Origin of the sequence: Flagellimonas iocasae, from assembly GCF_042682725.1 — a bacterium.
GTDB classification, from domain to species: Bacteria; Bacteroidota; Bacteroidia; order Flavobacteriales; family Flavobacteriaceae; genus Flagellimonas; species Flagellimonas iocasae.
Window position 1 is genome coordinate 230,686 of the sequence record NZ_JBHUHU010000002.1, and the last position, 94,166, is coordinate 324,851.

A 94,166-nucleotide genomic window follows, 5' to 3' on the forward strand; every position below is an offset into this window, starting at 1 on the left:
CACTGTTGTTCCTGAAATTTCCAAAAAGGGAAGCTTGGTTTAAATTTTTGACCATTATTGGATTGGTCATTTTTATTACAGCCATAACCCATTGGACCAAAATATCAGTAGCCCGATTACGTCCCAACAATACCGAAGAAATCAATACCCTCATCCGAATTTTAAAAAGTCCAACCGATTACAGTTTTTTCTCAGGTCATGCCTCCAGTTCTTTTTCCATTACCACATTGGTGTTTCTTTTTCTTAGGAAAAGGATAAAGTGGGCAGTACTGTTTTTCATCTGGCCCATTTTGTTTGCCATGAGCCGAATCTATGTTGGGGTGCATTTCCCAATTGATATTTTAGTGGGTACCCTAGTTGGGATACTTTCTGGGATTCTTTTCTATAAACTGTACCAGCGATTTATTTTACCCGACTCAGCGTCAACCCGTCCCTGATGGGCAATAGTACGGTTTCAACCCTCGGGTCACTTTGTAATTTTTTGTTGTAGGCCTTCAACGCGATGGTAGCTTTGTCTGATGGCGGAACAGGTTCCACCACTTTCCCGGACCAAAGCACATTGTCCGATAAAATAACACTTCCAGGTCTAGTTTTTTTGATGACCACTTCAAAATAAGCGTCATAGTTCACTTTTTGGGCGTCGATGAAAATCAAATCAAAGGTGAGGTCCAAGTTTGGGATAATGTCCAAAGCATCCCCTGTATGTTGAACAATTTGGGAGCCATACCCGCTTCGGTCAAAATACTTGCGTTGAAAACTGTGCAGTTCCTCGTTGATTTCAATCGTATGCAATTCTCCCTTGTTGCGAAGTCCCTCTGCCAAGCAAATAGCTGAATAGCCGGTGTAGGTCCCAATTTCCAAAATGTATTTTGGTGCAATGATTTTCGATAACAAACTCAATACCCGACCTTGAAAATGACCTGTAATCATTCGAGGTTGCACTACTTTGAGATGGGTTTCTCGTGTGAGTTCGGTCAATAGTTCGGGTTCAGCTTGTGAATTTTCGGCAATGTAGTCTTCCAAAATGTTGGACAGGAAATGCATGGTTTATTTTTTTCAAAAATAGATAAAAGAACTACATTCGGAGACAACTTGAAAGGCCAAAGCAAAATGACCTCAGACCAAATAACAGTTCGAAATGCCACCTTGGAGGATTTGCCTATTCTGCTCAACTTTGAGCAAGGTATCATTACCGCAGAGCGCCCTTTTGATGTGACCATCAAAGAAGACCCTGTCAGTTATTACGACCTTGAGCGCATGATCAAGGATGAGGATAGCTGTGTTGTTGTGGCCGAGATGGAGGGCAAGGTGGTCTCCTCCGGATATGCCATTTCCAAACGGGCACGGCATTATCTTGATCATGAATTCTATGCCTATTTAGGATTTATGTACACGGACCCAGGTTTTAGGGGAAAAGGAATAAATGCGTTAATTGTGGATGAATTGAAAAAATGGTCCAAAGAAAAAGGCTTTAAGGAAATCAGGCTAACGGTGTACAATGATAATCTTCCCGCAATTAAAGCTTATGAAAAGGTGGGCTTTAAAAAGCACATTATAGAAATGCGTCTGGAATGATTTCCGCACCCTGAAAAATACTTTCACAAATCGTATTTTTGAAGCAAATCAAATAATGCATGACATTCCAAAATACCCTTGAGTTTGCACAGCAGTTGGATGCGAAGGACAAACTTTTCAAATACCGAAAGGAATTTCACTATCCAAAGGTAAATGGAAAGGAGGTCATTTATTTTACTGGAAACTCTCTGGGATTACAGCCCAAACGTACCCAAGCCTATGTGGATGAGGTCATGAAAGATTGGCGTGAATTGGCCGTTGAAGGTCATTTTTATGCGGACAAACCGTGGTGGGATTATCATGAACGTTTGGCTTCCGGTTTGGCAAAGGTGGTAGGGGCAAGTCCAAAAGAGGTTACGGTGATGAACACCCTTACTGTGAATCTTCACCTGTTGATGGTGTCCTTTTATCAACCTACGGCAAAACGATTTAAGATTCTTTGTGAGGAAAAAGCATTTCCCTCTGATCAATATATGTTGCAAAGTCAACTGAGATTTCATGGATTGGACCCCAAAGATGCCTTGGTAGAGGTGAAAAAACGGGATGGTGAACATTCATGGCGCACTGAGGATATTCTTGATAAAATCAATGAAGTAGGCGAGGAGTTGGCCTTGGTATTGATGGGTGGTGTAAACTATTACAACGGTCAGGTTTTGGACATGGAAGCAATTACCAAAGCGGGGAAATCGGTTGGGGCCTTTGTGGGATGGGATTTGGCCCATGCCGCCGGCAACGTTAAATTGAACCTGCATGATTGGGATGTTGATTTTGCCGCTTGGTGCAGCTACAAGTATATGAACAGTGGTCCGGGAAATGCTTCGGGTAGTTTTGTGCATGAAAGACATTTGGGTAAAACGGATATTCCCCGTTTTGAAGGCTGGTGGGGCAATAAAAAGGAAACCCGCTTCTTAATGGAACCCGAATTTGACCCCATTGCAACCGCGGACGCTTGGCAGTTGAGCAACCCTCCCATATTATCATTGGCACCTTATTTGGCTTCTTTGGAACTTTTTGATGAGGTGGGTATGGACGCCCTCTTAGAAAAACAAAAGACGATAACGGCCTATTTGGAGTTTGTTTTGCATGAAATTGATAAACAGGTCGAGAGTTCCTTCGAGATTATTACCCCAAAAGAACGGGGATGCCAACTTTCTGTCTTTTTGCATGGAGAAGGTCGTTCGTTGTTCGATTATCTTATGAAAAATGGAGTCATTACCGATTGGCGGGAACCCAATGTCATCCGGTTGGCTCCGGCTCCGTTCTATTGTTCCTATGCGGATATGTACAACTTCGGGCAAATTTTAAAGCAGGGTATTTTAAAGAAATAGTCCGAAGAAAAGTTATCGTCGAAATTTAAATCTTCGCTCCAATGAATAGATTATTTTGTCTCATACTGATTCTGATTGCGATATGGTCATGTCAGCAGACTATGAAATTTGATAGTTCTAGATGGAAAGCTGCGGGAGGAGAAAATATCACTTTAGATATAAGGGCAAAAATGGTAGATGATTTAATTGAGAGTGAAGTGCTTTTAAATAAAGATAAATCTCAATTAATTGATTTGATTGGTTCTTCTGAAAAACTGAATACTGTTGAATATGATAGTATATTATATTTTCCTGTTCAAGAGAAATACGGGTTGGACATTGACCCAAAGGAAATGACTTTTTTGAAGATAACTATGAATAATAAGGGAGAATCAGTATCAGTTGTACTACATTCTACCAAATAAGTAATCATTTTAATTTCAGTCAGCTTAAGTGTAATATGCGGTCATTGTTGCTCATCCTCTCCAATCCAAGGTATTTTGGTCCTTCTTGGATTTTCGCCAGTGTTAATATTTGGTTTGGAACCTGGGCCATTTACATCCCCTCCGTAAAAGAGAAGTTAGGAATTGACAAAGCAGATTTGGGTATCGCACTTTTCTGTTTGTCGCTAGGGGTTTTCACCATTTTTCCCATGGCGTCCAAACTCATCAACAAAATAGGCGTTGGTAAAGCATCATGGATTGGGGTCATGTGTGTTTCTGTGGCAGCCATGCTACCTCTTATGGCGCCAAACTATTATTTGCTGATGGGTGGACTCTATCTCTTTGGTGCAGGTACAGGGTTCACCGATATTGCTATCAATACGTTGGTCACCGAGATTGAAAAGGAGGATAAAGTCAACTTTATGTCAGCCGCACACGGGTTTTTTAGTCTAGGTGGTATTTTGGTAGGCTTGGGCAGTTTTCTCATTCCCGTGATTGGAAGTCCAGTCTTGCACATGGGCATTACGGTGGTTTTGGTATTTTTTATCAACCTTTATTTTAGCAAACATTACATCAATGTAGTGGCAGCCCCAGCAGAAAAGGAACCTTTTAGTTTACGACTTTTTAAGCCCCTATTGCTCTTAGGAATTATTGGTTTTATCTGTTATGCCTGCGAAGGTGCCATTGTGGATTGGAGTGCACTATATCTTCAAGAAGTGGTTTTGGCCCCTGAAATGCTTATTGGTGCCGGATTTTTGGCTTTTTCGGTCACAATGACCCTAGGTCGATTTTTGGGTGATGGCATCAGCTCTCGGATAGGTCCAATCAAGTTGGTAGGACTGGGCGCATTGATAGCCGCTTTTGGTTATGTTTTGATTTTGACCCAGCATACCACGTGGTCCATTATCGGATTTGCTTTTAACGGTCTTGGTTTTTCCGTGATTGTTCCTGAATTGTTTCGCATTGGCGGGAATGTAAAGGGTGTGGATTCCTCCCAAGGAGTCGCCTTTATTGCGGGGTCGGGCTACCTTGGCTTTTTATTGGGACCTGTTGTACTTGGATTTATTGCGGAATCAACCTCACTCACCTATAGTTTTTCCGTACTGCTAGGTTGTATCTTGACAGTATTGGCAATTACTTTCTTCCTTCGAAGAAAACGAAAATAAAAATGCTTACTCCGTAACGGACAGACCTGTAAAGTAGAGGTGGAAACTACCATCTCCTTTTTTGTGGTCCTGGGCAATCTCCAAACCGTCAATATCTTTGTAGTTTTCCCACGTGGTGGCTAACGATGGCTCTTCTTGGTTGGATTTTCTGTAGACCCATTCCTTTATGATATAATCATTTTTAAAATAAAAATCGTAGGCGTCACCAGGAGTGTATCCACCCTCATTTTTATACACAATGGTCAATTTTTGCATGTCTTCCCCGCTAATCGGAGCCTTTTCTGATGCCACATGCTCAAAAGTATAACTGTTGGAATCCCACATCAAGTTGAACGGGGCCATAAGCCAATAGCGGTCGTTGATAAAACCAGCATTCCTTTTATACGCAATGCTATCCATGGATTTTGGGTTATAGGTCAAGGTATCAGCACCTGAAATGGCGGTGACTTCATTCATCTTCGGTTTCCAGACCCAGCTACGCTCAAAATGGGTGCTGTCCCTATCCACATTAAAAGTGAAGGTAATTTCAGAAACGGATTTCCAGTTTTCATAGCCATGGGCATTGGCAATTTTTTCGGGAATGGTCAGTTCCGCTTCGGGTTCTGTTTCAGTGGTTGCTTTCTTTGGCTCGGTTTTACAACCGATGAAAAGTACAAATGAAAAGATGAATAGGGTGTATAGTGGCTTCATGTCTGATTTTTAATCAAATATACCATGTTTTTGGTATCTTGCGCGCCATTTTTTCGACAGATTGAATAAATCAACCCACACAAGTGACTTTTCTTAAAAAGCTGTTTCTAATAGTAATAAGTAACCCCGACAAAGCATCTTTGGAAACGGAAGACCTGTGTGCCCATCTATCTGATGAGGAATTAGTGGAACGGATAGTTGCAAACAATGACCCCTTACTTTTTGGGCGGTTGTATGACCGCTATGCCAAAATGGTGTACAACAAATGCTATGGCTTTGCAAAGTCTGATGGCGAAGCGGAAGATTTGACCCAGGATGTCTTTTTGCAGCTGTTCATCAAGTTGAAGACGTTCAAAGGAAAGTCCAAGTTCTCAACGTGGTTATATTCCTTCACCTATAATTTTTGTGTCAACTATGTCAACCGGAACAAACAGCGAAAAATGCGCGATCAATCCATTCCTGTTGATGAAACCGAATACAAATTAAAGGCCGAAGTTCCCGATGAGAGCCTTTATGAAATGAAAGCCGAAAAGTTAAAAAAAGCATTGGAGTTGATTTCAGTGGAGGATAAATCCCTATTACTATTAAAATATCAAGATGGGGCCAGTATCAAAGAATTGGTGAATCTAATGGAAATTGGGGAAAGCGCCGTAAAAATGCGATTGAAGCGTGCAAAAGAAAAACTAATGGAAATCTATAACACCCTACAATAGATGGCAAAGCAACACAGGAACCCCTTCAAACAATTGGAAGCTTCGCTAATGGAAGCCCCGCCAGAAATGAAGCAAAAAGTCATGAACGATATAGCTGCGGCCAAGTTGATCATGGACCTAGCTTCGCTATTTTCCCTGAATGTGGGGAGTGCATTGCGAAAACTATTCAGAACCCTGGGAGACAACTAACTACAACATAAATAAACAAAAATGGAAACACTGAACAACTGGAAAAATCTAACTATTGATTCACTTTCGTCGATGGGAAAGGAAATAGCTGCCGTTTTCCCCAAAATTATAGGCGCCATCACAATTCTTATCGTAGGGTGGTTGGTCATTAAAATAGTTTTGTTCCTTTTGGGGAAAATTTTAAAGCTTACAAAAGTCAATACGCTCAGTGAACGCATCAACGACATGAATGCATTCGGCAAAGGGGATTTTAAAGTGGATATCGTAAAGATTATACTTGGTTTTGTAAAATGGGGGCTCATGCTCGTCTTCTTGATTGTTGCCGCGGATATTCTTAACTGGGGGGTGATTTCCAACGAAATTGGAGTTCTATTGCGCTACTTGCCCCGATTTTTTAGTGCTTTGGTATTACTTATGATTGGCTTCTATATTGGGAACTTGGTAAAGAATACTGTTAAACGTTTGTTCGATTCTTTGGAGTTGGGTGGTTCCAATTTGGTGAGTAACCTATTGTTTTATATCATCGTTATTTTTATGTCAATCACCGCTTTGAACCAAGCTGGGGTGGACACTACCATTATCACCAATAATATCACCATGATTTTAGGCTCGTTCCTGTTGGCTTTTGGTCTAGGATTGGGATTAGGTTCCAAGGATATTATTGCGGACATTCTTCGGTCTTATTATACCAGAAAGACCTATGCGGTGGGCGACAAAATTACCATTGGGGATGATTCAGGGGTTATTGAGGCTATTGAAAACAACAGCCTCACCTTGCTGACCAAAACCGGAAAATTTGTCATTCCCATTAAAGATGTGGTCGCCCAAAAGATAGAAATTAGGTCGTAGAACCTGTATTTGGACAAAAGCGGATATTGCACCTATATTTCCTTGGAATTTGATTATTTTTGAAACTTTCAATACATAAAAAATGAGTTCAACGAAAGGAAAGGTTCAAGAATTGATCCAAGAAAAACTGCTAGACGAGCGAAAGATATTTTTATGGGGCCAGGTAGATGACGATTCTGCCAAGCACGTAATCGACCGTTTACTTTATTTGGATCTTCAAAACCATAAAGAAATACAATTGATCATAAACAGTCCGGGAGGTTATGTCACCTCTGGATTTGCCATTTATGACACTATTAAGCAAATTAAAAGTCCAGTTTCCACCATTTGCTCCGGATTTGCGGCCTCTATGGGGTCCATACTTCTATCCGTAGGAGAAAAGGGTAGACGATTCATACAGCCACATGCAAAAGTAATGATTCACCAACCCAGTGGTGGTGCAAGAGGTCAAGCTTCTAACATAGAGATTCAAGCTAGGGAAATTGTTAAGACCAAGGAATTGAGTGCCCAATTGTTGGCGGATAACTGCGGTCAAAGCTTTGAGAAAATCATGAAGGATTTTGATCGGGATTATTGGATGGATGCCGAAGAATCTTTGGAATATGGGATAGTGGACGAAATCTTGAAATAAAAAACAAATAGCCTTAAAAGGGAAAAAGTCCTTCGCAAGTTTTTGGGAAGGACTTTTTTCATATATATGGACGCCGAAGCGGAATATTTTATTTATAAGATATACGTCAAGATGTAGGCCATAAGATTTTAAAGAAGTGTTAAAACTGAAAGTGATGCTTATTTTGTTTTCGTGTTGCTTTTGTAACATGTTGACTTTTAGTTAAAAGCACAAACAACCAATGATATCCAATTTCCGTATTTTTACAGGATAATTGGAATTCGCCATTTGGCATTTATGACACAGACTCCTAAAAACATCGCCATCATCGGTTCCGGATTGGTGGGTTCGCTCTTAGCAATTTATCTACGAAAAAAAGGACACGAGGTTACGGTTTTTGACCGTAGGCCAGACATTCGGACCATCAAATTTTCTGGTCGTTCCATCAACTTGGCCATGAGCAATCGTGGGTGGCGTTCGCTGAAACAAGTTGGATTGGAAGAACGCATCAAGGAAATAGCCATTCCGTTGGACAAGCGGGCGATGCATGTAAACGATAAACCCGTCTATTTTCAAAAATATGGAAAGGAGGGTGAGGCTATTTGGTCTATCTCACGGGGAATCCTCAATAAAAAAATGATTGATTTGGCCGAGGAGGCAGGAACCGAATTCCGGTTCAATGAAAAAGTATGGGATGTTGATCTTCCCGAAGCCAAAATTTATACGGGGGAAACCGAGAAGAGCAAGTGGAAGGAATATCAATATGACGTTATTTTTGGATGCGACGGTGCTTTTTCAAGAGTACGCCATAAAATGCAGCGCCGCAGCCGATTTGATTACTCCCAAGATTTCATCGATGTGGGATATAAAGAGCTCACCATTCCCGCTAATGAAGACGGTACCCATAAATTGGACAAAAATTCGTTCCATATTTGGCCGCGGGGCAAATTCATGCTGATTGCAATGCCCAATATAGATGGAAGTTTCACCTGTACCCTCTTTTTACCATTTGAAGGAGAGGTTTCCTTTGAAAGCATCACTACCGAAGAAGCTGCCCGAAAGTTTTTTGGCACCTACTTTCCCAACGTAAAAAAGGATATTGAGAATCTTTCACAAGATTTTTTCAAGAACCCAACCAGTGCCATGGTAACCATGAAGTGTTATCCATGGACATACTGGGATAAAGTGGCTTTGGTGGGTGATTCTGCCCATGCCATTGTGCCATTTTATGGACAGGGTATGAATGCCGGGTTCGAAGATATTTATGTGTTGAATGAGCTTATGGATACCCATGGTGACAACTGGGCGACTATTTTCGAGAAATACCAAAAAGAACGAAAACCCAATGCCGATGCCATTGCGGAGCTCAGTTATCGCAATTTTGTGGAGATGAGCAGCAAAACGGCTGACCCAAAATTTTTGTTGCAGAAAAAGATTGAAAAATGGTTTTCCGCCAAGCATCCTGACAAGTGGATTCCTATTTACTCCAGAGTTACCTTTTCAGAACGACCTTATGCCGAAGCATTGGCCATAGGTGATGAGCAGGAGGCGATTATGCAGGAAGTGTTGAAAATGCCCAATATTGAGAAGGATTGGGAAAGCAAGGAGGTAGAAGGTAAGATTTTGGAACTGTTGGGAGATAGTTAGAAAACTTTCTGGTTTGGTTGTCATTTTGAGCAAAGCGAAAAATCTCTTTTTTCGGTTCGACACGAATTTCACGAATTTTCTCGAAAGCAATTTTATTTGGTTTTACTCCGTCACCCTGAATTCATTTCAGGGTTGCACCAGTTTTGATGTGCAGCGGAGACCTCATGCCTGATGGACAGGTAGGCAGTCAAGACATCTTGGTGCGGTTTGATACTAATTTCACGAATCACACGAATTTTTTCAAAAATGTATTCTGAAATGAGATGCCGAAACCAGTACGGCTTGATACTTTTAAAGGTTTTATTGTCATTTTGAGCGAAGCGAAAATCTCTTTTTTTGGTTCGACACGAATTTCACGAATTTTCTCGAAAGCAATTTTATTTGGTTTTACTCCGTCACCCTGAATTCATTTCAGGGTCGCACCAGATTTGGATGGGATGCCGAAACGAGTTCGGCATGACGTTGAATCATCCTTTGTCATTTCGACCGAATGGGAGAAATCTCAATAGGAATAGAAATGAGATTTCTCAGTCGTAAACTCCTTCGAAATGACTTGATAGTGCAATAAAAAAGCCACCAAAACGGTGGCTTTTATTTTTAGAAAATTGCGATTGATTTACAGCTTTGCAAATAAATCTTGCATTCTTTCTTGCTCTTCTTCTGCCAATAGTGGGTCTACCAAGATTCGTCCACTATGCTCATCCGTAATGATTTTTTTACGGGAAGCAATTTCCACCTGTACCTGAGGTGGAATAGTGAAGAACGAACCTCCAGAAGCACCACGCTCCACAGGAACCACGGCAAGACCATTTTTTACATTGGTGCGAATCCTTTTATACGCTTGAACCAAACGGTCTTCAATTTTTTCTTCAAACTCTTCTGATTTTTTCAAAAGGGCCTTTTCTTCTTTTTCTGTTTCAGCAAGGATGGCATCCAATTCTCCTTTTTTGTGCTTCAAGTGACCTTCACGCTCAGAAAGTTTGTCTTTGGTGTCAGCAATCACTTCTTTTTTCTGCTCAATCTGCGCTTTGAATTCCTTAATGTTCTTTTCAGCCAATTGAATTTCCAATTCTTGGAACTCAACTTCTTTGCTCAACGAGTTGAACTCACGGCTGTTACGTACATTCTTTTGCTGCTCAGCGTATTTTTTAATAAGTGTTTTGGACTCCTCAATGAGGTTTTTCTTGGCGGTGATCTCAAAATTGATGGTCTCAACGTCAGTTTTTAATTTATCCATACGGGTCTTAAGACCAAGTACCTCGTCCTCCAAATCTTGTACTTCCAATGGGAGTTCACCTCGCACATTGCGTATTTCATCAACCCTGGAATCAATAAGCTGTAGATCATACAATGCTCTCAATTTTTCTTCCACGGTGCTTTCTTTTTTGTTCGCCATATTATTTATAAATACTTGATGGGATTTGTTTTACTCTTCGATAAAGAGACTGCAAAATTAGGAATTTTTTTTGTAAGATAATCAACCAATAAATCTTTTGTAAACTGCTCAGTTTCAAAGTGCCCAATATCGGCAAGAACCAATTGTTTTTCTGCTTCAAAAAACTGATGGTATTTTAGGTCAGCCGTAATGAAAATATCAGCTTTGGCTTTTTTGGCCGCCGATATGGCAAAAGCCCCACTTCCTCCCAAAACTGCAACTTTTTTCACCTTTTTACCAAGCAATTCACTATGGCGCACTACCGAAGCATTCATTTTCTTTTTGACATGCTGTAAAAATTCAACCTCATCCATTTCAGTTTTCAACATGCCAATCATCCCCATGCCAATATCTTGGTTTACGTTTTGAAGCACCGAAATTTCATAAGCGACTTCCTCATATGAATGTGCATCAAAAAGGGCTGAGAGGATTGCTGCTTCCTTTTCAAATGAAAAAATCACGTTGATTTGGGTTTCTTTTTCAGTATGGACCGCACCAATTTTTCCGATACTTGGGTTGGCCTCATTTCCGGCTAAAAAAGTGCCTTGGCCTTCCAAACTGAAACTGCAATTGCTATAGTTTCCAATTTCTCCTGCTCCTGCTTTAAATAGGGCCGATTTTATAGTTTCTGCTTCCTTGATAGGTGCGTAAGTGGTCAATTTTTTGATGGTTCCCGCCTTTGGGATAAGAATGTGGGGGTTCTGTACGCCCAAAACTTCACAAATCTTTGCATTTACGCCATTTTTACTGTTGTCCAAGGCGGTATGCATACTGTAAATAGCAATGTTGTTGGCAATGGCCTTCATCACCACACGCTGCACATAATTACTCCCGGTAAGTTTTTTGAGTCCAGAAAAAATGATGGGATGAAAACTGACAATCAGATTGCATTTTTTTGAAATTGCCTCGTCCACAACGTTTTCCAATGTATCCAATGTGACTAGGATGCCGGAAACCGTCATTTTTTGGTCTCCCACCAGCAATCCAACGTTGTCAAAATCCTCTGCATGGGCCAAAGGGGCCAGCTCTTCCAGTATTTTTGAGATATCCTTTACGGTCATTTGTATTTCTTAAGTACGCTAAAGATAAAATATTATATTTTCGTCCCATGCTGCAACTGCTTCGCAAAATAGCGTTTCCCTTTTCATTGATCTATGCCTTGGTTGTGCGTATGCGCAACTTTTTCTACGATAGGGGAATTTTTAAATCGAAATCTTTTATAACCCCAACGCTCTGCGTGGGGAATTTAAGTGTGGGTGGTACAGGAAAGACCCCCATGATTGAATTTTTGGTGCGTTTGTTTGAAGGTCATAAGGTTGCAGTGCTCAGTAGGGGTTATAAAAGGCAATCCGAAGGATTTTTATTGGCTGATGCGGCTAGTTCCGTATTGGATTTGGGTGATGAACCTTATCAAATACATCAAAAGTTCCCGGAAATCAATGTGGCTGTGGATGCGAATCGCAGAAATGGGATTGCTCAGCTAGAAATCTTGGTGAAACCTGAAATCATTCTGCTGGATGATGCATTTCAGCATCGAAAGGTAAAACCAAGTTTTTCAATTCTTTTGACCGCTTATGGACAGCTTTATGTGGACGATTGGTATCTCCCAACAGGGAATTTGAGGGATAGTAAAAGTGAAGCTAAAAGGGCCAATAGCATTATTGTCACCAAATGCCCAGAGGATTTGTCTGATGCAGAACAAACCAAAATCATTGAGAAGTTGAAGCCATTACCACATCAGCAAGTGTTGTTTTCCAAATTGAAATATCACACGGTTCTTCAGGGAGGTGATTCCCAAAATCTATCCCTTTCCGAAGTAAAAGGAGGAAAAGTGGCATTGGTTACGGGTATAGCAGCTCCAAAACCTTTGGTAGAGCATTTAAAGTCTATTGGGTTGGTATTTGAACATTTCGAGTTTGGAGACCACCACCATTTCTCCGACGGTGATATCCAACAATTCCACGGATATGATTGGATTCTCACCACGGAAAAGGATTATGTTCGGTTAAAAGGCAGGGTTAAAAACTTGTTCTATTTGGAAGTGGCCCACAGTTTTAGTGCGCAGGACCGCTCATTTTTGGAGAAAACCTTAAAAAGTTTGGTTTAAATCAGCCCCTGCATCTTCCTTCTGAAGATGTTCTCGCCTATTTTTTGATAGAATACCTCAGGTTTAAATGGCTTGGTAACCACATCGTTGCAGCCCGCTTTGTAGAAGCTGTCCAAACTGTCATCCAAGGAAATTGCGGTCAATGCAATAATTGGGATATCAGGATCAAATTTTCGAATTTGGCGCGTCGCTTCCTCACCACTGATTCCCGGCATGTGAATGTCCATTAAAATACAATCGTAGGTGTTCGCCTTGGCTAAGTCGATCGCCTCGTTTCCGTTGTTGGCAATGTCGCACGTAATTTCTTTTTTGGTAAGCATCTTTTTGGTGATGACCTGATTGATTTTATTGTCTTCCACAATCAGTATATGGAGTCCTTTAAAATCAAATTCCTCAGCATTCAATTCAAAGGTTACATCATCGATAGCCTTATCATCGCATTTTAAATCCATCTCAAAGAAGAAGGAACTACCATGGCCAATTTCACTTTCCAGTTGAATGGTGCTTCCAAAGAGGCCAAGCAAACTCTTAACGATGGTAAGGCCAAGTCCGGTTCCGCCATACTCACGGTTGATTTGGATAGAGCCCTGCTCAAAGCTGTCAAAAATATTTTTCTGTTGATCTTCGGAAATTCCAATACCGTTATCCCTGACCTCAAAGTAGAGTTTCACCTCATCTTCATCACGTTTCAACATTTTGGCAATGACCTCTACCTTGCCATTTTTAGTGAATTTGAGGGCGTTACCCACGAGGTTCATAAAGACTTGTGACAATTTTATGGGGTCACCAAGAAGGTGTTGGGGGATGTTCGGGTCATAGTCCAAAATAAGCTTGGTCTTGTTCTCACTTGCGTTCTGCTGCAAGGACTCCACCACATCCGTAAGCACTTTTTCCAATTTGAATTCAATGCTCAACGGCTCCAGTTTGTCAGCATCAATCTTATTGATTTGAAGGATGTCATTGATAAAGTTCAACAGATATTCCCCAGAAAACTTCAAGGATTTTAAGTGCTCTTTTTGGTGTTCGGCTGGGTTTTCTTCTAACAATAAGTGGGTAAGCCCCGTTACGGCGTAAAGCGGTGTTCGAAGCTCATGCGTTACTGTTGAAAGGAAATTGGTTTTTGCTTCCATGGCCGAAACCGCTGAATCCCTGGCCAACTCCAATTCTTTGTTCTTGGTGTACAACAAATCGTTGGTCTTCAACTTGATCTGGTTGTTCCTAAAAAGCGATACGGCCAATAATGAGATAATAGTTAAAAAGGCCGAGGTTAAAATTGCTGTGATTTCTGAACGGTTTTTGGATTCGCTCAGTTCCTCGTTTTTCGCGGTGAGCTTGTTTATTTCGTTCATTTGGTGCTCAAACCGCAATTTCTCTGCTGTGTTGGCATCCAGTTTGGCCTTTTCAATAGTGAAAATGGAATCTTTTATATTTTCCAAGGCCCTATTATACTTAAGGGCCTCGTTGTATCTACCAACTACCTCATAGATTTGGGATAATTCTTCGTTGGCAGTTCGTATTTCTTTAGAAAAGCCGTGTTTTTCTGCGAGTTCCAGAGCGGCTTTGGAGTGTACAATGCCTTCGTCGGTATCGTTAAGTTTGATGCTGATTTTGGCCAGTTGCAAATTGGCTTTGGTGGCCAAATATGCCCTTTCCTTATCGTCTGAGTTCACAATAAGGGCATGCAGATTCTTTATGGCATCGTCATATTTTTCAATATTCGTAAAAATATAGGCTTCCAAGAGAAGTATGTTATTGCTGAGATTTCTATTGTTACTCAGCATTCGAGATTCTTCCAATGATTTTAAGGACTGAAAGTTGTTGCCTTCTTCAAAACGGAGCGCAGCATCTAAATATAAATGGAAAGCTTGTCCGTACGAATAGGAGATGTCCTTCAAAAGAATGCTGGCCCTGTCCCAGTAAAAAATGGCTGTGTCACGATCACCTTCTTCCAAATATAGTCGTGCAAATTGATGATAGGTATCCAGTAATAGCTTGACGTCTTCGTTGCTTTCTGCAATTTTGGCGGCTTCGTCCAAGGTCTCAAGAGCCTTGTCTATCTTGTTTTGATGTCTGTAATCCGTAAATTCATCAAAAATGGCCTGTACTTTGGCCGTGGAACTAATATCTTTTTGATTTTGACCAAAAGAAAACTGTGTGCATATTAACATGCACAACAGAAGCAACGCCCTTGCGCCAATCCATTTGTGTAGTAAGCTCGAGGTCAAACGTAATCTTTCTTTATAAGCAAAGCTATTAAATCAATAATTCTGGAACAATAACCAGTTTCATTGTCATACCATCCGATGATTTTCACCATTTTTCCAATTACGGATGTCATCAAAGAATCAAACGTACAAGAATGATAACTATTGTTTATGTCAACAGAAACAATTGGGTCTTCCGTATAGTGCAAAATGGTATGCAATTCATTTTCAGCGTAATCCTTAAAGGTACTATTTATTTCTTCAATGGAAGTTTCCCGTTTTACATTAAAAGTGATGTCGGTCAGGGACCCATTGGGTACCGGCACCCGAATACCGCATCCTCCGATGACATCGGATAGTTCTGGAAAAATCTTGGTCAGCGCTTTAGCAGCCCCAGTGGTTGTTGGAATGATGGATTGCGCAGCCGCCCGAGACCTTCTAAGGTCGCGATGGGGCCCATCATGAAGCCTTTGGTCTGAGGTATAGGAATGTATGGTGGTAATGTATGCCTGCTCAATACCACAAAGCTCATTGACCACTTTGATCATGGGTGCAGCATTGTTGGTGGTGCATGATGCATTGGAGATAATGTCATCTTCAGGACCAATAATCCCCTCATTTACCCCTAAAACCACCATTTTAATGGATTCATCCTCTGGAGGAACGGAAAGAATTACCTTTTTGGCCCCATTTTTCAAGTGGAGCTCTAAATCTTCCCTTTTTTTGAATTTTCCAGTGGATTCCACTACAAGGTCAACATCGTAATCACTCCAGTTGATGTCCTTAGGATGTTGGTGGTTGAGAACACTAATTTTTTTACCATTCAGCACAATATGATTGTCATCCGAAGTGATAGTATCGCCTAGCACCCCATGAATGCTGTCATATTTAAGGAGATGGGCTAGAGTTTTGGCATCTGCCAAATCGTTGATGGCCGCAACCGTTATGTTGGGGTGGTTTTGTAGAAGTCTAAAAAGCGTCCTTCCAATTCGGCCAAAGCCATTGATGCCGATTACAATATTTTTCATGACATGGAGGGTAAGTCAATCGACCTAGTGAATATGTTTGTGAGCTTTGTAGGACGATCGCACCAGTGCGCCACTTTCTACATGTCTGAAGCCCATTTCCAATCCTATTTCCTCATATTTTTTAAACTGCTCTGGCAGAATGAACTGTTTTACGGGGAGGTGCTTTTTGGAGGGTTGTAAATATTGCCCAATGGTCACCACATCAACATCTGCCTTTCTCAGGTCTTCCATGGTAGCGATGACTTCCTGTTCCTCTTCGCCCAAGCCCAACATAATACCTGATTTTGTTCGGTTGGCCCCATTTTTCTTCAAATAGTTCAACACTTCCAAACTTCTGTCATACTTCGCCTGAATCCGAACTTCGCGGGTGAGGCGTCTAACGGTTTCCATATTATGGGAAATCACCTCTGGGGCTACCCCCAAAATCCGATCTAAATGGCTTTCTATGCCTTGAAAATCGGGAATCAAGGTTTCCATGGTGGTTTCTGGGTTCATTCTTCGAACCGCTTTTACGGTCTCAGCCCAGATAATGGAGCCCATATCTTTTAAATCGTCACGATCCACGGAAGTGAGCACCGCATGCTTAATGTTCATGATTTTAATGGAACGCGCAACTTTTTCGGGTTCTGCCCAGTCCACACTTTCAGGACGACCGGTTTTAACACCGCAGAATCCACAGGAACGGGTGCAAATGTTTCCCAGAATCATGAAAGTAGCCGTGCCTTCTCCCCAGCATTCGCCCATATTTGGGCAGCTTCCAGAAGTACAAATGGTGTGCAGGTCATACTTGTCCACAAGACCCCGCAACTGGGTGTATTTCTTTCCTGTTGGAAGTTTTACCCGAAGCCATTTTGGTTTTCCTTTTGGTGGATGTACGTTTTCCGCTACGCTTGTGCTCATACAACAAAATTAGAGGTACAAAGATACGAAACTGGGAAGGAAACGTATGCGTTGGGGTAGTTCACTTTTTTTTGATGATTTCGGCCAATAATTTTTTGGCGCGAAGGAGTTTTACCTTGATGTTGTTCACGGGTTCATTGAGTTCTTTGGCGATATCGGCATAACTCAATTCATTGAAATACCGTAGGTTGATGACTTTTTGATAGTGCGGCTTCAGTTTTTTGATGTCTTGCAACAGATTGGCAAGATTTTGCTCAATGATCAATTGGTCTTCCACGGATGGGGTTTCATCCAGCACTTTTTTCACCTCGTCACCTTTGGATTCCATTTCATCCAAAAGACTTCGTTTTCTTTTACGGATGAGGTCTACATGAAGGTTTTTGGAGATGGTGATGAGCCAGGTTTTAAATTCATAGGTCTCATCATACGTGTCAATTTTATCAAAAGCCCTGGAAAAGGTACGGATGGTGATGTCCTCGGCATCGTTTTCATTTTTGGTGCGCATCAACTGAAAACCATAGACATCATTCCAAAAGGTATCCAAAAGGGTGCTAAAGGCAATTTGGTTGCCTTGCTTGGCCTTTTGAATATTTTCCTTAATGGATTGTTCGGTTTTCTCCAAAAATGTGATTTTGCAATAAGGGTTGCAAAAGGAGGATTACTGAAGTTCTGGCATGGTGTCCCTTTTGCACTCCTGCTCATCTGGGCGTTTTCCACAGAAACCACAAGCCTCCCCATCTTTGTTAAGGTAAGGGTTTTGGCTTGCACATGTTCCGGCAAACTTTCCGTCTTTCTTTCCCCAGATTTTAATGGCTATTCCTGCAAATGCCAAAGCCAATAGACCTATGGTCAACAATGCTAACTTCATAATCCAACTTTTATGCAAAGGTACAAAATACCCAACTAAAGCGGGGGTAGTTTAGGAATACTTTAGGGAGACCGTTCTAGTAAGTAATGTTGGCCACAATTTTGTCCACAGAGGGGGAGGAGTTACCACCTTCTGGCTCTATGGTAATGTAGCTGACAGCCTTATCCGCGTAGGGCAGGGCAAGAAGTTTGTCCTTGTCATTAAATTCCTTAATAACGCCCAAGTTTACCAACTCACCATTCACTTCGGCCCACATTTGGAAGCATTTGTTCTCTGGTAATTGGGGAACGTTGCTCACATTAATATAGGAAAGCTTTTTAACAGGATTGATATAAGCAATGGCCTTAAGTTCCTTTCCTTCACGCTGGCCTTTCAACTGGTACTTTTTGGTATCGGGATTGTTTAGGACGATGAACTGGTTTCGCATGTCTTCCAGTTGGTCCTTCATGTTGTCTTCCAAATACTTGATTTTGTTGGTGACCAGAGTATTTTCTTCCTGAAGGCTCTTGTTTTGGCTCCAGAAGAAATAGGATGATCCAGCAAAAACCATGATGGCAACACTTGCTGCGACAGCATATTTGTAGAATCTTTTAAAGACTGCCTTTTCCTGTTTTGCACTGGCGATGATAATTTCCTTTAAACCTTCTGGGGTTTTCTTGGCATACATCTTGGCAAAGGCCTCCAAATTATCCTGAAGTTCATTGTAGGTATCTCTTACCTCAGGGTACATGGCGATATAACGCTCTGCTTGGAGTGTTTCCTCTTTTGAGGCATCTCCGATAAGATATTTTTCCAGTATGTCGGAATCCAAAAATATTTTAACTTTTTCCTTCATGGCAATAAGTTTAGCAATATTAGTAGAGTCATGGGTGCGCCGTAAATCTTCCCGAGTTCCCTGAGACCAATCTTCAATCTAGATTTTATGGTTCCCAGTGGAATATCCAGTTCGTCACTTGCTTCCTGCTGCGTCATTCCTTCAAAAAATAGGGCTTCAAGAACAATTCTGTACTTTTCCTCTATTTTGTGCAAGTTTTCTTGGACATCGAGGTGTTCGGGACTCATCCCACTCACTCCTAGGTTATATACGTCTGAAACGTCTATTTGGACTTCCTTGTCCGATTTATTATTTACACTTCTTAATTTATCGATGGCGGTGTTACGGGTAATTCGAAACAGCCATGTAAAAAGTTTGGCTTTGGAGGCATCATAGGAATCTGCTTTTTTCCAAATTTTTATAAAACTTTCTTGAACCACATCCTGGGCCAATTCTTCATCTTTTACCACCTTATAGGCTACCCCAAAGAGCGTATCACCGTAGTTTTCATACAGTAAGGATATGGCTTTATCGTCCTTCTCCGCCAGCAGCGAAACAATATGTCTCTCAATCAGTGTGCTCATTCAGTTATTATATGATAAAATTTTTTTGAGGCCGAAATCTAAAATAGGGTTTATCTCGTATATACAACAACGCTAAGGTAGAAAAAGCATTATTTGCCAGCGTTGAAATTGAAAGAGAAAGAGCTTTTTTGAGCTCGTAAGACATATATAATTTTGGTTAGTTTGGTTTGGTATAACCCCCGTTATTGTTTCAATGCGGGGGTTATTTTATGATGTTCACCTCTGGCTGGATTTTAATCTTGAACCGTTCGGCTACTTCTTTCTGGATTTGTTGTGCCAACTTCCATAGTTCAGTTCCTGTGGCGTTGCCGTAATTTACAAGCACCAAGGCCTGTTTTTCATGGACACCGGCCTCACCAAAGCGTTTTCCTTTAAAACCACACTGCTCAATAAGCCATCCCGCCGGGATTTTGTAGTTTTCTTCATCGACCTCATAAGAAGGCGCCTCCGGATTTTTCTTCATGAATTTCTCATAGGCCTTTCGGGAAATCACCGGGTTTTTAAAAAAACTTCCGCTATTGCCCAACTCTTTTGGGTCGGGTAATTTACTTTGACGGATAGCAATCACGGCATCGGAAATATCTTGAATGGTTGGATGAACAATACCTTTTTCCCGAAGTTCTGTCTCTATAGATCCGTATCCGGTGTGAAGCGTGTGGTTCTTCTTGGTCAATTTTAGATTTACCGAAGTAATAATGTACTTGCCTTTTGCCTCATTTTTAAAAATGGAATCCCGATAGCCAAACTCGCAGGCCTCATGACCGAATGCCACCAGCTCTCCGGTCTCAATTTCCATGGCCGAACAACTTACAAACACATCTTTGAGCTCTACTCCATAGGCCCCGATGTTCTGAATGGGCGCTGTTCCCGTATTTCCAGGGATGAGAGAAAGATTTTCAAGGCCGCCAAAACCCTTGTCCAGTGTCCAAAGGACCAATTGATGCCAATTTTCACCGGCCATAACCTTAATTTCCACGTCATCATCATTCTCATCAACAATGCTGATACCTTTTAGGTTGATGTGCATTACCAGCGCATCAATATCCTTGGTCAGCAACATATTGCTTCCCCCACTTAGAATAAATTTTTTGGGGTACGCTTCTAGGTCAAGGATTTTCTGCAATTGTGCCAACCCGGTAATTTCAACGAAGTATCGGGCCTTGACATCTATACCAAAGGTATTATAGCGTTTTAAGGATATGTTTTCCTGTATGTTCACGTATTGGAATTATACTCGGTTAGGGCCTTGCCCAGAATCTGAACCGCCTTTACAAGTTGGCTTTTTTCCAGCACATAGGCAATCCTGATTTGGTTTTTTCCCAAACCGGAGGTTGCATAGAAGCCAGCAGCAGGTGCCACCATTACCGTATCGCCATCAACCTCGAAGCTTTCCAAAAGCCACTGCGCAAAATCATCAGCATCGTCAATGGGCAATTCCGCTACGCAATAAAAGGCTCCTTGAGGTACGGCCACTTTTACACCCTCCAGTTTTTTAAGCTCGGAGATGAGAATATCCCTTCGGGCCACATATTCCTCTTTAACGTCATCAAAATAAGACTGTGGGGTTTCCAACGCGGCCTCACTGGCTATTTGGGCAAATGTGGGAGGTGACAGACGTGCTTGGGCAAATTTTAAGGCCGTTTGAATCACATCCTTGTTTTTTGAAACCAAGCATCCAATCCGGGCACCGCACATGCTGTATCTTTTGGAAACGGAGTCGACAACAATCGCATTGGCTTCAAGCCCCTCTTCCTGCAAAATGGAATAGTGTTGCTTGTTGTCATAGGTGAATTCACGGTACACTTCATCAGCAATCAGAAAGAGATCATGCTTTTTGACCAATGCGGCCAATTGTTGAATTTCTTCCTTGCTGTAGAGGTATCCCGTTGGATTTCCTGGGTTACAGATGAGAATGGCCTTTGTTTTTGGACCGATGAGCTTCTCAAAATCTGAAATAGGCGGAAGGGCAAAATTAGTGTCTATGGAGGAAACAATGGGAACCACTTTTACCCCCGATGCCGTGGCAAATCCGTTGTAATTGGCATAAAATGGCTCAGGGATGATGATTTCATCCTCGGCATCCATAATAGTGCCCATGGCAAAAGAAAGTGCTTCGGACCCACCAGTGGTGACGATAATATCCTTAGCCGTCACATGAATGTCCTGCTTTGCATAATATTCGGCAATTTTCTCCCGATAGACTTCCGAACCCTCCGTCATGCTGTACGCCAAGACCTCAATAGTATGGTTTCTAACCGCATCCAACGCAACTTTTGGGGTCTTGATATCGGGTTGCCCAATATTGAGATGGATTACATGAATCCCACGCTTTTTGGCATCTTCAGCATAGGGGACCAGTTTACGGATTGGGGAGGCTGGCATTTGTCTCCCTTTGTTGGAAATACTTGGCATGTACTAATTTTTAAGCAAAAATGGGAAAACCAGCAGTTGAAAACAACACATTGCACCATTATTTATGTGCTTTTTAGAATGTTAAATTAAGAGGAAGGTCTTTGTTTAATTTGTATATTTAGTAAACATAACCACTTAGAAGTAAGTAAATTGAAAAAAAATAAGCTTTTTTTTATACTTCTTTTAATGTTGGCGCCCCTACTGGCGAAGGCGCAAGGTTTTAAATTGCCCGAAAACCAGAAATTCGAAAAAATCAAGTTTGAGCTTATCAACAACATTATTGTCATTCCAATTGATATCAATGGGACTGAGCTGAAGTTTGTGTTTGATTCTGGGGTTAGCAAACCCATTCTTTTCAATCTATCCGACCAAGATTCCATACCAATCAATAACGTGTCCGAAGTAACCATTCGGGGGCTGGGAGGCGGTGAGCCCATGAAAGCTTTGAGTTCGCAAGGCAATACCTTCAAGTTGGGAAAGGCCAGAAACTATTCCCAAGATCTCTATGTGGTGTTGGACAAGGGCATTAATTTTTCCACCTCACTGGGCATACCGGTGCATGGTATTTTGGGGTACGAGATTTTTAGGGATTTTGTGGTGGAAATAAACTACCAGTCCCAACATATTAAGTTGCACAACCCTAGGCTTTACGAGCGCAAACAGAACAAAAGGTCGCAGACCCTTCCATTATCCATCGAAAAAAGAAAAGCTTATGTAGAAGGAACTGTTTTGATGAGGGATTCTGAAAACATTCACGTAAAACTTTTGGTGGACACGGGTAGTAGTGATGCTTTATGGCTCTTGCATCAGCCCGAAAAGGGGTTGGAAATCCCTGAAAAGAACTATGAAGACTTTTTGGGCAGGGGTTTAAGTGGCGATATATTTGGAAAACGGACCAAAGTCAGTGGTGTAAAGATTGGGGATTTTGAATTGAAAGATGCCAAAGCCGCATTCCCTTATCGCGAATCCTTTGGATACATTCAGAATTTTGGAGATAGGAATGGTAGTGTGGGGGGCGAGATTTTAAAACGGTTCAATTTTATCTTCGATTACCAAAGTGGATTGATCACGTTAAGGAAAAACGGGAACTTTAAGTCTCCATTTCAATACAACCTGGCGGGAATCGACCTTCAACATAACGGATTGCGTTATATCGCTGAGAGTATAGCCGGTTTAAATGGAGTGGTGAGGGATGATGATAACTCGTCCTTTGGCAACGTACAGATTCTTTTGGAAAACAAAACCCGTTTAAGCTTGGTTCCCGAAATCATTGTATCAGGAATTCGGGCCGGAAGCCCTGCGGCTGAAGCAGGATTACGGGAGGGTGATGTTATCTTGGCAGTGAATGGCAAAAGTGTTCACCGGTACAAGCTCCAGGAAATCCTTTCAATGCTGAATGAAAAGGAAGGAAAACGTATCAAAGTACTAATAGAACGCTATAATAAAGACCTATTGTTCACTTTTGTGCTGAAAAAGGTTTTTGACGACGACGATTAACAAAGAAAAAGCCCTGAAATTTTCAGGGCTTTTTTTTAAAATAATTTCTTTTCCAATTATCTGGCTCCTTCAGCCTTTACGTTTCCTTTTATCTTAAGAACTTTTGTAGGCGTATCAGCATTGGATGTTACCGTAATGGCCTTTCTGATAGGGCCAACTCTATTGGTATCATATTTTACCTCAATCTGACCTGTTTTACCCGGTAAAATAGGGTCTTCAGGTTTTTTTGGGATAGTACATCCGCAGCTAGACCTTACATTGCTGATGACCAAAGGTGCTGTTCCAGTGTTGGTAAATTCAAATACACGAACTCCGTCGCTGCCTTTGTCAATATCACCATAATCAATAGTCTCACTCTTAAACTCAATCTTAGCAGTTGCGTCTTGGGCGTAGATTCCTAGGGAAAGCAACCCAACAAACAACATAAGTACAGTTTTTTTCATTTTTTTGGTTTTTGGGTGAACTTCAAATGTAGATGATTTATCACCTGCATCCAAAATTCTTTTGTTATGTAATAACGTTACTTATTTTTGTTTCGTATTTCTGGATTGGCCTACAACTAAAGAATAGCATTAATTTAACATTACGCTCTCCTTTCATAAACCAATCCATAGCCTTTAAACAAAAACTATACCGAAATAATGGAAATTCCATCAAAATATGAACCCAATAGGGTAGAAGGGCATTGGTATGCCTACTGGATGAAGCATGATTTTTTCAGTTCCAAACCCGATGATAGGGAGCCATATACCATCGTAATTCCCCCTCCAAACGTAACAGGAGTGCTTCATATGGGGCACATGCTCAATAATACAATCCAGGATGTTCTTATCCGAAGGGCAAGACTTTTGGGAAAGAATGCCTGCTGGGTTCCCGGTATGGACCATGCTTCCATAGCCACCGAGGCCAAAGTGGTAGCTAAATTAAAGGAAGAAGGCATTAACAAGGCCAATCTTTCCCGTGAAGACTTTCTAAAACATGCCTGGGACTGGACTAACGAATATGGAGGCGTCATTCTTCAGCAGTTGAAAAAATTAGGATGCTCTTGCGATTGGGACCGAACAAAATTCACCATGGATGACGATATGTCAGCCTCTGTGATCAAAGTTTTTGTTGATTTATATAATAAAGGTCTCATTTACAGAGGATACCGAATGGTGAATTGGGATCCCGAGGCCAAAACTACCCTTTCTGATGAAGAGGTAATTTATGAAGAACGACAAGGCAATCTGTACTATTTGGCCTATCCTATTGAAGGTTCCGATGAAAAAGTAATCATTGCCACTACGCGTCCCGAGACCATTTTGGGAGATACCGCCATCTGTATCAACCCCAATGATGAACGATACCATCATTTAAGGGGTAAAAAGGCCATTGTTCCGCTTTGCAATAGGGTAATCCCAATCATTGAAGACGAATATGTGGATATTGAATTCGGTACGGGATGTCTAAAAGTGACCCCTGCCCACGATGAGAATGATAAAAATTTGGGCGATAAGCACAATTTGGAAGTAGTGGATATCTTCAACGAGGATGCTACCCTGAATTCCTATGGTCTCCACTATGAAGGCAAGGACCGTTTTGTGGTACGCAAAGAAATCTCCAAAGAGTTGGAGGAAAAAGGCTTTTTGGTAAAGACCGAACAGCATTTGAATAAAGTAGGTACCTCGGAACGGACCAAAGCGGTGATAGAGCCTCGATTGTCCGACCAATGGTTCCTTAAAATGGAAGATTTGTCAAAACCAGCATTGGATGGCGTGCTAAAAACGGGCGATATTAAATTGTACCCTTCAAAGTTCGATAATACCTATCGCCACTGGATGGAAAATATTCGAGATTGGAATATTTCACGCCAATTATGGTGGGGTCAGCAAATACCCGCCTATTATTATGGCGACGGGCAGGATGATTATGTGGTAGCGGAAACGCCAGAAGAAGCCTTGAAGCTGGCACAATCCAAAAATCCAAAAGTTCAAGAATCCGATTTACGCCAAGATCCCGACGTTTTGGATACTTGGTTTTCATCATGGTTGTGGCCCATCAGTGTTTTTGGAGGCATTTTGGAACCCGATAACAAGGAGGTCAGCTATTATTATCCCACCAACGATTTGGTGACCGGACCGGACATCTTATTCTTCTGGGTTGCTCGAATGATCATTGCGGGATATGAGTACAGAGGTGAAAAACCGTTTCAGAATGTGTATCTCACCGGTTTGGTTCGGGACAAGCAACGCCGAAAAATGTCGAAATCATTGGGTAACTCCCCTGATGCACTAAAATTGATAGAAGATTTTGGGGCCGATGGTGTCCGTGTTGGACTTTTATTGAGTTCCGCTGCTGGAAATGATTTGTTGTTCGATGAGGCGCTTTGTCAACAAGGGTCCAACTTTGCCAATAAGATTTGGAACGCTTTCCGCTTGATAAAAGGTTGGGAAGTTGCAGATATTCCCCAGCCCGAAGCTGCAAAAACAGGCATAGAATGGTATACGGCCAAATTGAATCAGACGTTGGTTGAAATTGAGGATCATTTTTCAAAATATCGAATTTCAGATGCCTTGATGGCCATATATAAATTGGTATGGGACGATTTCTGCTCTTGGTTGTTGGAAATTGTTAAACCAGCCTATCAACAGCCCATTGACAAGACTACTTTTGACGTGGTCATCCACCTTTTTGAGGAAAACTTGAAATTATTGCACCCTTTCATGCCGTTTTTAACAGAGGAAGTTTGGCAGCATATCGCCGAACGGACTCCGGAAAACGCTTTAATGGTCTCCAACTGGCCAACTGCTGAAACCGCAAATACAGCATTGATTGCTGATTTTGACTTTGCTGCGGAGGTCATTGCGGGTATACGAACCATCCGAAAGGAGAAAAACATCCCACAGAAAGATGCGTTGGAGCTGTCCATACTGAACTCTGAAAAAGTGGGTGGAAAAATGGATGCCATCATTACAAAATTGGCCAATCTATCCAAATTGGAGACCATTGATTCAAGTTTGGAAGGAGCATTGACCTTTAGGGTGAAGAGTAACGAATACTTCATTCCGATAAGTGGAGCCATTGATGTTGAGGCAGAAATCCAAAAAATAACCGAAGAACTCAATTATACCAAAGGCTTTCTAAAATCCGTACAGAAAAAGCTGAGCAATGAACGTTTTGTGAACAATGCACCAGAGCAAGTGGTAGCCATTGAGCGTAAAAAAGCTGCAGATGCTGAAGCAAAAATAGAGACCTTGGAAAAAAGTTTGACCAGTTTAAAATAGTCCAATACATAGTTAACCAAAGCCAGTAAACCCATGAAAAACCTCAATAGGCGCAGTTTCATCAAAAAGACTTCTTTGTCTGCCGCTGCAGTATCCATCATTCCAAATTATATCACCACTGCATCGGAACGGCCCATCAGTTCAACCTATATGGGAGGATTTGCCGCTCCCAAATTGGGAAAGGTCCGGGCTGCATTTATTGGGGTTGGTGCTAGGGGAGGAACGCATGCCCAATTTTTTGCTGCACTTGAAAATACTGAGGTTGTTGCCATTTGTGATCTTTATGAAGATTTGGTCAAGGAAAAAACCCAGTGGGTAAAAGATGCTGGCGGAAGCAAGCATAAGAATATAGCGCAATATTGGGGTGAAGAAGATAAATGGCGAACCATGCTCAAAGAGGTTCGTCCAGACGTGGTGTTCATAGCCACCAACTGGGAAAACCATGCCCCAATGGCCATTGAAGCCATGGAGCAAGGAGCACATGCCTTTGTTGAGGTACCTATCGCCCTGACCATTCAAGAAATGTGGGCTATTGTGGATGCCAGTGAGCGTACCCAAAAACACTGCATGATGATGGAAAATGTGAATTACAGTCGTGATGAGCTGATGTTCCTGAATATGTGCAGACAGGGTGTTATTGGTGAGATATTGCATGGTGAGGCCGCCTACATTCACGAACTACGTTGGCAAATGGAGGAGCAGGAGCGTGGAACCGGCTCATGGCGGACCCATCATTATGCCAACCGAAATGGCAATCTTTACCCAACCCACGGTTTGGGGCCAGTGGCACAATATATGAACTTGGCCCGTGGCGAAGATACCTTCGGAAGTATTGTCTCTTTTTCAACACCTTCAAGAGGGCGAGCATTGTACGCAGAGAAAAACTATCCTGCAAACCATAAATGGAACCAACTTAATTTTAAGGGGGGAGATTTAAATACTTCCATCATTAAAACTACAATGGGCAAGACCATCATGGTACAATGGGATGAAACCAGTCCAAGACCCTATTCAAGATTAAACCTGATTCAAGGAACCAAGGGAACTTTAGCAGGATTCCCAACACGGGTGGCTTTGGAAGATGGTGTTGAGGGATTGACCAAAGACCACCATTCTTGGGTGCAAGGAGAGCAACTCGAAAAATTATATGAGAAATATGACCATCCGCTTTATAAAAGGCTCAATGAAACTGCAAAAGGCAGCGGACATGGCGGAATGGATGGGATTATGATGTACCGCATTGTGGAATGTTTGCTGCAGGGACTCCCCTTGGACCAAAATGTGTATGAAGGTTGTCTTTGGAGTGCCGTATCCCCATTGAGTGAGCGTTCCGTGGCCAGTGGAGGTGCCCCACAACCATTTCCAGATTTTACTCGGGGCAACTGGAAGGATACCGCTTCACTGAACATTATCAGCTGAAAATAGACAGGGTAATTCCATTTTCTAGAGAATCCAGAAGGACATTTCTGAGGCGATTGTATTAGGTGCTATTCATCTTCTCAAAAATTTACAGTACCTTATATCCAGAATGTTAAGTCATATCTTTTGTGACTTTTAATACTTTTTGGGCATGGAAACTTACGCCACGGCTTTGTTGTACGCCACTCCTTTTTTTCTGGGGTTGGTACTTTTTGAAATTGCCTACGGGCATTTCGTCAAGAACCAGAAACATAACGTCATGGATACGGTGAGTAGCCTCAGTAGCGGACTTACCAATGTAGTTAAAGACTCCTTGGGACTCGGAATCATTTTGGTGTCCTATCCGTTTTTGTTGGAGCATTTGGCCCTTATGGAAATCAAGGCCACTTGGTTGGTTTGGGTCGTTGCTTTTATTGTGTTGGACTTTGCGGGCTATTGGAACCATAGATTGAGTCACCACATCAACTTTTTTTGGAACCAACACGTCATTCATCACAGTAGCGAGGAATTTAATTTGGCCTGTGCGCTTCGACAACCTGTTTCAAATCTCTTGGGCTATTTCGCACTTTTGCTTATTCCGGCCGCACTAATGGGCGTTCCCCACGAAGTCATTGCCATTTTGGCCCCGATTCATTTATTTGCCCAGTTTTGGTACCATACCCAGCATATCGGTAAAATGGGTTGGTTGGAGTATGTCATTGTCACTCCATCGCAGCACAGGGTGCACCATGCCATCAATGCAGAATATATTGATAAGAATCTAGGTCAGATTTTATGCATTTGGGACCGAATGTTTGGAACGTTTCAGGAGGAGTTGGATGAAGTACCTCCTCAATATGGGGTTTTAAAACCGGCACAAACTTGGAATCCAATTATCATCAATTTTCAACATATTTGGCGATTGATGAAAGATGCTTGGCGTACCAACAATTACTGGGACAAGCTTAGAATATGGTTCATGCCCACCGGATGGCGTCCTTCCGATGTAAAGGAAAAGTACCCGGTACAGATTATTGAGGATGTTTACAATTTTGAGAAATATAAGCCCGAAGCTTCCAACGCACTGAAAGGATACTCCATTTTTCAATTGGTCATTACCACCGCGATGATGCTGTTTATGTTCTACAATTATTCAGAAATTGGGTTCGATGGACTACTTCTTTTTGGGCTATTTGTTTTTTTAGGGGTTTACGGGTTCACCACCTTGATGGATAGAGCCAAATACGCCGCTTGGATAGAGGTTATCCGAGGCGTGGCCGGTTTGATCTTGATTTTTTTTACGAATGACTGGTTTGGACTGAATGCTTATTGGCCCACTGGGATGTATGTTGTGGCATTCTACTTTGTAGTCACCATTTTTGGAGGCATCTATTTTACCTATTTTGAAAAAACATACATATCCCCCAAGTTGGTATCCTAAAGTTTTCTCACCTCCTTATTGACCAACTCAATGTATTTTTCCATGGCCTCGCTTACGCTTATATTCTTTGCCTGGAACAAGGCATTCGCCTTAAATGCATTAATGAGCGGGGTTCTGCTCCCGGGGTTGTCGAAATTTCGATTGGCAATTTTAAAGTAGGCGTACAGCTTTAGCAAAAGATCGGCAGGAAGTGGTTCGGTATACCCATTTACAAAGGCCACCGCATCATTGAACCGATTATTTAGATCTCCATCATTGGTCATCATCATCTTTCCTAAAGGATGCAATACAAGTTTTGGCCCCTGTGACCTTTTGACCCAGTTTAACCGTAATATTACAGTTTAGGGGAAGTAGCAAGTCCACTCTAGAGCCAAATTTGATAAAGCCTGCATCCTGCCCTTGTGTCACTTGTTCGCCCTCTTCCGCATAGTTCACGATTCGCCTTGCCATGGTTCCGGCAATCTGTCGATAACCAATTTCACCAAACTTGGGTGTATGCAGAACGACAGTGGTTCTTTCGTTCTCAGTACTTGATTTTGGATGCCACGCCACCAAATATTTTCCGGGATGGTATTTGGAGTAGGTCACCGTTCCGCTGGCTGGATAACGGGTCACATGCACATTTACGGGTGACATAAAGATGGAAACTTGCCTGCGCCTATCCTGAAAATATTCAGGTTCATCCACTTCTTCAATGACCACCACTTTTCCATCAACGGGGGCCAAAATATCATCAAAATTAGGAGTTACCAGTCTTTTAGGGTTTCTAAAGAACTGTAATATGGCAACGAGCAAGACAAAAGCTGCGATTTGTACCGCATAGCGAATCCATTCCACTTCAATATAAAACTGTGCAGCAAAAATGGCTGCCACTACGATGAAAAAAGTGAAGATGATTATTTTTTGTCCCTCTTTATGAAACATAGGAAAATATATTAAGTACTAAATATGCAAATGGGGCTGCAAAAACCAGACTGTCCAATCGGTCCCAAATACCACCATGTCCGGGTAAAATTGCCCCACTGTCCTTTACACCGGCCATTCGTTTAAATTTGGACTCCAATAAATCGCCCAAACTGCCCGATATTACGATTACTGCGGCCAAAACCATCCATTCTGTCAGCGACAATCGTGCTTCATACCATGACATAATGTACGCGGTAACCAGTGCAAAAATAAGACCTCCCAAAGAACCTTCAATGGTTTTTTTTGGAGAAACTGCAGGAAAAAGTTTAGTTCTGCCCAAAGTGCGTCCTACCAAATATGCAAAGGTGTCATTTACCCAGATCAAGATGAATATTCCCATGATAAGGAATTGGGCAAAATCATCATCTTTATATGGAATCATGGTCAAAAAAATGCATCCACCTCCAATATAGAAGACGGCAATGACAAACTTTTGAAAGTCGGACAGTTTTTTGGGCCTTTTCGAAAACAGGAACATGAGCAGGGCGATATCGACGGTAATGGTCAATAGCATTAAAAGAGTGACTGCTGTGCTGTCCTGCACCAAATAGATGAATGCCCACCACAGGGCCAAATAGGCCATGAAAATATAGTATCCTTTTAGCCGAACAATTCTTTTGTACTCGTAGAGGCAAGCTAAGCCAAATGCCATAAATAGAAAATCGAAGGCGTCCGAGCTTAAAAAAACAGACCCCAAAAGAAGCACCACGTAGATGACCCCTGTAATGGAGCGCCTAAGAATTTCTTTCATGTAATCAATAGTCTTCTAAAAGTAAAAGATAGACATTTTTTGATGCACTGCCGTAGGAAAGGAAATCATCTTTGTTTTCCGGGGTAGGTTGGAAGTGCTTTAAAGTGGTAATATTATTGGGAATGTTTTTTTGATAGCGCTCCTTGATGATTTTTAAGGCTTCGCTGATGGAATCCACCAGTTGACTTGTAGTGGCAAAGACAATTAGGTTAGAAGGGAGCTCATCGAGTTTCTTCTCCTTGATTTGGTTGGAGCATACCAAAATGGAACCGTTATGGGCCACCAAATGCTCGCAAGTGGTAAAGAAGATGTCGCTTTCCTGGCGATTGTCCGTGAATTCAATTTTTTCTGATGCAAAACGGGTCTCCAATTGTGGATTCATGGAGTAGAAAAGATGGTTCTGCCAATTATTTTCGGAAATGATACTTTGCAAGGCTTCGGATATTTCTGAAAAATCCTCACAGTAAATGAACTTACCTCCATTTTTCTTGAAGTAGATGGTAAACTTTTCGTCCACGGGAATTTTTAGATCAGGCATATGCTCTCCACGGGTTTCCAAAGTTTCCTTGGAAACCTTTTTTCCTCCTCCAAAAAGCTTATTAAAAACTCCCATTTATGGTATCAAGTGCTTTTTATCAATCTCAAATAAAAACTCGTTTAATTGAACTTGAATCTTATTTTGCTGTTTCCAATTCTTCTTTCTCGAATGGTCTTCTGCCAAAAATCTTTTCCAAATCGTCTTTAAAGATAACTTCTTTTTCCAAGAGTCTCTCAGCAAGCTCAGTGAGTTTATCCTTATTGTCAGCCAACAATTTGATGGCACGTTGGTACTGCGCTTCAATCATTTTGGATATTTCCAAATCGATTTTTTGAGCAGTTTCCTCACTATAAGGCTTGGTAAAACCATATTCGTTCTGTCCTGTGGAATCGTAATAGGTAATATTCCCCAACTCTTCATTTAGGCCATATATGGTGACCATGGCACGGGCCTGTTTGGTCACTTTTTCCAAGTCGCTCAGTGCTCCTGTGGAGATTTTATCGAACATGACCTTTTCAGCGGCACGTCCACCCATGGTAGCACACATTTCATCCAACATTTGCTCGGGACGTACAATCAATCGTTCTTCTGGAAGGTACCAAGCAGCTCCCAAGGACTGGCCTCGGGGGACAATGGTAACTTTCACCAAAGGTGCGGCATGTTCCAACATCCAGCTTACGGTAGCGTGACCAGCTTCGTGATAAGCGATAGTCTTTTTCTCTTCTGGTGTGATGATTTTGTTTTTCTTTTCCAAACCACCGACGATTCTATCCACAGCATCCAAGAAATCTTGTTTGGTAACCGCTTTTTTCTCCTTTCGGGCAGCGATTAAGGCAGCTTCATTACAAACGTTGGCAATATCGGCACCAGAGAATCCTGGGGTTTGTTTGGCCAAAAAGTCCAAATCAAGGGTTTCAGCGGTTTTGATAGGGCGTAAGTGAACTTCAAAAATTTCCTTTCTTTCGTTCAAGTCAGGAAGGTCCACATAGATTTGACGGTCAAATCGTCCAGCACGCATCAAGGCTTTGTCCAATACATCGGCACGGTTGGTGGCGGCCAATACAATGACATTGGTATTGGTGCCGAAACCATCCATTTCGGTCAATAATTGGTTCAACGTATTTTCACGTTCGTCATTGGAGCCGGTAAAGTTGTTCTTTCCTCTGGCACGACCAATGGCGTCGATTTCATCAATAAAAATAATAGCAGGAGATTTATCCTTGGCTTGTTTGAACAAATCCCGAACCCGTGAAGCTCCAACACCCACAAACATTTCCACAAAGTCAGAACCTGACAATGAGAAAAAAGGAACTTTGGCTTCTCCTGCAACAGCTTTGGCCAACAAGGTTTTACCTGTTCCGGGAGGGCCTACCAATAAGGCTCCTTTTGGAATTTTACCACCCAGAGAGGTGTATTTGTCGGGGTTTTTAAGGAACTCAACAATTTCCTGAACTTCTTCTTTGGCACCTTCCAATCCGGCAACATCCTTAAAGGAAGTTCTGGTATCTGTCTTTTCGTCAAAAAGCTTTGCTTTGGATTTTCCAATGTTGAAAATCTGTCCTCCAGCACCGCCACCGGCACCGCCTGACATTCTTCGCATCAAATAAATCCAAATACCTATAATCAAGGCGAAAGGCAGGAGGGAAAGCAACAGTTCACCCAACACATTGGATTCGGTATCGAACTCAATAGTGGTATCCAGGTTGTTTTCCTTTTTTATTTCAGTGATTTCATTTTGGAATATCTGAAGGTCACCATAATCCAAAACATATTGGGGTACCAAACTTGTGGAAGGGAATAATGGCTTTTCTGCCACACCCTTGTGCACATCTTTTTTCAGGGCTTCGTCCGTTAAAAAGACCTTGGCCTTACGTGTATTGGTAATGATAACAATTTTGGCAATGTCGCCATTGCGCAAAAACTCCTGAAGTTCAGAAGTAGTCGTTTTTTCAGTATTTGTAAACGTGCTGCCGCCAAAAAATTGGAAGCCAATGATCAAAGCAATGACCACACCGTAAATCCACCACGAACTAAAGCGAGGTTTCTTAGGAGCGTTATTTGGGTTGTTTTCTTTTGCCATTTTTTTTTAAGAATTGTAGCTGCTCTCCACTAGCGTTACTTTGGCATCTCCCCAAAGCCCCTCAATGTCGTAGAATTCCCTAATATGTTTTTGAAATACATGTACCACAACATTTACATAATCCATTAAGACCCATTCGGCGTTCTCAGAACCCTCTATGTGCCAAGGCTTATCATGTATGGCCTTGCTCACGGTCTTTTGAATGGAGCCCACAATTGCGTTTACATGCGTATTGGAAGTACCATTGCAGATTATAAAGTAGTCGCAAACTGTATTTTCAATTTCCCTAAGATCAAGTAGATTTATGTCAACTCCTTTAACTTCTTCAATCCCATGTAAAATTAAGGCAATCAGTTCATCTGCGCTTGCTTTCGTTTTCTGCATTCAAAAATTTTAGTTTTTACAAAGTTATATTTTTTTTGCTTTCTTAGCCCTAGAATTTAACATATCATAAAGGCGTACCACATTGGGAGAGCTACCACGAATAATCAAACTTGATGCCACGGACTCCACAAACGTGTATTTAAAGGATCTTTTGCGTTCTGGAAATGCGTCGGAAAACACTGTGGTTGTGGCCAAAAAACAGTTGAAGGGACGGGGGCAAATGGGCTCTTCTTGGCAGGCTGAAGAAGGTAAAAATCTAACATTCAGTATTTTAAAAAGTTTTGATGCGCTACAAGCTATCCATCAGTTTAACTTGAATATTTGTGTTTCTCTCTCGATTTGTGATGTGTTAACGGAACTTTCTATACCTAATGTCAGCGTAAAATGGCCCAACGACATAATGTCAGGTTCATTGAAAATATGTGGCATATTGATTGAAAATATCATGAAAGGGCAGTTGGTGCAAAATTCAATCATAGGAATAGGGCTCAACGTCAACCAAACGACCTTTGAAAATTTGGACAAGGCCGGTTCTTTGGGATTGGTAACCGGTCGATTTTTTGATTTGGACGAGTTGCTACAACAAATTTTGGTTCGATTGGACCACTATTTTGAGGGAATTGAAGAGAAAACAGTCACGCAACTAATGCCATCGTATGAACGCCTTTTGTTCAGAAAAGATAAGCCATCCACCTTTACAGATGCCAATGGGGAACTATTTATGGGATTCATCCGAAAGATATCCAGTTCCGGCAAACTTATTCTGGAACTTGAAGATCATATCTTCCAAGAATTCGATTTAAAAGAGGTTTCCCTTCTTTATTGACCTATTTTGCCCATGTTTGTGGACAAAGTTTCCATGAAATTGGTGATGGGCGATTTAATCATCATGGCCATCATGGCATTGAACTCGCCTTCAAAACTTAAGGAAACTTCACTTTCATCAGCACCCAAAGCAGTAATATTACCGGTCAAGGTAAATGGAAGTTTATCGCTTGCCGCTCCCAATACCACTTTTTCGTGGGGTATCTGTTCTTTGAGGCGCAACGTAATTTCCGGCATGCCCTTTAGGGCAAACTTGAAGGTTTTATCATCCAACACCTCAAATTTGTCAATATTGGCGGGCATGAGGGTCTCAAAATTTTTGATGTCGGTCAAAAATTCAAAAACCTCTTTATCGCTTTTGGATACTTTCTTTTTAGGGACTTCAATATGCATGTTTGAAGATTTATTTCCATTGCTGTGGATTGGATTTCCACTGCAAAAGGGTATTCAACTGTGATTCTTTGATGTAATGGGTTTCAGACGCCTGTTCAATCAGGTGTTCGTAATCGGAAAGGGTGTGCAATTCCACTTCCTCTTTCTCGAAATTATCGGTCGCCACGGGAAAACCATAGGTGAAAATGGCCAACATACCTTTTACATTGGCACCACCATCTTTTAGGGCACGAACTGCATTGAGACTACTTTTTCCGGTACTAATGAGGTCTTCAATGACCACAACGGTTTGGCCCGATTCCAAATTGCCTTCAATTTGGTTCTGCCGTCCATGGGATTTAGGCTCCGGTCTCACATAAATGAATGGCAGACCGAGTGCTTCGGCCACCAAAATACCAATACCAATGGCCCCTGTGGCCACCCCGGCAATGACATCGGGTTTCCCATACAGGTTTTCCGCCTGTTTGGCCATTTCCTCTCTAACAAAATTCCGGATTTCAGGATACGATAACATGATCCTATTGTCGCAATAAATTGGCGATTTCCACCCAGATGCCCATGTAAATGGATTTTCGGGTTCCAACTTAATTGCATTAATTTGTAAAAGCAGCTCCGCTGTTTTTTTAGCAATTCCCTTATCTAAAACCATTGCGCAAATGTATGAAGTTTTTGTTAATGAGTCCCCACTGATTTTAACAAACGAGCGCCCTAAAGATTCCAACGGAAATCTATTTTCCTTGGAAGATGATTCTCTTTTAAAGATTATTGAATTGTTGGCCAAAGGAAAGCTGGACAAGGCTTATCTCTATCATCCGGACATTCTTAAATTGATGAAAATGTTCAGGCATAAGATACCGGTTGTGGCTGCTGGAGGAGGTTTTGTGACCAATCCAAAAGGTAAGGTACTCTTCATCTATAGAAATGGGAAATGGGATTTGCCCAAGGGTAAAGTGGATAAAGGGGAAACCATTGAAAATGCTGCCATACGGGAAGTGGAAGAGGAGACAGGAGTGAAGGGTCTCACCATTGATAAATTTCTGCGCACCACCTACCACATTTTTAAAAGGGGAGGGGAGTACCAACTAAAGGAAGTACATTGGTTTTCAATGTCCACATCATATAAAGGAAAATTGTCCGGTGATAAATCGGAGGGGATTGTGAAGGTAAAATGGAAAGGCCCCAAAAAGGCGGCAAAGGCCTTGGAGAATTCGTACCACAATATTCGAATTTTGTTTGAAGAAAACCCCAAACCTATGGCTTAGGCAATATCCCAGCTGCTTCCGAATTCTTAAGGATGCGGTACACTGGATAATTTAGGTAGGCATCTTCCAAATATTTGGACTGACTAAAAATCCAATCCAATTGTGCATACCAATTTTCCGCAAACTCCTGTTCAAATTCTTTTTTGAACAAAAAGTTATGGCGCAATACAGAATCCTTTTCAAGCATTTCCAAGGCAATATCCTCAAAAACATAGGGTGAAAATCCTTCTTTCTGCTGAAGAACCGTATCGAAAAAATTCCAGTTGAAGAATGAATCAACCCCTTGAGGCTCCAAGGTCTCCAGAATATATCGAATTCCAGCTTGTTGTGTTGGAATCATAACATCTCCAGCTCTAAAATGAACTTTTTTGGAATGCTTCTTCACTTGGGTGTTGTAGTGCAGGTAATGTCCTTCATACGGAGCATTTCTGGTTTGGTAGTCAGCAATCTCATACGCCTCAATGCGGAGGGTAGTGTCCTTTTCCAGTTTAAAATAGTTGATTTTATTGGCTTCTAAACGGTCAACAACCTTTTCCCATCCTTGTTTTAAAATGTAGGCAGCGGGAACTGAAACGGTATCCGTAGGATAAAAATAATCGCGGTATACGGTCTCTTTGGTGAACGGTCTGGAGCGGTCATATTTTAAGCGGGGCAGTCCTGTGACTTCGCTCTGTAAACGGTCTGCTTCAAACCCTTTAAAATTTAGGGTGGAAGTTTGAGTGGTATCTACCTGCCAATTAAAATAATATTCGGTGCGTTTTGGGTTGGCCTCCATGGTTTCTTTTCGGAGCGATTTAATATCATCATAGTCCCTTTCAACAACATCAATTAAACTTTCCATGAGTTCGTAGGTTCCTTCAACCCGCTGCTTGTAAGGCTTTAGCATATGGGTTTCCACCATCAGTCCAAACGTATTCCATAAGGTGGTGTATCCAGTGGAATATCTGGGGTGGTCCATAAATTGGTTGAAACCTAGCTCTGGCGGTACATTGAATACATTGACATACGGAGTGATATCCCAATCCTTTTTTGAAAGCGAATGTTCTAGGTCTGGCATGAATTCGTCATGGAGAAAATCACCCATTTTACCCCCTAATTTGTTGTGCTGCGTGAACAGGTGGGTCAGCGTGTATTGGTAATCTGCGCCATTGCTCACGTGGTTGTCAATAAAAACATCGGGTTTTACCTGATGAAATATCTGCGCAAAGCTTTTGGCATTTTTGGTGTCCATTTTAATGAAATCCCTGTTGAGATCATAATTTTGGGCATTACCTCGAAACCCATATTCCAAGGGTCCGTTTTGGTTAGCTCTGGTAGTGGAATTTCTGTTAAGTGCCCCGCCGATATTATAAATGGGAATGGTCACCAAAATGGTCTTTTTTGGAGGTTTCAATTTTCCCGTTGCCAAGTCCCGATAAAGGAGCATGGTGGCATCAATACCATCACTTTCCCCGGGGTGGATACCATTATTAATCAATATAATGGCTTTTTCCTTTCTGACATTTTCAAAATTGAAATCGCCATCAGGATTGAACGTTACCATGTGCAATGGGTATCCGCTATCTGTTTTGCCAATGGTGTGGATATTGATCTGGGGAAAATCACGGGCCAGACGAATATAAAAGGCAATGGTTTCCTGATACGTTGGGGTTTCCAGTCCGTTGGATGCTTCGTAGAATGTTTGGTAAGAAGCTACTTGATCCTCTGTTTTTGTTTCACAGGACACAAGAAATATAAGAACGGCGAAAAAGATGAGGCGTTTCAAGATAAAAAGCTCTTTTTGAATTATAAAAACTCGGTTAAAAGCTTAAAAATACGGAATATTATGATCAGGACGCAAGATCAATGCAATCCAAATCAGTGGGCTCGATCTTAAAAATGGGTTTGTTCTTAAAATTGAGAATATGCAGGCATTTTGCCTTTGCATCGTTCCACTTTTGATAATCCAGCGGATCTATGGAGGAAGTAATCATGTTGATGATGATTTTTTCCGACAGCTCCAAAGTCATGATTTCGTCCAAAAAGTCCCAACCATCCATAATGGGCATGTTAATGTCCAAAAAAATTACTTCCGGGATATAACCGCCTTCATCCATTCTTTGGATAATGGCCTCCAAGGCTTCCTTTCCATTTTGAAAAATTTGCACATCCTCACAAATGGCTACAGGTTTCAACATCTTTCTTATGCCAAAAACTGTGATTGGATCATCGTCCACAATAAAAATGCTATTGACTTTCTTCATTAAAATACACATTGAATGTAGTACCCTTATCTACTTCACTATTAACGGTTATGTTTCCGCCCATGGCCTCTATCTGGTTCTTTATAATGTAAAGACCAAGCCCTCGAGCCTCCTTATTGTTATGAAACGTTTTGTACATTCCAAATATTTTACCCCCATATCGTTCTAGGTCTATTCCCAATCCATTATCGGAAAAACTAAAAATTACGGCTTTGTCCTGTTTACGTGCATTTATGGTAATTACAGGGTTTCTGTCCGGACTTTTATACTTAATCGCATTGGTTATTAGATTAAGAATTATACTGTCTAGATAGGCCGGAACACTGTGAACACATAAATCTTTGGGCACATTATTCTTGATTTCAGCTCGATGCTGCCCTAACAAGGCTGTGAGGTTTTTTTCTACCCTTGAAATATTCTCATGCAGATTCAAAGGCTTTTTGTCCAGATTTACATTGGTATTGATGTCGATGATCTGGTTTAAATTCTCCAAAGTTTCCATCAGGTCGTTTGATGCACTGGACAACATGCCCACAATACGTTCTTTTTCTGCTTCATCCTCTTCTTTTACCAAGAATTCCAAAAGCATGGAGAAATTGGCGGAGTGCGATCTTAGGTTATGTGATACAATGTGGGCAAAATTGATCAACTTTTTATTTTGGAGCGAAGTAACGTTGATAAGATTCCGAAGCTGATCCTCCTTCTTTTTTAAACCTGAAATGTCCATGCTAATGCCAATAAGGCCGTTGACTTTGCCCTCAATATCAAAAAGTGGGATTTTTGAGGTTAGGAAATTGGTGGTCTGCCCGTCTTTTTTTACACTGATGGTCTCTCTTCCTAAAATGGGTTTTAATGTACGCATTACCTCGAGGTCTTCATCTCTGGACATCTTGGCAATTTCAGTATCATAAAGGTCAAAATCGGTTCTGCCAATCAATTCTTCTGGACTTTTTTCCAAATAGTCGCATTCCGCCTTGTTGACTAGGATTTTACGGGAATCTGTATCCTTTACAAAAACATTTAACGGGAGATTGTCAATTAGCGTGGTCAATAACTGTTGGCTTTCCTGGGTTTGCAACTCGGCCAAAACTTGCTCGTGAATATCTTGGAACGTACCAAACAGCTTCACAATTTGTCCATTTTCTTTAATGGGTTTGCCTGAGGCCCTTACCCACCTTTCCTCTCCTTTGCTGGTAAGTATGATCAATTTTTCACTAAAGGGAGTACCATTTTCAAGGGCTTGGTGAAACAGCATTGATATTTTGTTTCTGCTAAATCCTTGTTTGTAAAATGAAATGGCCTCATTTACTTCGGGGGTGTATGATGCAGGAACTTCATGTATTTTTTTGGTTTCCTCGCACCAGAATAGCTGTTCTTCAATAAGATCATATTCCCAGCAGCCCACTTTTGCAACTTCTGATTTTGTTTTCAGTAAGTTGATCATCCGATTCAGCTCTTGCTCTTTGCAAATTTCTTCGGTGATATTTTGAGTTTGGATTATAGAGCCAATCAGATTTTCCTTTTCATCATACCAAGGTGTAAAGGTATTTTCATACCATAGTTCTGAAGAACCTTCTCCTTTTTTGAACCTACAAGTGTTAGTGGTACTTTTTCCGAGGCAGTCCCTTAAACTTTGCCCGCATTCCATATTATAGTCCTTAAATAAGTCATAAACATGAATGCCGACAGTATCTTTTGGGGTTAGGCCAAAAGTATGCAGCCAAGAATCGGAAGCGTCCACAAGAATGCCATCCATCCCTACAAGCGCAAGTGCTGTAGGAAGTTGTTTCAGTAAGTAATGTTGGGCAATACTCTCAACTGCTTTCAAAATACGGGGTTATTAGGGAAACTTTCTTACAATCAAGAAATTCAAGACCAATGTAAATGTATTGATTTTTCCTACTTATTATTTGTTGTGAAAGAACTCAAAAATGTTGTTTTATTGATAAATGTCAAGGTTTGACTTTTATAAAGATAACAGATTTACCCTACAAAGTTAAAAGAAGAGCTACAAAAAAACTGGAAATAATTAGGGTTTTACTATGACAGTTTCTGGTACCAATCCAGTGTAATCACCGCCATTTCTAATAACGTCCCTGACTATGGAAGAGCTTATATAAGATTTGCCCGAAGAAGTCAATAAAAAGACCGTTTCAATTTCTGAAAGTTTTCTGTTGGTGTGGGCTATAGCTTTTTCAAATTCAAAATCCGCTGGGTTGCGAAGCCCCCTTAAAATAAAATCGGCATTGATTTTTTTGCAGAAATCAACCGTCATTCCTTGATACGTGAGCACTTTGATTTTGGGCTCATCCTTAAATGCCCCTTTTATGAACTCGGTACGTTCCTCCAACGAAAACATGTATTTTTTGTCCGCATTGATTCCAATGGCGATGACCAATTCATCAAAAAGAGTGATGCCCCTTTTAATAATGTCGTAATGACCAAGGGTTAGGGGATCAAAGGAACCGGGAAAAATAGCACGTCTCATGGATGGCAAAGTTTGTCTAAAAATACTGATTTTCTACCGTAAAGCCTCCTCAATGGCACTAGCAAATAATTCCTCTAAGGATATTCCAGCTTCCTTGGCCTGTTTGGGAAGAATACTTTCTTCTGTAAGCCCTGGGGTGGTATTGACTTCCAATAAATGGGGTGTGTCTCCAATAAAAATAAATTCACTGCGGGTATAGCCCTTTAACCCCAGTGTTTTATAAATGAATTCTGCCCAGTGCCTCACATTCTCCTCCTGTTTTTTGGAAATTCGGGCGGGGGTAATTTCCTGTGATTTTCCCAGATATTTGGCTTCAAAATCAAAAAAATCGTTTTCCGAAACAATTTCCGTAATGGGTAGTACCATTACCTTTCCATTATATGTTATCACCCCCACAGAAACCTCGGTTCCATCCAAAAAAGATTCAATAATTACCTCGTTGTCTTCCGAAAAGGCATTGTCCAACGCCTTGGTCAGTCCTTCCTTTTCATAGACTTTGGAAACCCCATAACTACTTCCAGCTCTGTTGGCTTTCACAAAACAGGGAAGCCCCACTTTTTCTACAATATGGTCTTCATCAATAGAGTCGCCTTTATCCAAATAGTAGGAAGTGGCACAGTGCACCCCATAGGGTTTAAGTGTGCTCAACAAGTCCCTTTTGTTGAAAGTAAGTGCGGCTTCATAATGGTCGCAGGAGGTTTGCGGAATATCGAGCAATTCAAAATAAGCTTGGAGCAACCCATCTTCACCTGGAGTTCCATGTATAGCATTGAAAACACAGTCAAACCTGATTTTTTTATCTTCAAGGGTTATGCTGAAATCGGACTTATCAACAGGGATTTCTTCATCGGCATCATTCAGATACGCCCATTTTTCTTTGGTAATCACAATACGGTAAGGGGAGTATTTTTCGCTGTTCAAATAGCGATATACCACACTACCGCTCTTCATGGAAATTCCATACTCACTGGAATAGCCGCCCATTACAATGGCTATGTTTTTTTTCATTGGCTTGTCGAATCGCAGTGCCAAAATAAAGAAAAAAGGACTGGCTTTCCTATATTTGTCCACATAAGGCATTTCGCATGAAGCAATTTTTGAATTTTTTAAAGAGCAAGACATTTTTCATCCAACTGGGGTTGGCTGTGGTAGCTGTTGTGGTATTGGTCCTTATTGCGTTGCAATGGTTAAAGAGCACCACCAATCATGGCGAATTTGTTGAGGTTCCGGATTTCTCCAAAATGTCCGTATCTGATATGCGAAAAGCAGTGGAAGATGCCGGGTTACGATATCAGGTATTGGATTCATCGGAATACAATCCAGATTATCCCCGATTTTCCATTTTGGAGCAAAACCCACATGCAGGCAGTAAGGTAAAGGCCAACCGTAAAATTTATTTTACGGTGAATCCATCCGGATATAAAAAAGTAAGTGTCCCCGATATCATCCAAGTGACCCAACGGAATGCGGCCTCCATGCTACGCGCTGTTGGATTGGAAGTGGAACGGGTAACCTATATTGATGAGTTGGGTAAGGACATGGTCTACAACATGAAACACAAGGGGAAATATGTGAAACCTGGCGACAAATTGCCCAAAACCTCCAAGGTTGAATTGATTTGCGGCAACGGAACCATCCCTGGAAGTGCGCGCGTTCAGGCCGAATCTGAAGAGTAATGGACGATTCCGATATCCAAGAACTGTCACAAGACGAACTTTTTGAGCATTATAGGTTTGTGGCCTCAAAAGGGCAGGAACCGTTACGTGTGGACAAGTTTTTAATGAATTTCATTGAAAACGCTACCCGAAACAAGATTCAGCAGGCAGCAAAGGATGGCCATATCTGGGTGAACGGGTCCATCGTCAAACAAAATTACAAAGTTAAGGCAGGGGATGAGGTGAAGGTTTTGTTTGAGCATCCACCGTATGAATTTTTGCTGACCCCGGAGAACATCCCTCTAGATATTGTGTATGAGGATGATTCTTTACTGGTGGTCAACAAACCTGCAGGAATGGTGGTGCATCCCGGTCATGGAAATTATTCCGGTACTTTGATCAATGCGCTCGTCTATCATTTTGATAATTTACCCAACAACAGCTCCGAACGCCCCGGTTTGGTACACCGAATAGATAAAGATACCTCTGGACTTTTGGTAATTGCCAAAACCGAATTGGCTATGACCCATTTGGCCCAGCAGTTTTTTGAAAAAAGCAGCGAACGTGAATACATAGCTTTGGTCTGGGGCAATGTGGAGGAAGATGAAGGCACAGTGGAGGGCCATATTGGACGAAATCCCAAAAACCGACTGCAGATGGTGGTGTTTCCGGATGGCGAAGATGGCAAAGAGGCTGTTACTCACTATAAGGTTTTGGAACGATTTGGCTATGTGACCTTGGTTTCATGCCGATTGGAAACGGGACGTACCCACCAGATTCGGGTTCACATGAAATATATCGGCCACACCCTCTTCAACGATGAGCGCTATGGTGGGGATAAAATTTTGAAGGGAACCACCTTTACCAAATACAAGCAGTTTGTGGAAAATGCCTTTAAGGTTTTGCCCAGACAGGCCCTTCATGCTAAGACATTGGGGTTTGAGCATCCGGTGACGGGAGAGTTTCTTCGTTTCAATTCTGAATTGCCCGAAGATATGGTCAACGGCATTGAAAAGTGGCGCGGATATGCCAAGCATCACGAATCATAGTTATCTTCAATCTTAAGATTGAAAACACCTTTAGTCCATCACTCCATAAAACCAAAAAGCTCGCTATTTTTACGAAAATTTAGTTTCTGATGAAAATTGTAGTATCACCGGCAAAGTCGCTCGATTTTGAAACCACTTTGCCTACAACCCAATATAGTCAACCCCAATTTTTGGAACAATCCGAAAAGCTGAACGGCATTCTTAAAAAGAAAAAGCCCAAAGCCTTGTCCAAGTTGATGTCAATTTCAGACAATTTGGCCGAACTGAACTGGGAGCGAAATCAACAATTTTCATTGCCCTTTACCACGGACAATGCCAGACCTGCAGTGTATGCTTTTAATGGGGATGTGTATCAGGGGCTGGATGCCTATACCATTCCAGAGGAAAAGTTGGATGAGCTACAGGACACCCTCCGAATCTTATCAGGTCTTTATGGAATTTTAAAGCCATTGGATTTGATGCAACCCTACCGCTTGGAAATGGGAACCCAATTGAAGGTGGGAAGAAAAAAGAACCTTCATGAGTTTTGGAAAAAACAGCTTACCGACTATCTAAATGAAGAGCTGAAAGAGGATGAGTTGTTCGTTAATTTGGCCAGCAACGAGTATTTTGGGGCCATCGATGAAAAAAAGCTGAAAGTGCCCGTGATCACCCCAATTTTTAAAGATTGGAAGAACGACACGCTGAAAATCATCAGTTTTTTTGCCAAAAGGGCCCGAGGTTCCATGGTGCGGTATATTTTGGATACCAATGCCAAGACATTGGATGACATTAAAGGCTTTGATTATGATGGGTATCTGTTCAGTGCAGAGCATACCCTCAAGGAAAATCAACCCGTGTTCATCCGATAAATCAGCAAATTTTCTCCCCGAGATTTAGGGGTAACTTCTTTTAAAAAACAAGACAAGGTGTTAGGTTTGTGGAACACATGTCTTAAATTGTGATAGGAGCGAATTTAATCCTCAGGTTTGGCTTTTATGCCGATCTTTGGGTACTCAAACAATATAGAAAACACTAACACCGAAGTATGCAGCAGTCCAGACGATTAGAAGAGTTTAAAAAATCGGTCACCAATAAATTCAACATTTACAACAGCCTTTTTCTGAGTTTACCCTACAAAAACATTGAGAATGTGGGGATGCTTATCCCATTATTATTGGATCAGTGCGAAAAAGGACTTAAAGCGGGCAAGGATCCCCAAGAAATTTTGGAAGTCTTTTTTGCCAATTTTGCCGATATCCAAGATGAAAGAGAGCGGTTGGATTTTATGTTCCGTATCATTCAATATGTGGAACGCCAAGTAGTGCTTTATGACAGTGTTGAGGATTCTGCTTTTTCTAAATTGCAGAAATACAGTAATTCCTTGACGATTAAGGATTATTTTGAGTTGGTAAACCGCACCAAAAACTGGGATAAAGTATCCAAAAAACTTTCAACCTTTAGTGCACGGATTGTACTGACCGCCCACCCTACACAATTTTATACTCCAGCGGTTTTGGACATTATTGCGGAATTGCAATCGCTTATCGATGAAGACCGTATTTATGATATCGATGTGACCCTTCAACAATTGGGATTGACTTCTTTGGTGAATGCTAAAAAGCCAACGCCCTTGGACGAAGCCAAAAACATCATCTACATTTTAAGGAATACCTATTATGACGCCGTAGGCGAGTTGTATCAATATGTAAAGAGCAACATCCGGGATGCTGATTTTGAAAACTACAACATTATAAAACTTGGATTTTGGCCCGGTGGCGATAGGGACGGAAACCCTTTTGTAACGGCTGATATTACCAAAGAAGTCGCTGATGAACTTCGACTTACATTGATGAAATGCTATTACAATGAGTTGAAGGAACTGCGCAAAAAATTGACATTCAAAGGTGTTCAGGAGCACCTAAATGAATTGAGCGGCAAGCTCTATAAAGCCATGTTCGACCCGAATGCGCCTATATCTTATGAAGAGATTATTGAACATTTGGGGACCATTCGCGAAAAATTGATTGCGGACTACCACGAGTTGTATTTGGACCTTTTGGATAAGTTTACGGACAAGGTGCACATTTTCAAGACCCATTTTGCCACTTTGGACATTCGCCAAGATAACAGTAAGCATCTTCTTGTTGTGGAAACTATTTTAAAACAAAAAGGAGCCATCAAGGAAAGTATTTCCGAGCTAAAGGAAAAAGAACTTATTAAATGGTTGCTGAAGGAGAACATCACCTTGAACCCTGATGATTTTGAGGATGATATTGTAAAAGATACCATCACCAACATCAAGCAATTGGGTGAGATTCAGGCGAAGAATGGACAAGATGGCTGCAATCGTTATATTATCAGTAATTCAGAGGATATTTTTGCCGTTTTGTTCGTGTTTGGATTATTTAGATGGTGTGGTTGGGATGAAAAGGACATCACCTTCGATATCATTCCATTGTTCGAGACCATGAAGGGTATGGAAGCCGCTGAGGAAGTAATGCAGACCCTCTTTGATATTCCTGCATACCGAAAACACTTGGAGCGTCGAAATGAAACCCATACCATAATGTTGGGCTTTTCGGATGGAACCAAGGATGGCGGTTACTTAAAAGCAAACTGGTCTATCCTCAAAACCAAGGAAACCTTGAGCAAAGTTTGCAAAAAGAATGGTATCAAAGCCATTTTCTTTGATGGTAGGGGAGGACCACCAGCAAGGGGAGGTGGAAAGACACACCGGTTTTACGCAGCGCAGACCAAAGATGTGGCCAATCACGAAATTCAGCTTACCATTCAAGGACAGACCATTACCAGTACCTATGGTACTAAGGAGCAGTTTATCCATAACTCGGAGCAATTGCTTACGGCTGGTCTTAGCAACAATATCTTCGGAAAGGAACTGGTGATTTCTGGAGCACAGCGCAAATTAATGGAGGAACTTTCGGAGCTTAGTTTTGAAAAGTACGACGCGCTAAAACAGCATGACAAGTTCATTCCTTATTTGGAACACCGCAGTACCCTAAAATATTATACCAAAGCCAATATTGGAAGTAGGCCTGGAAAACGGGGCAACAAAGCTCAATTGACACTTTCTGATTTGAGGGCGATTTCATTTGTGGGTTCATGGAGCCAATTGAAGCAGAACGTTCCCGGTTATTTTGGATTGGGTACCGCGCTGCAAACCTTGAAGGATGAGGGCAGACTGAACGAAGTGAAAAAACTGTACAAAGAAGTTCCGTTCTTTAAGGCGTTGATGCTCAACAGTATGATGTCATTGGCAAAGACCAATTTTGATTTGACCAGCTATATGAAGGAAGACCCTGAGTTTGGAGATTTTTGGAATATTCTTCATAGGGAATTTGAACTCTCCAAAAAGATGCTCTTGCAGATTTCAGGCCTGAGCATATTGATGGAAGACGAAGAAGTTTCCCGTGAATCCGTAAAAATTAGGGAGAAAATTGTGTTGCCATTATTGGTCATTCAACAGAATGCACTGTATCACATCACCCAAAATTCAGAATACAAAGAGCTTTACGAGAAAATTGTGACCCGCTCCCTTTACGGAAATATCAATGCCAGTAGAAACTCGGCGTAAAATGTTTTTTTAGTTTATGTTCCGTCACCCTGAGTTGATCTCAGGGTCTCATCAAGTTAGTTGAATGAAAAGTTCATGTGATGCTGGAACCAGTTCAGCATGACGGATTCTATTATTTTTTTAAAATAATGAAAGCATTCAAAGATAAGATTGCTTAAAACTTACAACTTTTGAACTTGGAACTATTTAAGCATACCCATCCTTATGAGCCTTTTCTATTTCCCGAGGCCACAAAATTGATTGTGGGCACTCTCCCACCACCTCGGTTCACTACAGGTGAATTGAAGTTGGAAGATGTGGATTTTTGCTATGGAAGTTGCAATGGAATGCTTTGGCCAATTTTGGACCGGATTTTTGGGCTGAATCTTAAATTCGAAAATACAGCCGAAGCTATTCTACAACGAGAGCACTTCTTGTTAAAATATAAAATAGGGGTCTGCGATATCGTCCACAGTGCCGAACGTGAGAAGATTGATGCCTCGGATTTAGGAATGAAAAACGTGGTGCTTCGGGATTTGGTCGGATATTTAAAGGATTACCCCAATGTTGATACCCTTTTGTTCACTGGCGGAAACAGTAAAAATGGCCCTGAATACTTTTTCCGGAGGCAATTGAAGGAGTATGGTCTACAGCTAGACGTAGTTTCCGATGAAGTGCCTCGTATTCATGAGGTTGAGATTGAAAATAGAAGGGTAAAGACCGTTTCCCTTACAGCACCGTCGGGTGCGGCAAACCGGGCAATTGGTAGCCTTCAGTTGTACAAAGACCTCAAAAGCGAAAACCCATCCTTCACCACTTTTGATTTTAGGGTTATGCAATACCGGGATTTTTTTGAGGATTTGGGTTAAAAGCAATACAGTCAATCTATTCGTCAAATGGATTAGGGCATTGGTCAATTTTTACCCCAATTTTACGTTTTAAAGCATACATTCAAGGAAACCCAAAATTAATATCATGAAAAACTTACTTAGAATTACCGTCGCTTTATGCGCAATGGTTATGATAGCTTCCTGTAAAGTAAATCACGGAACTGTGAAAAGTAGTACAGCACCCGGTCAAGTTAAAAAAGCGACCGGAGCTAAAAGCGCTAAGGCGTATGCCCCTGGTCAACGCAAAAAGAATGATAATTAGGAACAATTTTAATCTCCTATTTTAACAAATAAAACCGCCTTCAATTTTGAAGGCGGTTTTTTATTTGGTTTCCGTTCGCTGGATTTAATCTATTGCTGAAGTCAGCATCCCATAAAAGGCCTTAATTCCGTAGGCCAATTGCCCAATTTTTAAATTTTCATTGGGACTATGCTGATTATTGTCTGGATTCACCATAGGGACAATAAAAGCGGGAATCTTCAACTCGTTGATAAAAGGAGCGATTGGGACTGTTCCTCCCGTGGTTCGGATTTGAATCACGTCCTTGCCAAACTGTTCTCCCAAGGTTTTTACCAAAAACTGTCCGTAGGGATTGTCCAAATCAGTGCGGAACGCATCGGTAACGCTGCCCTCGGTCACGGTGACCACTTTGTCATAGGCCATCCGTTCCTCTTTTGTGGGAACATGGTCAAATACAGTGTACCCCTGTTTTGCAATATGGTCTTTCACTAATTTTTTTAAGCGATTTCCATCGGTTTCCACCACCAAGCGAAGGTCTAACTCGGCTGTGGCACTTTCGGGTACTATGGTTCGGGCTTTGTCGCCAATCCATCCAGAACCCAGACCTCGAATATTCAGGGAAGGATATTGAAGGGCCTCCTGATAAAATCCGCCCACTTTTTCGGCTGATTTAAATTGAAGGTTATCCGAAATTTCCGCATCGCTATCCGGAACACTCTTTAAGACTTCCATGGCCGAATCACTTATAGTGATTCCATCATAATACCCAGGAATGGTCACTTTGCCATCCTTGTCTTTCATACTGGCGAGCAATTGTGCCAATTGAAACCCTGGGTTAGGGGCATAGTTGCCGTAATGTCCACTGTGCTGTGGCTTTATAGGTCCATAAGTGGTCAATGTCAGCGTAGTGATTCCTCTGCAACCATACACTACCGTTGGGTCGCCGGTGGAATGCGTTGGGCCATCAGCAATCACCAAAAAGTCGGCTTCCAGTAATTCGCGGTATTGTTTTACGGCCTTGGGAAGGGGTTCGCTGCTTTTTTCTTCCTCGCCATCCAAAATCACCTTCACATTGATTGGGATTTCTTTTCCATCTTTTTTCAGGAGGTCAATTGTATTCAAAAACATGATGATCGGCGATTTGTCATCCGAAGTGGAACGACCGAACAACCGCCAGTCGTAGTTAATATCATCATCAAGCTCATCAAAGGAAACGGTTTTGAAACCATCACCTTCGGGAGCTTTCAATACAACCTCATACGGATTGGGTTGGTCCCATTTGGATGGGTCAACGGACTGTCCATCAAAATGCATGTACAAAAGAAGCGTAGGTTTGGCATCATCCACGGGCAATGCAGCAAAGAAAAGCGGCATGTTCTCCGTTTCCAAAATTGCAGTGTTGAAGCCACGTTCCCCAAATTTTCGTTTCAGCCAAAATACGTTATCATCAATATCGCGGGCGTTCAAAGCATCGTTGGGAATGGCGATGAACTCCCGTAATTCTTTAATGGCTGAGGCCACTTGGGACTTAATGGCCATATCGTCTTGAGCCGAAACCGAAATGGCAATCAGCGACGTTAGTAAAAAGACAGTTCTTTTCATGATTTGAGTTCAGTTTTTGAAGGATGAAAATTAACGATTTTGATTCATAAAACCGTAAATTTTGGCCAAAGTCAAAAAAATAGCCCCATCAGGTTTGCGCTAATGGGGCTTAAGAGGATTCAACCTCTAATTGTATGTGTGAAAACTTATTTTTTGTTTTGCTGTTTTTTTATGGAATCATCATCAAAATCTACCTTGTTCGTCGTTTGATTTATATTTCCCGTAGGATTGGTAGGATTGTTCTGTTCCACTTTTCGATTAAACTTTTTCTTTTCTTTAATAACTCCCATATCTTTCTTTTTCTTGATTCACTTCAAGATAATAGATACAGCCGTGAAACTCCGTTAACCCCTTTATAAAACTTTGTTAGTAACTGTTAACCCAACACTACAATGGCTTTTGAGCCGCTATTTTCTGATGTTTTTCACAAAATCACCAATGCCATTGACACCATTTTGCGTCAAGTGCTTAATAAAAGCAGAACCAATGATGGCACCTTTTGTTTTCTCGGTGGCTTGTTGAAATGTTTGGGCATTACTGATGCCAAAGCCAACAATTTGTGGATTGTTCAGATGCATGCCAGAGATGCGTTCAAAATACGAGGACTGTTCTTCTCCAAACCCTTCTTTGGCGCCCGTAGTGCTGGCTGAACTCACCATGTAAATAAAACCATCTGAAGCTGCATCAATGGCCTTGATTCGTTGATCACTCGTCTGTGGGGTAATCAAGAAGATATTGATGAGGCCATATTGCTTAAAGGTGGATTCGTATTCTTCTTGATACACATCCAACGGTAAATCGGGAAGAATGAGACCATCGATACCAATTTCCTGACACTTTTTGCAAAACGCTTCAACCCCATATTGGAGCACCGGATTAAAATAGCCCATTAAAATCAAAGGGATGGAAACCGTTTTCCGAATGTCTTTTAATTGTTCAAAGAGCAGTTCGGTGTGCATGCCATTTTTTAAGGCTGCCGTGGAACTTTCTTGAATAGTGGGCCCATCAGCAAGCGGGTCACTGAAAGGCAGCCCCACTTCAATAAAATCCACACCGCTTTTTTCCAAATCTTGGATGATTTTTACCGTGTCGTTTAATTGGGGATAACCCGCAGTGAAATATATGGAGAGGAGTTTTTTATCCTCTTGTAGTTTTTGTTTGATTCTGTTCATCATGATATTCTGTGTCTATTCCCCCTTTGAAGGGGGTGAGGGGGATGTAAAAACACCCCTAAAGTCCCCTCAAGGGGACAGTTATAATTTAAAATAATCAATATAATTCTGTAAATCCTTGTCACCCCTGCCTGAGAGGTTCACCACCACCACATCATCTGGATTGAACTTTCTATCCTCAAAAATGGCCAGGGCATGTGACGATTCAATGGCGGGGATAATTCCTTCCAACTGGCACAGCCCAAGCCCGGCGGTCATGGCATCATCATCCGTAATGGAAATAAATTCTCCCCGCCCAGAGGTATACAAATGGGCATGTAACGGCCCAACCCCTGGATAATCCAACCCGGCCGATATGGAATATGGTTCGGTAATTTGACCATCTTGGGTCTGCATCAATAAGGTTTTGCTGCCATGGATAATACCCACTTTACCCAAAACCGAGGTTGCGGCACTTTCTCCAGAGTGAATCCCTTTTCCGGCCGCTTCCACGGCAATGATACCAACTTCAGGGGTATCCAAAAAGTGATAGTAGGCACCCGCAGCATTGCTTCCTCCCCCCACACAAGCTACTACGTAGTCTGGATTTTCTCGGCCTTCTTTTTCTTTTAACTGGGATTTGATTTCTTCCGAAATCACAGATTGGAATCGAGCCACCATGTCTGGATAGGGATGAGGTCCAACAACTGACCCAATAATATAGTGGGTGTCAACCGGATTATTGATCCAATCACGAATCGCCTCATTGGTGGCATCCTTTAAGGTTCTACTTCCAGATTTGGCAGGACGCACTTCGGCCCCCAACATTTTCATTCGGGCAACATTTGGGGCTTGTCGGGCAATATCGATTTCACCCATGTATACCACACATTCAATGCCCATCAGGGCGCAAACAGTGGCAGTGGCCACCCCGTGTTGACCTGCACCGGTTTCAGCAATGATTCGGTGTTTGCCCAATTTTTTGGCCATCAAAATCTGCCCGATGGTGTTATTGACTTTGTGGGCACCGGTATGACATAAATCTTCTCGTTTCAGATAGATTTTGGTGTTGTATTTTTCGGAAAGGCGTTTGGCAAAATAGAGTGGGGTAGGGCGGCCTACATAATCCTTCAATAATTGATGGAACTCTTCCTGAAAAGAGGGCTCCGCCATGATTTGGAGGTAGTTTTGCCGAAGTTCCTCACAGTTCGGATAGAGCATTTCGGGGATAAATGCCCCGCCAAACTCTCCGTAATAGCCTTTTTCGTCAGCGTGATAGCTCATATCAATTTACAATTATCAGTTATCAATTCTCAATTACCCATTTTTGGCAATTGGTTGTTTTTACTTGGTTAAAAATTCAGAAAGTGATTCTTGAAACACTTTCAATACTGTGACATCTTTTCGTCCGGGTTCTATTTCAAATTTGCTGTTCACATCAATGGCGAAGCAATATTTGGATGCTGGACTTTTCATAAATTCTTTCAATTTTTCAACGGATTCCAATCCAATTCCGCCACTTAAAAAGAAAGGTTTGGAGGAGGGATAGTTTTCCAAAATAGTCCAATCGAAGGTATAACCGTTACCTCCGGGCAATTTTCCTTTGGTGTCGAACAGGAAGTAATCACAGACATCCTCGTAGTCCTTCAAAATGGAAAAATCAAAGTCATCTTTGATGGAAAATACTTTGATGATTTCCAAAGTTGTCAGGTCGAGCGTCCCGAAAGCTTTCGGGAAGACCTCATCACGGGGAACAACTTTCTTTTTTCTCGACTGCCTGTCCGTCCGGTAGGCGGGCGCTCGAAATGACAGAAAGTTGTCCTTTAATGTTTTGCAGAATTCAGCACTTTCCTTTCCGTGAAGTTGAATCGCGTCCAATTGATACTGGACTACTTTTTCCAAAATCTCTTCCACAGCAGCATCAACAAATACGCCCACTTTTTTGATGGATTTGGGCAATTGGGGCATGTCTCCCTCAAAAAAACGGGAGGAAGGTTCCCAAAAGATAAAGCCCAAATAATCGGGTTGCAATTGGGCAACCTCGGTGGGGTTATGGTGCATGCCACAGACTTTCAGTTTCATATTTCGTTTTTGTTATTCCGAACTGTCAGATTGAGCGCAGTCGAAATCAAAGTGAGAAATCGGAATGGGAATTTCTCAATCGCTACGCTCATTTCGAAATGGCATTATTTTTTTAATTCATCAATAAATTTTTTGGCATTTGCGCCAGGGTCATCCGTTTTCATGAAATTCTCCCCGATCAAAAAACCTTGGTACCCATATGTTTGAAGTTCTTTGATAGCCTCGATGGAACTGATACCGCTCTCCGAAACCTTTACAAAATCATCCGGTATCTGCTCCGAAAGGGACTTGCTGGTTTCCAAACTTACCTCAAAGGTTTTTAGGTTTCGGTTGTTCACCCCCAGCATATCCAAACTTGGCATGATGGATTTTTGCAATTCCTCTTCATTGTGGACTTCCAAAAGGACATCCAATCCCAAACTTTTTGCAGTTTGGGACAACGATTTAATCTCTTCTCGGGATAAAATTGCGGCAATCAATAAAATCACATCGGCTCCATAAGCTTTGGCTTCCACAATCTGGTATTCGTCAATGATAAATTCTTTACGTAACAACGGAATATTCACCGATGCCCGAGCCAATACCAAATCATCCAATGAGCCTCCAAAATATTTGCCATCAGTCAAAACCGACATTCCACAAGCGCCTGCATCCGCATAGCCTTTGGCCACATCCTGCACATTCAAACTTTGGTTGATGACGGATTTGGACGGGGAACGGCGTTTGTGCTCCGCAATGATTCCGGTGTTACTTTTCTGCAATACGGATGCTAAAGAAACTGAGGTACGTTCCATCATCACTGAATGTTCCAATTGTTGGACAGTGATCAATGATTTTTTTAGGTCGACCTCTTTGCGTTTATCGGCTACTATTTTATCTAGGATGTTCATTGGGCACTTAATTTTTGCAATGTCTTCAATGCCTCCAAGCCCTTTCCACTCAACAAAGATTCTTTCGCTTTTTCAAAACCGGCTTTAGGGGTCAGGCCCTCCACCGTGGCGATGGCGATTCCTGCATTGGCACAGACCACATTGTTTTGGGCCTCGGTTCCCTTTCCATGCAATACATTTAAAAATATTTGAGCTGATTCGGCGATGTCCTCACCTCCGGTGATTTCTGATTGGGAAATTTTGGTCACACCAAAATCCGAAGGAGCCAACATGCTCTCTGAATTGTTGGAAATGGTCTTGGTGTCTCCCGTTAATGAAATCTCGTCATACCCATCCAAGGCATGCAGCACCGTGAATTTTTTATCGGTATTCTGGTAGAGGTAGCCATACATTCGGGCCAACTCCAGGTTGAACACACCCACCATCTGATTTTTAGGGAAGGCAGGGTTTACCATGGGCCCCAACATGTTGAAAAAGGTCTTAACGGCCAATTCCCTCCGGATAGGCCCCACATTTTTCATGGCAGGATGAAACAAGGGAGCATGCAGCACACAAATCCCCGCTTCATCAATGGATTTTTTCAGAAAATCAGCTTCATTACTGAATTTGATGCCCAGAAATTCCATTACATTACTACTTCCGCATTTGGAGGATACTCCATAATTTCCGTGCTTGGTCACCTTAACCCCAGCTCCGGCGGTCACAAAGGACGCCAAAGTGGAAATGTTAAAAGTGTCCTTGCCATCTCCTCCTGTTCCACATAGGTCAATTGGGTCATAATCGGATAAATCCACGGCCAGACAAAGTTCCAACAGCGCATCGCGGAACCCTTCCAATTCTTCAATGGTGATGCTACGCATCATATACACGGTAAGGAATGCCGCTATTTGCGAGGTGTTGTAATCGCCCTTGGCAATGTTCACCAAAATCTGTTTGGCTTCCTCTTTGGGTAGTATCTCGTGATTGATTAATTTATTTAGTGTCTCTTTCATTCTTATAGTATTTAGATATTAGAAGTGAGTATTGAGCTATTTCTCACTACTAAAATCTCATATCTCAAATCTTTTTGCTCTCCAACCAATTTTTTAGCATTTGTTTTCCTTCTGGGGTGAGTACAGATTCGGGGTGAAACTGAACCGCCGTTACATCATACGTTTTATGTCGAAGTGACATGATTTGCCCGTTTTCATCCACCGAGGTGACTTCCAATTCATCTGGCACATCGGTATCGACCACCCACGAATGGTATCGTCCCACTTGAAGCGTTTTGGGCAACCCTTTAAAAATAGGGTCGTCCTTGGTTACCGTAATTTCAGTATCCACTCCGTGATAAACTTTATCCAAATTGACCAAGGTTCCGCCAAAGACTTCACCAATGGCCTGCAGCCCCAAGCACACGCCAAAAATACGTTTGGTAGGGGCATATTTCTTGATGATTTCCTTGAGCAATCCTGCTTCATCCGGAATTCCAGGGCCAGGGGAAAGCACTATATAATCGAACGGTTCAATTTCATCCAGTGTGAGTTGGTCGTTCCGTTTTACAGTGACCTCACAATCCAAATCTTCCAGATAGTGCACCAAATTATAGGTGAAACTATCGTAATTGTCTATCATTAAAATCTTTCTTCCCATCGTTAGATTGTTTCGGCAATTTCCAAGGCTTTGTTCAATGCGCCCAGTTTGTTATAGGTTTCCTGTAATTCGTCTTCGGGGTTAGAGGCGGCCACCAATCCTGCACCGGCTTGGTAATAGAGTTCATGGTTTTTACTCAAAAAGGTGCGGATCATGATGGCATGGTTAAAGTTGCCTTCAAAATCCATAAAGCCAATGGCCCCACCGTAATAGGAACGACTGGTTTTTTCATATTTTTCAATAAGTTGCATGGCCATGTGCTTGGGTGCACCGCTCAAAGTTCCCGCAGGGAAGGTATCCGCTACCACTTTCATGGTGGTGATATCCTTTTTCTTTTGTCCGGTTACTTTGGAAACCAAGTGGATAACATGCGAAAAATATTGCACTTCGCGATAAGTTTCAACGTTTACGGTGTTTCCATTGCGGCTGAGGTCATTTCTAGCTAGATCTACCAACATTACATGCTCACTGTTCTCCTTATCGTCCTGCGCCAATTTTTTGGCCAATTCAGCATCTTTTTCATCATTTCCGGTACGTTTGTAGGTGCCAGCAATGGGATGGATTTCAGCCTTGCCTTCTTTTACAATGAGTTGGGCTTCGGGTGAACTACCAAATATTTTAAAGTTTCCGTAGTCAAAATAGAAAAGGTAAGGGGAGGGGTTAATGGAGCGCAACGCACGGTACACATTAAATTCATCCCCTTTAAATTTTTGGGTGAACCTTCGGGACAAAACGAGTTGAAAGACATCACCACGTTTGCAATGTTTTTTGGCCAATTCCACATGTTCCTTGTAATCCTCATCTTTTAGATTGGACTGAGGTTCACCTTCCCTTGAAAAATTGTAGGAGGCAAAATTCCGAACGTTGAACAGTTGTTCAATTTCATCCACATTGCTTTCGGAATCGTAACAATGGGCAAAGAGATACGCCTCGTTCTTAAAATGGTTGATCGCGATGATATTCTTGTACACCGCGTAATAGATATCCGGAATACGGACGGAATCTTCTTTTTTAGAGATTTCAACATCTTCAAAGTAGCGGACAGCGTCGTAGGCCATATACCCAAAAAGCCCATTATTGATGAATTTAAAGTCATTATGGGTAACCGAAAACTGCTGCCCGAAATTGTGGATGACCTCGGTAACATCTATTTCTGGGGTGATTTCGGTCACTTCTTTCTTACCATCAGGAAACCGTTGGGTAATGGTTTCATTCTCCACTTTAATGTAGGCAATGGGGTTACAGCAGATATATGAAAAGCTATTATCATTAGCGTGGTAGTCGCTACTTTCCAACAAAATGCTATTGGGAAATTGGTCCCTTATCTTTAGATAAACACTCACCGGGGTGATGGTGTCCGCCAGAATTTTTTTGTAATGTGTACTTAAAGTGTAACTCATTTTAAAAAAGCTATAAATTAAAAAAGGCTTGTCGTGATGACAAGCCTCTTGTATGATTATAATGGGGACTTAGCTCACGACTTTCGTTGTAAGTTAATCCACCACCAAGTATTTACTATTCTGTTGTTCATTGCGTCAAATATAGGGAGGAATTTTTAACGGACAAACATTGTTTTGTGTAAAATTAAAAATCCCGTCCAAGAATTTCTCGAACGGGATTTCCAAACACTTAACATGAGCTGATTACATCTGCAAGTCCACTACCAAATCAAATTCATCATAGATCAATTTGTCTTTGGCCGTACCGATGATACCAGAACTATACTTTATGTCGTATTTAGTTCGGTCAACTTTCAAGGTAGCGGTAGCTTTGTCTCCGTACACAGACACATCAAAAGTGACAGGCTTGGTAATTCCTTTAATAGTAAGGTCTCCGGTAACTTCATAGCTATTTTTACCGGTTGACTTTACTTTGGTAAATACCAAGGTTGATGTTGGGTTGGCCTCGGTTGAGAAGAAGTCCTCTGAACTAAGGTGACCATCCAATTTAGCTTTGTAGTCGCCTTCCAAATCAGTTGTATTGATGGAAGCCATGTTCACTACAAACTCACCACCTACCAATTTTTCGCCATCAAATTCCAAAGCACCGGACTTCAAGGTTACGGTACCAGTGTGCGATCCACCAAATTTATAGGCTTTCCAAGTAACTTGACTTTCGTTCGCCTTTACTTCCTTGGTTTCTTTTTCGGTGGCGCTTGCCAATGATGTACCAACTACGGTGGTCAATACCAAACTTAAAACTCTCTTTTTCATGATTGTAATTATTTCTGTTTTTAGGGTTAAAATTTATATATGTGTAAATAATTCTTGTTTTGACTTCCTTACTTTAGGAAGGTGTTGTGTGGCGTCAGACTCGGACCTGTATCCAATGGCAAGTACTACAGTTGCATTGAGGTTCTTGGCATCCAATCCCAATATTTTGTTGTATTTGTCGGCTTCAAAGCCTTCCATGGGGCAAGTATCTATTTTTAACTCAGCGGCTGCTTGCATGGTATTGCCAAATGCGATGTACACCTGTCTGGCAGCCCATTCATTTTTAGTTTCTACCGGAAGCTCCAATAATTTTGATTTCATGAATTCCCCGTAACCTTTCAATGCTTCCGCAGGAATATTTCGGGTGATACTTGTGTTATCGATATACTCATCCACCAATTCTTCACCAAAATCGGTAGTGTTGGCAAATACGATGATATGCGAAGCATCCGTAATCTGAGATTGGTTCCAAGAAGCGGGTTTCAATTGCTCCTTGACCTCTTGGTCAGATATCACAAATAGGTGATAGGGTTGCAATCCGTAAGAAGAAGCACTCAATCGAGTGGCTTCCAAAATGGTTTCCAAATCTGCATCCGAAACTTTTTTAGTGGCATCGAATTTTTTGGTGGCATAACGCCAGGTTCTATGTTCTAAAACGTTGTTCATTTTACTTTAAAATTTATCCAGTAGGTGATTCAATTCTTCCAGTTCCTTTGTGCTGAAATGTTTTACAATATTGCTTTCCGTCTCGGCAACCACTTTATCCATCTGGGCCAAAGCTTCCGAACCCTTTTCGGTGATTATGATCTCAACTTTACGTCTGTTGGATGGACAAACACTCCGGTCTACATATCCTTTTGCCAAAAGTTTGTCCACCAATCGTGTGGTATTGCTCATTTTGGTGACCATACGTTCGTTAAGGGTGGACAGGTTGGCTGGTTTGCCCTTTTGCCCCCTAAGAATGCGAAGCACGTTGAACTGTTGGAGTGAAACCTCAAAAGGTTTAAGTGCATTTCCCGCCAATTCATAAATCATGTTGTGCACTAATGTGATGTGAATCAGGGTTCTGCTTTCCAACGGCATCTTCTTCGAAGTCTTTATTATTTCCTCAACATTCATGTATAAACAATATTTGTATATACAAATGTAAGATGATCTACAGGTTTCCTCCTAATATTTAACAGATAAAATTTTGTTAAAAGGAAAATTGAGCCATCTCCATTGCTTATTTTTAAAGAGTAAAATACAGATAATGAAGAACTTACTAATTCTTGGGATGACAATGTTGCTTCTTTTGTCGAGCTGTGGGAACAAGAACAAGAAAGAAACCGATGAAGGTGCTGTTGAGGAATCGCAAGTTGCGGAGAATCAACCCACGGAAGAAGCGGTGAAGTTTCCAGTCTACAATTTTGAAAGTTTTGAGCCACTACTCCATAAAGATGACGATAAAATCTATGTGGTCAACTTCTGGGCAACTTGGTGCAAGCCTTGCATTGCCGAGCTTCCCTATTTTGAGAAAGTAACTGCGGAGCGGAAAGATGATGTTGAAGTTATTCTAGTGAGTTTGGATATGCCCAATATGTGGAAATCCCGATTGGAACCTTTTGTTGAAAATAGAAAATTGCAATCCGAAGTCGTTATTCTGGATGACCCCAAGCAAAACGACTGGATTCCCAAAGTGGCTGAAGAGTGGGGTGGGGGAATTCCGGCTACCTTAATATATACTAAGGACAAACGAAGCTTTTACGAACACGGATTTACATACGAAGAATTGAACACTGAGTTGAACAAATTTTTAAACTGACACCACATGAAAACATTTAAATTTTTTGGACTGCTTGCTTTAATACTTTCCTTGGGTGCTTTTACAATCAACCCGAACCCAATGGTCGATGGATACGAAGTTGGCGATATCGCCACGGATTTTTCGCTTAAGAATGTGGATGGAAAAATGGTCTCACTTTCAGACTACAAAGATGCCAAGGGATTCTTGGTGATCTTCACCTGCAATACCTGTCCGTATGCCAAGGCGTATGAAGACAGAATTATTTCATTGGACAAAACCTATAAGTCCAAGGGTGTGCCTGTGATAGCCATCAACCCCAATAACCCTGATGTGCAAGCTGGCGATAGTTTTGATAAAATGAAACAACGTGCGGCGGAGAAAGGCTTTACCTATCCCTATCTTTTGGATGAAGGACAAAAAGTATTTCCACAGTATGGCGCTACCAGAACCCCTCATGTGTATTTGTTGGAAAAAACGGTAAAGGGCAATGTGGTTCGATATATTGGAGCCATTGACGATAATTACCAAGATGCCGCAAAAGTGGAAGATACCTTTGTTGAAGATGCCGTTGATGCCATGTTGGCCGGGAAGGAAATAGAAGTGAAGACCACCAGAGCCATTGGATGTGGCATAAAAGTATAGTCTAAAATCACAAAATTAAATACATTAAAATCCGGGGTAATCCTCCGGATTTTTATTTTTGCAGAACATAAATGCTATAAAAATGTCAGATCTATCACAAGAAGAATGGGCCGAGCAATTGGAAAATGATGACAATGCAGTCATTTTGGATGTACGGACCGGAGAAGAAGTTGAAGAAGGATATATCCCGGGTGCCGTCAATATCGATATCTATTTAGGACAAGAATTCATTGATGAGCTTGAAAAACTGGATAAGTCCAAAAACTACTACGTGTACTGCAGGTCTGGTAACCGAAGCGGTCAGGCGTGTGCCATTATGAACAGCATCGGTATAGAGAATGCCTATAATCTAGAAGGTGGTTTTATGAACTGGGAGGGCGATATTGCCGAATAGATCATGAAACTTGAATCGGTCATAGCGGAATTGGAGCGGAACCGAAAGGTTTTCAAGGAGACTTTGGCCGATATGCCCCAACTTCTCATTAATTGGAAGGCCAATCCAAAGGATTGGTCACTTCTGGAAATCATTTGCCATTTGGTGGATGAGGAAAAAGAAGATTTTAGGACACGGGTTGACTATACCTTACAACATCCTGATGCTCCCCTTAAATCCATTGACCCAGTAGGATGGGTGCAAAAACGGGATTACAATACGCAGGATTTTGAGAAAAAAGTGGAGCAATTTGATAAAGAGCGACAGATTTCCATTGCTTGGTTGCAAACCACCGAAGACCTTAACTGGCAAAACACACTGTACCATCCGGAGTTGGGGACTATGTCTGCCCGTTCATTCCTATATAATTGGTTGGCACATGACTATCACCATATTCGGCAAATCAACCGAATCAAATACAACTTTCTAAAACAAGATTCAGGCGATTCTTTGGAGTATGCCGGAAATTGGTAGGGTTTTTTCTATATTGGCCCCATGAAGGAAGACTTGCTCCATTTTATTTGGGGGCAAAAAAAGCTTCATGGAAGACAACTTACCTCAACTGCCAACGAAGCCATTACCATTAAGGCCCCGGGAGTCCCAAATCAGTATTCAGGCCCGGATTTTTTCAATGCCCAAGTCGAGATTGATGCCCAAATGTGGGTGGGTAACGTGGAAATTCACCTGAAATCCTCGGATTGGTATGCCCATCACCATCAAACAGATTCCAATTACGATAATGTGATTCTTCATGTGGTCTGGGAGGATGATATTGCCGTGTTCCGAAAGGATGGTTCTTTGATTCCCACACTGGAACTAAAGAATTATGTCTCCGAAGAATTATTGCTCAACTATCAGAATTTAGTTGAAAAAGCGAAACCAAAGTTCATTAATTGTGAAAAGGACTTTGCTGGAATAGACCTTTTTTTGGTGGAACATTGGTTGCATCGGCTTTATGTGGAACGATTGGAACAGAAGAGCAACCAGATTGAAGCGTTGCTCAAAAAATGCAACAATGATTGGGAGGGAGTGTTATTCATGCTTTTGGCCAAAAATTTTGGTTCCAAGGTCAATGGAGATTTCTTTTTGGATAGGGCACAGGCACTGCAATTTTCCATTGTTAGGAAGGTGAGTGGTTCATTGGAAGTTTTGGAGAGCCTGTTGTTTGGTCATTTTGGGCTTTTGTCTGTGGAGGATTGTTCGGACCATTATTTTCTTCGACTTCAAAAAGAATATCAATACCTCCTTAGAAAATTTGATTTACTCCCCATTTTAACCAAACCTGAGTTCTTTGGACTTCGTCCACCCAACTTTCCCACCATCAGGGTATCACAATTGGCACAATTATATGGTAAAGAGCAGGGGCTTTTTGCACTAGTAATGGAAGTAAAAACGCTTGACGACATCTATTCAATTTTTGAAATTACGGCCACATCGTACTGGGATGATCACTTTACTTTTGGAAAAATATCCAAGAAGAGCAAAAAGAAACTTTCAAAGAGCTTCATGGATCTATTGGTTATCAATACCATAATTCCACTTAAGTTTTGCTATGCAAGACACCTCGGTTTGGATTGGACGGACGACCTAATCACCTTGGTGTCAGCCATTGAAAAGGAGCAAAATTCCATCATTAAGGGTTTTGAAAATATAGGGTCCAAGACCAAAAATGCCATGGAGAGTCAGGCCAAGATTCAACTCCATACCCACTACTGTACCAAAAATAAATGCCTGCGCTGCGCCTTGGGTACACATTTATTGAATAGAAATACATAATTTTAGGCATGGCATTGTTCTACGACACACTTTATTACTTTCAAAAGCGAGGCTTTGAGGTCTGTAGACGCATTGCCGAACGATTGGGCATTCGCGCCAGGGTGGTCCGTACCACTTTTATTTATTTAACTTTTGTTACCCTCGGTTTTGGCTTTGCCCTGTATCTTTTCATTGCATTTTGGTTACGTATCAAAGATTTAATCTATACCAAGAGAACCTCTGTATTTGACCTTTAATTATGATCAGACTTTTTCGCTCTAAAATAGTGCTGGCCCTTTCCTTAATGGTGTTGGTGCTATTGTTTGGGGTGACAGGCTACAAATTATTGGCAGGCTATACCTGGATAGAGGCTTTCTATATGACCATTATTACGGTGACCACGGTGGGTTTCTCCGAAGTGAGGCCATTGGACGCCAATGCAAAGATTTTTACCGTATTTTTAATCGTAACCAGTGTTTTCATCTTCGGTTTTGCCATCTCTGTGGTGACAGAATACATTTTGGCCAGAAATTCCGTCGAAGCACTAAAAAAGAAGAGAGTGAAGAAGCAGATAGAAAGTCTTTCAAACCATGTGGTGGTTTGCGGATTTGGACGGAATGGCAAGCAAGCCGCTGAAAAACTGATGGCCTATAACAAACCATTCGTGGTGATTGAAAAGGACAAGGAAATCATTGAACGGCATGAAGATGAGGTACTTTTTGTGGAGGGAGATGCCAATGAGGATGAGATCTTGCTTCAAGCCGGAATAGAACGAGCCCAATACTTGATCACTGCCGTTCCCGACGATGCGGCCAACCTGTTCATCGTGCTTTCTGCGCGTCAACTAAATCGGAATCTCTTTATCATCAGCAGGGCTTCGCAGGTTACTTCACAGAAAAAGTTGGAGTTTGCTGGGGCCAATAAGGTCATTATGCCCGATAAAATAGGAGGGGACCACATGGCATCTTTAGTGGTTATGCCCGATTTGATCACATTTATGGATAAACTTTCCATGGAAGGGGAGCACACCACCAATTTGGAAGAAGTAGAAATTGAAGAATTCACTGGTCAGACGGACTATAAATCACTCCGAGATTTAGATCTTCGTAGAAAAACAGGATGCACTATTATAGGGTATATCGATCCAAATGGAAAATACATCATCAACCCAGAAGCCGACCTTAAATTAGAGCCAAAAGGAAAGGTCATTGTCCTTGGCAGGCCAGAACAGATACGCAAACTCAATGAAATGTTCCAAATAGGATAGTTTAACAGGCATTAATTTTTTTGCGTAAATTTTTTTTAGGATATTCGAAACTTTACAAAAAACTAACATAACCAAAAATCATTATGAAGTATAGACTTCTTTCAATTTTCACCTTGTTTGTCCCCCTCTTTACCTTTGCTCAAGAAGCAACGGAAAAGGGCTTGGATGAACGTGTCAATGATGCTTTCATGCCTTTCGCAGTTTGGTGGGAGGGATTCGTATTGACATCAATACCGCTTGGCGGCATGAACATTCCCATTGTACTCTTATTATTGGTGGGTGGTGCCACTTTCTTTACAATTTATTTCAGATTCCCCAATATCCTAAAATTCCCCCTCGCCATCAACGTGGTTCGAGGAAAGTTTGAAGAGGTTGAAATGTACGGTTTGGAAAAAGTAGAACTGCACATGACCGAAGATGGAGATATCCCTGATACCATTCGGGATGAGAGCGAAGAAGGTGAAGTAAGTCACTTTCAAGCACTTGCTACAGCAGTTTCTGGAACAGTAGGTCTTGGAAATATTGCCGGTGTTGCAGTTGCCATTGCTTTGGGAGGACCTGGAGCAACCTTTTGGATGATTATTTGCGGATTGATCGGTATGTCCACCAAGTTTGTGGAATGTACGCTTGGGGTCAAATACCGCGACGTTGATAAAAATGGTGTGGTGCATGGTGGACCTATGTACTATCTAAAGAGAGGACTCGAGAAAAAAGGTCTTAAAGGTCTAGGTAAAGTTCTCGCAGTGATTTTTGCAGTACTCTGTGTGGGTGCATCTTTTGGAGGTGGAAATGCCTTTCAATCCAACCAAGCAGCCGTGCAACTTTCCTCTATGTTGAACCTTCAAGGTGGTGCCGTTGGTGTAATCATCGGTGTGGTCTTGGCTGCTTTAGTGGGTGTAGTTATTATTGGTGGAATTAAGAAGATTGCCAGTGTTACGGAAAAGATAGTTCCTATCATGGCCGTGATCTATGTTTTGGCCTCTTTGGTGATTATTTTCGCAAACATTAAATTCATAGACGTAGCTTTTACGCAGATTTTTGAAGGAGCGTTTACCCCTGAAGCAGGACTTGGAGGTATTTTAGGAGTTATAATTGTTGGTTTTCAAAGGGCTGCATTTTCCAATGAAGCAGGAGCCGGTTCGGCTTCCATTGCACACTCTGCCGTAAAGACAAAATATGCTGCTTCCGAAGGGTTGGTAGCACTTTTGGAACCTTTTATTGATACTGTGGTTATTTGCACCATGACCGCGCTTGTTATCATTTTCTTTAATATGGATGCAGGTGCATTTGATTATGGAAATGGTGTAGGTAGTACCGTTTTGATCAATGATACTGGAGAATATATTGGCGGGGTAGATTTAACCTCAATGGCCTATGATTCCGTAATTCCTGGGTTTAGATATGTGCTTACCATTGCCATTATCCTTTTTGCATTTTCTACCATGATATCTTGGTCTTACTACGGACTTCAATCTTGGAAATTCCTATTTGGACGTGGAAGAACGGCTGACATTGTATACAAAATCTTATTCTTGCTTTTTGTGGTCATTGGAGCAGGAGCAACCTTGGATGCGGTGATTAAATTCTCGGATGCCATGATCTTGGCACTGGTATTCCCCAACATGGTTGGATTATTGATCTTGTTCCCACGGGTGAACGACGAGTTAAAACGATATGTAAGAGCCATTAAAAAGGTCTACTAAATCCTAAAGATTTGGAAGAAATAAAATCCCACTTCAGGTTCAACAAACAAGAACGAAGTGGGATTTTCTTTTTGTTACTCATCATTTTTGCCTGCCAAGGCTTGTTTTATTACGTAAAAGCGAAACCATTTAACGGCAAACTGAAGGTGGTTGTCAACACCTTGGCCCAATCCCAATTGGATAGTCTTAAGAATACTGCCAAAAAAGACTCCCTGAAGTTATTTCCCTTCAACCCCAACTACATTACAGATTATAAAGGGTATACTTTAGGAATGACCTCCGAAAAAATTGATAGGCTTATGGCGTATCGAGCTTCCGGTAAGTTTGTGAATTCAGCCGAAGAGTTTCAGGAGTTGACACAGATTTCTGACACGTTACTGAACAAAATCGCCCCCTATTTTAAGTTTCCGGATTGGGTGAATCATCAAAAAGAAGAAGTTCATCCAACTTCCAAATCGTCCCGAAAAGAAATTAAGAAAACTACTAAGGATTTAAACAAGGCAACCGCTGAGGAACTTAAAACTATAAATGGTATAGGGGAAACCTTATCCAACCGAATTGTAAAGTTCAGGGACAGACTAGGCGGATTTTTGGTTAATGAACAACTATACGATGTGTATGGATTGGAACCTTCGGTAGTAGAAAAAGCTTTGAGGCAGTTTCAGGTGAACACTGTGCCGAATATTGAAAAAATCAATGTGAACACCTCTACGGCGCAACAGCTGGCCCAGTTGATATATATTGACAATAATCTGGCAAGGGAAATTGTCTCGTATCGGGAAACCCATGGGGCTTTCACTTCATTAAACGAATTAAAAAACCTCAAGTCGTTTCCAGCGGATAGGATTGAGAGAATTAAGCTATATTTGACCCTATAAAAATTGCATGAATGGTTACGGATACCTTGTCCACAATGAACTTTGATTATTCGGAGACCCAGAAGATGGTCGCTGAATCTGCCAAAGAGTTTGCGCAGCAGTACATTTTGCCCCATGTTATGGAATGGGATGAGTCCCAAACATTTCCGGTTGAGGTCTTTAAGAAGGCTGGAGAACTTGGGTTTATGGGGGTTTTGGTTCCCGAAGAACTCGGTGGCTCTGGATTGGGGTATCACGAGTACATTGCCATTTTGGAAGAAATCTCTAAAGTGGACCCTGCCATTGGACTATCGGTGGCAGCACACAATTCACTTTGCACCAATCATATTTTATCGTTCGGGAACGAGGAGCAAAAGCAACGCTGGATTCCAAAATTGGCCTCAGCGGAGTGGATAGGTGCATGGGGTTTGACCGAACACAACACCGGTTCTGATGCGGGTGGAATGAACACCACTGCAATAAAGGATGGGGATGATTGGGTTTTGAATGGCGCCAAGAACTTTATTACCCATGGAAAAAGTGGGGATATCGCTGTTGTGATTGCCCGTACCGGAGAAAAAGGCGACAGTCATGGAATGACCGCTTTCGTGATTGAAAAGGGTACTCCAGGTTTCAGTAGCGGAAAAAAGGAAGATAAACTCGGTATGCGCGCCAGCGAAACCGCAGAACTGATATTTTCAGATTGTAGGATTCCAGATGCCAACCGTTTGGGTGAAGTAGGTGATGGGTTCATTCAATCCATGAAAGTTTTGGATGGTGGCCGAATTTCCATCGGTGCGTTGTCGTTGGGTGTGTCAAAAGGAGCGTATGAAGCGGCCCTTAAATATTCCAAGGAACGGGTGCAGTTTGGGAAGCCCATCAGCGAGTTCCAAGGCATATCTTTCAAGTTGGCCGATATGGCCACGGAGATTGAGGCTTCGGAATTGTTGTTGCACAAGGCCGCCTTCTTAAAGAATGAGGGGAGGCCCATGACCAAGCTTAGTGCCATGTCTAAAATGTATGCTTCCGAAGTATGCGTAAAGATTGCCAATGATGCTGTTCAGATTCACGGGGGATATGGCTACACCAAGGATTTTCCGGTGGAGAAATTCTATCGTGATTCAAAGTTGTGCACTATAGGAGAAGGCACCACCGAAATCCAGAAATTGGTTATTTCAAGAAATATTCTAAAGTAATTTGTTTGCTATTTACTTTTAAATGTATATTTGCCGTCCGAAATCTAAAAGAAAGGAGGTTGTAGCCCATGTTGATAATACCAGTAAAAGAAGGAGAAAACATAGATAGAGCGCTAAAGCGTTTCAAGCGTAAGTTTGATAAAACAGGTACCATGCGTCAGTTGAGAACCAGACAGCAGTTTACCAAACCTTCTGTACAGCGTAGAGCTGAAATCCAAAAAGCACAGTACATCCAAAGCTTGAGAGATCAAGAAGAAGTGTAACTGACTTTTTATACCATATTACATATCCCGTTTCTACTTAGGAGCGGGATTTTTTGTTTTTAGGCATTTCCATTTTGTAAATGGCTACCTTTGATTTATGTCCGTAGACGCGTTCATATCCTATCTACAGTTGGAAAAGAATTATTCCCGGCACACCATTTTGGCCTATGAACGGGATGTTGCTGAATTTTCCAATTTTTGCGAAACACATCACGAAGTTGAATCCATAATTGATATTGGTTACCCCATGGTGCGGAATTGGATTGTGCATTTGTCTGGCAATGAAGTTTCCAACCGGACCATCAACAGGAAAATATCATCCCTAAGAGCGTATTACAGATTTTTGTTAAAGGTGGGCCAGATTTCCGTTTCTCCCCTTGCAAAACACAAGGCACTTAAAACGGACAAGAAAATTGAGGTACCCTTTTCTGAACATGAGATGGAGGAAATCCTTCAGGAAATCCCTTTTACGGATGACTTTGAAGGAACCCGGGACAAACTCATGATTGAACTGCTCTACGCTACAGGTATACGAAGGGCAGAATTGGTAAATCTGAAAGTGGGTGATATAGATTTTTCCCAAAATGTGATAAAGGTATTGGGCAAGCGCAACAAGGAACGGATACTGCCATTGCTTCCAGCCACTGCTCACCTCATAAAAAGCTATATGGAGAGCCGTTCGCAGTTGGAAAAGGTACAAGACCCCCATTATCTTTTATTAACAAAACAAGGTCTTAAAATTTATGAAACACTTGTTTATCGTACCATAAATAAGTATTTTAGTTTGGTGTCTCCCAAGGTAAAAAAGAGCCCACATGTATTAAGGCACACCTTTGCAACACACTTGCTGAATCGGGGGGCAGATTTAAATTCAGTAAAGGAATTATTGGGTCATTCGAGTTTGGCATCTACCCAAGTTTATACGCACAATAGCATTGCCGAACTAAAAAAGGTGCATCGGAAGGCCCATCCAAGAAACAAGAAATAACGTTCTTGTATTGTTTAACTTCACTGTCGCTAGGCAGTACTAAAACTACTTCTTATGAAAGTAAATGCACAATCGGTAAATTTTGTGGCTGATGGTAAGCTTTTGGATTTTGTCCAAAGACGAATGGATAAGCTTGAATTGTTCTATGACAAGGTCATTGACTCGGATGTTTATTTAAAAGTGGATAACACTAGTGCTAAAGAGAATAAGATTGTGGAAATTATGGTATCCGTACCAAGGGATAAGCTCATGGTAAAAAAGCAATGCAAGTCCTTTGAAGAAGCGGTGGATTCCGCCTGTAGTTCCTTGGAAAGACAGTTGGTAAAAAAGAAGGAAAAGTTAAGGGCCAATGTTTGATCAAAATTTTTGAAATTTTATTTTGATTAAAAAAATAAATCTATACATTTGCAGTCCGTTAGAAATAGCGGACTTTTTTTATGTAGAAAAGCCGGTAAATTGCCGATGTAGCTCAGCTGGCTAGAGCACGTGATTTGTAATCTCGGGGTCGTGGGTTCGAGTCCCTCCATCGGCTCGTAAGTTACTGAAAATAAGGCGGGGAGATACTCAAGCGGCCAACGAGGACAGACTGTAAATCTGTTGGTTTTCACCTTCGCAGGTTCGAATCCTGCTCTCCCCACAAAAGTTGTTGGCGTAACAACGTGGAAACGAAGGTTTTTTGAAATGTTGATAACTTTTTTGGGCAATGCCCAAAAAAAAATGCGGGAGTAGCTCAGTTGGTAGAGCGTCAGCCTTCCAAGCTGAATGTCGCCGGTTCGAACCCGGTCTCCCGCTCTAAGACAAGATTGTCATTCCTGCGAAGGCAGGAATCTCTTCCCTTGAAAAGTGAATTTTAAAGGGAGTTGATTCAACACTTTACGCCGGTGTAGCTCAGGGGTAGAGCGTTTCCTTGGTAAGGAAGAGGTCAGGGGTTCAAATCCCCTCATTGGCTCAAAACGATTTGTACACTAATATAAACTAAGATTAAAATTATTTTAAAATGGCAAAGGAAACTTTTGATCGTTCCAAACCCCACTTAAATATTGGTACCATTGGACACGTGGATCACGGTAAAACTACATTGACTGCTGCTATTACAACTGTATTGGCAAATGCTGGTCTTTCAGAGATGAGAAGCTTTGATTCTATCGACAATGCACCAGAGGAAAAGGAAAGAGGTATTACTATCAACACTTCACACGTTGAATATCAAACTGCAAACCGTCACTACGCTCACGTTGACTGTCCTGGTCACGCGGATTACGTAAAGAACATGGTTACCGGTGCTGCCCAGATGGACGGTGCTATTTTGGTTGTTGCTGCTACAGATGGTCCTATGCCACAGACTCGTGAGCACATCCTATTGGGTCGTCAGGTGGGTATTCCACGTATCGTTGTTTTCTTGAACAAAGTGGATATGGTTGATGATGAAGAGCTTTTAGAGCTTGTTGAAATGGAAGTAAGAGAATTGCTTTCTTTCTATGAGTATGATGGTGACAATGGGCCTGTAATCGCTGGTTCTGCACTTGGTGCTTTGAACGGTGAGCAAAAATGGGTTGACACTGTTATGGAGTTGATGGAAGCTGTTGATAACTGGATCGAACTTCCTGCAAGGGATGTTGATAAGCCTTTCTTGATGCCTATCGAAGATGTATTCACCATTACTGGTCGTGGTACTGTTGCTACAGGACGTATTGAAACTGGTGTTGCCAACACGGGTGATCCTGTTGAAATCATTGGTATGGGTGCTGAGAAATTGACTTCTACCATTACTGGAGTTGAGATGTTCCGTAAAATTTTGGATAGAGGTGAAGCTGGTGATAACGTTGGTCTTCTTTTGAGAGGTATCGAGAAATCTGATATAAAAAGAGGTATGGTTATCTGTAAGCCAGGTTCTGTTAAGCCACACGCTAAATTTAAAGCTGAGGTCTATATCCTTAAAAAAGAAGAAGGTGGACGTCACACTCCATTCCACAACAACTACCGTCCTCAGTTCTACGTTCGTACAACTGACGTAACAGGAAACATCAACCTTCCTGATGGAGTTGAAATGGTTATGCCAGGTGACAACTTGACAATCACTGTTGATTTGATTCAACCTATCGCATTGAGCGTGGGTCTACGTTTCGCTATCCGTGAAGGTGGTAGAACAGTAGGTGCTGGTCAGGTTACTGAAATTCTAGATTAATCATTTACAATAATAATGCGCCAAAGGGTGTTCCGATTTTCTCGGGATACCTTTCGGCGTAATTAAACGGGTGTAGCTCAGTTGGTAGAGCACTGGTCTCCAAAACCAGGTGTCGGGAGTTCGAGTCTCTCCTCCCGTGCAAGAAAATACAAAGTACTATGTTGACTTACGTTAAAGAATCATTTGAGGAATTAAAGAACAATGTTACCTGGTTGGACAGGGATAAAGCTTCTAACCTTATGGTTATAGTAGCGGTTTTCTCCATCGTGTTTGCTTTGGCAACATGGGGCGTGGATTCCCTTTTTAGTAAGTTGATCGCTTTGTATTTCGATAAACTAATAGGATAAGATAGGTATGTCTGAGGTTCTGGAGAAAAAATGGTATGTGGTAAGGGCCGTTAGTGGTCAAGAGAACAAAATCAAGGGCTACATTGAAAGTGAAGTGGAGCGCGCTGGTTTTGGTGACTATCTTGACGAGGTTCTTGTGCCTACCGAAAAAGTTGTACAGATCAGAAACGGAAAGAAAATCAACAAAGAAAGAGTTTACTTTCCCGGATATATCATGATTAAAGCCAACTTGGGTGGGGAAATGGTGCACATTATTCGCTCTATTACCAATGTTATTGGCTTCTTGGGTGAAACCAAAGGTGGTGATCCCGTGCCTTTGCGAAAATCAGAGGTGAACCGTATGCTAGGAAAAGTGGATGAGTTGGCCGTAAATACGGACAACGTTGCCATTCCATTTGTGTTGGGTGAGACGGTTAAGGTTATCGATGGTCCTTTCAACGGGTTCAATGGAACTGTTGAGAAAATCAATGAAGAAAAGCGTAAGCTGGAGGTTATGGTGAAGATTTTCGGAAGAAAAACACCATTGGAACTCAGTTATATGCAAGTAGAAAAAGTATAATTAGAGCTGTTACATATATAAAGCTGTGTTGCTTCCAATTGACACACTTTAAATTTAATTAGAAACAATGGCAAAAGAAGTAAGTAAGGTAGTTAAATTACAAGTTAGGGGAGGTGCTGCGAATCCGTCGCCACCGGTTGGACCCGCCTTAGGTGCTGCCGGTGTTAACATCATGGAGTTCTGCAAGCAGTTCAATGCACGTACGCAGGACAAACAAGGCAAGGTATTGCCCGTTGTTATCACCGTTTACATGGACAAATCTTTCGAGTTTGTCGTAAAAACACCACCTGCGGCAGTTCAATTGTTGGAAGCAGCGAAGATTAAAAAAGGATCAGGCGAACCTAACAGGGTAAAACCAGGGTCAGTATCATGGGATCAAGTAAAACAAATCGCTGAAGATAAAATGGCGGATTTGAATGCTTTTACCGTGGAATCTGCGATGAGTATGGTGGCCGGTACGGCAAGATCTATGGGTCTTAAAGTTTCTGGAACCAAACCTTTTTAAAATCTTAAAGCAATTTATAAATGGCAAGATTGACTAAAAAGCAGAAAGAAGCCCAAGCTAAAATAGAGAAGAATAAGCTCTATACGTTGGAAGAGGCTTCCGCTTTAGTAAAAGAAATAACCAATGTAAAATTTGACGCTTCCGTTGATATTGCAGTTCGTTTGGGTGTAGATCCACGAAAAGCTAATCAAATGGTTCGTGGCGTTGTTACCCTTCCTCACGGAACAGGTAAAGACGTTAAGGTTTTGGCATTGGTGACCCCAGATAAGGAAGCAGAGGCTAAGGAAGCAGGTGCTGATTATGTTGGGTTGGATGATTATTTGGAGAAAATCAAAGGCGGTTGGACCGATGTTGATGTCATCATCACCATGCCAAGCGTTATGGGTAAACTTGGTCCATTAGGTCGCGTTTTGGGGCCTCGAGGATTAATGCCCAATCCAAAAACTGGAACTGTAACTATGGATGTGGCCAAAGCTGTATCTGATGTGAAGGCCGGTAAGATCGACTTTAAAGTGGACAAGACAGGAATTGTACACGCTGCAATAGGTAAAGCTTCATTCTCTGCGGATAAAATCGCAGGAAATGCCAAGGAATTGATTGATACCTTGAATAAGCTTAAACCAGCTGCTGCAAAAGGAGTGTATATGAAAAGCATTTACTTGTCTAGCACTATGAGTCCCAGTGTTCAATTAGATCCTAAAGCAGTTTAAGTAACTGGTAGTTCAATATTTTAACTATGACAAGAGAAGAAAAAGCAACAGTAATAGAAGATTTGACTGCACAGTTAGCTGAAAATGCCAATATTTATTTGGCTGATATTTCAGGATTGGACGCCATTGCCACTTCTAACTTAAGAAGGGCATGTTTTAAGGCCAATATTAAACTTGCGGTTGTTAAGAACACCTTGCTTGCAAAAGCAATGGAAGCTTCTGATAAGGAATTCGGTGAACTTCCTGGCGTATTGAAAGGAAATACATCTATGATGTTTTCTGAAACAGGAAACGCACCCGCGAAACTTATCAAGGACTTTAGAAAAAAATCAGATAGACCTTTATTGAAAGGAGCCTTTATTGCAGAGGCAATCTACATTGGTGACGAAAACTTGGAGGCACTTGTAAATATCAAGTCCAAAGAAGAAGTTATCGGAGATATAATCGGATTGTTGCAATCACCAGCCAAGAATGTTATTTCTGGACTTAAATCTGGTGGCGGTAAACTGGCCGGTATCCTTAAGACTTTATCTGAGAAAGAATAATTTGCGCACAATAAACTAAGTATATTTTTAAACATTTTTATTAAACGATAGAAAAATGGCAGATTTAAAAGATTTTGCAGAACAGTTGGTTAACCTAACAGTAAAAGAGGTAAATGAGTTGGCCAACATCCTAAAAGAAGAATATGGTATTGAGCCTGCTGCTGCTGCAGTAGCTGTTGCTGCTGGTGGTGGAGCCGCTGGTGGTGATGCTGAGGCTGCTGAGGAAAAATCAGAGTTTGATGTAATCCTTAAAGCCGCTGGAGCTTCTAAATTGGCAGTCGTAAAATTGGTTAAGGAATTGACCGGTCTTGGACTTAAAGACGCTAAAGATATCGTTGATAGCGCACCTAAAGCTGTTAAAGAAGGTGTTGCTAAAGACGAAGCAGAAGGCATCAAAAAATCATTGGAAGAAGCAGGAGCAGAAGTTGAGCTTAAATAATCGCTTTTACCATAGAAGTTTGGTTAAGGTCTTTCCATTTTTTGGTTAGACCTTAGCCTATTTATATAAGGAGTGTATAAAGCCGTACACCAACCCACATAATATTCACGATCAAAATTTGTCCATTGATGTTCACAAACACTACTGAAAGAGTAAATTTCGCATCTGCTAAGAACATACCGGATTACCCGGATTTCTTGGACATTCAGATAAAATCGTTCCAAGACTTTTTCCAGCTTGAAACAAAATCTGATGAAAGAGGAAACGAAGGTCTCTACAATACCTTCATGGAGAATTTTCCAATCACCGATACCAGAAACCAGTTTGTACTCGAGTTTTTGGATTACTTCATAGATCCACCCAGATATTCCATCCAAGAATGTATTGAGCGTGGACTAACCTACAGCGTTCCTCTAAAGGCACGTTTAAAATTATACTGTACCGATCCAGAGCACGAAGATTTTGAAACCATCGTGCAGGATGTGTACTTGGGGACAATTCCATACATGACACCTAGCGGAACCTTTGTGATCAACGGAGCCGAGCGAGTGGTTGTTTCCCAGTTGCACAGATCGCCAGGGGTTTTCTTTGGACAATCGTTCCACGCGAACGGTACAAAACTGTATTCAGCCAGGGTAATTCCTTTCAAAGGATCTTGGATTGAATTTGCTACTGACATCAATGGCGTTATGTACGCTTATATTGATCGAAAGAAAAAATTGCCGGTAACCACCCTTTTCCGTGCCATTGGCTTTGAAAGGGATAAGGATATCTTGGAAATCTTCGACCTTTCTGAAGAAATTAAGGTGACCAAAGCCGGACTTTCCCGAGTAATGGGCCGTAAATTGGCCGCAAGGGTATTGAACACATGGCATGAGGATTTCGTGGACGAGGATACCGGTGAAGTGGTTTCCATCGAACGTAACGAGATCATCCTAGATCGTGATACCGTTTTGGAAAAAGAGCATATCGATGAAATCATTGATGCCGATGTGAAGACAATCTTGCTTCACAAGGAGAACAATGCACAGTCAGACTATGCCATTATCCACAACACTTTACAAAAAGACCCTACCAACTCTGAAAAAGAAGCGGTAGAGCACATCTATAGACAATTGCGTAATGCCGAGCCGCCAGATGAAGAGACCGCTCGTGGTATTATCGATAAATTGTTCTTCTCCGATCAACGTTACTCTTTGGGTGAAGTAGGTCGATACAGAATGAACAAGAAATTGGGCTTGGACATTGGTATGGACAAAGAAGTTCTTACCAAAGAAGATATCATCACCATCATCAAGTATTTGATTGAGTTGATCAACTCCAAAGCTGAGATTGATGATATCGACCACTTGTCCAACCGACGTGTACGTACGGTGGGCGAGCAATTGTCCCAGCAGTTTGGTGTAGGTCTTGCGCGTATGGCACGTACCATCCGTGAGCGTATGAACGTTCGTGACAACGAGGTATTTACCCCGATTGACTTGATCAACGCGAAGACCCTGTCTTCTGTGATCAACTCTTTCTTTGGAACCAACCAGTTGTCCCAGTTCATGGACCAGACCAACCCGTTGGCTGAGATTACACACAAACGAAGATTGTCCGCACTTGGACCAGGTGGTCTTTCCCGTGAAAGAGCAGGTTTCGAGGTGCGTGACGTTCACTATACCCACTACGGAAGATTGTGTCCTATTGAGACACCTGAAGGACCAAACATTGGTTTGATCTCTTCACTTTCTGTATTTGCTAAGGTGAACAATATGGGCTTCTTGGAAACCCCTTACCGCAAGGTTGAAGATGGAAAAGTGGATGTGAAAAACCACATCTATTTGAGTGCTGAAGAGGAAGAAGGCATGAAGATTGCCCAAGCCAACATTCCATTGGCAAAAGACGGAACCATCGAAAGGGAAAAAGTAATTGCCCGTGAAGAAGGTGATTTCCCTGTGGTGGATCCTGCTGAAATTCACTATACCGATGTGGCTCCCAATCAGATTGCATCCATCTCCGCTTCCTTGATTCCATTCTTGGAGCATGACGATGCGAACCGTGCGTTGATGGGCTCCAACATGATGCGTCAGGCTGTACCATTGTTGCGTCCTGATTCACCTATCGTTGGAACTGGTTTGGAAAGACAAGTAGCTACCGATTCCCGAGTATTGATCAATGCTGAAGGCGATGGAACTGTTGAATATGTAGATGCTCAAAAAGTTACCATTAAGTACGATCGTAGCGAGGAAGAGCGCTTGGTAAGCTTCGAAGAAGATTCCAAGACCTATGATTTGGTGAAGTTTAGAAAAACCAACCAAGGTACCAGCATCAACTTGAAACCTATCGTAAGAAAAGGGGACAAAGTGAAAAGAGGTCAGGTACTTTGTGAGGGATATGCTACTGAAAAAGGCGAATTGGCCTTGGGTAGAAACATGAAGGTTGCCTTCATGCCTTGGAAAGGATATAACTTTGAGGATGCGATCGTAATCTCTGAAAAAGTGGTACGTGAGGATATCTTTACCTCCATCCACATTGATGAGTACGCCCTTGAAGTTAGGGATACCAAGTTGGGGGCTGAAGAGTTGACCAACGATATTCCAAACGTTTCCGAAGAAGCTACCAAGGATTTGGACGAGTACGGTATGATCCGTATCGGTGCCGAAGTGAAGCCTGGCGATATTTTGATCGGTAAGATCACACCTAAAGGTGAATCTGACCCAACTCCAGAAGAAAAACTATTGCGTGCCATCTTTGGTGACAAAGCAGGTGACGTAAAAGATGCTTCCTTGAAAGCCTCTCCATCATTGAGTGGAGTTGTTATCGATAAGAAATTGTTCTCGCGTTCCATCAAGGACAAAAGAAAACGTTCCGAAGATAAAGAGGCTATCTCAAGATTGGAGATGGACTACGAAGTGAAATTCCAACAATTGAAAGATGTTTTAATCGAGAAATTGTTCGGATTGATCAATGGTAAAACATCGCAAGGTGTTATCAACGATTTGGGTGAAGAAGTACTTCCAAAAGGAAAGAAATACACCATTAAAATGTTGAACGCTGTTGATGATTTTGCTCACTTGGTTGGTGGAAGCTGGACAACAGATGACGATACCAATGCGTTGGTGGCCGATTTGTTGCACAACTACAAAATCAAGTTGAACGACATTCAAGGTAACCTAAGAAGGGACAAGTTTACCATCTCTGTTGGAGATGAGCTTCCTGCAGGGATCATGAAGTTGGCCAAGGTGTACATCGCCAAAAAACGTAAGTTGAAAGTAGGTGATAAAATGGCAGGTCGTCACGGTAACAAAGGTATCGTTGCCAGAATCGTTCGTCAAGAGGATATGCCATTCTTGGAAGATGGAACCCCTGTGGATATCGTATTGAACCCACTGGGTGTACCTTCTCGTATGAACATTGGTCAGATCTACGAAACCGTTTTGGGTTGGGCCGGACAGAAATTGGGTCAGAAATATGCGACTCCAATTTTCGATGGTGCTACGTTGGACGAGATCAACGAACTTACCGATAAAGCAGGTGTACCAAGATTTGGACATACGCACCTTTATGATGGTGGTACCGGTCAACGTTTTGACCAAGCCGCTACCGTTGGGGTGATCTATATGTTGAAATTGGGTCACATGGTAGACGATAAGATGCACGCACGTTCCATTGGACCATACTCATTGATCACACAACAACCATTGGGTGGTAAAGCCCAGTTTGGTGGTCAGCGTTTTGGTGAGATGGAGGTATGGGCATTGGAAGCCTACGGTGCTTCATCCACTCTACGTGAGATCTTGACCGTGAAGTCAGATGACGTGATCGGAAGGGCCAAGACCTATGAATCCATTGTAAAAGGCGAAACCATGCCAGAACCTGGATTACCAGAATCTTTCAACGTATTGATGCACGAACTTAAAGGTTTGGGCTTGGATATCAGATTGGAAGAGTAGAACACTATTTACATTAATTATATCATCACCATATTGTTATGGCTAGAATAAAAGATAATAACGCACCAAAAAGGTTCAATAAAATTTCTATAGGATTAGCCTCTCCAGAGTCAATCTTGGCCGAGTCCCGTGGCGAGGTATTGAAGCCTGAAACTATTAACTATAGAACGCACAAACCTGAGCGTGATGGATTATTCTGCGAGCGTATCTTCGGTCCTGTAAAGGATTACGAATGTGCTTGTGGAAAGTATAAGCGTATCCGTTATCGCGGTATAGTTTGTGACCGTTGTGGTGTTGAAGTAACGGAGAAAAAAGTACGTAGAGACCGCGTGGGACACATCAACTTGGTGGTTCCCGTAGCGCACATCTGGTACTTCCGTTCACTGCCAAACAAAATAGGATACCTTTTGGGATTGCCTTCCAAAAAGTTGGATATGATCATTTACTACGAAAGGTATGTGGTCATCCAGCCGGGTAATGCCAAAGGTCCAGAAGGTGAAGAAATCCAAAAACTGGATTTCTTGACCGAAGAGGAATATTTGAACATTTTGGAGTCCCTTCCTTCCGAAAACCAATATTTGGAGGATAACGACCCCAATAAGTTCATCGCCAAAATGGGTGCCGAATGTTTGATTGATCTATTGGCTCGAATCGATTTGGAGCAATTGTCATACGAACTTCGTCACAAAGCCAACACAGAGACTTCAAAGCAGCGTAAGACCGAAGCATTGAAACGTCTTCAAGTGGTTGAGGCTTTGCGTGAGTCGCAAGACAACCGTGAGAACAACCCTGAGTGGATGATCATGAAGGTGATTCCCGTAATTCCACCAGAATTGCGTCCGTTGGTGCCATTGGATGGTGGTCGTTTTGCCACTTCGGATTTGAACGACTTGTACCGTAGGGTAATCATCCGTAACAACCGTTTGAAGCGTTTGATGGAAATTAAGGCACCAGAGGTGATCTTGAGGAACGAAAAACGTATGCTTCAGGAAGCTGTGGATTCTCTTTTTGATAACACCAGAAAAGCCTCTGCGGTTAAAACTGAATCGAATAGACCTTTGAAATCCCTTTCTGATTCCTTGAAAGGTAAACAAGGTCGTTTCCGTCAAAACTTGTTGGGTAAACGTGTGGATTACTCCGCCCGTTCCGTAATCGTCGTTGGACCGGAAATGAAATTGTACGAATGTGGTCTTCCAAAAGATATGGCAGCCGAACTTTACAAGCCTTTCATCATCCGTAAGTTGATTGAAAGAGGTATCGTAAAGACGGTAAAATCTGCCAAGAAGATTATCGACAAAAAGGAGCCTGTAGTTTGGGATATCCTTGAAAACGTCCTAAAAGGACACCCTGTATTGTTGAACCGGGCCCCCACATTGCACCGATTGGGTATCCAAGCGTTCCAGCCTAAACTGATTGAAGGTAAGGCGATTCGTTTGCACCCATTGGCCTGTACCGCATTTAACGCGGATTTTGATGGGGACCAGATGGCAGTTCACTTGCCATTGGGGCCTGAGGCCATTTTGGAAGCACAATTGTTGATGTTGGCTTCACAGAACATCCTTAACCCTGCCAACGGTTCTCCAATTACTGTACCTTCCCAAGACATGGTTTTGGGATTGTACTACATGACCAAAGAGAAGAAATCAACTCCAGAAGAACCTGTTTTAGGTGAAGGATTGACCTTCTATTCCGCTGAAGAAGTGGAGATTGCCTTTAATGAGAAGAAAGTTGCGTTGAACGCAGGCATTAAGGTACGGACCAAGGACTTCAATGAAGCTGGTGAATTGGTCATGAAAATTATTGAAACCACAGTAGGTCGTGTATTGTTCAACACTGTTGTGCCAGAACAAGCAGGATTCATCAACCAAGTATTGAACAAGAAAGCGCTTCGAAACATTATCGGGGACATTCTTGCCGTTACTGATGTTCCTACCACGGCTGATTTCTTGGATAAGATAAAGTCCATGGGATATGATTTCGCCTTTAAAGGAGGGTTGTCCTTCAGTTTGGGAGATATCATCATTCCAGCGGAAAAACAAGATATGATCAACGATGCCAACGAGCAGGTTGATGGTATTATGATGAACTATAACATGGGTCTTATCACCAACAATGAGCGATATAACCAAGTTATTGATGTATGGACTTCCACTAACGCTATGTTGACCGAATTGGCCATGAAGCGAATTCGTGAGGACAAGCAAGGATTCAACTCCGTATATATGATGTTGGATTCTGGTGCGAGGGGTTCCAAAGAGCAGATTCGTCAGTTGACCGGTATGCGTGGATTGATGGCCAAGCCTAAAAAATCCACTGCAGGTGGTGGTGAGATCATTGAAAACCCGATTCTTTCCAACTTTAAGGAAGGTCTATCGATTTTGGAATACTTTATCTCTACCCACGGTGCGCGTAAAGGTCTTGCGGATACCGCTTTGAAAACTGCGGATGCTGGATACTTGACCCGTCGTTTGGTGGATGTTTCCCAAGATGTGATCATCAACATTGAGGATTGTGGAACGTTGAGAGGTATCGAGGTGGAAGCCTTGAAGAAAAATGAGGAAGTTGTGGAATCCCTTGGAGAAAGAATCCTAGGTAGGGTTTCTCTTCATGATGTATACAATCCAATGACAGAGGAATTGGTGCTTAAAGCAGGCCAAGAAATCTCTGAAGCAGATGTGAGAAGAGTGGAATCTGCTCCAATTGAAAAAGTTGAAGTACGTTCTGCCTTGACATGTGAGGCACCTCAAGGAATCTGTGCAAAATGCTACGGTAGAAACCTTGCCACCAATAAAATGGTGCAACGTGGTGAAGCTGTTGGTGTTGTTGCCGCACAGTCCATTGGTGAGCCTGGAACACAGTTGACCTTGCGTACATTCCACGTGGGTGGTATTGCAGGTAACATTTCCGAAGATAACAAGTTGGAAGCGAAGTTTGATGGTGTTGCTGAAATCGAAGATTTGCGCGTTGTTGAAGGGGAGAACAGTGAAGGTGGAAAAACCAACATCGTAATCTCAAGAACCTCTGAAATCAAGGTTGTGGATGCCAAAACAGGCATTACCTTGAGCACCAATAACATTCCTTACGGTTCGCAATTGTTCGTGAAGGATGGTGATAAGATTTCCAAAGGCACCTTGATTTGTCAGTGGGACCCTTATAACGGTGTTATTGTTTCCGAGTTCACAGGTCAGATTGCATATGAGAATATTGAGCAAGGAGTTACGTATCAAGTTGAAATCGATGAACAAACCGGTTTCCAAGAAAAAGTAATCTCTGAATCAAGAAATAAAAAGTTGATTCCAACCTTGTTGATTAAGGATGGTAAGGGTGAAACCTTGCGTTCCTATAACTTGCCTGTTGGTTCCCACTTGATGGTGGACGACGGTGAGAAAATCAAGGAAGGTAAAATCTTGGTAAAAATACCACGTAAGTCTGCAAAAGCAGGGGATATCACTGGTGGTCTTCCAAGGGTAACTGAGTTGTTCGAGGCTCGTAACCCATCGAACCCAGCCGTTGTATCTGAAATTGATGGTGTGGTTTCCTTCGGAAAAATCAAAAGAGGTAACCGAGAAATCATCATCGAATCCAAAACTGGTGAGGTGAAGAAGTACTTGGTGAAACTTTCCAACCAGATATTGGTTCAGGAGAACGATTACGTTCGCGCTGGTATGCCACTATCTGACGGTTCCATCACTCCAGAGGATATCTTGGCCATCAAAGGACCATCTGCGGTACAACAGTACTTGGTGAACGAAGTTCAAGAGGTTTACCGTTTGCAAGGTGTGAAAATCAACGATAAGCACTTTGAGGTTGTGGTACGCCAAATGATGCGTAAAGTACAGATCCAGGATTCTGGAGATACCACCTTCTTGGAGAATCAATTGGTGCACAAAGACGACTTTATCAATGAAAACGATGAAATCTTTGGTAAGAAAGTTGTTGAGGAGTCCGGAGATTCTGAAAGATTGAAGCCTGGTCAGATTGTAACTGCCCGTGAATTGAGGGATGAAAACTCTATCTTGAGAAGAGAGGACAAGACCTTGGTTACCGCTAGAGATGCAGTTGCAGCTACTGCGACTCCAATCCTACAAGGTATCACAAGAGCGTCGTTGCAGACGAAATCGTTTATCTCTGCGGCATCGTTCCAGGAGACTACCAAAGTATTGAACGAAGCTGCGGTTAGCGGTAAAGTTGATGGTTTGGAAGGATTGAAGGAGAATGTAATTGTAGGACATAAGATTCCAGCCGGTACCGGTATGAGGGATTATGACAGTATCATTGTTGGTTCCAAAGAGGAATACGATGAAATCATGGCCCGAAAAGAGGAATTTAAATTCTAAATAAACGAAACCCTGGCCTAACCGCCGGGGTTTTCTTTTTCATTTTGAACGATTGAACATATGGCTGAAAAAGAGCAAAATCAAAAGCAAATCAATATTGAGTTGGACGAGAAGACCGCAGAGGGAATCTACTCCAATTTGGCAATCATCAATCACTCCGTATCTGAGTTTGTGGTTGATTTTATAAGCATGATGCCCGGGGCACCCAAAGCCAAGGTCAAGAGCAGAATAGTGCTTACCCCGCAACACGCTAAAAAATTTCTAAAGGCATTAAATGAAAATGTGGCCCGTTTTGAAAAGGCGCATGGAACCATTCAAGATTACGAACAACCTCCGATTCCCTTAAATTTTGGACCTACGGGAGAAGCATAAATAAAAAAGCCCTGATTTTTAAATCGGGGCTTTTTTGTATCTGTTACTTTAACCACCCTTTTTTAATGCCAACTTTTGAAAAGAAGATAAGGTAAAGCCCAATGAGCAGTACCAGAATTGGCATGGTATAGGTTGATGGTCCAAATGCCTCAACAGCATCCGAAATAAAAAGCCAATTTATGAACTGTGCCAAAGCGGCAATAAAGGAAACGATAAAAAGAGGGCGTGCCCATTTTTTACGTAGTAAAAGACCAATCGAACCTGCCAAACCCGAAAATACGGCAATGGCAAAGGCGGCCGTGGCCCATGCCGGAATACCTTCAAAAACTTCGCGTTGGGCCTGATCTAAACTTTCCAAAATAGACACTTGATTAAAAGCTTGATTCAGATAGTTGAATACGCCCATCAGGTTCCAGAGCAATGCAATAACGCTCATTATCCAAAATGAAATAGGCGGTTTTACGGTAGTTGTCATAATCGTTCGTTTTTATTGGTTATGACCAACAAAATACGAAAAATGACATAATGTTCTATTATTCAGAAGGGTATGATTTGTGTTTGGCTAATTCATGACCAATTGAACTAGCTTATATTTCACATTTCAAACCACTGCGCAAGAAGACAACACCAAATTATCCCCCAATTTGGGTGAAAACTGCTATTCAAACTCTGATGTAAAATGAAGTTTTACCGAAGGATATTTTTGTTGGGTCATCTGCAATGAAAAAGGAGAATCAGCCAAAAATACGAGTTGACCTCTTTTATCCTTCGCCAAAAACTTCTGTTTTACCCGAACAAATTCTTTGAACTCCTCGTTGTTTTTATCTTTCGGTTCTACCCAGCAAGCCTTGTGAACAGGAAAGTTTTCATAGGTACATTTGGCCCCATATTCATGCTCCAATCGGTATTGGATAACTTCATATTGGAGGGCACCTACGGTACCGATTACTTTTCTTCCGTTTAATTCCAAGGTGAACAACTGGGCCACACCTTCATCCATAAGCTGGTCGATGCCTTTGTACAATTGCTTGGCCTTCATCGGGTCTGCATTGTTGATGTACCTAAAATGCTCCGGTGAAAAGCTTGGAATACCCTTGTAGTGCAAAACTTCACCACTGGTTAAGGTATCACCAATCTTAAAATTTCCAGTATCATGTAGTCCCACAATATCGCCAGGATAGGAAATATCCACAATCTCTTTCTTTTCGGCAAAAAAGGCATTGGGACTTGAGAATTTCAATTTTTTATCTTGGCGGACATGCAAGTAGGGGGTATTACGCTCAAAAGTTCCGGAAACCACCTTTATAAATGCTAGGCGGTCGCGGTGCTTGGGGTCCATGTTGGCATGAATTTTAAAAACAAATCCCGAAAAATCTTTTTCATTGGCCTTTACCAAACGTTCTTCGGACATTTTTGACCTTGGGGCGGGTGCAATCTCCACAAAACAATCCAGCAGTTCTCGTACACCAAAATTGTTCAGGGCCGAACCAAAGAAAACAGGTTGCAATTCACCTTTTAAGTAAGTTTCCTTGTCAAAGTCAGGATAAACGCCATTGACCAATTCAAGATTGTCCCGTAGATTTTCAGCCGCTTTGGTCCCAATTATTTTTTCGAGTTCAGGACTATCAATGTCGTCAAAGGCAATCGTTTCTTCAATGTTCTTTTTACTATTGCCGCTAAACAGGTTGATATTTTTCTCGTAGATATTGTAGATGCCTTTAAAATCGTACCCCATTCCAATTGGGAAACTGAGCGGGGTGACGGACAAACCAAGTTTTTGTTCCACTTCGTCCAAAAGGTCAAAAGCATCCTTTCCTTCCCGATCCAGTTTGTTGATAAATACAATCATGGGAATGTTTCGCATTCGGCAGACCTCCACCAATTTTTCGGTTTGCTCCTCCACACCTTTTGCTACGTCAATCACTACAATGACGCTGTCCACAGCAGTTAGGGTTCTAAAAGTATCTTCCGCAAAATCTTTGTGTCCAGGTGTGTCTAGAATATTGATTTTCTTGTCCTTGTAGATAAAGGCCAAAACCGAGGTTGCCACGGAAATTCCCCTTTGCCGTTCTATTTCCATAAAGTCACTGGTAGCCGACTTCTTGATTTTATTGCTTTTAACGGCCCCAGCTTCTTGAATGGCGCCACCAAATAAAAGCAGTTTTTCGGTCAAGGTGGTTTTACCGGCATCAGGGTGCGAAATAATCCCAAAAGTCCTTCGTCTTGCTATTTCCCTTTCAAAATCCATCAACAAAAATTTCGGCAAAAATAGGGTAATTCTAACTTATGACATCGATTTGTTGAAAGATAGGTCATTGTTGATATCATTGGAAAAAAATAGGAATGTGATGTCCATGTAAAACCAAAAAGTGAAGTAATTTTCGCCTCGTTACGGTTTTTTGGGTATTACCAAGAGTAATTTTCAAATAAAACTGCGATAAGTCAAGACATGTGGTAGCTAGTAATGTGTAATGCGCTTTTTGTCGATAAAAATAGGCGATTAACCATAAAAGCATTAATTATGTGACCGCATTATTGGTAAGGTGTCCTAATGAATAATTAGACCCTATTTTAACAAGAAAAGCCCCAATTTTCTTACAATTACGAGAACTACTGGCCATGGTGATTAGTTGACCAAAACTTATCATTTATGGAGAATTTTACTTTTGTGGGACTTAGCACCAAAGCTAGTCGCTACATTTCATATACGGCCCTTCTATTAATTTTTGGGCTGGTTACCTCCTTTAAGGTTTCTTCGGAAGGGGATGCTTTTGGCATCAAAAGCTCAAACATTACGAATACATTAAACACTGGTATTACAAATACCATGGATGCTGATGTGTTGATGGCCGGTATTTTTGATATAAACCATTCATTTGAATTCAATATAGGTTCCGGTTTGGAATCTACCAAGGATTCAGACGGTGATGGGGTAACCGATGGAAAGGAAAATGAGGACGGCACGAATCCCTATGACGCTTGTGATTTTATCATGAGTCATCAGGACTGTTCAGCAACTGATGCTTGGAAAAAAGCAGACTGTGATGGTGATGGCGTCACCAATGGCAAGGAAAAAGAAGATGGAACAGACCCCTTGGACTCTTGCGACTTTATTTTGGAGCATCAAGATTGTTCTCCTTCAGACAAATGGAAAAAGGACGATTGTGATGGCGATGGCGTGACCAACGGAAAGGAAAAAGAAGATGGAACAGACCCCTTGGACTCTTGCGACTTTATTTTGGAGCATCAAGATTGTTCTCCTTCAGACAAATGGAAAAAGGATGACTGTGATGGTGATGGCGTAACCAATGGCAAGGAAAAAGAAGATGGTACCGACCCCTTGGACCCTTGCGACTTTATTTTGGAGCATCAAGATTGTTCTCCTTCAGACAAATGGAAAAAGTACGACTGTGACGGCGACGGTGTAACCAATGAAGACGAGAAAGAAGACGGCACGGACCCCTTAGATCCTTGCGATTATGATCCAGACCATGTTACCTTACCACAAAGTGGGGCTTATTTGGAAGCTGATTGTGATGGCGATGGAGTGACCAATGAGGATGAGATAGAAGATGGTACGGACCCTAACGATTCCTGTGATTTTGTATTGAGCAGTCAAACCGTGGAGCCTTCCACTTCGTGGAACGCAGAGGACTGTGATGGTGATGGCGTGACCAACGGGGATGAGAAAGAGGACGGAACGGACCCCTTAGATCCATGCGACTATGATCCAGACCATGTCACTCTGCCACAAAGCGGTGATTATTTGGAAGCTGATTGCGACGGTGACGGTGTCACTAACGAGGATGAGATAGAAGATGGTACGGACCCCAACGATTCCTGTGATTTCGTATTGACCAGTCAAACCGTTGAACCTTCCACTTCGTGGAACGCAGAAGACTGTGATGGTGATGGAGTAACCAATGAAGACGAGAAAGAGGACGGAACTGACCCCTTGGATCCTTGTGATTATAATCCAGATAGTATTACATTGACACCTTCTGCAGATTGGGACTCGTTGGATTGTGATGATGATGGAAATCCAAATGGAACAGACCCTAATCCTTTAGCAGCAACCGCAGTGGATGATAATGGTTCAACACCCGCACTTACCGAGGTAGCCATTAACATTCTTGAGAATGATGATTACCTGCCCAACAACAATGAGAATAATTTAGGAATTACAAACCTTTCAAGAATAGGAGGTAGTGCAGCTGGAATAGTTTCTTTTGATGCTGAAACGGGTTTAATGACCTATACTCCGACTTTGGCTGAATCAAATTCCACCGTTACCGTTGTATATGAAGTATGCAACGTGGTTCCAGACCCGTCGGTTTGTGCCTCGGCAACCGTTACCATAGAGGTTGGGCCGAATACTATCGATGCAGTGGATGATTCCTATACAGCTGATGGCTCCGCGGGTGGTGTCATTGCGGATCGTGATGTATTGGATAACGATACGTTGAATGGAGAACCCGTAGCCGCTGAGGATGTGGTTCTTTCATCAACTGCCACTGACGAATTGACCATCAACGCAGATGGAAGTGTTAGTGTTACGCCAGGTACTCCCGAAGGAACCTATACCATTGATTATGCCATTTGTGAGGTCGCGAACCCATCCAATTGTGATACTGCAACGGTTACAGTGGAAGTGGGTCCCGGAACTGGCAATATCATCGATGCAGTCGATGATTCCTATATGGCAGATGGCTCGGTTGGTGGTGTTATTGCCGATAGTAATGTATTGGATAATGATACCCTGAACGGGGAACTAGTGGCCGCTGAGGATGTGGTTCTTTCATCAACTGCCACTGACGAATTGACCATCAACGCAGATGGAAGTGTTAGTGTTACGCCAGGTACACCCGAAGGAACCTATACCATTGATTATGCCATTTGTGAGGTCGCGAACCCATCCAATTGTGATACTGCAACGGTTACAGTGGAAGTGGGTCCCGGAACTGGCAATATGATCGATGCAGTTGATGATTCCTATACAGCTGATGGCTCGGTTGGTGGTGTTATTGCCGATAGTAATGTATTGGATAACGATACCCTGAACGGCGAGGCTGTCACTTTGGAGGATGTGCTACTGAGTTCAACCCCAACAGACGAATTATCAGTGAACGACGATGGAACTGTAAGTGTTGCCCCGGGCACCCCAGAGGGTACATATACAATCGACTACACCATTTGCGATATTGCCGATGTGGATAACTGCGATACTGCAACGGTTACCGTGGAAGTAGGTCCCGGAACTGGCAATATGATCGATGCAGTGGATGATTCCTATACAGCTGATGGCTCGGTTGGTGGTGTTATTGCCGATAGTAATGTATTGGATAATGATACGCTCAACGGCGAGCCTGTCACTTTGGAAGATGTGCTGCTGAGTTCAACCCCAACAGATGAATTAACAGTCAATGATGATGGAAGCGTAAGCGTAATCCCTGGTACACCTGAGGGTACATATACAATCGACTACACCATTTGCGATATTACCAATGTGGACAATTGTGATACAGCAACCGTCACTGTGCAAGTGGAATCAGGTATGGACAATGTCATCGACGCGATGGATGATGGATATGAATCCGATAGCTTTGGCGGATTGATTCCAGACAGCAATGTGTTGGACAATGATACGCTTAATGAAGAATTGGTTGATGCCATAGATGTGATATTGACTTCGACTCCTACCGGCGAGCTTACCATAAATGATGATGGAAGTGTAACGGTAGCTCCTGGATTGGAAGATGGCACATACACCATTGAATACACCATTTGTGAGGCTGCCAATCCATCCAATTGTGATACGGCTACCGTAACGGTTAATGTTGAAAACATTTCAGTAAACCAACTGGTGACCCCAAATGGGGATTTAAAGAACGACTTCCTATTTATTCGAGGAACCGATAAAATTCGGTCTAGCACCCTCAAAATATTTAACCGATGGGGAACCGCGGTTTACGAAGGAAGGAATTATAACAATATCAACAACGTATTCGACGGCCGTTCAAGGTCAAAATCTGCGGTAGGCAACAATAATTACCTGCCAGCGGGGGTATATTTTTATATTTTTGAATACGTTACGGACAAAGGCAGTTTTACGGACTCCGAATACATATATATAAGCAGGTAATACATTGATGTAGGATGATTAAAAAGCATATTTTAATTCCAATTTTATTTATAGGATTTGTATTTCAGGGGTTGGTGGCCCAGCAAGACGCGCAATATACCCAGTACATGTTCAATACCTTAAGTGTGAATCCGGCTTACGCTGGATCAAGGGGACAGTTGAGTTTTGCGGGCTTGTACAGGTCACAATGGGTTGGCCTTGATGGAGCTCCCGAAACCTTTACCCTCAACCTTCATTCCCCCATAAGAAATAGTAGATTGGGTTATGGTGTATCCATCGTCAATGATAATATTGGTGATGGGGTGGTACAACAGACCTATCTTGACGCCGTGGTTTCCTATACCTTGGAATTTGCATATGACAGAAAACTTTCCTTCGGATTGAAGATGGGAGGTAATATGATGAGTCTTGACTTTAACAAACTTCGCAATTTTGATCAAGAGGTAGTTCAGCAAGACAATATTGATAACAAGTTCACCCCTAATTTTGGTTTGGGACTATATTATCATACAGACCGATTTTATGCCGGGGTTTCCGCACCAAATATTTTGGAATCGGAATATTTCGACAATAGTGCAAGGGATGCCAACTCGGTCAATTTCCTGTCTGCGCAGCAAATCAATTTGTATTTAATCACCGGATATGTTTTTGATATAGGGGCGGACCTTAAATTTAAACCCGCCTTGTTGACCAAGGCAGTAGGCGGTGCACCTTTGCAGGTGGACCTTTCCGCTAACTTTTTGTTTGCAGACCGTTTCAGTTTTGGAGCTGCCTACAGATGGGATGCTGCGGTAAGTGCTTTGGCAGGATTTCAGATTACCGATCAACTCATGATTGGTTTGGCCTATGATAGAGAGACCACTGAATTGGGAGGTACCCAGTTTAATGATGGTTCGTTTGAGATATTTCTGAGGATGGAGTTGTTGAAAAGATTTCAAAGAACAGTGTCACCCAGATTCTTTTAATATAGTTTAGGATGTTCAGAAGAATACTCATATTTCTTATTGTTTTTTCAAGTTGTGCAGTACACATGTTTGCACAAGATAGCATTCCAGATCGCCAGCAATCTAGGGTTAAGGCAAAGGCAGATGAACGATATGAGGAATATTCTTTTAGACCGGCCATCGATATCTATAAAAAGGTCTTGGACAAGGGTTATGTTTCTTCTGATTTACTGAAGCGACTTGGAAATTCATACTATTTCAATGCCCAATATGAAGAAGCGGCCAACATATATAAAAGACTCGAAAACGAATATCCAGACAAAATAAGTCCAGATTACATCTTTCGTTATGCCCAAAGTTTAAAAACCTTGGGGAAGTATGACGAAGCTAATCGAATGATGGAAAAATTCAGGGACATCACATCCACCGAAGGAGATTTTGATGAGGATTATTTAGCAAAGATTGAGGCGAATTCAGGTCGATATACCCTAAAACCCTTTAAATACAACAGTAAATATGCCGATTTTGCCGCATCATACTATGAAAAGGGACTCATTTTTGCTTCCGATAGGGATACCGGAAATTTGGCGCGATACCGACACACATGGAATTCAAAAGACTTTTTGGACCTGTACAAAGTCAATGCAGACAGCATTTCCAATGATCGAGTGGTAAAGCTGGAAGGTGACGTGAACACCAGATTGCACGAATCCACATCAGTGGTCACCAAGGATGGAACCACCATGTATTTTACCCGAAACAATTTCTTGGATGGGAAAAAGTATAAGGACGCAGACGGAATCATCCGATTAAAGATTTATAGCGCGGAAAATGTTAATGGAATGTGGACCAATGTAACTGAGTTGCCCTTCAATAGCGACTCCTATTCCGTTGCACACCCCGTATTGAGTCCAGATGAAAAGAAACTGTATTTTGTTTCGGACATGCCTGGAAGTTTGGGCGAGTCGGACATTTTTATGACCGATATTATCGGGGATGGAACCTATGGTCCCATTATCAACTTGGGCAATAATATCAATACCATTGCTCGGGAAACATTTCCATCCATCACTAAAGATGGTGTGTTGTATTTTTCTTCCGATGGTCACCAAGGCTTGGGAGGATTGGATGTTTTTGCTACCAAAATTGCCTTTAATGACTACAGTCAACCGGTGGTCAATGTGGGAAAACCCATAAACAGTCAATTGGATGATTTCTCCTATATTTTTGACCCAGAGACCAAGACGGGTTATTTTTCTTCCAATAGGGAAGGGGGCATGGGCGAGGACGATATTTATGCGTTTGTTGAAAACGAACCTTTGGTATTGGACTGCATTCAAGATGTATCAGGTACGGTACGCGACCGTATTTCCAATGAGGTATTGCCAGGCGCCACAGTCAAGGTGATTGATGAAGAAAATAGGGAGATTTCCGCTACGATTACGGATTCTAAAGGTAATTACACCCTTCAGTTGGATTGCTCCAAAGGTAATTTTGTTAGGGCTTCCCGTGACGGTTATGTACCTGCGGAAGAATATTTGAATAAATCCTACGGGAAACCACGTATTATTGATTTCTATTTGGAAAGAGATGTGATTACCGGTGGATTTGGGGACGATTTGGCAAAACTACTCCAACTAAGCACCATTTATTTCGATTTGAACAAATACAACATCCGTCCAGATGCCGAAATTGAGATTCAAAAGGTTATCGTGGCCATGGAAAAATATCCTAGCTTAAAAATTAAAGTAAACTCCCATACCGATAGCCGCGGTAATGATGCCTATAACCTTTGGTTATCACAAATGCGTGCAGAATCTACAGTCAACTATATGATTTCCAAGGGAATTTCTCCAGACCGACTTCAAGGAGAGGGTTTTGGCGAAACAAGGTTGGTCAATGAATGCTTTAACGGAGTGCGTTGCTCAGAAGAAGAGCATCAATTAAACCGTAGATCGGAATTCATCATATTTGAATAGAGCACTATATTATTCAAAATGGCTTTGGGGATAAGGGGGCTCCGTCTCTTTGTAATTGATTGATTTTCAAAATAGTTGGATTTCGTTCTTGATTGAAATTGCATTTCTTTTGCATTTGATACATCCAAGCACCCTCTTTTCCGTTTGATTGGTGAACCTTTTTGCCTGTAACTTTTTTGGGTAAATTTCCTCCGCTGTTTTTTCAATTGTCACTGTAGTATTTTTCTTATTTGATCACCCTCTTACAGCTGTTGCTATTCCTACCGTCATCGACCAATGGTCTTAAAAAAATGGTAAATATTTTGGGTCAAGACCTCAGAATATGGATACTATACAGTACGATTTAGGGCATACACAACAAATATTTCTTACCCCTATAAGTAAAGGTAATTTTGTAGCATGTTATAGCATCCGAAGTGTGCATTGGAGGAAAATAACATATAAAAACCAAGCAAATTAGACTTTAAAAAACACAACAAATACGATCCTCAACCAATAATTAACCCCATGAAAAAGAGCATAATAGCCCTAATCCTACTTCTCTCTACAGGAATTGCCTTTTCTCAAACTACAGTTACTCTTCAAGACCAATGCAATTGCGAGGTTTTAAAAGGTACCGCTGTTTCCAGCCCAGGAGCCGTTACCCCGAGTGGCGTAGATACGGGAGATATCTATGTCAATACCAACACTGGTACAATATATTTTTGGGATGGAAATTCTTGGGAATTGACATCTTCGGATAACCAACAACTTCAAGGGTTCAATTTTGATGGGGCTACAAACACATTGACCTTGACTTTGGAGAATGGAGGTAGCGTAAATGTCGATTTAAGCAGTTTAAGTGATAGCATTACCGATACCAATACAACGATTACATCTTTTGGGATTGATGGTACAAATACAAATCTTATTATAACTGATTCTGATGCCAATACGTATGCAGTGGCATTGGCCGACCTTGCCGCACTTATTGATACAGATACCACATTGACAGATGCCCAAGTGGCAACCGCAGTAAATAATGAGTTTCCAAATCTGGATACGGATAGTACGGATGACTTTGATGGTGAATGGACATCTTTGGCTAATGTACCAGTAGGCTTTGCTGATGGCATTGACAATGTTGACGATGCCGATGCCGACCCAACGAACGAACTATCGGACCTTTCATTGACGGGAACGACCCTTGAATTGACGAACGCGGTTGCCGGAGCCACCGGTGTTGACCTTGATGGCACCTTTGCCACGGATGCTGAGCTTGCCGCCCTGAACACGGACGACGCGGATGCCGACCCGACCAACGAATACAACACGGCCATCGGGCTGAGCGGTACCTCGATAACGGTGACCGACCTTGGGGGCACCTTGAGCCAGGACCTTGACGGTACCTTCGCCACGGATGCTGAGCTTGCAGCTTTGAACACGGACGACGCCGATGCCGACCCAACGAACGAATACAACACGGCCATCGGGCTAAGCGGTACCTCGATCACGGTGACCGACCTTGGGGGCACCTTGAGCCAGGACCTTGACGGTACCTTCGCCACTGACGCTGAGCTTGCAGCTTTGAACACGGACGATGCGGATGCCGACCCAACGAACGAATACAACACGGCCATCGGGCTTAGCGGTACCTCGATTACGGTGACCGACCTTGGGGGCACGTTGAGCCAAGACCTTGACGGTACCTTCGCCACCGATGCTGAATTGGCAGCCCTGAACACGGACGACGCGGATGCCGACCCAACGAACGAACTATCGGACCTTTCATTGACGGGAACGACCCTTGAATTGACGAACGCGGTTGCCGGAGCCACCGGTGTCGATCTTGACGGCACCTTCGCGACCGATGCTGAATTGGCAGCCCTTAACACGGATGATGCCGATGCCGACCCGACCAACGAATACAACACGGCTATCGGCTTGAGTGGGACATCCATCACGGTGACCGACCTTGGCGGTACATTGAGCCAGGACCTTGACGGTACCTTTGCCACTGACGCTGAGCTTGCGGCTTTGAACACGGACGACGCGGATGCCGACCCAACGAACGAACTATCGGACCTTTCATTGACGGGAACGACCCTTGAATTGACGAACGCGGTTGCCGGAGCCACCGGTGTCGACCTTGATGGCACCTTTGCCACTGACGCTGAGCTTGCGGCTTTGAACACGGACGACGCGGATGCCGACCCGACGAACGAGTACAACACGGCCATCGGGCTTAGCGGTACCTCCATTAC

90 protein-coding genes and 5 tRNA genes (1 of these 95 running past the window's edge) are annotated in these 94,166 nt (G+C 42.1%); 54 read left to right on the forward strand and 41 right to left on the reverse strand.

Annotated elements, in window-relative coordinates; all coding sequences use genetic code 11:
• A protein-coding gene (locus tag ACFSJE_RS06870; protein ID WP_379830246.1) for a phosphatase PAP2 family protein crosses the window boundary here: on the forward strand, positions 1-437 show its 3' portion. It extends 136 nt beyond the left edge of the window; only the last 437 of its 573 coding nucleotides appear in the window; the start codon falls outside the window, past its left edge; its stop codon occupies positions 435-437.
• On the opposite strand, the gene ACFSJE_RS06875 is transcribed toward ACFSJE_RS06870, so the two are convergent.
• Positions 403-1,044 (reverse strand): O-methyltransferase, encoded by a 642-nt coding sequence (locus tag ACFSJE_RS06875; RefSeq protein WP_379830247.1) that lies wholly within the window; start codon positions 1,042-1,044, stop codon positions 403-405. The two genes, ACFSJE_RS06870 and ACFSJE_RS06875, sit on opposite strands and share 35 nt — an antisense overlap.
• A gap of 66 nt (positions 1,045-1,110) precedes the next feature.
• On the opposite strand from ACFSJE_RS06875, the gene ACFSJE_RS06880 reads away from it, so the two are divergent.
• The 4 genes from ACFSJE_RS06880 (at position 1,111) to ACFSJE_RS06895 (ending at position 4,491) form a co-directional block, all read left to right on the forward strand.
• Positions 1,111-1,575, forward strand: a complete 465-nt coding sequence (locus ACFSJE_RS06880; protein ID WP_379830248.1) for a GNAT family N-acetyltransferase — start codon at positions 1,111-1,113, stop codon at positions 1,573-1,575.
• 59 nt (positions 1,576-1,634) lie between these two features.
• Positions 1,635-2,903 (forward strand): kynureninase, encoded by a 1,269-nt coding sequence (kynU, locus tag ACFSJE_RS06885; protein WP_379830249.1) that lies wholly within the window; start codon positions 1,635-1,637, stop codon positions 2,901-2,903.
• A 101-nt stretch (positions 2,904-3,004) separates the two neighbouring features.
• Positions 3,005-3,307 (forward strand): hypothetical protein, encoded by a 303-nt coding sequence (locus tag ACFSJE_RS06890; protein WP_379830250.1) that lies wholly within the window; start codon positions 3,005-3,007, stop codon positions 3,305-3,307.
• 35 nt (positions 3,308-3,342) lie between these two features.
• Positions 3,343-4,491, forward strand: coding sequence for an MFS transporter (locus ACFSJE_RS06895; RefSeq protein ID WP_379830251.1), 1,149 nt, complete (start codon positions 3,343-3,345; stop codon positions 4,489-4,491).
• A gap of 6 nt (positions 4,492-4,497) precedes the next feature.
• Here ACFSJE_RS06895 and ACFSJE_RS06900 read toward each other — a convergent pair whose 3' ends face one another.
• Positions 4,498-5,181, reverse strand: coding sequence for a hypothetical protein (locus ACFSJE_RS06900; RefSeq protein WP_379830252.1), 684 nt, complete (start codon positions 5,179-5,181; stop codon positions 4,498-4,500).
• A gap of 140 nt (positions 5,182-5,321) precedes the next feature.
• Here ACFSJE_RS06900 and ACFSJE_RS06905 point away from each other — a divergent pair, with 140 nt between their 5' ends.
• The 5 genes from ACFSJE_RS06905 (at position 5,322) to ACFSJE_RS06925 (ending at position 9,189) form a co-directional block, all read left to right on the forward strand.
• On the forward strand, positions 5,322-5,894 hold the full coding sequence (locus tag ACFSJE_RS06905) for an RNA polymerase sigma factor (protein ID WP_379830253.1): 573 nt from the start codon (positions 5,322-5,324) through the stop codon (positions 5,892-5,894).
• Positions 5,895-6,083 carry a hypothetical protein gene (locus ACFSJE_RS06910; protein ID WP_379830254.1) on the forward strand — a complete coding sequence of 63 codons (189 nt, stop codon included), beginning with the start codon at positions 5,895-5,897 and terminating at the stop codon, positions 6,081-6,083.
• A gap of 21 nt (positions 6,084-6,104) precedes the next feature.
• Positions 6,105-6,932 (forward strand): mechanosensitive ion channel family protein, encoded by an 828-nt coding sequence (locus ACFSJE_RS06915; RefSeq protein ID WP_379830255.1) that lies wholly within the window; start codon positions 6,105-6,107, stop codon positions 6,930-6,932.
• Between the two features lie 82 nt (positions 6,933-7,014).
• Entirely contained in the window at positions 7,015-7,563 is a 549-nt protein-coding gene (locus ACFSJE_RS06920; protein ID WP_379830256.1) for a ClpP family protease, read from the forward strand.
• A 276-nt stretch (positions 7,564-7,839) separates the two neighbouring features.
• A complete protein-coding gene (locus ACFSJE_RS06925; RefSeq protein ID WP_379830257.1) occupies positions 7,840-9,189 on the forward strand; it encodes an FAD-dependent oxidoreductase in 1,350 nt (449 codons plus the stop codon).
• A gap of 616 nt (positions 9,190-9,805) precedes the next feature.
• On the opposite strand, the gene ACFSJE_RS06930 is transcribed toward ACFSJE_RS06925, so the two are convergent.
• Complete coding sequence (locus ACFSJE_RS06930; protein WP_379830258.1) at positions 9,806-10,585, reverse strand: zinc ribbon domain-containing protein; 780 nt, start codon at positions 10,583-10,585, stop codon at positions 9,806-9,808.
• 5 nt (positions 10,586-10,590) lie between these two features.
• A complete protein-coding gene (locus tag ACFSJE_RS06935; protein ID WP_379830259.1) occupies positions 10,591-11,685 on the reverse strand; it encodes a Nif3-like dinuclear metal center hexameric protein in 1,095 nt (364 codons plus the stop codon).
• A gap of 47 nt (positions 11,686-11,732) precedes the next feature.
• On the opposite strand from ACFSJE_RS06935, the gene lpxK reads away from it, so the two are divergent.
• Positions 11,733-12,731 (forward strand): tetraacyldisaccharide 4'-kinase, encoded by a 999-nt coding sequence (gene lpxK, locus ACFSJE_RS06940; protein ID WP_379830260.1) that lies wholly within the window; start codon positions 11,733-11,735, stop codon positions 12,729-12,731.
• Here the strand turns inward: lpxK and ACFSJE_RS06945 are convergent.
• The 9 genes from ACFSJE_RS06945 to ACFSJE_RS06985 form a co-directional block, all read right to left on the reverse strand.
• A complete protein-coding gene (locus tag ACFSJE_RS06945; RefSeq protein WP_379830261.1) occupies positions 12,728-14,899 on the reverse strand; it encodes a tetratricopeptide repeat-containing hybrid sensor histidine kinase/response regulator in 2,172 nt (723 codons plus the stop codon). The two genes, lpxK and ACFSJE_RS06945, sit on opposite strands and share 4 nt — an antisense overlap.
• A 53-nt stretch (positions 14,900-14,952) precedes the next feature.
• Positions 14,953-15,963: a type I glyceraldehyde-3-phosphate dehydrogenase gene (gene gap / locus ACFSJE_RS06950; RefSeq protein WP_379830262.1), complete on the reverse strand. Its 1,011-nt coding sequence runs from the start codon at positions 15,961-15,963 to the stop codon at positions 14,953-14,955.
• Positions 15,964-15,987: 24 nt separating this feature from the next.
• Positions 15,988-16,863, reverse strand: a complete 876-nt coding sequence (gene lipA / locus ACFSJE_RS06955) for a lipoyl synthase (protein WP_379830263.1) — start codon at positions 16,861-16,863, stop codon at positions 15,988-15,990.
• A 61-nt stretch (positions 16,864-16,924) separates the two neighbouring features.
• Positions 16,925-17,485, reverse strand: coding sequence for an RNA polymerase sigma factor (locus ACFSJE_RS06960; RefSeq protein ID WP_379830264.1), 561 nt, complete (start codon positions 17,483-17,485; stop codon positions 16,925-16,927).
• A 36-nt stretch (positions 17,486-17,521) separates the two neighbouring features.
• Positions 17,522-17,731, reverse strand: coding sequence for a membrane or secreted protein (locus ACFSJE_RS06965; protein ID WP_379830265.1), 210 nt, complete (start codon positions 17,729-17,731; stop codon positions 17,522-17,524).
• A gap of 76 nt (positions 17,732-17,807) precedes the next feature.
• On the reverse strand, positions 17,808-18,566 hold the full coding sequence (locus tag ACFSJE_RS06970; RefSeq protein WP_379830266.1) for an anti-sigma factor domain-containing protein: 759 nt from the start codon (positions 18,564-18,566) through the stop codon (positions 17,808-17,810).
• Positions 18,563-19,129 carry an RNA polymerase sigma factor gene (locus ACFSJE_RS06975; protein WP_379830267.1) on the reverse strand — a complete coding sequence of 189 codons (567 nt, stop codon included), beginning with the start codon at positions 19,127-19,129 and terminating at the stop codon, positions 18,563-18,565. Before ACFSJE_RS06975 ends, ACFSJE_RS06970 begins: the two co-directional genes overlap by 4 nt.
• A 202-nt stretch (positions 19,130-19,331) precedes the next feature.
• Positions 19,332-20,348, reverse strand: coding sequence for a UDP-N-acetylmuramate dehydrogenase (gene murB, locus ACFSJE_RS06980; RefSeq protein ID WP_379830268.1), 1,017 nt, complete (start codon positions 20,346-20,348; stop codon positions 19,332-19,334).
• Positions 20,345-21,541 (reverse strand): pyridoxal phosphate-dependent aminotransferase, encoded by a 1,197-nt coding sequence (locus tag ACFSJE_RS06985; protein WP_379830269.1) that lies wholly within the window; start codon positions 21,539-21,541, stop codon positions 20,345-20,347. Before ACFSJE_RS06985 ends, murB begins: the two co-directional genes overlap by 4 nt.
• A 186-nt stretch (positions 21,542-21,727) precedes the next feature.
• Here ACFSJE_RS06985 and ACFSJE_RS06990 point away from each other — a divergent pair, with 186 nt between their 5' ends.
• Positions 21,728-23,038 carry an aspartyl protease family protein gene (locus ACFSJE_RS06990; protein WP_379830270.1) on the forward strand — a complete coding sequence of 437 codons (1,311 nt, stop codon included), beginning with the start codon at positions 21,728-21,730 and terminating at the stop codon, positions 23,036-23,038.
• A 56-nt stretch (positions 23,039-23,094) separates the two neighbouring features.
• Here ACFSJE_RS06990 and ACFSJE_RS06995 read toward each other — a convergent pair whose 3' ends face one another.
• The gene (locus ACFSJE_RS06995; protein ID WP_379830271.1) at positions 23,095-23,481 is read right to left on the reverse strand and encodes a DUF1573 domain-containing protein; all 387 of its coding nucleotides are present in this window, start codon (positions 23,479-23,481) and stop codon (positions 23,095-23,097) included.
• A gap of 198 nt (positions 23,482-23,679) precedes the next feature.
• On the opposite strand from ACFSJE_RS06995, the gene ACFSJE_RS07000 reads away from it, so the two are divergent.
• The 3 genes from ACFSJE_RS07000 (at position 23,680) to ACFSJE_RS07010 (ending at position 29,143) form a co-directional block, all read left to right on the forward strand.
• Positions 23,680-26,304 carry a valine--tRNA ligase gene (locus ACFSJE_RS07000; protein WP_379830272.1) on the forward strand — a complete coding sequence of 875 codons (2,625 nt, stop codon included), beginning with the start codon at positions 23,680-23,682 and terminating at the stop codon, positions 26,302-26,304.
• Between the two features lie 33 nt (positions 26,305-26,337).
• Positions 26,338-27,723, forward strand: coding sequence for a Gfo/Idh/MocA family protein (locus tag ACFSJE_RS07005; RefSeq protein WP_379830273.1), 1,386 nt, complete (start codon positions 26,338-26,340; stop codon positions 27,721-27,723).
• Between the two features lie 151 nt (positions 27,724-27,874).
• Positions 27,875-29,143: a sterol desaturase family protein gene (locus ACFSJE_RS07010; protein WP_379830274.1), complete on the forward strand. Its 1,269-nt coding sequence runs from the start codon at positions 27,875-27,877 to the stop codon at positions 29,141-29,143.
• Here ACFSJE_RS07010 and ACFSJE_RS07015 read toward each other — a convergent pair.
• From ACFSJE_RS07015 to rsfS, 6 genes are all read right to left on the reverse strand, one after another.
• Positions 29,140-29,406, reverse strand: a complete 267-nt coding sequence (locus ACFSJE_RS07015) for an acyl-CoA-binding protein (RefSeq protein WP_379830336.1) — start codon at positions 29,404-29,406, stop codon at positions 29,140-29,142. The genes ACFSJE_RS07010 and ACFSJE_RS07015 overlap by 4 nt on opposite strands.
• On the reverse strand, positions 29,396-30,067 hold the full coding sequence (locus tag ACFSJE_RS07020; protein WP_379830275.1) for a phosphatidylserine decarboxylase family protein: 672 nt from the start codon (positions 30,065-30,067) through the stop codon (positions 29,396-29,398). Before ACFSJE_RS07020 ends, ACFSJE_RS07015 begins: the two co-directional genes overlap by 11 nt.
• Positions 30,057-30,860 (reverse strand): phosphatidate cytidylyltransferase, encoded by an 804-nt coding sequence (locus ACFSJE_RS07025; protein WP_379830276.1) that lies wholly within the window; start codon positions 30,858-30,860, stop codon positions 30,057-30,059. Before ACFSJE_RS07025 ends, ACFSJE_RS07020 begins: the two co-directional genes overlap by 11 nt.
• Positions 30,861-30,864: 4 nt before the next feature.
• Entirely contained in the window at positions 30,865-31,473 is a 609-nt protein-coding gene (locus ACFSJE_RS07030; protein WP_379830277.1) for an LUD domain-containing protein, read from the reverse strand.
• A gap of 61 nt (positions 31,474-31,534) precedes the next feature.
• Positions 31,535-33,478 (reverse strand): ATP-dependent zinc metalloprotease FtsH, encoded by a 1,944-nt coding sequence (gene ftsH, locus ACFSJE_RS07035; RefSeq protein ID WP_379830278.1) that lies wholly within the window; start codon positions 33,476-33,478, stop codon positions 31,535-31,537.
• 6 nt (positions 33,479-33,484) lie between these two features.
• On the reverse strand, positions 33,485-33,862 hold the full coding sequence (gene rsfS, locus ACFSJE_RS07040) for a ribosome silencing factor (protein ID WP_379830279.1): 378 nt from the start codon (positions 33,860-33,862) through the stop codon (positions 33,485-33,487).
• A gap of 82 nt (positions 33,863-33,944) precedes the next feature.
• On the opposite strand from rsfS, the gene ACFSJE_RS07045 reads away from it, so the two are divergent.
• Positions 33,945-34,688 carry a biotin--[acetyl-CoA-carboxylase] ligase gene (locus ACFSJE_RS07045; protein ID WP_379830280.1) on the forward strand — a complete coding sequence of 248 codons (744 nt, stop codon included), beginning with the start codon at positions 33,945-33,947 and terminating at the stop codon, positions 34,686-34,688.
• On the opposite strand, the gene ACFSJE_RS07050 is transcribed toward ACFSJE_RS07045, so the two are convergent.
• Together ACFSJE_RS07050 and pyrE are read right to left on the reverse strand one after the other, a co-directional pair.
• Positions 34,682-35,080 carry an SRPBCC family protein gene (locus ACFSJE_RS07050; protein WP_379830281.1) on the reverse strand — a complete coding sequence of 133 codons (399 nt, stop codon included), beginning with the start codon at positions 35,078-35,080 and terminating at the stop codon, positions 34,682-34,684. The genes ACFSJE_RS07045 and ACFSJE_RS07050 overlap by 7 nt on opposite strands.
• A 10-nt stretch (positions 35,081-35,090) precedes the next feature.
• Entirely contained in the window at positions 35,091-35,729 is a 639-nt protein-coding gene (gene pyrE / locus ACFSJE_RS07055; protein ID WP_379830282.1) for an orotate phosphoribosyltransferase, read from the reverse strand.
• A 7-nt stretch (positions 35,730-35,736) separates the two neighbouring features.
• Between pyrE and ACFSJE_RS07060 the strand changes: the two genes are divergently transcribed.
• Positions 35,737-36,342: an NUDIX hydrolase gene (locus ACFSJE_RS07060; RefSeq protein ID WP_379830283.1), complete on the forward strand. Its 606-nt coding sequence runs from the start codon at positions 35,737-35,739 to the stop codon at positions 36,340-36,342.
• Here ACFSJE_RS07060 and ACFSJE_RS07065 read toward each other — a convergent pair.
• The 5 genes from ACFSJE_RS07065 to ACFSJE_RS07085 all read right to left on the reverse strand — a co-directional run bounded on the left by ACFSJE_RS07065 (position 36,332) and on the right by ACFSJE_RS07085 (position 42,081).
• Positions 36,332-38,107, reverse strand: coding sequence for a M14 family metallopeptidase (locus tag ACFSJE_RS07065; RefSeq protein ID WP_379830284.1), 1,776 nt, complete (start codon positions 38,105-38,107; stop codon positions 36,332-36,334). The genes ACFSJE_RS07060 and ACFSJE_RS07065 overlap by 11 nt on opposite strands.
• Positions 38,108-38,171: 64 nt before the next feature.
• Positions 38,172-38,585 carry a response regulator gene (locus tag ACFSJE_RS07070; RefSeq protein ID WP_379830285.1) on the reverse strand — a complete coding sequence of 138 codons (414 nt, stop codon included), beginning with the start codon at positions 38,583-38,585 and terminating at the stop codon, positions 38,172-38,174.
• Positions 38,569-40,413: a PAS domain-containing sensor histidine kinase gene (locus ACFSJE_RS07075; RefSeq protein ID WP_379830286.1), complete on the reverse strand. Its 1,845-nt coding sequence runs from the start codon at positions 40,411-40,413 to the stop codon at positions 38,569-38,571. Before ACFSJE_RS07075 ends, ACFSJE_RS07070 begins: the two co-directional genes overlap by 17 nt.
• A gap of 201 nt (positions 40,414-40,614) precedes the next feature.
• Positions 40,615-41,073: a pantetheine-phosphate adenylyltransferase gene (gene coaD, locus ACFSJE_RS07080; protein WP_379830287.1), complete on the reverse strand. Its 459-nt coding sequence runs from the start codon at positions 41,071-41,073 to the stop codon at positions 40,615-40,617.
• Positions 41,074-41,106: 33 nt separating this feature from the next.
• Positions 41,107-42,081 (reverse strand): D-alanine--D-alanine ligase, encoded by a 975-nt coding sequence (locus ACFSJE_RS07085; protein WP_379830288.1) that lies wholly within the window; start codon positions 42,079-42,081, stop codon positions 41,107-41,109.
• Positions 42,082-42,158: 77 nt separating this feature from the next.
• Between ACFSJE_RS07085 and ACFSJE_RS07090 the strand changes: the two genes are divergently transcribed.
• The 5 genes from ACFSJE_RS07090 (at position 42,159) to ACFSJE_RS07110 (ending at position 48,199) form a co-directional block, all read left to right on the forward strand.
• On the forward strand, positions 42,159-42,749 hold the full coding sequence (locus ACFSJE_RS07090; RefSeq protein WP_379830289.1) for a PASTA domain-containing protein: 591 nt from the start codon (positions 42,159-42,161) through the stop codon (positions 42,747-42,749).
• Positions 42,749-43,777 carry an RluA family pseudouridine synthase gene (locus ACFSJE_RS07095; RefSeq protein ID WP_379830290.1) on the forward strand — a complete coding sequence of 343 codons (1,029 nt, stop codon included), beginning with the start codon at positions 42,749-42,751 and terminating at the stop codon, positions 43,775-43,777. The genes ACFSJE_RS07090 and ACFSJE_RS07095 overlap by 1 nt, the downstream gene beginning before the upstream one ends.
• 89 nt (positions 43,778-43,866) lie before the next feature.
• Entirely contained in the window at positions 43,867-44,628 is a 762-nt protein-coding gene (yaaA, locus tag ACFSJE_RS07100; protein ID WP_379830291.1) for a peroxide stress protein YaaA, read from the forward strand.
• 176 nt (positions 44,629-44,804) lie between these two features.
• Positions 44,805-47,351 (forward strand): phosphoenolpyruvate carboxylase, encoded by a 2,547-nt coding sequence (locus tag ACFSJE_RS07105; RefSeq protein ID WP_379830292.1) that lies wholly within the window; start codon positions 44,805-44,807, stop codon positions 47,349-47,351.
• Positions 47,352-47,521: 170 nt separating this feature from the next.
• Positions 47,522-48,199 (forward strand): uracil-DNA glycosylase family protein, encoded by a 678-nt coding sequence (locus ACFSJE_RS07110; protein ID WP_379830293.1) that lies wholly within the window; start codon positions 47,522-47,524, stop codon positions 48,197-48,199.
• A gap of 367 nt (positions 48,200-48,566) precedes the next feature.
• On the opposite strand, the gene ACFSJE_RS07115 is transcribed toward ACFSJE_RS07110, so the two are convergent.
• From ACFSJE_RS07115 to ACFSJE_RS07170, 12 genes are all read right to left on the reverse strand, one after another.
• Positions 48,567-50,063 (reverse strand): M20/M25/M40 family metallo-hydrolase, encoded by a 1,497-nt coding sequence (locus ACFSJE_RS07115; protein WP_379830294.1) that lies wholly within the window; start codon positions 50,061-50,063, stop codon positions 48,567-48,569.
• A 146-nt stretch (positions 50,064-50,209) separates the two neighbouring features.
• A complete protein-coding gene (locus tag ACFSJE_RS07120) occupies positions 50,210-50,353 on the reverse strand; it encodes a hypothetical protein (protein ID WP_379830295.1) in 144 nt (47 codons plus the stop codon).
• Positions 50,354-50,470: 117 nt separating this feature from the next.
• Positions 50,471-51,235 carry a tryptophan synthase subunit alpha gene (gene trpA, locus ACFSJE_RS07125; protein WP_379830337.1) on the reverse strand — a complete coding sequence of 255 codons (765 nt, stop codon included), beginning with the start codon at positions 51,233-51,235 and terminating at the stop codon, positions 50,471-50,473.
• 81 nt (positions 51,236-51,316) lie between these two features.
• The gene (gene trpB, locus ACFSJE_RS07130) at positions 51,317-52,498 is read right to left on the reverse strand and encodes a tryptophan synthase subunit beta (RefSeq protein WP_379830296.1); all 1,182 of its coding nucleotides are present in this window, start codon (positions 52,496-52,498) and stop codon (positions 51,317-51,319) included.
• A gap of 60 nt (positions 52,499-52,558) precedes the next feature.
• Complete coding sequence (locus ACFSJE_RS07135) at positions 52,559-53,296, reverse strand: phosphoribosylanthranilate isomerase (protein ID WP_379830297.1); 738 nt, start codon at positions 53,294-53,296, stop codon at positions 52,559-52,561.
• Positions 53,297-53,400: 104 nt separating this feature from the next.
• Positions 53,401-54,186 carry an indole-3-glycerol phosphate synthase TrpC gene (gene trpC / locus ACFSJE_RS07140; RefSeq protein WP_379830298.1) on the reverse strand — a complete coding sequence of 262 codons (786 nt, stop codon included), beginning with the start codon at positions 54,184-54,186 and terminating at the stop codon, positions 53,401-53,403.
• Positions 54,183-55,178, reverse strand: a complete 996-nt coding sequence (trpD, locus tag ACFSJE_RS07145; protein ID WP_379830299.1) for an anthranilate phosphoribosyltransferase — start codon at positions 55,176-55,178, stop codon at positions 54,183-54,185. The genes trpC and trpD overlap by 4 nt, the downstream gene beginning before the upstream one ends.
• 64 nt (positions 55,179-55,242) lie before the next feature.
• Positions 55,243-55,818 carry an anthranilate synthase component II gene (locus tag ACFSJE_RS07150; RefSeq protein WP_379830300.1) on the reverse strand — a complete coding sequence of 192 codons (576 nt, stop codon included), beginning with the start codon at positions 55,816-55,818 and terminating at the stop codon, positions 55,243-55,245.
• Between the two features lie 2 nt (positions 55,819-55,820).
• Positions 55,821-57,218, reverse strand: a complete 1,398-nt coding sequence (locus ACFSJE_RS07155; protein WP_379830301.1) for an anthranilate synthase component I family protein — start codon at positions 57,216-57,218, stop codon at positions 55,821-55,823.
• Positions 57,219-57,461: 243 nt separating this feature from the next.
• On the reverse strand, positions 57,462-58,031 hold the full coding sequence (locus ACFSJE_RS07160) for a YceI family protein (RefSeq protein ID WP_379830302.1): 570 nt from the start codon (positions 58,029-58,031) through the stop codon (positions 57,462-57,464).
• A 33-nt stretch (positions 58,032-58,064) separates the two neighbouring features.
• Positions 58,065-58,697 (reverse strand): NAD(P)H-dependent oxidoreductase, encoded by a 633-nt coding sequence (locus tag ACFSJE_RS07165; RefSeq protein ID WP_379830303.1) that lies wholly within the window; start codon positions 58,695-58,697, stop codon positions 58,065-58,067.
• Positions 58,698-58,703: 6 nt separating this feature from the next.
• A complete protein-coding gene (locus tag ACFSJE_RS07170; RefSeq protein WP_379830304.1) occupies positions 58,704-59,150 on the reverse strand; it encodes a MarR family winged helix-turn-helix transcriptional regulator in 447 nt (148 codons plus the stop codon).
• A 133-nt stretch (positions 59,151-59,283) separates the two neighbouring features.
• Between ACFSJE_RS07170 and ACFSJE_RS07175 the strand changes: the two genes are divergently transcribed.
• The 28 genes from ACFSJE_RS07175 (at position 59,284) to ACFSJE_RS07310 (ending at position 82,858) form a co-directional block, all read left to right on the forward strand.
• A complete protein-coding gene (locus ACFSJE_RS07175; protein WP_379830305.1) occupies positions 59,284-59,835 on the forward strand; it encodes a redoxin domain-containing protein in 552 nt (183 codons plus the stop codon).
• A gap of 6 nt (positions 59,836-59,841) precedes the next feature.
• On the forward strand, positions 59,842-60,459 hold the full coding sequence (locus ACFSJE_RS07180) for a thioredoxin family protein (RefSeq protein WP_379830306.1): 618 nt from the start codon (positions 59,842-59,844) through the stop codon (positions 60,457-60,459).
• A gap of 82 nt (positions 60,460-60,541) precedes the next feature.
• Positions 60,542-60,853: a rhodanese-like domain-containing protein gene (locus tag ACFSJE_RS07185; RefSeq protein WP_379830307.1), complete on the forward strand. Its 312-nt coding sequence runs from the start codon at positions 60,542-60,544 to the stop codon at positions 60,851-60,853.
• A 3-nt stretch (positions 60,854-60,856) separates the two neighbouring features.
• Positions 60,857-61,366: a DinB family protein gene (locus ACFSJE_RS07190; protein ID WP_379830308.1), complete on the forward strand. Its 510-nt coding sequence runs from the start codon at positions 60,857-60,859 to the stop codon at positions 61,364-61,366.
• 21 nt (positions 61,367-61,387) lie between these two features.
• Positions 61,388-62,668, forward strand: a complete 1,281-nt coding sequence (locus ACFSJE_RS07195; RefSeq protein ID WP_379830309.1) for a DUF2851 family protein — start codon at positions 61,388-61,390, stop codon at positions 62,666-62,668.
• 8 nt (positions 62,669-62,676) lie between these two features.
• Positions 62,677-62,904, forward strand: coding sequence for a PspC domain-containing protein (locus ACFSJE_RS07200; protein WP_036383119.1), 228 nt, complete (start codon positions 62,677-62,679; stop codon positions 62,902-62,904).
• A gap of 2 nt (positions 62,905-62,906) precedes the next feature.
• Positions 62,907-63,914 (forward strand): potassium channel family protein, encoded by a 1,008-nt coding sequence (locus tag ACFSJE_RS07205; RefSeq protein WP_379830310.1) that lies wholly within the window; start codon positions 62,907-62,909, stop codon positions 63,912-63,914.
• 83 nt (positions 63,915-63,997) lie between these two features.
• Complete coding sequence (locus tag ACFSJE_RS07210; protein ID WP_379830311.1) at positions 63,998-65,617, forward strand: alanine/glycine:cation symporter family protein; 1,620 nt, start codon at positions 63,998-64,000, stop codon at positions 65,615-65,617.
• Positions 65,618-65,628: 11 nt separating this feature from the next.
• Complete coding sequence (locus tag ACFSJE_RS07215) at positions 65,629-66,495, forward strand: ComEA family DNA-binding protein (protein WP_379830312.1); 867 nt, start codon at positions 65,629-65,631, stop codon at positions 66,493-66,495.
• A gap of 35 nt (positions 66,496-66,530) precedes the next feature.
• Entirely contained in the window at positions 66,531-67,670 is a 1,140-nt protein-coding gene (locus tag ACFSJE_RS07220; RefSeq protein ID WP_379830338.1) for an acyl-CoA dehydrogenase family protein, read from the forward strand.
• A gap of 68 nt (positions 67,671-67,738) precedes the next feature.
• The gene (gene rpsU, locus ACFSJE_RS07225) at positions 67,739-67,933 is read left to right on the forward strand and encodes a 30S ribosomal protein S21 (RefSeq protein ID WP_036383128.1); all 195 of its coding nucleotides are present in this window, start codon (positions 67,739-67,741) and stop codon (positions 67,931-67,933) included.
• Positions 67,934-68,030: 97 nt separating this feature from the next.
• A complete protein-coding gene (locus ACFSJE_RS07230; RefSeq protein ID WP_379830313.1) occupies positions 68,031-68,921 on the forward strand; it encodes a tyrosine-type recombinase/integrase in 891 nt (296 codons plus the stop codon).
• 54 nt (positions 68,922-68,975) lie between these two features.
• Complete coding sequence (gene hpf, locus ACFSJE_RS07235) at positions 68,976-69,278, forward strand: ribosome hibernation-promoting factor, HPF/YfiA family (protein ID WP_379830314.1); 303 nt, start codon at positions 68,976-68,978, stop codon at positions 69,276-69,278.
• A 101-nt stretch (positions 69,279-69,379) separates the two neighbouring features.
• Positions 69,380-69,453, forward strand: a tRNA-Thr gene (locus ACFSJE_RS07240).
• A gap of 22 nt (positions 69,454-69,475) precedes the next feature.
• Positions 69,476-69,558 (forward strand) — tRNA-Tyr (locus ACFSJE_RS07245).
• An 82-nt stretch (positions 69,559-69,640) separates the two neighbouring features.
• A tRNA-Gly gene (locus ACFSJE_RS07250) sits at positions 69,641-69,713 on the forward strand.
• Between the two features lie 85 nt (positions 69,714-69,798).
• Positions 69,799-69,870 (forward strand) — tRNA-Thr (locus ACFSJE_RS07255).
• 48 nt (positions 69,871-69,918) lie between these two features.
• Positions 69,919-71,106 (forward strand): elongation factor Tu, encoded by a 1,188-nt coding sequence (gene tuf / locus ACFSJE_RS07260; RefSeq protein ID WP_379830315.1) that lies wholly within the window; start codon positions 69,919-69,921, stop codon positions 71,104-71,106.
• Between the two features lie 66 nt (positions 71,107-71,172).
• Positions 71,173-71,245 (forward strand) — tRNA-Trp (locus tag ACFSJE_RS07265).
• A gap of 19 nt (positions 71,246-71,264) precedes the next feature.
• Entirely contained in the window at positions 71,265-71,453 is a 189-nt protein-coding gene (gene secE / locus ACFSJE_RS07270) for a preprotein translocase subunit SecE (RefSeq protein ID WP_379830316.1), read from the forward strand.
• 7 nt (positions 71,454-71,460) lie between these two features.
• A complete protein-coding gene (nusG, locus tag ACFSJE_RS07275) occupies positions 71,461-72,012 on the forward strand; it encodes a transcription termination/antitermination protein NusG (RefSeq protein WP_119642043.1) in 552 nt (183 codons plus the stop codon).
• A gap of 67 nt (positions 72,013-72,079) precedes the next feature.
• Positions 72,080-72,517: a 50S ribosomal protein L11 gene (rplK, locus tag ACFSJE_RS07280; RefSeq protein ID WP_379830317.1), complete on the forward strand. Its 438-nt coding sequence runs from the start codon at positions 72,080-72,082 to the stop codon at positions 72,515-72,517.
• Positions 72,518-72,537: 20 nt separating this feature from the next.
• The gene (rplA, locus tag ACFSJE_RS07285) at positions 72,538-73,227 is read left to right on the forward strand and encodes a 50S ribosomal protein L1 (RefSeq protein WP_379830318.1); all 690 of its coding nucleotides are present in this window, start codon (positions 72,538-72,540) and stop codon (positions 73,225-73,227) included.
• Between the two features lie 26 nt (positions 73,228-73,253).
• Complete coding sequence (gene rplJ, locus ACFSJE_RS07290; protein ID WP_379830319.1) at positions 73,254-73,772, forward strand: 50S ribosomal protein L10; 519 nt, start codon at positions 73,254-73,256, stop codon at positions 73,770-73,772.
• Positions 73,773-73,827: 55 nt separating this feature from the next.
• Positions 73,828-74,211: a 50S ribosomal protein L7/L12 gene (gene rplL / locus ACFSJE_RS07295; RefSeq protein WP_379830320.1), complete on the forward strand. Its 384-nt coding sequence runs from the start codon at positions 73,828-73,830 to the stop codon at positions 74,209-74,211.
• A gap of 128 nt (positions 74,212-74,339) precedes the next feature.
• Entirely contained in the window at positions 74,340-78,149 is a 3,810-nt protein-coding gene (rpoB, locus tag ACFSJE_RS07300) for a DNA-directed RNA polymerase subunit beta (protein WP_379830321.1), read from the forward strand.
• 38 nt (positions 78,150-78,187) lie between these two features.
• Entirely contained in the window at positions 78,188-82,486 is a 4,299-nt protein-coding gene (gene rpoC, locus ACFSJE_RS07305; RefSeq protein WP_379830322.1) for a DNA-directed RNA polymerase subunit beta', read from the forward strand.
• 60 nt (positions 82,487-82,546) lie between these two features.
• Positions 82,547-82,858, forward strand: coding sequence for a DUF3467 domain-containing protein (locus tag ACFSJE_RS07310; RefSeq protein WP_379830323.1), 312 nt, complete (start codon positions 82,547-82,549; stop codon positions 82,856-82,858).
• A 43-nt stretch (positions 82,859-82,901) separates the two neighbouring features.
• On the opposite strand, the gene ACFSJE_RS07315 is transcribed toward ACFSJE_RS07310, so the two are convergent.
• Both ACFSJE_RS07315 and ACFSJE_RS07320 read right to left on the reverse strand, forming a co-directional pair.
• Positions 82,902-83,333 (reverse strand): hypothetical protein, encoded by a 432-nt coding sequence (locus tag ACFSJE_RS07315; protein WP_379830324.1) that lies wholly within the window; start codon positions 83,331-83,333, stop codon positions 82,902-82,904.
• A 183-nt stretch (positions 83,334-83,516) separates the two neighbouring features.
• Positions 83,517-85,106 carry a peptide chain release factor 3 gene (locus tag ACFSJE_RS07320; protein ID WP_379830325.1) on the reverse strand — a complete coding sequence of 530 codons (1,590 nt, stop codon included), beginning with the start codon at positions 85,104-85,106 and terminating at the stop codon, positions 83,517-83,519.
• Positions 85,107-85,508: 402 nt separating this feature from the next.
• Between ACFSJE_RS07320 and ACFSJE_RS07325 the strand changes: the two genes are divergently transcribed.
• From ACFSJE_RS07325 to ACFSJE_RS07340, 4 genes are all read left to right on the forward strand, one after another.
• Complete coding sequence (locus ACFSJE_RS07325) at positions 85,509-89,000, forward strand: T9SS type B sorting domain-containing protein (RefSeq protein ID WP_379830326.1); 3,492 nt, start codon at positions 85,509-85,511, stop codon at positions 88,998-89,000.
• A 14-nt stretch (positions 89,001-89,014) separates the two neighbouring features.
• A complete protein-coding gene (locus tag ACFSJE_RS07330; RefSeq protein WP_379830327.1) occupies positions 89,015-89,965 on the forward strand; it encodes a PorP/SprF family type IX secretion system membrane protein in 951 nt (316 codons plus the stop codon).
• An 11-nt stretch (positions 89,966-89,976) separates the two neighbouring features.
• On the forward strand, positions 89,977-91,923 hold the full coding sequence (locus ACFSJE_RS07335) for an OmpA family protein (RefSeq protein ID WP_465254621.1): 1,947 nt from the start codon (positions 89,977-89,979) through the stop codon (positions 91,921-91,923).
• Between the two features lie 507 nt (positions 91,924-92,430).
• Positions 92,431-94,166, forward strand: a 1,736-nt coding sequence (locus ACFSJE_RS07340) for a beta strand repeat-containing protein (protein ID WP_379830329.1), incomplete at its 3' end; no start/stop codon positions are given.

Bases quoted from the DNA above. Each gene is read 5' to 3' on its own strand.
- ACFSJE_RS06895 (WP_379830251.1), top strand. From the start codon at position 3,343: ATGCGGTCATTGTTGCTCATCCTCTCCAATCCAAGGTATTTTGGTCCT.
- ACFSJE_RS07200 (WP_036383119.1), top strand. From the start codon at position 62,677: ATGGCATTGTTCTACGACACACTTTATTACTTTCAAAAGCGAGGCTTT.
- ACFSJE_RS06920 (WP_379830256.1), top strand. From the start codon at position 7,015: ATGAGTTCAACGAAAGGAAAGGTTCAAGAATTGATCCAAGAAAAACTG.
- ACFSJE_RS06915 (WP_379830255.1), top strand. From the start codon at position 6,105: ATGGAAACACTGAACAACTGGAAAAATCTAACTATTGATTCACTTTCG.
- ACFSJE_RS07325 (WP_379830326.1), top strand. From the start codon at position 85,509: ATGGAGAATTTTACTTTTGTGGGACTTAGCACCAAAGCTAGTCGCTAC.
- ACFSJE_RS06930 (WP_379830258.1), bottom strand. From the start codon at position 10,585: ATGGCGAACAAAAAAGAAAGCACCGTGGAAGAAAAATTGAGAGCATTG.
- trpA (WP_379830337.1), bottom strand. From the start codon at position 51,235: ATGAACAGAATCAAACAAAAACTACAAGAGGATAAAAAACTCCTCTCC.
- ACFSJE_RS07155 (WP_379830301.1), bottom strand. From the start codon at position 57,218: ATGAGTTACACTTTAAGTACACATTACAAAAAAATTCTGGCGGACACC.
- coaD (WP_379830287.1), bottom strand. From the start codon at position 41,073: ATGAGACGTGCTATTTTTCCCGGTTCCTTTGATCCCCTAACCCTTGGT.
- ACFSJE_RS06965 (WP_379830265.1), bottom strand. From the start codon at position 17,731: ATGAAGTTAGCATTGTTGACCATAGGTCTATTGGCTTTGGCATTTGCA.
- trpC (WP_379830298.1), bottom strand. From the start codon at position 54,186: ATGAACATCCTAGATAAAATAGTAGCCGATAAACGCAAAGAGGTCGAC.
- ACFSJE_RS06900 (WP_379830252.1), bottom strand. From the start codon at position 5,181: ATGAAGCCACTATACACCCTATTCATCTTTTCATTTGTACTTTTCATC.
- pyrE (WP_379830282.1), bottom strand. From the start codon at position 35,729: ATGGTTTTAGATAAGGGAATTGCTAAAAAAACAGCGGAGCTGCTTTTA.
- trpB (WP_379830296.1), bottom strand. From the start codon at position 52,498: ATGAGCTATCACGCTGACGAAAAAGGCTATTACGGAGAGTTTGGCGGG.
- ACFSJE_RS06910 (WP_379830254.1), top strand. From the start codon at position 5,895: ATGGCAAAGCAACACAGGAACCCCTTCAAACAATTGGAAGCTTCGCTA.
- gap (WP_379830262.1), bottom strand. From the start codon at position 15,963: ATGAAAAATATTGTAATCGGCATCAATGGCTTTGGCCGAATTGGAAGG.
- ACFSJE_RS07180 (WP_379830306.1), top strand. From the start codon at position 59,842: ATGAAAACATTTAAATTTTTTGGACTGCTTGCTTTAATACTTTCCTTG.
- rpoC (WP_379830322.1), top strand. From the start codon at position 78,188: ATGGCTAGAATAAAAGATAATAACGCACCAAAAAGGTTCAATAAAATT.
- ACFSJE_RS07195 (WP_379830309.1), top strand. From the start codon at position 61,388: ATGAAGGAAGACTTGCTCCATTTTATTTGGGGGCAAAAAAAGCTTCAT.
- kynU (WP_379830249.1), top strand. From the start codon at position 1,635: ATGACATTCCAAAATACCCTTGAGTTTGCACAGCAGTTGGATGCGAAG.
- trpD (WP_379830299.1), bottom strand. From the start codon at position 55,178: ATGAAAGAGACACTAAATAAATTAATCAATCACGAGATACTACCCAAA.
- ACFSJE_RS06935 (WP_379830259.1), bottom strand. From the start codon at position 11,685: ATGACCGTAAAGGATATCTCAAAAATACTGGAAGAGCTGGCCCCTTTG.
- ACFSJE_RS07115 (WP_379830294.1), bottom strand. From the start codon at position 50,063: ATGAAAAGAACTGTCTTTTTACTAACGTCGCTGATTGCCATTTCGGTT.
- ACFSJE_RS06925 (WP_379830257.1), top strand. From the start codon at position 7,840: ATGACACAGACTCCTAAAAACATCGCCATCATCGGTTCCGGATTGGTG.
- nusG (WP_119642043.1), top strand. From the start codon at position 71,461: ATGTCTGAGGTTCTGGAGAAAAAATGGTATGTGGTAAGGGCCGTTAGT.
- ACFSJE_RS07085 (WP_379830288.1), bottom strand. From the start codon at position 42,081: ATGAAAAAAAACATAGCCATTGTAATGGGCGGCTATTCCAGTGAGTAT.
- ACFSJE_RS07185 (WP_379830307.1), top strand. From the start codon at position 60,542: ATGTCAGATCTATCACAAGAAGAATGGGCCGAGCAATTGGAAAATGAT.
- ACFSJE_RS07010 (WP_379830274.1), top strand. From the start codon at position 27,875: ATGGAAACTTACGCCACGGCTTTGTTGTACGCCACTCCTTTTTTTCTG.
- rplA (WP_379830318.1), top strand. From the start codon at position 72,538: ATGGCAAGATTGACTAAAAAGCAGAAAGAAGCCCAAGCTAAAATAGAG.
- ACFSJE_RS06875 (WP_379830247.1), bottom strand. From the start codon at position 1,044: ATGCATTTCCTGTCCAACATTTTGGAAGACTACATTGCCGAAAATTCA.
- ACFSJE_RS07005 (WP_379830273.1), top strand. From the start codon at position 26,338: ATGAAAAACCTCAATAGGCGCAGTTTCATCAAAAAGACTTCTTTGTCT.
- ACFSJE_RS06970 (WP_379830266.1), bottom strand. From the start codon at position 18,566: ATGAAGGAAAAAGTTAAAATATTTTTGGATTCCGACATACTGGAAAAA.
- hpf (WP_379830314.1), top strand. From the start codon at position 68,976: ATGAAAGTAAATGCACAATCGGTAAATTTTGTGGCTGATGGTAAGCTT.
- ACFSJE_RS06880 (WP_379830248.1), top strand. From the start codon at position 1,111: ATGACCTCAGACCAAATAACAGTTCGAAATGCCACCTTGGAGGATTTG.
- ACFSJE_RS07015 (WP_379830336.1), bottom strand. From the start codon at position 29,406: ATGACCAATGATGGAGATCTAAATAATCGGTTCAATGATGCGGTGGCC.
- ACFSJE_RS07070 (WP_379830285.1), bottom strand. From the start codon at position 38,585: ATGAAGAAAGTCAATAGCATTTTTATTGTGGACGATGATCCAATCACA.
- ACFSJE_RS07230 (WP_379830313.1), top strand. From the start codon at position 68,031: ATGTCCGTAGACGCGTTCATATCCTATCTACAGTTGGAAAAGAATTAT.
- lpxK (WP_379830260.1), top strand. From the start codon at position 11,733: ATGCTGCAACTGCTTCGCAAAATAGCGTTTCCCTTTTCATTGATCTAT.
- ACFSJE_RS06990 (WP_379830270.1), top strand. From the start codon at position 21,728: ATGTTGGCGCCCCTACTGGCGAAGGCGCAAGGTTTTAAATTGCCCGAA.
- ACFSJE_RS07105 (WP_379830292.1), top strand. From the start codon at position 44,805: ATGCAGCAGTCCAGACGATTAGAAGAGTTTAAAAAATCGGTCACCAAT.
- ACFSJE_RS06985 (WP_379830269.1), bottom strand. From the start codon at position 21,541: ATGCCAAGTATTTCCAACAAAGGGAGACAAATGCCAGCCTCCCCAATC.
- ACFSJE_RS07220 (WP_379830338.1), top strand. From the start codon at position 66,531: ATGAACTTTGATTATTCGGAGACCCAGAAGATGGTCGCTGAATCTGCC.
- ACFSJE_RS07320 (WP_379830325.1), bottom strand. From the start codon at position 85,106: ATGGATTTTGAAAGGGAAATAGCAAGACGAAGGACTTTTGGGATTATT.
- ftsH (WP_379830278.1), bottom strand. From the start codon at position 33,478: ATGGCAAAAGAAAACAACCCAAATAACGCTCCTAAGAAACCTCGCTTT.
- ACFSJE_RS06995 (WP_379830271.1), bottom strand. From the start codon at position 23,481: ATGAAAAAAACTGTACTTATGTTGTTTGTTGGGTTGCTTTCCCTAGGA.
- ACFSJE_RS07095 (WP_379830290.1), top strand. From the start codon at position 42,749: ATGGACGATTCCGATATCCAAGAACTGTCACAAGACGAACTTTTTGAG.
- secE (WP_379830316.1), top strand. From the start codon at position 71,265: ATGTTGACTTACGTTAAAGAATCATTTGAGGAATTAAAGAACAATGTT.
- ACFSJE_RS06945 (WP_379830261.1), bottom strand. From the start codon at position 14,899: ATGTTAATATGCACACAGTTTTCTTTTGGTCAAAATCAAAAAGATATT.
- ACFSJE_RS07165 (WP_379830303.1), bottom strand. From the start codon at position 58,697: ATGAACAACGTTTTAGAACATAGAACCTGGCGTTATGCCACCAAAAAA.
- ACFSJE_RS07205 (WP_379830310.1), top strand. From the start codon at position 62,907: ATGATCAGACTTTTTCGCTCTAAAATAGTGCTGGCCCTTTCCTTAATG.
- ACFSJE_RS07030 (WP_379830277.1), bottom strand. From the start codon at position 31,473: ATGGGAGTTTTTAATAAGCTTTTTGGAGGAGGAAAAAAGGTTTCCAAG.
- rpsU (WP_036383128.1), top strand. From the start codon at position 67,739: ATGTTGATAATACCAGTAAAAGAAGGAGAAAACATAGATAGAGCGCTA.
- ACFSJE_RS07090 (WP_379830289.1), top strand. From the start codon at position 42,159: ATGAAGCAATTTTTGAATTTTTTAAAGAGCAAGACATTTTTCATCCAA.
- ACFSJE_RS07210 (WP_379830311.1), top strand. From the start codon at position 63,998: ATGAAGTATAGACTTCTTTCAATTTTCACCTTGTTTGTCCCCCTCTTT.
- tuf (WP_379830315.1), top strand. From the start codon at position 69,919: ATGGCAAAGGAAACTTTTGATCGTTCCAAACCCCACTTAAATATTGGT.
- ACFSJE_RS07175 (WP_379830305.1), top strand. From the start codon at position 59,284: ATGAAGAACTTACTAATTCTTGGGATGACAATGTTGCTTCTTTTGTCG.
- ACFSJE_RS07025 (WP_379830276.1), bottom strand. From the start codon at position 30,860: ATGAAAGAAATTCTTAGGCGCTCCATTACAGGGGTCATCTACGTGGTG.
- ACFSJE_RS06975 (WP_379830267.1), bottom strand. From the start codon at position 19,129: ATGAGCACACTGATTGAGAGACATATTGTTTCGCTGCTGGCGGAGAAG.
- ACFSJE_RS07160 (WP_379830302.1), bottom strand. From the start codon at position 58,031: ATGAAAAAGAGAGTTTTAAGTTTGGTATTGACCACCGTAGTTGGTACA.
- ACFSJE_RS07310 (WP_379830323.1), top strand. From the start codon at position 82,547: ATGGCTGAAAAAGAGCAAAATCAAAAGCAAATCAATATTGAGTTGGAC.
- ACFSJE_RS07120 (WP_379830295.1), bottom strand. From the start codon at position 50,353: ATGGGAGTTATTAAAGAAAAGAAAAAGTTTAATCGAAAAGTGGAACAG.
- rplL (WP_379830320.1), top strand. From the start codon at position 73,828: ATGGCAGATTTAAAAGATTTTGCAGAACAGTTGGTTAACCTAACAGTA.
- ACFSJE_RS07060 (WP_379830283.1), top strand. From the start codon at position 35,737: ATGTATGAAGTTTTTGTTAATGAGTCCCCACTGATTTTAACAAACGAG.
- ACFSJE_RS07000 (WP_379830272.1), top strand. From the start codon at position 23,680: ATGGAAATTCCATCAAAATATGAACCCAATAGGGTAGAAGGGCATTGG.
- rpoB (WP_379830321.1), top strand. From the start codon at position 74,340: ATGTTCACAAACACTACTGAAAGAGTAAATTTCGCATCTGCTAAGAAC.
- ACFSJE_RS07190 (WP_379830308.1), top strand. From the start codon at position 60,857: ATGAAACTTGAATCGGTCATAGCGGAATTGGAGCGGAACCGAAAGGTT.
- ACFSJE_RS07020 (WP_379830275.1), bottom strand. From the start codon at position 30,067: ATGTTTCATAAAGAGGGACAAAAAATAATCATCTTCACTTTTTTCATC.
- lipA (WP_379830263.1), bottom strand. From the start codon at position 16,863: ATGAGCACAAGCGTAGCGGAAAACGTACATCCACCAAAAGGAAAACCA.
- rsfS (WP_379830279.1), bottom strand. From the start codon at position 33,862: ATGCAGAAAACGAAAGCAAGCGCAGATGAACTGATTGCCTTAATTTTA.
- ACFSJE_RS07150 (WP_379830300.1), bottom strand. From the start codon at position 55,818: ATGGGAAGAAAGATTTTAATGATAGACAATTACGATAGTTTCACCTAT.
- ACFSJE_RS07335 (WP_465254621.1), top strand. From the start codon at position 89,977: ATGTTCAGAAGAATACTCATATTTCTTATTGTTTTTTCAAGTTGTGCA.
- ACFSJE_RS07330 (WP_379830327.1), top strand. From the start codon at position 89,015: ATGATTAAAAAGCATATTTTAATTCCAATTTTATTTATAGGATTTGTA.
- yaaA (WP_379830291.1), top strand. From the start codon at position 43,867: ATGAAAATTGTAGTATCACCGGCAAAGTCGCTCGATTTTGAAACCACT.
- ACFSJE_RS07315 (WP_379830324.1), bottom strand. From the start codon at position 83,333: ATGACAACTACCGTAAAACCGCCTATTTCATTTTGGATAATGAGCGTT.
- rplK (WP_379830317.1), top strand. From the start codon at position 72,080: ATGGCAAAAGAAGTAAGTAAGGTAGTTAAATTACAAGTTAGGGGAGGT.
- ACFSJE_RS07050 (WP_379830281.1), bottom strand. From the start codon at position 35,080: ATGCATATTGAAGTCCCTAAAAAGAAAGTATCCAAAAGCGATAAAGAG.
- ACFSJE_RS06890 (WP_379830250.1), top strand. From the start codon at position 3,005: ATGAAATTTGATAGTTCTAGATGGAAAGCTGCGGGAGGAGAAAATATC.
- rplJ (WP_379830319.1), top strand. From the start codon at position 73,254: ATGACAAGAGAAGAAAAAGCAACAGTAATAGAAGATTTGACTGCACAG.
- ACFSJE_RS07170 (WP_379830304.1), bottom strand. From the start codon at position 59,150: ATGAATGTTGAGGAAATAATAAAGACTTCGAAGAAGATGCCGTTGGAA.
- ACFSJE_RS07135 (WP_379830297.1), bottom strand. From the start codon at position 53,296: ATGAAACTGAAAGTCTGTGGCATGCACCATAACCCCACCGAGGTTGCC.